Source organism: Blautia intestinalis (genome assembly GCF_014297355.1).
GTDB classification, from domain to species: domain Bacteria; phylum Bacillota; class Clostridia; order Lachnospirales; family Lachnospiraceae; genus Blautia_A; species Blautia_A intestinalis.
The window spans coordinates 115,343-230,685 of the sequence record NZ_JACOQE010000003.1 but is presented as its reverse complement, the minus strand read 5'-3'; the positions used below and the strand labels follow the sequence as shown (position 1 = coordinate 230,685).

Here is a 115,343-nt window from a genome sequence, read left to right as displayed (position 1 = left end):
CTCACCCGTTTTCTCTGCAAGATCAATTCCCTTCTCTGCAAGTGGGATATCCGCCGCCCCCTGCACTTTGTGGAGTTTGTTCCACACGGTTTCCCCGTGCCGTACAACATAAAGTTTCATCAGCTTCTCAGCTCGATTCCAAGGTTTGTCAGGCCATTCAGGATTTTCTTCATTGTAGCTGTGATCTCAGCCTCTTCCAGAGTCTTGTCATGATCACGGAACACAACAGAATAAGCCATAGATTTGTATCCGGATTTGATCTGTGCACCTTCATAAATATCAAAGAGCTGATAAGATTCAAGGATCTTTCCGCCTCTCTGCTCCAGAACGTCTTCGATCTGGCCTGCAAGCACATGTTTCGGAACAACCATACTTAAGTCACGGGTAACTGCCGGATATTTGGCAATTCCGCTGAATTTGTGGTTGAATCCACAGAATTCAAGGATATCCAGAATATCGATCACTGCGACATATGTTCTTTCTCCGATTCCATAATTATCTGCAACGATCGGATGTACCTCACCGAGATAGCCGACTACTTTGCCTTCGTAGCTGATGCTGGCCTGTCTGCCCGGATGCAGGTATGTCTTGTTGCTGTCCGGTGTATAGTGAACTTTTTTCTTCATGCCGGATTTTTCGAAGAACTCTTCTACAACTCCCTTCATGTCAAAGAAATCACCCGCTCCGTACATGCCAAGAGTAAAATGTGTTCTCTCATCCGGAAGTTCTGTCAGCGGAAGTGCCTTTGGCAGATAAACTTTACCGATTTCATACAGACGAACACCTTTGTTTCTTCTGTTGTAGTTGGTCGCCAGAGAAGACAGCATACCGTGCAGTGTGGTCGTACGCATGATACTGTAATCTTCACCAAGCGGATTACTGATCGTAATAACTTTACGAAGATCACTGTCCTGCGGAATGCGAAGTTTATCGAATACCTTCGGGCTTTCGAAAGAATAAGTCATTCCCTCGGAGAATCCACAGTATTCTGCGATATCTCTTGCCACATTCTCGATGCGGAGTTTGAACGGAAGTTTACCTGTAGTAGCTTCTCCGTTTGGAAGTGTGGTCGGAATTTTATCATATCCGAAGAACCTTGCAACTTCCTCTGCTACGTCTGCCATGCAGTGGATATCCTGACGGAAAGTAGGCGCCACGATCTCGTTTGTCTCCGGATCCAGTGTCAGTTCAACTTTTGCAAGGTATGCAAGCATTTCTTCTTTTGTAAGGTCTGTTCCGAGAAGTGCATTGATGCGTTCCGGCTCAAACGGCACTCTGGAAGGCTCTCTTACTTCATTGCAGATGTCTACGCAGCCACCAACGACCTCACCAGCACCCAGTTCTTCCATAAGCTGGCATGCACGGTCGATTGCTGCTTTGGCATTGTTCGGGTCAAGACCTTTTTCGAATTTACCGGATGCATCAGTACGAAGTCCGATTCTCTTTGAAGAAAGACGGATGTTTGTGCCATTGAAGCATGCAGCCTCAAACAGAACCGTATGAACATTGTCTGTGATCATGGAGTTTTCGCCACCCATGATACCTGCGATACCGACAGCCTTCCTGCCATCGCAGATCATCAGAACCTGATCGTCCATCTCACGTTCCTGACCATCCAGTGTTACGAATTTCTCTCCTGCTTTCGCACGACGCACAATGATTTCTCTGCCTTCGATGGTATCCAGATCATATGCGTGCATCGGCTGGCCGTATTCTTCCATAACATAGTTTGTAATGTCTACAAGGTTGTTGATCGGACGGATGCCGTTAGAAGCGAGGCATCTCTGCATCCATTTCGGTGACGGTCCGATCTTGACATTTTTCACAACTCTTGCTGTATATCTCGGGCAAAGTTCCGGGTCTTCTACGGTAACTTTGATATAGTCAGATGCTTTTTCATCGTTTCCTGTTTCTTTGACTACAGGAGGAATAAATTTCTTATCAAAAGTAGCAGCTGCTTCTCTTGCAATTCCAAGTACTCCGTAGCAGTCTACACGATTGGATGTGATCTCATATTCGATAACAACATCATCAAGACCAAGTGCTTTGACTGCACTTTCTCCTACTACTGCATCTTCCGGGAAAATGTAAATGCCGTATTCCGGTGCTTCCGGATACATTTCTCTTGAGCTTCCCAGTTCTTCGATGGAGCACATCATACCGCAGGATTCTACGCCTCTGAGTTTTCCTTTTTTGATCTTGATTCCGCCAGAAGTCATCTTACCGTCATGTCCGCCGGCAACGCGTCCGCCATCCAGAACAACCGGTACTTTATCACCTTCTTTGACGTTCGGAGCACCTGTTACGATCTGAACAGTCTCTGTTCCGATATTCACCTGACAGATGATCAGTTTATCTGCATCAGGATGTTTTTCTATTTTTTCAATCTGTCCGATCACGATCTTGTCCAGATCTGCATCCAGTTTTTCGAAGCTTTCCACTTTTGTTCCTGACAGTGTCATGGCATCTGTGTATTCCTGGGCTGTTACATCCAGATCCGGCACATACATTTTAATCCAGGACATTGATGTATTCATGTTTTATATCCACCTTTCGAATTTTCATTATACTGCTGTGCAACTTAAAACTGTTTTAAGAATCTGACATCATTCTCATAGAGGAGACGCATATCATCGATCTCATATTTGAGAAGTGCAATACGTTCCAGACCTACACCAAACGCAAATCCTGTATATTCATCCGGATCAATGCCACACATTCTAAGCACGTTCGGATGAACGGTACCGCAGCCGAGGATTTCGATCCAGCCGGAACCTTTACAGAAACGGCAGCCTTTTCCGCCGCATTTAAAGCAGGAAACATCAACCTCTGCACTCGGCTCTGTAAACGGGAAATGATGTGGTCTGAATTTTGTCTTTGTCTCCGGCCCGAACAGTTCCTGTGCAAACTCCTGCAGAGTTCCCTTAAGATCTGCAAATGTAATATTCTTGTCGATGACAAGGCCTTCAATCTGATGGAAGGACGGAGAATGTGTTGCATCTACTTCGTCAGAACGGAATACACGTCCCGGTGCGATCATACGGATCGGCAGTTTGCCCTTTTCCATGGTACGTGCCTGTACCGGGGAAGTCTGAGAACGAAGAAGAATAGAATCATTGATAAAGAATGTATCCTGCTCATCTCTTGCCGGATGATCTTCCGGAATATTCAGTTTTGTAAAGTTATAATCTGCATATTCTACTTCCGGCCCCTCTACTACTTCGTAGCCCATCCCGATGAAAATACGTTCTACTTCTTCGAGTGCAATGCTGTTTGGATGACGATGACCGATCATTGCTTTCTTTGCCGGAAGTGTAACGTCGATCACTTCTGCTTTCATTTTTTCTTCACGAAGTGCTTCTTCCAGTTTCTTTCTGGTTGCTTCCAGATGTTCTTCGATCTTCACACGGGTCTCATTTACCATCTGACCTACTTTCGGACGATCTTCCGGAGCAACATCTTTCATACTCTTTAAGATTGCAGTCAGCTCACCCTTTTTGCCGAGGTAAGCAACTTTTACTTCATTCAGCCTCTCCGGACGATCTGATTCCTCGATCCGTTTTCTGGCTGCTTCAGCTAATTCCTGAAGTCTTTCCTTCATATCCATGATTTTACTCTCCTTTTTTTGACATAAAAAAAACCGTCCCCAAAAAGGGACGGAATTATAACCGCGGTACCACCCTGCTTCCCGTGAAACTATCCACAGGCACTTGAGTCATGCTTAACGCGCATCCACGTCGCTTCCTACTGAAAGTTCAGAAACGAAGCTCCGGCGGGAAAATAAGAAAATGTCTGAACTTAAAGGAGCTTACAGCCGATGACTCCTTCTCTCTGTAAGAAAACAATTTCCTGAAACGCCTTCACAGCTTTTCGCCTATCAGCCTTTATGATGCCACAGCGCAAAAAATCTGTCAAGCAGTTTTTTTATCTGCTGCCATACGGTATACTGCGCCTGGCGGAACTGTTTTTCAAAATATGCATTTAATTCTGCCCCGTAAAGCAAGAGATTCATGCACACATAAAGCCACAGCATGACCATGATCAGTGCGGACAGACTTCCGTACATATTACTGAAATTCGGAAAAAATGTAAAATAAAACGAAAAGAAATAGGAAAACAAGGACCATGCCACAGCAATGATAAATGCCCCCGGCACCTGACTTTTCAATGAAGCCTTTCTGTTTGGCAGGTATCTGTACAACACCAGAAAAACAAGAAAGAGCACAACAAAAACAAGAAATGTCTTGGCACTCAAAATTCTTCCTACTACCTTCCCGAGTAAGGGCATATGAACGATCAGTTCCGCATGTATCCGGTTACCCATAACCAGAAGAAGAAGACTGGTGATAATTGCAATAATAAACAAAAACATATATAACATCGAATACAACCGGTTCGTCAGCCAGTTTCGAGTCTCCTTTACGTGATAGATCACGTTCAGTCCCGCAATCAGGGACTGCATGCCCTTGCCGGAAGACCACAGTGCGAACAGACCGGAAATCGGTACGACTGCTGCACTCTTCGAGAATACTTCTGCGATGATCTTGAGGACAAAATCCTGCAAATTATCCGGAACAAACCCGATGATCACCTGTCTGAGCATCCGGTAAGTAAGCGGCGTATACTGAACAAGTGCGGTAAGCACCAGCACAAAAGGAATAAACGACATGATCAGGAAATATGCCGCCTGCGCAGCATATGCACCGATATGATCCTCCTGCATGCGCTTTATGAAACCAAGGATCAGCGCTATCGTGCCTTTTTCTGATTTTTTTTCCATATTTTTTCTCCCAGGGTCAAATATGTTTGTTGTACATTTTACCACGAAATCAACTTTCTGTCATCCCAGATTTTCGATTGTAATATTTTTGAAAAAATAATCCAGAATTTTCCTGTAATCATATCCCTGTTCTGCCATCACATTGGCTGCTGTCTGGCTCATCCCGACACCATGCCCGTAGCCGCCGCCTGTAATCTTCACGGATTCATCTTTTTTCATTTCCAGTTCAAAATATGCACTCGGTAACAGCTTTCCTCCTTCCGTCTCTGTGCCATCCTTTTCTGTGATCGTGCAGCCCTCCGGAGAAAGGAACTGCCGGATTTCATATTCATTTTTTAATTCAAAAGAACTGTCTTCCATACTTACTGTCAGCCCTGTCACTGCACCGCTTTCATTTCTTGTATTTATGGTAATCGCTGTCAACATACTGTTTTTGTCCTGATATGCTTTTGCCTTCTCTTCTATTGTTTTCCACGGAATTTCAACACTCCAGTGACTCCATGGTTCCCGTTCATCAAATTTGCATGGAACACTTTGCAGATAGGACGCAGCCTTTGCAGCACCCCAAATCTCATCTGTACTGGTCGCACCTGCCGAAGTTGAAAAATAATACGCGTCAATTGCTTCTCCATTCTGACATATGATCTGCCCGGTCGTCTCCTCAACTGCCTGTGTGGCAGAATCCTGCGGCAGAACATTTCCATACACCTGAAAGCTCACACTGTCATCCACATCCGCATCATATTCTGTCAGTCTGCCCTCCTGTATCTGTTTCCATGCATAAGTTCTGGCACATACTGCCTGTGCTTTCAGTGCCTCAAGCGAATACGATGACGGCATTTCACTTGGCACAACACCTTTCAGATATTCTTCCAGATACAGTTCATTTATCAGCAGAATCCCCTGCTCATCCGGTATAAGTTCCATACTTCCCTGATATACCGGTGCACCATCCTGACGCTTCAACGATTGAATACAGATGCCATTTTTTTGTGCCGGAATACGTATGGTTGTTTTTTTCTTTTGAAGTTCTTCCGCTTCATATCGTATTTCCCTGCCGTTATAAGCAACTGTCACAGACGAATGATAATACGATTGGAAATCACTGTCCGATATCAGCACACGAATTACCGGATCCGGCACTTCCGCATAAATTTCTGCCACGCATTTTGCCACTGTGACACTATAAAAAATCATACTTATCCCAATAAAAAATCCGACTTTCTTCATATTGCATTATATGAAGAAAGCCGGAAAAATAACTTTTATTTATTTTCTGACAGAGAAACAATAAATGGTCTCGGAATAATAGCGCTCACCGGCATCCAGAACCGGGGAATGGAACGCTTCTACATTGACTGCATTCGGCTCTACCTGTGTTTCCAGACAGAACGCTTCTCTCTGATTGTAGACATGTCCATTCTTGCCATGCTCGTTTTCTACAAAGTTTGCTGCATAGAACTGCACGCATGGGCAGTCACTCAGTACGCTCATCTCGATACCGGTCTTTTCGGACCATGCACGGGCAATCTCACGGACACTGGCTTTGTTATAATAATCGGTCACATAGTTGTGATCATAGCCGCCTGTAATCTTTAACTGCTCGAAGTCGGCTTCAATCTCATCGCCAATCTGATGTGGTATGCGGAAATCCATCGGGGTACCCTCAACCGGCGCATTCTCTCCAAGCGGAATAGATCCTTCTCCAACCGGTGTATAGGATTCAGCATGAATCGTCAGGTACTGATCCATTGCTTTCCCACTGCCCTCTCCTGCAAGATTAAAATAAGAATGGTTGGTCATATTTGCAACTGTTGTCTTGTCACAGACTCCTCCGTATACGATTCGAAGCTCATTGTTTTCTGTCATTTCATATGTAACAGAAACCTGAAATTCTCCCGGAAATCCATTCTCACCATCCGGACTGATTCTCGAAAACATTACTGCATTTTTATCTTCGGAAATCTCTGCTGCATTCCAGATTTTTTTCTCAAATCCATTCGGTCCACTGTGCAGATTGTTTTTGCCCTCGTTCGGTGTAAGGGTGATCTCCTGTCCGTCCAGCGCAAATCTGGAATCCGCAATACGGTTCCCGCTTCTTCCGATCGTCGCGCCAAAGAAGCATCCGTTAACCTCATAGCCTGCAAGATCATCATACCCCAGAACTACATCTGTAAGTTTACCTTCTCTGTCCGGTACACAAAGCTTTACCAGAATTGCACCAAACTGTGAAATTTCTGCATAGGCACCGGATTTATTTTCCAGATGGAAAATCTGAATTTCTTCTCCTGATGATAATTTTCCAAATGTTCGTTTTGTTACCATAACTTCCTCCCAAACCTGACTATACATCATACTTCTTCAAAAAAAGAGCCATATCTCTATGACTCATTTCTTTCTTAAGATCCGGAATGCCGTTCCCTTCCATTTGACGCCTAGCCTAAGCCAGGATGGGTGTCCGCAACCGAAGATCTGCCTACCACAACGAGAGGTCTGACATCACTCCGGCAATTTAGGAGTCCCTATTTGTCAATGTAGGTTCAAATAAAAAAGGGGGCTCGCACATTCCAGAAGTTATTTTCTTTTTTTATTGTACTCTATTATATGTGATTTTTCAACACATAATACTGGAAAAAAATTCTGTAAAAGGATTCTTTTCTGTGTGTGTTAAATCAGTGAATGCCAAGAACCTTTTTGACGGTATCCGGCATATCCGGTGCATCCACTACAATATCATGCAGTACCGGTGCTGTACGGATTTCTTCTACGGCTTTCGGTACTTTGACACCGGAAATAGCAGAAAGCTGATCCGCCAGTGCAAAGTCATCTTTATCTTCTGCTTTATCTGCGACAGCATCCATCACACTTCTTGTAAACTTATATGGACTTGCTGTAGATGCGATCACCGTCACAGTATGGTCATCTGTATCTTTCAGATATTTCTTATAAACACCTGCTGCAACAGCTGTATGCGGATCGATCACATAATCACTGTTTTTGTAAACATTATGAATGGTCTCTTTGGTCTCTTCTTCACTACAGTAATTTCCATAAAAATCAACAAGGCCTTTTTTCATTTCATCGGTGATCGTATACTCCCCGCCTTCACTTAAGGACTTCATCAGTTCTGCACATTTCTGTGCATCTTCGCCTGTCAGACGATAAATCAGACGTTCCAGATTGCTGGAGATCAGAATATCCATGGACGGAGAAGTTGTGAGGATAAAGTCTCTCTTTCTGTCATAAGTTCCTGTACGGAAGAAGTCAAAAAGGACTTTATTCTCATTAGATGCACAGACCAGTTTGTTGATCGGAAGTCCCATCTGTTTTGCATAGTAAGCAGCAAGAATATTTCCGAAGTTACCTGTCGGAACTACAACATTGATTTTTTCACCAGCTTTTACTTTGCCCTGTCCAACCAGTCTCGAATAAGCATACACATAATAAACGATCTGCGGAACCAGTCTTCCGATGTTGATAGAGTTCGCGGAGGAGAACTGGAATCCTGCTGCATCAAGCTCCGCTGCAAGTTCACGGTCATTGAACATCTTCTTGACTGCTGTCTGCGCGTCGTCAAAGTTTCCGGTGATTCCAACTACATAAGTATTGTCACCCTTCTGTGTTACCATCTGCTTTTCCTGGATCGGGCTGACACCGTGTTTCGGATAGAATACGATGATTCTGGTTCCCGGAACATCCGCAAAACCTGCAAGTGCCGCCTTTCCGGTATCACCGGATGTTGCAGTAAGGATAACGATCTCATTCTTAACTGCGTTTTTCTTTGCAGCAGTTGTCATAAGATGTGGCAGGATGGAAAGTGCCATATCTTTAAATGCAATCGTCGCACCATGGAACAGTTCCAGATAATAAGCACCATCTGCCTCATGAAGCGGTGCAATTTCAGAAGTGTCAAATTTCTCATCATATGCATTTGCAATACAGTTTTTCAGTTCTTCTTCTGTAAAATCTGTAAGGAAACGGCTCATAACCTCATATGCAGTTTCCTGATATGTCATCTGTGCAAGCTTCTCTGCCGGCACATCCAGTTTCGGAATCTCAGTGGGTACAAACAGACCTCCATCTTCAGAAAGTCCTTTTAAAATTGCCATGGAAGCAGTTACTGTTTCACCTTTGCCTCTTGTGCTCTTGTATAATACCTGCATGTATCCTTCCTGCCTTTCTTCGGGTTTGTTTCATTTTTGGTCACAGTATACCACGTTGCCGTGTAAAATTCCATACAAAATTGCAGAAAAACTTTTCCGCCTGTTTATTCATTACCTGCTGTAAAAAAAGGATTCCGGTAAAACATCATGTCTCTCCGGAATCCCTGTTATATATTTTGTAAAAATTCACTGCTGAACTGCTTCAGGATATGTATAGAATTCATGCACACCATGCTTGAACAGCTTTTTAAGGTTCTTATCAAACCACTTAATGTTATTCTTGGCTGCTGCTGATTTCTGGATAAAAAACAACGCACCTTCTGAATAATCTACACCTTCCAGTGCCTGTCTGACAGCTTCTTTTGTTTCGTCAGTAGGTACAACTTCTGAAATTCTGCCATCAGCTACCGGTGAAAACTGTGCCACACCATCTATATACTGCCAGATGACATCTGTCGCATTATTCGGAAACTCCGGATAATTAATACGATTCATGATTACGTTTGCTACCAGAACGCGACCTTTAATGTCCTCTGTGCCAGCTTCTGCCTCTACGATCTGCAGAAGATTCTCATAATCCTCATCCGACATCATCTTCGCAGAAGAAGAATGAGAAACTACCTGCGCATCAAAGTTATCTACTGTGGTCGTCATCAAATCGCTGACATTCATCTCCACCGCACTGCTGGTAACTTTGCTGACACGCTGACCAACAATCACATCATCACAGGAAATACCGATACGCTTGACAGTCATACCGGCTGACGGCGTTGCGTTTACTCCTGAAACCACACCTGCAATTCCGGTTGGCAGAGAATCATCCGTATAGTACGTATATGTGCTGCTTTTCTGCTCAGACGCTGCATAAACCTGATTCTGTCTTCCGCTTCCAATGAGCTTACATCCTCCGGTCACAGTCAGTACTGTAAGCGCACAGACACTAAGCGATACAAATCCATGAAGGGAAGAATTCTGTACTTTGCCGCCTTTATCCTTTCTGTTATGCTGTTTTGTTAATCCTGTTTTTCTCATACTCAAACATTCCTTGCATCTTTGTCATTACTTTTTTCGTTACTGTTTCGTGTTTTTAACTTTTCGTAACATTTCTGTAATGCATAAGAAAATTATATTTAATATGCATAGATATGTCAAGTAATTTTTTCCAGTACTGTTTTTCCTGACAGGATCATTATAACTTTCATGCCTCTGTATGGTCAATCATTTTCGTTCGACGTTTGTCCCTCAGATCCGACAATCGTTACCGTTCACAGCTGAAAACTCGTTTTAATTCGTCAGTTTTATTGTATATATGATGATTTATTTTTGTTTTATTTTGTTTTTTTATTGAAATTTTCCAAAAATTATACTATTATAAAAGCAAATAAAAGTTTGATTCTTTGAGAGGAGGCAACTATATGAGTAAACGTATTATCACAATCAATCGTATGTATGGAAGTAATGGACGGATAATCGGAAAGGCTCTTGCCGAAGAAATGGGAATCGGATTTTATGACCGGGAACTGATCGAGATGGCCAGCAGTAAAAAGCAGGTTCCGCTCAGCCAGTTTGCAGAGGTAGATGAGAAACGCCCAAGTCCATGGGGATTCCCTATTGACAGCGAACTACAGCTCGGTGTTGACCGTTATCCAATCCCCATGAATGATGTTTTATTTGGCATCCAGAGGGAAATCATTCTTTCTTTAAGCGATCAGGAAGACTGTGTGATCGTCGGCAGGTGTGCGAATAACATTCTCACTGACCATGCTCTGAAAGTTTTTATCTATGCACCATTTGAAGACCGTGTACAGACAGTTATGAAACGGCTGGATCGTGAGGAAAAGAGTGCCAGAAAGCTTGTTAAGAGAATGGACAAGGAACGTCGTGCGTATTTTGAGTTTTTTACGGATCAGAAATGGCTGGATATGGGACAGTATGATCTGTGTATTGACAGCAGTAAGTTCAGTCAGGAGGAGGTTGTGAAGATTCTGAAGGAAGCTGCGATGAAGAAGTAGATGGGGTTGCAGGTAACGAGCTGGAAAAAGGATATTATTTATATAATTCACGAAAGAGCCCTGTAGCAGGGAGTTCGCAGACGGCTTCGTCGTCGGTAATTTCTAAGATATGATCTGTCTGTAAAAGACATCCCCTGAAATCGTAAACTCGCGTCTTGCTCGAACAGTACGATTTCAGGGGATAATACAGCCAGAACATATCTAAGAAATTGCACGACTTCTGCAGATGTCTGCGAGACTCCCTGCTCAGGGTTCTTTCTGTGAGTTCTTATAATTAATATGGCTTCCGGCTCTTGAACTTTGGAATTGAGGGGAAGTGAGGTTTCCTGCCGTGAGTGTATTCAATAATTTAAGAGAGCATTCAAAAGAAAGTGTAAGTTCCTGTTACTGAAATCTTAAATAGTTCTCTAAAGATAAAAAAGCAACTTATCTCCGTCCTTTAATAATGTAAATAAATTCCGGTTTCTTCTCTAAGAATGCTTTGCAATGTAATCTTTCAAATATTCGTAAATCTGAGTTTCGGTTGGTGGACAGCCTTCTACGTGGCATCGGAAGTTTCGGGTGCAGTGGCCGACTCCGAGTTCGCCGGTCTTTCCGCGATAGCCCTGTCCAATGCAGATTTTTTCGTGCAGCTTTTCGAAAAGTCCTTCTTGTTTCAGCATATCGAGTGCAGGAATCAGGTAACCGTAGCAGGCGCTGCAGGATTCTACTTCTTCTACTGCATCTGCCACATCGACTACTTTTCGTCGTTCTGCGATGTGATGTTCTGCTGCTTCTCCCAGAATTTGGATATCTGCTTTTGAAATATCAGCGCAGCCCACGCCAAGTTCTGCTGCCATTTTTACATATGCTACTTCTTCTGCTTCATAATGTAACTGTTTGCAGACATAGGCATCAACCAGTACCGGATCCATCGCAGTCCAGATGCGGTTCATCACAACCGGATTGCCTCCGTCTTCAAAATCCAGATCTCCGCAGATATTATCAACCACAATGAAGTCCTGATGTATCCCTGTATTCAGATGTGCGATCGGCTTGTGCAGTCCCATTGCATGGAAGTGTCTTTTTTCTGTGTTTGGAATCAGCCCTTTCATGTTTTTCAGCGCACAGGTGATTTTTGTCTGACAGTGTCCTTTCATGACCGGCACATTGATAAGAAAATCGATTTTTTTTACACTCTCGCATATTTTCAGTTCCAGTCCACTGCAGTCTTTCACATAACTCTTATCTTTCTGTGTATCATAAAATCTGACATCATAATCCTCACAGAGACTGCGATATCCACAGACTTCAAAGGCATCCGCCGTACGATCTCCCACCCAGGATCCCTCCAGGATCATCATATTCTGAAAGCCATTTTCTTTCAGATATTCCAAAATCCCGGCTACGATTTCCGGATGTGTGGTGCCGCCATCGGACGGATCGGACGGCGATACCAGATTCGGTTTGATCCCGACCATTTTATTCCGGTCACCGATCAGCTCTGCAAGATTGCTTTCTGCAAGAAGCTCCTTTGTCATCTTTTTGTATTCTGTGCCATTTTTTATAAAAATCTGATTCTTATCCATAAGCAAGTACTCCTTCGTTTTATCTAAAATATTACTGTTCGCAGCAACTTTAAAATTCTTTGTTGTTTATAATCCTGCAACTGCATCCAACGGAAATCAGAACCACCACTGCAAATATGACAACACCTGATAACATGATATTTCCTGCAGAAAGTGAATCCAAAATCTCTGCTATATTATAAATTGTTCCATGAGATATTTCTATAATTTTTTTGCCGGCTATCCCCACAAGAAAAATTGCCGCAATAACCCCGAGCATTATAATCCTGCTTTTTTCAGCCTCATATTTTATGCGCAGCGGAATCACAAGTGCCAGAAGCAGACCTGCCACAAACAATGCCACAGCTGTTCCGACCAGAATATCTTCCACCATGCCATTTCCGGAAAGCTGCACTTTCATAATTCCAGCCAGAAATGAAACAGCACCTGTTATTAGTGTGATCAACATGCTCAGAAGATATTTTTCATAAACGTATTGTTTTCTGGTAACCGGCAGTGTCATAAGAAAATTCATTCCTTTTTCATAGCTGTCATATGACACAGTTCCGGCTGAAAGCCCGACGCTCATAACAATCATATAAGATGTAAAAAAAGCTGCACTGTCCTTTTTAGCTATCAGATAAACAACTCCAATCGCAAACACTGCCAGATATATTTTTATATTTACTCTGATCAATTCCAGATCTTTCACGATCAAGCCACTCATATGCTTTCTCCCTTTACCATCATTGTAATCACTTCGTCCACTGAGCCCTTTTCAATAACAATTCCCGGATAATTTTCCAGATAATAATTTTTCTGATCCGTCAGGCAGCTATAACCAAAGTTTTCTTTTTTTATACGCAGAATATATTCTTTATCCAGTTTTGCAAATTCTTGTTCTGGCACTTTTATAAAACCATATTCATCCAAAATGCGGTCCGTTTCTTCATGAAGTACTATTTTTCCATTGTGGATCATATAAACATCGTCACAAAAATGTTCCAGATCCCCGGAAATATGCGAACTTATCACAATCGAGCGTCCGGGAGTATCCATATAGTCACGCAGTAAATTAAGGATTTCTTCTCTGGCAATGACATCCAGACCTGCTGTCGGTTCATCCAGAATCAATAGTTTACTGTCGTGGCTGATTGCCAGGATCACTTTTAATTTTGCTTTCATTCCTGTTGAAAATTCTTTTATCTGTTTTTTCAATGGAATTTCCAGTTTTTCGCATTGTTTCTGAAAAAGATTCTCATTAAAATCTGTGTAAAAATTTTTCATAATGTGAATCACCTGCTGTACAGTCAGATATTCAGAAAAACCACTATCGGAAAATACAGTACCTATTTTTTCCTTTTCCATTACAGTCATATCTGATGCCTTTCTGTCCAGCACATTCACTGTCCCGTAATCCGGTCTGATCAGACCAAGCATCAGTTTAAATGCTGTACTTTTGCCCGCTCCATTTGCACCGATCAACCCGGTCACACAATTCTCCGGTATCTGCATATTCAGTTCCAGCGCAAAGTCATCATAAATCTTTTTTACATGATCCAGCTGTACTAACATACCCTGTCCTCCATTATAATCTGAAACGTTTCCTGTATCTCCTGATTCGTCAGGCCGCCTGCACGTGCCTTTCGCACTGCCTCCTCCAGTTCTTTTTCCAGTTCCTTTTTGCGCTCCTCCATCAGAAGCTCCTGATTTGTTTCCGCTATAAAGCTGCCTTTCCCATGTACTGTTACGACCAGACCTTCTGTTTCCAGATTATCATAGGCCTTCTTTACCGTAAGGGCACTTATCTTGAGATCTTTGGACAATGCCCGTACAGATGGCAAAGCACTCCCTGCCGGAAGGGTCCCGTCAATCACTTCTGCTTTGATCTGTGTCATTATCTGTTCATATATTGGCTCCATGGAAGTATGGTTAATTATAAGCTTCATATCTGCCTCCTTCACAAACAGTATATAACAGTATATTACTGTTGTCAACTGTTATATACTGTTTGTTTTATTAATTGTGACATTACCGCTTAATTCTTTGCAAAACAAAAGTCCTCTTTCTACCAGTTGCGGTAAAAAAAGAACTTTTGATATCGTCTTTGCTGACTTGCTTCTAATATTTAATTTTTCTGGTTTCACCTTTCAAGTATCTGTATTTGATATAATGAAGCAGTTTTTCTTCCCCATGATCATTCAAAATACGTAGAAGCGCTTCAAGTTCTTTCTTTGTCTGCGGATGGATAAACCAGAGCTTTTCTTTACTTTTCAGGAAATAATCCAGCGGCTGGCTGTCATCATAAGCATCTCCCAGATAATTTCTGGATGCACTGATCCGGTCAACCACCATCTCAGCTACATATTTTCGCGGCATCTGTGCGCCCATGATGACATGTTCCCCGTCAATGGAATAATCTACCCAGTGTTCAAAGTGGTGTTTGTTTCGACCTTTGTGATGCAGCCAGGAGGTAGATACACCAATGTCTTCTCTCTCTGCATTATTCGGACTTCTCGTTCCCTGATAGTATCTGCATCCGACAAAAAATTCTGTCGGAGAATACTTTGAAAGATCGTGAAGCAGTCCCTGCTTATATAACCCTATACGAAAACAATATTTCATTACGAGCAGTTTATGCCTCGTTATCGTTTTGAAGTGGAGCCACGGATGCATGTTCTGATTCCTCCTGCCTTGCTGTCAGCACCACGATCGTTCGTGGATTGATCTTGACAGCTTTTTTGTATGGTTCCTCCTGTTCACGGAACCACGGTTCTCCCGTCTCGGATGTGTCTGCTATCTTTTTCCAGTTCATTCCCTCCGGAAGATTCGGGAGTGCAATATTACGTTTTTCCCAGTGAAAATTCATTCCTATGTAAAGGAAATCATCTTCTGTGCCATCGTCCTTCTGTGCATAGGCACCGCAGTACATGATACCAAGGAGGCGGCTCGTGTTATCGCGGTTTAAAAACCATGCGCGCTCCCCGTGCACAGAAACATCCGGGAAACCTTTTGCCATATAATCTACTCCACGCATTTCTTTCGGCATATGAAGAATCGGATGATTTTTACGAAAAGCGATTGCCTCCTTCACAAAAGATGAAAGTCCGGTATATCTTCTGGCATTTTTCCAGTCGGTCCATCCGGTCGGATTGTCCTGACACCATGCATTGTTGTTACCATCCTGTGAATTGGCAAATTCATCTCCGCCATAGATCATTGGCGTACCCTGACCGAGCAACAGCATCAGAAAAGCATTTCGCATCTGCTGTTCTCTCATCCTGCGCACCGCCGTCTTTCGCGTACTGCCTTCTACTCCGCAGTTCCATGAATAATTAAATTCACTGCCATCCCGGTTATCCTCGCCATTTGCTTCATTGTGGCGATAATTATAAGAAACAGTATCATACAGCGTAAAACCATCCTGCGCCGCCATATAATTAACTGTACCAAAATTCCCGGTATTTCTTCGCATATGGAACTCTGCGCCGGAGATCATTCCTTCATCACTCTTGAGAAAACGTCTCATATCCAGCATAAATCCGGCATTATATTCCGCAAGCATATTTTCTGCATCTGCTTCCCCTGAAACATTTGAAAACAGCTTTTTTGTTCCATAAAGGATTGGGTCACGCTCAATCACATCCTGCTGCACCCCATCTCCCAACAGATGAAAACCATCCACATGATAGTAAAGCTTCCAGAACCACAGTGAGCGTATCATCTGTAAGGAAGGAGTTCCCTTAGGGAAATACATTTCCATAATGCACTCGATTCCTGCTTTGTGCAATGCCCGGATCATATCGCGAAACTCTCTGTCCGGTTCCTTCGTTGCACAGTACGAAGCTTTCGGTGCAAAATAAAATCCCCTGGTATATCCCCAGTAATTTATTCTGTCATCGGATTTCTTACGAACTGCCAGATTCACAGCATGATCTGCCTGCACACATTCCTGAAATTCATATGCCGGCATCAGTTCCACCGCATTGATTCCAAGCTCTTTCCAGTACGGAATCATCTCAGTAAGTCCTGCAAAAGTACCTCTTTTACGAAGTGCAAGCTTCGCCTGTCTGGTATATCCACGTACATGTATTTTGTAAAGGATCATTTCACTGTACGGAATCTCCGGTGCGGCGTCCCCCTCCCAGTCGTATTCTTTTTCTGAAAGAAATGCACAGCGAACCTCATGTTCATCTTTCGACAACGGCGCACCAAACTTCTCGCGCCCGCGAATCACACAGGCAAAAGGATCCTGTACGATTTTTCCAGCTATACGGAAATTATATTCATATCGTTCCTGTCTCAACCCGGTTACCAGCATTGCGCACATCCTGCCGGTGCGATACTCCTCTGTAAAGGGAAGCTCTGTTTCCGGTTCCGCAGCCCCCTTTCGATATAATACCAGTGAAGCTTCAGTATCTCCCGGAACCTCCACTGCAAAATTAATGCCGCTTTTCTTTTTGTTTACACCGGGGACTACCGGATCTCCCTTATACGCACAGATTCTGTTCTTTTTTTCCATTCCCGGTTCTCCTTGTCACTTTATTTCGCTCAGATCCATTATTTCTCAAAATCAATATCCAACTCTACCGGGCAATGATCTGAGCCCATAATTTCTGTATGGATCGATGCATCCTGAAGTCTATCTTTCAACGACGGAGACACAATAAAATAATCGATTCTCCATCCGGCATTCTTTTCACGTGCCTTAAAGCGATAAGACCACCAGGAATAGATTCCTTCTTTGTCTGGATAAAAATAGCGGAAAGTATCAACAAATCCACTTTCCAGCATACGTGAAAAGCATGCTCGTTCTTCATCGGTAAAACCTGCATTTTTGCGGTTGGTCTTCGGATTCTTCAGATCAATCTCCTGATGTGCCACATTCATGTCTCCACAACAGATCACAGGCTTCTTTTCCTGCAATTTCAGAAGATAGGCCAGAAAATCCCGTTCCCATTCCATTCTGTATTCCAGACGACGGAGTTCGCTCTGCGAATTCGGTGTATATACCGTAACAAAATAGAATTCTTCAAATTCAAGTGTGATCACGCGGCCTTCTTTGTCATGCGCTTCTATCCCGATTCCGTTCACTACCGACAATGGCTCTTTCTTTGTAAATACAGCTGTGCCAGAATAACCTCTGCGGTTCGCATAATTCCAGTACTGATGATACCCCGGAAGCTCCAGTTCCACCTGTCCCTGCTGGCATTTCGTCTCCTGCAGACAAAAAACATCTGCATTCAGCTCCTTAAATCTATCCTCAAAGCCCTTTGTAATACAGGCTCTGATTCCATTAACGTTCCATGAAATCAATTTCATTGTCTCATTTACTCCTTCAAATCGATCAAATGTCTGATATTTCCATTATACATGATTCATGATACAGTTTAAACATATTTTTTTATTTTCTTCTCACGCATTTTCTCTGTCTTTTCTCCGGCATTTTTGCTTTCCCGTTGTATTCGCTTCGGTTATCTGTTAAAATAGACTGATAATGAAAACAAAGTGAGGAAAATCAAATGAGTGACGAACTGAAAAATGGCTGTACGCCAAGCGACTGTGCTTCCTGCGGACTGGACTGCGGCAGCAATTCTTCCACCGAAAGCCATAATACCATCACCCTGACTCTGGACGATGACACCGAGATCGAATGCGCGATTCTGACTGTCTTCCCGGTAGATGCCCAGGAATATATTGCCCTGCTTCCACTTGATGAAAACGGACAGAATCAGGATGGAGAAGTTTATCTTTACAAATTCTCCCGTACCGAAAAAGGTGATCCGGTTCTTGCAAACATCGAATCCGATGACGAATATGCAAAAGCTGCCGAAGCTTTTGATATCGTACTGGACAATGCACGTAAAGCAGAAGCTGCCGGTGCACCGCTTGAATAATTTATTTTTTCTTAAAGAAAACGGAGGTTTCCGCCATTACCGGCTGAAACCTCCGTTTTAATTACGTCTTATTTCTTTTCTGTGGTGCTTCCGAATCCACCATTGCGGACTCCGGTTGCATCATCGTCTACTGTAATTCCGTATTCCACAAAAATCCCCTGCATAAAGCCTGTACCGGCTGTAATGCTGACAGTCTTATCTTCGTTGCTGTCATTTGTGATCTTTGCGAAAATATGACCTTCATTATCTGAATAGAAATAATCACTGTCGATGATACCGACAGTATTGTTTAACTGCAGACGGAATTTGAATCCAAGTCCGCTTCTCGGGTAACATTTCAGTACCCAGTCCTGTTCCATTTCCACACGGATACCAGTCGGGATCTTTGCAGTCTCTCCCGGTGCCAGTGTAATATCAACAGGAGCAAAAAAATCATATCCGGCACTTCCGGCGGTTGCCCTTAATGGAAGACGGATGTTTGCGTAAACAGATGAAATCTCTGTCTCATCTGCTGTCGGAAAAGTATCTTTCCAATCCTTTACAAACTGTGCAGGACTTACTTTATGAAATTTTGCGATTCGTCTCATGCTGCCTCCTGTGCCTCATTATATAACAGGTATTTTGCTTTTGATCTTGCAATTTAATCTTGCTTAATTTGCACAATGTAAAACAATTTTCCCCTCGCGAAGTGTCGCGGGAACATTAATGACACGCTGATTGGAAGATCCTTTCCATCGAAGAGAGGTATCTGCTTTATCAACCTGAAACTCTCCGTCTACACAGACATCCAGATACTGTACGACTGCTTCATTCTGTATTTCCTCCCATGTAGAACCGGTATACAGCCAGATTGTCTTGTTCGGATATCTTTCACGGATTTTTTTTGCAAAAGCGGTAACTGCTGAAATGTTTGATGGATGCAGTGGATCACCTCCTGAGAAGGTGATCCCACTGACATAATCTTTATCCAGCTCTGTAAATATCTCGGCTTCCTCCGCTTCTGTAAATGCAAGTCCACCATTTGGATCCCAGGTGATCGGGTTCTGACAATCCCGGCAGCAGTGATTGCAGCCGGCAACCCACAGAACGACCCGAAGCCCGTCTCCGTTCAGCATATCATCTTTGGTTATATTATGATATCTCATATTTATGCTTCTTCCGGTACATCCTTAATACTAAAACTCATTCTTCCCATCTTGTCTTTACCAAGGCAGATAACTTTTACCTTATCACCAAGAGTCAGAACATCTTCTACACGGTTGATTCTGTGATCACTGATCTTGGAGATATGAACCATACCTTCTTTGCCAGGAGCAAACTCAACGAATGCACCGAATTCTTTGATGCTTACAACAGTACCTTCAAAAATCTGTCCTGCTTCGAAATCCGTTGCGATCGTCTTGATCATTTTCTTTGCTTCATCCATACCGTGCTGGTCAACACCGCAGATAGAGACTGCTCCTTCATCTGTAATGTCGATCTGTACACCTGTACGCTCGATGATCGCGTTGATGGTCTTTCCTCTCTGACCTACGACATCACCGATCTTCTGAGGATCGATCTGGATCTGAACGATCTTCGGTGCATATTTGTTTACATGATCACGAGGTGCTGCGATACATTTTTCCATAACCTCTGTGAGGATGTACTCTCTTGCTTCTTTTGTTCTGCGGATTGCTTCTTCTACGATCTGTCTTGTCAGACCATGAATCTTGATATCCATCTGAATTGCAGTAATACCGTCATGTGTACCGGCAACCTTGAAGTCCATATCTCCGAAGAAGTCTTCCAGACCCTGGATATCTGTCAGAACGATGTAATCATCATCTGTAGCACCTGTTACCAGACCACAGGAAATACCTGCAACCGGTTTGCGGATCGGTACACCTGCTGCCATAAGAGACATGGTAGATGCACAGATACTCGCCTGAGAAGTAGAACCGTTGGATTCGAATGTCTCAGATACTGTACGGATTGCGTACGGGAATTCCTCTGCTGACGGAAGTACCGGTACAAGAGCTCGCTCAGCCAGTGCTCCATGTCCGATTTCACGACGTCCCGGTCCTCTGGACGGTTTGGTCTCACCTACAGAATAGGACGGGAAGTTGTAGTGGTGCATATATCTCTTGGATGTTTCGAATTCATCCAGTCCGTCGATTCTCTGTGCTTCGGAAAGCGGAGCCAGAGTTGTCATTGTACAGATCTGTGTCTGTCCACGTGTGAACATTGCGGAACCATGAACTCTCGGGATGATGTCTACTTCTGCAGCCAGAGGACGGATCTGTGTGATCTGACGGCCGTCCGGACGTTTGTGATCTTTGAGGATCATCTTACGTACAGTCTTCTTCTGGTACTGGTATACAGCCTCACCGAGAACTGCCAGCCATTCTTCATTGTCTGCAAATGCATCCTGAAGTCTTGCTGTAATCTCACGGATATTTTCTTCTCTTGTCTGTTTGTCGTCTGTGAATACAGCTTCTTCCATTTCTTCAGAAGGAACAATCTTTTTGATTGCCTCAAACAGTTCTTCCGGAACTGCACAGGAAGCATAAAGATGTTTTTCTTTGCCGCACTCTGCAACAATCTTATCGATAAAGCGGATGATCTCCTGGTTTACATCATGTGCTTTGTAAATTGCTTCGATCATGGTGTCTTCCGGAACTTCATTTGCACCGGCTTCGATCATGATAACTTTTTCTCTGGTAGAAGCAACAGTAAGCTGAAGATCAGAAAGTTCTTTCTGAGCAAGTGACGGGTTGATGATGAACTCGCCATCGATCAGACCTACCTGTGTGGTTGCGCATGGACCATCAAACGGAATATCTGAAATACAGGTTGCAATGGAAGAACCAAGCATAGCCGGGATTTCCGGATTACATTCCGGATCTACAGACATAACCATGTTTACCAGAGTAACATCGTTTCTGTAATCTTTTGGGAACAGCGGACGCATCGGACGGTCGATAACACGGGAAGTCAGGATTGCATGCTCGCTTGCCTTTCCTTCTCTCTTATTGAATCCACCCGGAATTTTGCCTACTGCATACATTTTTTCTTCGTATTCAACGCTCAGAGGGAAGAAATCAATTCCTTCTCTCGGCTCTTTGGATGCTGTTGCTGTGGAAAGTACAGTAGTGTCACCGTAATGCATCAGCGCTGCACCATTTGCCTGCTTTGCAACACGACCGATATCTACAGTCAGCGTTCTGCCGGCTAATTCCATAGAATAACTTTTGTACATACTTTTTCTCCTTTAAAATCTGTGTTTGACATTGTAAACAGAAGCCCGAAACAACTGAAAAAACCATTGGCCGCAATGAGCTTTTCAGTAGTCTCGGAAATAACTTCTGTTATTGTTTTTTGGAATTTTGTGTCTGACAGGTTCAGATGTTTTTATATGCAAAAATGGGGCGGATGGTTATCCGCCCCGTCCGCATACTAATTATTTTCTTAAACCTAATTTTTCAATCAGTGCACGGTATCTTTCGATGTCTGTTTTCTTCAGGTATGCCAGAAGTCCACGTCTCTGTCCAACCATCTTCAGCAGACCGCGTCTGGAGTGATGATCTTTGTGATGTGTCTGTAAATGCTCTGTCAGTTCCTGAATTCTTGCTGTAAGAACTGCAACCTGTACTTCCGGTGAACCTGTGTCGCCTTCACATCTTGCATATTCTTTCATGATTGCCTGTTTTTTTTCTTTTGAAATCATTCTGATTTCCTCCTTAAAATAATTTGATAATTAATGAACCGCCACATATTAAGAAACGGTTGGAGATTCCAATCTCTGAATATGGGCTGATTTACACCTCGACTAGTATAGCATAAAACAAATGACGTGTAAATAATTATTTTGATTCAAAGCGTAAAGTTTTTTGCGAACTATTCTCATTCTGAAAATATTCTTTTCCGGACTGAATATCTTTCCGAATCTGCGCCTTGAGCGCTTCAAATGAAGTAAACTTCTGCTCCGGACGGGTAAATTTATAAAAATCAACGGTACATTCTCTTCCGTAAAGATCCAGATCACAGTCAAACAGATTCGTCTCCACACCAAGAAAACTTTCTCCGACCGTCGGTTTGTATCCGACATTGGTGATTCCCGGATAATCTCCGTCTTCAAAATGAGACATAGTGACATACACTCCATTTGGCGGCATCAGCTTCGATTTTGGCGGAATGATATTGGCAGTAGGAAAGAAATCCCTGTGTCCCAGCCCCCGGCCATGTTCAATTCTTCCTGACACGCAAAAAGGTCTTCCGAGAAGATCCCGTATCTTTTCCATGTTGCCCTTTTTTAATTCTTCACGGATATAAGTACTGCTGATCTTACGGTTTCCCTCCATCTCTTTTGAAATGACAACCGTCTCGTATTCATATTTTTCACCGAATTTCTGCAGTAATTCCGGTGTTCCCTTCCGTTCATATCCAAAGCGGAAATCCTCACCGACAACTACGCATTCTGCCTGCAGATCACCTTTTAAAATCTGACGGATAAAATTTTCGGCCTTCATATGCTTGATTTCATCATTCAGCGGACACTCCAGAAGAACATCGACTCCCATTTTTGCGAGATATGTCCGCCGTTCTTCGGAAGTAAAAATCATCTGCCTGTCAGAAACAAACGCCATCACTACGGCAAGTTCTCCATATTCTTTTTTGCGCTCCAGAATTGTCCGGATCAGTTTCCTGTGTCCACGGTGGATACCATCAAATTTGCCAAGTGTCACTGCACTTTTGGTAAGCTTCGGAAACTGCCCGCTCAGTCTTACGTATTCCATATTATGCTGTTACTCCTGCCTACAAAAACATCTTCTGGGGCTGATAGCGGTTTTTTGCCTCATCCCACTGATAAATCCCTTTAAATTCACCCTGACTGTCACACATCCGAACCCATCCTTCTTTGTGGCTGCCTTTTACAAAATATTCCGTAAGGGCATTTCCGTTTTCAAGAAGGCGGTCACCTTCACGTGTGCAAAAAATTTCCGGATAATCTTTCAGTACCTGCCCGATACGGATCACCCGGTCTTCAATCGTACCATCTTTGACTGCATCTTCTACTTCTGCAAGTGTCATGCTGTCTTCCCATGTAAAGTTTCCTGATCTGGTACGGATCAGTTCTTCCATACAGCCGCCGCATCCAAGCTTCTGCCCGATATCATGGCAGAGCGTACGAATGTAAGTTCCCTTACTGCACGTAACAGAAAAACGAACATACGGAAGATTTATTTCTTTTATATCAATTTCATAGAAATGAACCGTCCTTGCCTTACGCTCCACGGTTTTTCCTTCTCGTGCAAGCTCATAGAGCTTTTTGCCGTCTACTTTCAGAGCAGAGTACATCGGCGGAATCTGCTGGTATTCTCCGACAAATTCCCGAATCACAGCCTCGACTTCCTCTTCTGACACTTCAACAGTTTTCTCACAGAGAACGGTTCCTGTCATATCCTGTGTGTCAGTCTCCAGTCCAAGATGCAGAAGCGCCTCGTATGTCTTCTGCTTATCAGTCAGAAGATCTACAAGTTTGGTTGCTTTTCCAAGGACTACCGGAAGCACACCTTCTGCTTCCGGATCAAGTGTCCCTGTATGTCCGATTTTTTTCATATGGAGGATTCCGCGCAGCTTCGCAACGACATCAAAGGAAGTAAAACCCTTTTCTTTGCGGATATTCAGTACGCCATCCATTATGCGTCTTCCTCCTCAGCCAGCTGTCGTTCAATCTCTGCCGTGATATTATTGATCACATCGTACATAGAGCCATGCAGATCACATCCTGCTGCCCTTGTATGTCCGCCGCCGCCAAAGAAAACAGCAACTTTACTTACGTCCACTTTGCCATTCGAGCGAAGAGAAACTTTGAAAGTCTGTGTCTCTGTCTCATAAATAAACATTGCAACTTCTACTCCTTTTGTAAGGCGGAGCTGACTTACGATACCATCCAGATCGCTGCCCTCAACACCGTAGAAATCCATATCTCTTCTTCGCAGATAGCCAATAATGCATGTACCGTTCTGGAGAAGGATGCTTTCTGCAAGCACACGTCCCATAACCTGATTCTGAATATATGTTTTCTGATAGAAAGATTCATCAATGATCCTGCTGAACGGAATTCCGGTCTTCATCAGCTCACCGGCAATGCGCATGGTCTCCGGTGAAGTAGATGAATACTGGAATACACCGGTGTCGTGCACCATTCCTGTGTAGATTGCGGTTGCGATCGGAAGTGTCACCTTCTCAGGATCGAGGATTCCGTACAGCACCTCACAACAGGAACTGATATCTCCCTGAACATGGTTGATATCCGCAAATCCCTGATTGCTCACATGATGGTCAATGCAGACAGTCTTCTTAGCTTTTTCAAAAAGTTCACCTGCAAGTGCCAGACGGTCTCTGGCACTGACATCGCAGGTAATAAAGAGGTCAAATACTCTGTCATCTGCCTCTGTTTTTATTTCATCGATACATTCAATATGTCCGAAGATCGGCTTCGGATGATCCAGATAAACGTTCACATCAATGTCCGGAAAATATGTTCTGATATACAGATACAGTGCCATACAGGAGCCGACACAGTCGCCATCCGGACGGATATGTCCGCCAATCCCGACAGTTTTTACACTTTCCAGTACTTCTGCTATATTTTTCATGGTCATTCCTCTTATTCTTCCTCAGATTTTCCCAAAGAAGCATCTTTTTTTGCAACATCGTCAATTAATTTTGACATATTTACACCGTATTCGATTGATTCGTCCAGAATAAAACGAATCTCCGGTGTATTCCGAAGGTTCAGGTTTCTGGCAAGCTGACGGCGGATATATCCTTCCGCACTGTTCAGTCCCCTGATCGTAGCTTCCTTTGCTTCCTGATTGCCCAGCACACTGATATATGCCCTGCAGGTCTTCAAATCCGGAGCCACTTCCACAGCCATGACAGAGGTCATCGGGTGAATCCGCGGATCTTTGATTTCTCCGCGGATGATGGAACTGAGTTCCTTCTGAACCTCACCATTGATCCTTGTATTCTTAATGCTGTTTTTTCTCATTTATGCTCTACTCCTATCTTGGTACCTCTACCATGATATACGCTTCTACTTTATCTTCTTCTTTGACATCGTTGAATCCATCAAATACAAGACCACATTCGTATCCTGCTTTTACTTCTTTAACGTCATCTTTAAATCGTTTCAGAGATGCAAGCTCACCTTCAAATATCTGCTCACCCTCTCTTGTAATACGTACTTTGCAGTTTCTCTGGAAAATACCATCCAGTACATAGCTTCCTGCGATCGTACCGACACCGGATGCCTTGAAAAGCTGACGTACTTCCGCATGACCGATAACTTTTTCTTCATATACCGGATCAAGCATACCTTTCATTGCAGCTTCCACATCTTCGATTGCCTGATAAATAACTTTGTACAGACGAAGGTCTACACCCTCCTGATCTGCAAGCTGTTTTGCCATCGCATCCGGACGAACGTTAAATCCGATGATGATCGCATTGGAAGTTGCTGCCAGAGATACGTCGGATTCATTGACTGCACCAACACCGCCGTGGATCACACGAACAACAACCTCTTCATTAGAAAGTTTGAGCAGACTCTGTTTCACGGCTTCTACCGAACCCTGTACGTCTGCTTTGACAATGATCGGCAGTTCTTTCAGATCGCTTGCCTGAATCTGATCAAAGAGATTATCAAGGGAAAGTTTGCCTTTTGTTTCTTCAAGGAGGTGTTTCTTATTCTCGGTAACAAATGCTGCAGCGAAGTTTTTCGCTTCTTTGTCACTCGGGAATGCCATCAGGATCTCACCCGCATTCGGCACATCACCAAGGCCAAGAATTTCAACCGGTGTGGACGGTCCTGCTTCTTTGACACGTCTTCCTCTGTCATCCATCATTGCACGTACTTTACCGCTGCATGCACCTGCTGCAATAAAGTCACCTACATGAAGAGTACCCTTCTGTACAAGGATCGTTGCAACAGAGCCTTTACCTTTGTCAAGCTGAGCCTCGATAACAAGACCTCTGGCTGCACGGTTCGGGTTCGCTTTCAGTTCGAGTACTTCTGCTGAAAGAAGGATCATCTCAAGCAGTGTATCGATTCCCTCTCCTGTATGTGCGGATACCGGTACGAAGATGGTGCTTCCGCCCCAGTCTTCCGGAATCAGTTCATATTCGGAAAGTTCCTGTTTTACTCTTTCAATGTTTGCACTTGGTTTATCAATCTTATTGATTGCAACAATGATCTCTACGCCTGCTGCTTTTGCATGGCTGATAGCCTCAACCGTCTGCGGCATGACACCATCATCAGCCGCAACGACGAGTACTGCAATATCCGTAGAGTTTGCACCACGCATACGCATTGCTGTGAATGCTTCATGTCCCGGTGTATCAAGGAAAGTGATCTTCTGTCCGTTGATTTCAACAACAGATGCACCGATGTGCTGTGTGATTCCACCTGCCTCACCTCTTGTTACATGTGTATTACGGATTGCATCCAAAAGGGAGGTCTTACCATGGTCAACGTGTCCCATAACACAGACAACCGGCGGTCTGGAAACCATTGTAGCTTCGTCTTCCTCTTCTTCTTTCAGAAGTTCTTCGATAACATCTACTTTTTCTTCCGGTTCTGCAATGATATCGTAATCAAGTGCGATTTCCTGTGCTTTTTCGAAATCGATCTCATGGTTTACAGTTACCATGATGCCTTCCATAAAGAGCTTCTTAACAATTACAGACGGCTGCATCTTCATTGCTTCTGCAAGCTCGCGGATTGTCATTTTCTCCGGAAGTGTGATTTCTTTTACTTCTGGTTTCTTCTCTTCCTGTTTTGGCTGAGGAGCAGGTTTCTGAAGAGCTTTCGGAATTCTGGAAATATTTCTTCTTCCACCCTGATTCGGTCTGTTGTGACCTGCACCGGAATTCTTCTCGAAATCTTTCTTTTTGTTCTTGTTTTCTCTGTCACGCTCTCTCTTACTGTCCTTGGAAGTTTTTGTCAGTTCCGGTGTGAATACGGCATCGTTATCTCTTCTTCCGCCGCCGGCTCTCTGGCCGCTGCGGTTATTTCCACCAAAGCGTCCTTCACCCCTGTTGTCCGGTCTTCCGTTTCCGCCCTGTCCCGGTCTGCTCTGACCACCCTGCTGCGGACGGCCATTGCCTCTCATCGGACGGCCATTGCCTTCACCCTGACGTGCCGGACGGCCTTCTCCCTGTCTCTGCGGACGGCCACCACCGTTGCGGTTGCCCTGCGGTCCACGGTCAGACGGTCTCCTGTCTCCGTTGTTACGGAAATCACGGTTTCCTCTGTTATCCCCGCGGTTGTCTCCACGATTATCACGATTGTCTCTGTTTGGACGGTTCTGATTTCTGTTGTTATTATAGCTGCCCTGCTCGCTTCTCTGCGGTCTTGCCTGAGTCTGAGCTGCTTCTGCTGCCGGTTTCTCAGCCGGTTTCTTAGCTGTCGGTGTTTCCTGTACCGGAACACTCTGCGGCTTCTTCGGTGCAGTCTCTGCTGCCGGTTTCTGAGCTACTGTCTCGGCCGGTTTTGCTGCCTGTGTTCTCTGCTGCGGTCTTGCAGCCGGTTTTTTATCTGATGCCGGACGTTTCGGTCTGTTTTTGCCGCCGTCACTGGCATTCTGTGCGTGATATACGCGAATAATATTTTTTTTCTTTTTGGGAGCCTCTGTCTTTTCTGCTTCCGCCTTCGTTGTTACCATCTTTTCATCTGCCACCTTGGTAATCTGCTCCTTTCCCTCTTGTGTTGATTTTTCTTTTATTCTGACATGTTCTTGCTCTTTGATCTTCGGCACATTGGTTCCTCCTTTACGTCAATGAATCAAAACCAGTTTTCATTCTTACTTTTCGGTTTTCGCAAGTTCTTTCATCATTGCTTTCGCAAAGTTTTCATCCTGTACCGCCAGACTGGCACGAAATTCTTTTCCGCAGAATTTTCCGAGTTCTTCTTTATTTGCGATGAAGTAAATCGGAACTTCATAAAATTCACACATATTACTGAATTTCTTTCTGGTGTTTTCTGATGCGTCAGCCGCTACCAGAACCAGAAATCCTTTGCCGGTCTTTACAGATTTTTCTGTAGAAAATTCACCGCTGGCAATCTTGCCCGCTTTTGTTGCAAGACCAACCAGTGATAACACTTTATTGTTGTTTTTCAATATTAGCTAACTCCTTTTTCAGGTCTTCGTAGACCTCAGCCGGTACCGCCATCTTCAATGAGCGCTCGATCCCACGGCTTTTGACTGCTTTTTCCAGACACTCCTGTGACAGACAGACATAGGCACCTCTGCCGTTCTTTCTTCCGGTAGCATCCAGCACAATCTCATTTTCCGGGGTTTTCAGTACTCGGATCATTTCTTTTTTGCTTTTCATCTCTCTGCATCCGGTACACTGACGCAGAGGTGTTTTATTTTTTGTAGCCATAGATTATTCTTCTGTCAGCTCTTCGGAAACAGCTTCTTCTGCTTCTGTATCTTCAGCAGTTTCTTCTGTATCTTCTTCGCTGTACTCGTCCTCATCATAGTACTCATCTTCATCATCATAATCATAGAGCTCACCGGATTCTCTTGCCTGTGTCTCGCTCTTGATATCAATCTTGAATCCTGTCAGGCGGGCTGCCAGACGTGCATTCTGTCCCTCTTTACCGATTGCAAGAGAAAGCTGATAATCCGGAACGACTACCAGTGCTGTCTTTTCGTCCGGATCTGCCATAACAGCGATTACTTTCGCCGGGCTCAGTGCATTCTCGATCAGGATTGCCGGGTTTTCATCCCAGTTGATGATATCAATCTTTTCACCGCGGAGTTCCTCTACGATGGAGTTTACTCTGGCACCGTTCATACCAACACATGCACCAACCGGATCTACATCCGGATCATTGCTCCATACAGCGATCTTTGTACGGGAGCCTGCTTCTCTGGCAATGCTCTTGATCTCAACAGTTCCGTCTTTCACTTCTGCAACTTCAGATTCGAAGAGACGTTTTACCAGTCCCGGATGAGTTCTGGAAAGAAGAATACGTGGTCCCTTCGGTGTATCCTTAACTTCAAGGATATAAACCTTGATTCTCTCGGTTGGTTTGAATTCTTCACCTTTTACCTGCTCGTTTTCACTGAGGACACCGTCTGCCTTACCGAGGTTTACGCTGACGTTCTTGCCCATCACACGCTGTACGATACCGGTAACAACTTCTTTTTCCATTCCGAAATACTGATCATAAAGAACTTTACGTTCTTCTTCACGGATTTTCTGAAGGATAACATTCTTTGCATTCTGTGTTGCGATACGTCCAAACTCTTTGGAATGGATCTCTACTTTAATGATATCACCAATTTCTGCATTGGTATTAAGCTTCTGTGCTTCTACCAGTGAAATCTCCATTGCAGGATCTTCTACGAATTCCTTAACCTCACGCTCTGCATAAACGCTGAAATCGCAGGTTTCCGGATTAATTGTCACATGCACATTATCTGCTTTACCGAAATGGTTCTTGCAAGCCTGGATCAGGGACTGCTCGATAGCTCCCAGTAATGTATCCTTGCTGATATTTTTTTCTTTTTCCAGGATATCCAGCGCTTCCATTAACTCTTTGTTCATTTTTTTTATTTCCTCCTCATTTTATCAAAGCATATCTGAATCGTACCTAAAATTCAATTGCCAGTCGGATCAGGGCAATGTCCTTCTTTTCAAATGTGCGTAAGACACCGTCCTCATTGATCGTAACACTGTTTTCATCATATGCATCCAGAACACCACAGAATTCTTTCTGTTTGTCGATTGGACGATATGTCCGGACTTCTACCAGTCTGCCCATGCTTCTGGCAAAATCCTTTTCTTTTTTCAGTGGTCTGTCAAGACCCGGCGAACTGATTTCCATAATATAACTGTCTTCAATAAAATCGTTTTCATCCAGTTTGTCGCTGAATGCCCTGCTGACTGCCTCACAGTCATTGACCGTGATTCCGCCCGGTTTGTCAATGTATCCGCGAAGATACCAGTTACCTGCTTCTTTTACGTATTCTACATCTACAAGCTCGAATCCCTCTCGCTCTACGATCGGTAAAAGCAAAGCTTCTGCTTTCTGTTCATATTCATCCCGTCTGCTCATTTTTACACCTGCCTTTCGCACATCCGGATTATCTCGCAAAAAGAGTGGACCGAAGCCCACTCTCTTGTTTATCCGTTATCATGTTGTCCCTATCATATCACCATCACTGATGAAAAGCAAGGAGTTTTTTATATTCTGGGCTTTACACCCTTTGTATCACGTTTTGCCAGACGCACTTTGTTCAGGGAATATTCTTTGTCATGATAAGTGATCGTATATTCCTGATGTCCCGCCAGAAGATATGCATGTTCCAGATAGTCATCGCCGGCAAGTTTCATTCCACGCACACCAATGGCCGTCTTTTTCATAATGGAAATCTCCTGTTTCAGGAAACGCAGGAAGCATCCGCCATGACTCTGTAATACGATCTGCTCCATTTCCGCTGAACCGCCTATAAAGATCAGTTCATCATCTTCTGCAAGTTTCGTCGATGCGATCGTACGTTTCGCCACATCAAACTCAGCGCCCTCTACCAGTTTGCACATAGATGACTTTGTCACAAACAGCAGGCGGTCTGTGCGGATCTGTCCGACCGGTGCCACATACAGCATCCGTTCTTCTGCACTGTTGTAATTGCTTAAGTTATCTGCCGGAGTACCTTTGTCTCTGAAGCGTACCAGTGGAATATCTGCCGCCTTGATCGTATGCATCTTGCCTTTGTCTGTAAAGATACAGATCTTATCTGTATTCATACAGTTGAAGACATATTTGCTTTCGTTGTGAATTGCTTCTTTATTTCGTTCGTACGCATTTTGGTCGATCAGTTTCATATAGCCGAAGCGATCCATCAGGAAGCAGACTTCCATCTCTTCCATCTTCTTTTCTTCGTAAACGGCTTCCTCTGCATTCTCGACTGCCGTACGGCGTTTTCTTCCATATTCTTTCTTGATCTCATCCATGTCTTTTATGATCACTGCCGCCATGGAATCATAGTTTTCCAGAATATCTTTATAAAGTGCGATATTTTTCATCGTCTCCTGGTATTCTGCCTGCAGCGCTTCGATTTCCAGACCAATCAGTTTATACAGACGCATATCCAGAATCGCATTTGCCTGTCTTTCTGTAAACAAAAGTTTCGCAGCCGCCTTTTCACTTGCTTTTGATTTAAACCTGATGCCCTCTGTAATTCCTTCGACCAGACATTTCTTTACCTGCTCACGGTTCTTGCTTCCGCGAAGGATCTCAATGATCAGGTCAATAACATCGCAGGCTTTGATCAGACCTTCCTGCACTTCCTGTTTTTCCAGTTCTTTGTCCAGAAGTGTATGATATTTTCTTGTGGTGATCTCAAAGACGAAATCTACATGATACTCGATGATCTGTTTCAGGCTGAGTGTTTCCGGACGTCCGTCTGCAACTGCCAGCATATTAACACCGAAAGTATCTTCCAGACGAGTCTTCTTGTACAGCATATTGGTCAGGTTTTCCACATCGGTATCTTTTTTCAGTTCAAGCACGATACGGATGCCTTCTTTGGAAGACTGGTTTGAAATATCTACAATGTCGGTCGTCTTCTTTGTCTCGACAAGAGATGCCACGTCATTGAGGAACTTGCCGATGTTTGCTCCGAGCATGGTATACGGAATCTCGGTAATAACAAGTTGCTTTTTGCCGCCTTTGAGTTTCTCTACTTCTACTTTTCCTCTCAAACGGATCTTACCGCTTCCTGTCTCGTAAATCTTACGCAGATCATCTTTATTTACTACAATACCGCCAGTCGGAAAATCAGGACCTTTGATATAACGCATCAAACCTCTTACGCTGATGGTATTATCTTTCATATAAGCCTTGACCGCATCGATCACCTCACCGAGGTTGTGCGGCGGAATACTGGTCGCCATACCAACCGCGATACCATCAGCACCATTGACAAGAATATTCGGAATACGAACCGGAAGCACGGATGGTTCTTTCTCCGTCTCATCAAAGTTCGGCACAAAATCCACTACGTTTTTATCGAGATCACTCAGAAAAACTTCCTGCGTGAGCTTTTCCAGACGCGCTTCGGTATATCGCATGGCCGCTGCTCCGTCACCTTCGATAGAACCAAAGTTTCCATGTCCGTCTACCAGCGTCCTGCCCTTCTTGAAATCCTGCGCCATCACAACCAGCGCATCATAAATGGAACTATCACCATGCGGATGATATTTACCCATGGTATCACCGACAATACGGGCGCATTTACGATATGGGCGGTCATAACGGATCCCCAGTTCATACATATCATAAAGTGTTCTTCTCTGAACCGGTTTCAGACCATCTCTCACATCCGGAAGTGCACGTGAAATAATGACACTCATCGCATAATCAATATAGGATTTCTGCATAATTTCCGAATAATCGGTACGAATTACATTTTCCTGTTTTGTTTCCATATCATTCTCCCACCTTATACATCAAGTTCCGCATCTGCCGCATGTTCATAGATAAATGCTTTACGCGGAGGTACTTCACTGCCCATCAGAACTTCCGTTACGCTGGAAGCAAGACGTGCATCTTCGATCTCAACACGTTTCATTCTTCTTGTCTCAGGATTCAGAGTTGTCTCCCAGAGCTGTTCTGCATCCATTTCTCCAAGACCTTTGTAGCGCTGTAGTGTAAAACTGCCCGGTTTGTGAATCTTACGGTATTTTTCCAGAGCTTTATCATCATAGAGGTATTCTTCCGGACCTTTTTTCGGCATGGCCTTATAAAGAGGCGGCATCGCAATATACACATGTCCCTCATAAATCAGTTCCGGCATAAAACGATAAAACAGTGTCAGGAGCAAGGTAGAGATATGCGCACCATCCACATCGGCATCAGCCATGATCACAATTTTGTCATAACGAAGCTTACTGATGTCAAAGTCATTGCCGTACCCTTCGGAAAAGCCACAGCCAAATGCATTGATCATGGTTTTGATCTCAGCATTCGCAAGCACTTTATCGATTGTCGCTTTTTCTACATTCAGGATCTTGCCACGGATCGGGAGGATTGCCTGATAGTTACGGTTACGCGCTGTCTTTGCTGAGCCGCCCGCAGAATCACCCTCGACAATAAAAATCTCACACTGTGCCGGGTCTTTTTTTTCACAATTGGCAAGTTTACCATTGGAATCAAAGGAATATTTCTGTTTTGTAAGAAGGTTGGTCTTTGCACGTTCTTCCGTCTTGCGAATCTTTGCAGCCTTTTCCGCACAGGACAGAATGGTTTTCAATGTTTCCAGATTACGGTCGAAATAAAGCACCAGCTGTTCGCCCAGCACTTTACCTGTTGCTTTGGCTGCATCCTGATTATCCAGCTTTGTCTTTGTCTGGCCTTCAAAACGAGGTGCAGGATGTTTGATAGAAACAACTGCAGTCATTCCGTTACGGATATCAGCGCCTGTAAAATTCGGATCTTTGTCCTTGAGGACACCAATCTCTCTGGCATAGGTATTCATAACGGTCGTAAACGTTGTCTTAAATCCGGTCAGATGTGTACCGCCCTCTGCGTTGTAGATATTGTTGCAGAATCCCAGTACGTTTTCACGGAACTCATTGGTATACTGAAATGCCACTTCCACCTGAATGCCATCTGCCTCGCCTTTCAGATAAACAGGCTCATGAAGTGATTCCGTATTGTGGTTCATGTCACGGATATAGCCAACGATGCCCTCCGGTTCATGATATTCTTCTTTTACCGGTTCTGTTCCTCTGAGATCCTCAAATACGATCGTCAGTTCCGGATTCAGATAAGCGGTCTCATGAAGACGGCTCTTGACATCTGTCGCAGAAAAACGTGTCTTCTCAAAAATCTCCGGATCCGGAAGAAAGTTGATACAGGTTCCGGTTTCTTTTGTCCGGCCAAGTTTTGGAAGGAGGCCGTTTTCAAGTTCAAGAGTCGGAACTCCCCGTTCATAATGGTCATGATGTACATAGCCATCACGACTTACTTTAATATCCAGATAAGTAGAAAGTGCATTTACTACCGAAGAACCTACACCATGAAGTCCACCACTTGTCTTATAAGCAGAATTATCGAATTTGCCACCTGCATGAAGCGTCGTAAACACCAGTCGCTCCGCAGACATTCCCTTTTCGTGCATATCTACCGGAATTCCACGTCCGTTGTCTGTTACAGTACAGGAACCGTCCTTCTCCAGAACTACATTGATCAGGCTGCAGTATCCTGCCAGATGTTCATCTACTGCATTATCCACGATCTCGTAGATCAGATGATTCAGTCCCTTCCGGGATACACTTCCAATATACATGCCCGGACGTTTGCGTACCGCTTCCAGTCCTTCAAGAACAGATATACTCCCAGCATCGTAGGTTTCCTTTTTCGCCATCGGTCTATTTTCCTTTCTTTTCTTACTTTACTCATTCAAACATTTGTTCTTTATCATACATGATTTTCCCCGAAAAAGTCAAATATTAATCTTAATCGATTTCAGGGCAAAAAAATAATCAGGACCTCGATCCTGATTATCTGTAAAATATTTATAGCAGCCAGTACGGGAATCGAACCCGTGTTTTCGCCGTGAGAGGGCGACGTCTTAACCCCTTGACCAACTGGCCTTGCGTCAACCGACTTGCTTAGTATATATCAGCGAGTCGGAAAATGCAAGCCTTTTTTTCAATTTTTTTAAAAAATTTTAAAAAAGCAATTTTTATGACACTTTTCAGCCCAGATCAATCTTCAGATCTCCCGGCTTGATGATTCCTTTTGCACGGAAAATCTTACCGATCACCCAGGTGAGCACAAGCGGCAGCACAAAACAGATCAGGATCATGCCTGCCCACTCAAATGCTCCTGTCTGATATCCCTCCGGCATCTGTGCCCATCCGGTTACAACACCGATTGGTCCAACCAGGCCGGAAGTTCCCATTCCTGATGAGATTGCAGGTCCGTTATTTCTCATATGGAACACACAGGTAGCAATCGGTCCTGTAATTGCAGATGTGATCACAGGAGGGAGCCAGAGAACCGGCTTTTTCATAAGGTTCGGTACCTGAAGCATGGAAGTTCCAAGTCCCTGCGCCACAAAACCGCCGATTCCATTATCCGGAAAGCTCAAGATTGCAAAACCAAGCATATGCGCACAGCATCCTGCGGTTGCCGCACCACCTGCCAGCGCAAGGCCATTCCAGATCTCCACTGTCACACTTCCGTCTGTAAGTCCGGCAAGCACGGCTCCGCCGCTGATGCCTACAGCCGCACAGATTGCCGCTGAACTGATCGGCAGTGTCAGTACGATTCCTACCACTACTGAAATGATCATGCCCATCCAGAACGGACGCAGGTCAGTTGCCCATCCGATAAATGCACCAAGCGCATTACAGATATTTTTGCATACTGGTGCAAGCAGCATCGCCAGTACTACACCGACAATAACCGTTACTGCCGGAGTTACAATAATATCGATTTTCGTCTCTTTGGAAACCAATTTGCCGATCTCACAGGTGATCACTGCGACAAAAAATACCGCCAGTGGTCCGCCTGAACCGCCTATTGCATTGCAGGCCGCACCGACCGCACAAAGAGAATACATGACAAGCGGCGGTGCCTGTAAGGCATATCCGATTGCAAGCGCCATAGCTGCACCTGTCACACTCGTTGCATAACCACCGATTTCCAGCAGTTTCTCTGATACGAAACTTCCCGGGCAGACGTTTTGCCCAATCGTATTAATGATCGTACCGATCAAAAGTGATGCAAAAAGTCCAAGTGCCATGGACCCCATCGCATCAATGCCATATCTTTTGAAGGATATGATCACGTTCTTTCTTTTCAGAAAGCTTTCTTTTTCGTTATTCATTTTCTCTTTCCTCTCGTTTTAATTACTCCGGATCAGCTACCGGTTCAGCCGGAATAAAGACGCGAGTATGCTTCTTTTCTTCTCTTTTCTGCTTTTTGGCTTTCTGCTGTGCTTCTTTGCAGAATTCCATCTGGGAATTTACAAGCGTTTTGCCACGTTTATCCTGTTTTTCGTATGTGCCGTCCGGCTGTAAAATATGTGCTTTGACATTGTCGCGGAATTCAAGATCCAGCACATGCAGAATTTCCTTTTTGATATTTTCGTCCTCTACCGGAAAGACAATTTCCACTCTTCGATCCAGATTTCGCGGCATCCAGTCCGCACTTCCCATATAGATTTCATCAATGCCATCATTTTTGAAATAGAAAATACGACTGTGCTCCAGAAATTCTCCGACGATTGATCGCACCTGGATGTTTTCACTGATTCCCGGAATACCGGTTCTCAGGCAGCAGATTCCACGGACAAGCAGATTGATCTGCACACCACAGGAAGATGCATAATAAAGTGCTGCAATGATTGCAGGATCGCAAAGTGAATTCATCTTTGCAGTGATTTCTGCCGGTTTTCCCTGTTTTGCATGCTCGGCCTCTCTTTCGATCATCTGAACGAAACGGTCCTTCATCCAAATCGGGGCTACGATCAGGCGGTTCCATTTCTTCGGTTCAGAATATCCGGAAAGCATATTAAAGACTGCAGTTGCATCCTCACCGAAACGTTCATCGCAGGTAAAAATACCACAGTCTGTATACAATTTTGCAGTGGAATCATTATAGTTACCGGTTGCCAGATGTACATATCTGCGGATGCCTGTCTCTTCCCTTCTTACCACAAGTGTGATTTTGCTGTGTGTCTTCAGTCCTACCAGACCGTAGATAACATGGCAGCCTGCTTTTTCAAGCATTTTCGCCCAGACAATGTTGTTTTCCTCGTCGAATCGTGCTTTCAGTTCAACCAGCACGGAAACCTGTTTGCCATTTTCGGCAGCCTGTGCGAGCGCCGCAATGATCGGGGAATGACCGCTGACACGATACAAAGTCTGCTTGATTGCAAGTACGCCTGGATCCTTTGCCGCCTGACGGACAAAATCCACAACCGGATCAAAACTCATATATGGATGATGCAGGAATACATCGCCTTCACGAATCACTTCAAAGATATCTTTGTCATTCTGGAACTGCGGAACCGGTGCCGGTGTATATTTCGGGCTCTTGTACTCATCAAATCCATCCAGACCGTAAACTTTCATCAGCATAGTCAGATCCAGAGGTCCCGGAATATTATAAATGTCTGCATCTTTGATCTCGAATTCTTTTTTCAGAATGTCCAGCAGACGTTTATCCATCTTTTCTTCTGCTTCAAGACGAATCACCTCGCCCCACTGGCGTTTCTTGAGCTGTTTCTGGATTTCTACCAGAAGATCTTCTGCCTCATCCTCATCAATCGTAAGATCTGCATTTCGCATGATTCTGTACGGATGTGCGCAGACCACATCATTGCTCAGGAAAAGTTTGCCGATGTTTCTCTCGATAATCTCTTCGAGAAGAATTACCGTTCTCTCACCTTTCTTTACAGAAGGGATCTCGACGATTCTCGGAAGGACGGACGGCACCTGAACAGTTGCAAATTCCAGTTCTTTTGTATGCTTTTTATTGTTTTTCTTTGCAATCAGTGCACCGATATTCAGTGTCTTATTACGGATCAGCGGAAATGGTCTGGAAGAATCCATTGCCATCGGTGTCAGTACCGGATAAACGTTATCTTCAAAATAACGGTCTACAAATTCTGCCTGTTTATCATTCAGATTTTCGTGTTCTGCCACCAGATGAAGGCCGACCTTTTCCAGTGCCGGAAGCACAGAACGGTTGAACGTACTGTACTGTACACGTACCAGCTCATGGGTCTGTGTGCTGATTTCCTTTAACTGCTCCTCGGAAGACATTCCGGCAATATCTTTTTTCTTATAGCCGGCATGCACCTGATCTTTCAGCGATGCCACACGGACCATAAAAAACTCATCCAGGTTTGAGGATGTGATGCTCAAAAATTTCAGTCTCTCAAATAATGGCAGATTTTTGTCCCTTGCCTCACTTAAAACACGTTCATCGAATTTCAGCCAGCTTAATTCTCTGTTTACATAGTATTCCGGTTTTTCATATTTACTAAAATCCATATTTTCCCTCCTCAGCCGCTCACACTCTGCGTTTGCGCTTTAATACCAGACGAATGCCAAAAACTTCTTCAAAGAACTGTACCTTATCACGAAGCAGTCCAAGTTCCAGAGAAATATCTCTGCTTGAATCAATGATCATCTGCAATTCACGGTCTTTCAGCACCACTCTCAGTGCCTCAACCTTCTGATAATGGCTGCGGTCCATGGCATTGGCAAGCCGAAGAATTGCCGTCAGTTTTGCTACAAGCAGATACTGCTGCCTGTCAATGCCCGGTCCTCTGTCATAATTTCCGCAATATACAAACTCTGTTGTATTGTATCTCACTGCACTTGCAATGATCTTTCGTTCTTCGGTAGAAAGTCCGATAATTTCCGTCGCCATAATGATCCGGTAGGAACACTCAGCCACATCTGCCATACTGATATACTTGCCACAGTCATGGAGCTGAACCGCAATCTGCAGAAGCAGCCGTTCTCTTGCTCCCATTCCATGAATTTTTTTCATGCTGTCAAAAATAGTCAGTGCGATATCCGTCGTACCTTTGATATGGTCTTTGCCGGTAGAATAACGCTTTGCAATATTTCGCGATGCCACCAGAATATCATTTTCGAAATTATGGACGCTTTTGATGAATTTTTTCTTTTCGCCGTAGTCATAAGCAATTCCATCCAGAAGTGAAACACCCGGAACCCAGACAGACTCCGCCTGAAAGATTTCCAGAAAGCTCTTGCAGATGACCATTGTCGGGATTACAAGTGACGCATATTCCGGATCAATGTCCATCTCCTCTGCCAGAGCATGCTCGGTCTTGTAAATCGTCTTTTCGTAACTCTTTGTAAATTCTTCGCTGGTGATAATATGATCTTCGAGTTCTTCCTGAAAGATCGTATCTGTCAGAAAATCACCCATCAGGATCACATTTTTGATATCCCGGTCTTTCAGATACAGTCTCTGAAAGGCTGTCAGATCATTACGGATAAATTCCTTGATCAGCTGGTCGTAATGCGTTGTCGTTTTTTCCAGTTCTTTCAACCGCTCACGAATACGCATGCTTCCCATCTTGAAACTCTGCGTCGTTACCAGCGCATCCTTGTCAAACAGAGACACCTGAAGATTACCACCACCAACATCAAGGATCGCCGTTCCTTTCTGAATGATCTTTTTGAATCCGGATTCAATCGCAGCAATAGATTTGTATCCCAGAAAATGCTGCTCGGCATTGCTTAAAATCTCGACTCGGATCCCTGTCCGCTGAAAGATCTGTTCCTGCACGATTACCGGATTTACAATCTCACGAAAAGCACTTGTCGCACATGCACGATAATCTGTTACCCCAAATTCTTTCATCATGCCGGAGAAATCTTTTAAGATCACGCAAATCGTATCTACTGTTTCCGGTTCCAGCCTGCCGCTGGAATAAGCCCCCTTACCGATTTCCAGACGATATCTGACATCATTCAGTTCCTGAAATCCGATCTTCTTCGAAAATTCAAAGATCTTCATACTGATCTCATAAGAACCTATGTCGATCGCCGCAAAAGTTGTCATTGCCATACACTCCCGCTCCTTCCCAATTATTATGCTTCCTGTGTCTCCTCTTTTCCAAGAAGATGATCAATAAACTGCTGCGCCGTACGTCCTGTCAGACCGCCATGGGAAATTTCCCATTTGCCGGCTTCCAGAAGAAGCTGATCTTCCGGCATTGAGATTCCGTTACGTTTCGCAAGCGTTTTGACAATCATGTGGAACTCTTTGCGATCCGGCGCACCAAAGTAAATACGAACGCCAAAACGATATACCAGTGAAAGCTTTTCCTGCACGGTATCGGAGGAATGGATATCGTCATCTGCGCCTACTTCCAGCTTATCCCCTGCACGCTCTCTTACGAGATGGCGGCGGTTGCTTGTCGCATAGATCAGAATATTCTCCGGTTTGCGTTCCAGTCCACCCTCGATCACGGCTTTCAGATATTTATATTCAATCTCAAATTCTTCGAAAGAAAGATCATCCATGTAGATAATAAATTTGTAGTTGCGGTCTTTGATCTGGGCAATAACCTGATTCAGATCTACAAACTGATGCTTATATACTTCGATGATTCGCAGTCCCTCATCATAATACTGATTCAGAATACCTTTGATGCTGGAAGATTTACCTGTTCCTGCATCACCGAACAGCAGACAGTTATTTGCCTTTCTTCCACGTACAAATGCCTCTGTATTTTCGATGAGTTTCTGTTTTGGTATCTCATAGCCGACCAGATCATCCAGACGTACATGCGCGATCCTTGTCACCGGTACGATCACTGCCCTGCCGTTCTCATCATGGTCAATGCGGAATGCTTTGTGAAGTCCGAGTTTTCCTACACCGAAGTCTTTGTAAAACTGGACCATGTCTGCCATAAATTCTTCAGTATCTTTGGCAACTGCCAGTGTTTTGCTCATCTCACAGATACGGTCACGGATACGTTTGTTAAACATTTTGCCGGTATCCTGCGGTGCTTCATAATTGCAGAGGATTCCACAGCAGGATGTATGGAACAGTTTGTCCAGCACTGTCAGATCAAAATCATAGAGTTCTTTAAAAATCGCAAAATCATGAAGTGCAAGCTGATTGATACTGCCCTCGATCGCACCTCTGATCTCGCTCGCAGTACTGAATGCATTTTCATGATTTACAAGAAGAAGTGTAAGATAATCGTGCCACAGATTTCCCGTAAATCCATAAGAACCTGCAATTTCGATCAGACCGTTGACGCATTCATAAAATTCTTCTTCCATCTCGCTTGCATTGACTGCTGATTTTTCACTTGCATCCATAAGTGCTGTCATTTTGTCCAGTATATCTCCATGCTCAAATCCCCGATAGAGCACGCATTCTTTTACACGTGTCATTTTATTCTTCCTCCTGCTGTCCGTAATTTCCAAGTACTCTCATTCGATTTGCCTCTGCTTCAAGACCGCGGAGTGCATTTTTGACTGCCGGTTCTTCCAGATTACCTTCAAAATCTACAAAAAATCTGTATTCCCATTTCTTTCCGGTGATCGGGCGGGATTCGATCTTTGTCATGCTCAGTCCGTTATAAATAAAATGTGACAGCATATGATAAAGTGTTCCGCTCTCATGAGGCAGCTCGAAGCTTACGCTGATTTTGGCTGCGCTCTTTTCGTAAACCGGATGTGCACTTACAATAATAAATCTGGTGACATTTTCCTCATTATAGCAGATGTTTTCCGCCATAACAGAAAGTCCGTAAAGCTCTCCTGCTGCACGGCTTGCGATTGCCGCCTGTGTTCTGTCCAGTTCTTCATGGATTTTCTTTGCTGCACCTGCTGTATTTTCGGTCTTGACAGTTTTCCAGTCCGAATGACTTTCCAGATATTTTTTGCACTGCGCAAGTGCCTGCGGATGAGAATAAACGGTTTTGATCTCTTCAAGAGAAGTTCCCGGAATGCCGAGCAGTACATGTTCTACTTTCATCCCCTGCTCTCCGACAATATAGAGCTGATATTCTGTAAGCAGATCGTAGATATCTGTCACGATTCCCTCCGTCGAATTTTCAATCGGAAGCACTGCATAATCCGCCTTGCCGGAAGCAACTTCTTCCATCGCATCGCGGAATGTCTTTACGTGGTAGCTGTTGATCGCATCAGAAAAATATGCACGCATGGCGGCATAGCTGTATGCGCCCTCGACACCCTGAAATACTACATTGACTCCGGTCAGCGGCAGTGCATCGACCATCTTGTAGTCTTTGATGTCATTTTCGACACCATTTTTTGTCAGGAGCTGATACTGACGTTTGCGGCTGATCGCCATGATCTGCTGAAACAGTTCCTGTGCACCAAGTTCATTAAATTCACCATGCGCAGAATCCTTAAGAACCGTGATTTTGTCCTGTTCCCTTTTAGGATCCAGTACCTTCTTGCCTGTATGTATCTTGTATTCTGCAACATTTTCGCAGACTTTCATTCTTTTTTCAAAAAGCCGTAAGATTTCCTTATCAATGATATCTATTTCTTTACGGCATTCCTGTAAATCTGTCATAAGTTCTTTTCCTCCCGGTTTTTGACAATTGTTGTGATCTCTCCGATAAAAGAAAGAGATCCAAAGGAAAGGATGACATCCTCTCGGTCTGCCATGGTAAACACCTTATTTACCGCATCCTGTATATTCTCTGCTGCCTGTACATGTGGATTGCACTCCCGCACGGCTTCTGCCAGTTCCTGCGCCGGCAGTGCCCGTGGGTTATCCGGTGTCTCGATCGTAACGATCTGCTCTGCATAAGGACATAACTTCCGGATAATATAAGAATAATCTTTGTCGCGGAAAACGCCCATGATAAAGTACATATTCCGTCCTTTAAAATATTTGCGAACTGAATCTTCAAGCATATCTGCTGCTGCCGGATTGTGTGCCCCATCCACAATAAACAAAGGATCTCTGTGGATGATCGTCAGGCGTCCGTTCCATTTTGTCTCTCTAAGTCCCTTTTTACGCTGTTCGACAGTTGTCGGATAGCCTTTATGATTCAAAACCTCCAGTGCGTCCAGTGCAAGTGCTGCATTCTCTGTCTGATAGGATCCTGCCAGTGAAAGCTCATATGTTTCTCCCCGGTACTCCAGTGTCTGTCCGGCAAAGTCTTCCTTAACCGCTTTTGCAGAACTTAAATCTGTCTCGGTCAGATCTGCTCCTTTTTCCCGGCATACCTCCCGGATAACTTCCATCGTCTCCGGCCTCTGTCCGACCGTCACAACACTGCAGCCCGGTTTGATGATACCGGCCTTTTTCTGCGTGATCTCGGCAAGTGTATTTCCAAGAAAAGCCTGATGATCCATACTGATCGGAACCAGAACTGCAAGCACCGTATTTTTAATAATATTTGTCGCATCCAGATCACCGCCCATTCCGACTTCCAGAATGACAAGATCACATTTTTCTTCTGCAAAAAATAAAAATGCCACCGCCGTTTCTATTTCAAATGGGGTGGGATGTGCAAGACCTTCTTCTGTCATTTCTTCAATTGCTGCAGCAACCCTTGTGATATATCCGGCAAACGCTTCCCGGCTGACTGCCCTGCCATCCACTTCCATCTTCTCCCTGTAAGAATATACCGAAGGAGAAATATATCTTCCGACACGATATCCTGCATCTGAAAGAGTGGTATACAGATAAGCGATCACCGAACCCTTGCCGTTGGTTCCTGCCACGTGTACGTATTTTAACCGATCCTGGGGATTCCCAAGCCGGTTCATCAGTTCTTTTATATTTGTAAGATCCAGAGCGCCTCCCGCGTACTGATCCGCGTCTTTTACATACGCTCTGCTTTGCTGATAATCCATTTTGTGTACTCCTAATACTGATAATTGTTTATTACTAGTTAATATAGCATTTACGTATCTTTTTTTCAAGACCGGGACATACTAGAATCAAAGTTTTACAACAATTTTACATGATCAGGAGGGTCTGCCATGAATCAGAATCTCTCGAATTTTTTCCTCTGCGGATCTGCCGGATGGTGTCTCGAAATACTCTGGACCGGACTGCATTCTCTGCTCGCCGGTCAGCGCACCATGAACGGCAAAACTTCTCTTCTGATGTTTCCCATCTACGGCTGCGCAGCGGTTATCGCCCCTCTGTATGCCAGAATTTACACGTTTCCTTTTTTCTGCCGGGGACTGCTTTATATGTTCGGTTTTTATCTTGTGGAATTTGTCAGTGGAAGTATTCTGAAAGAGTTTGAAATGTGTCCATGGGACTACAGCGGTGCCGCATTTCAGTACCGCGGAATCATCCGTCTTGATTATGCTCCGCTGTGGTTTGCAGCCGGATTGATTTTTGAAAAAATCCTTACGAAAGCATCTTGAAAAAATGATTCCACTAGTATATGATTGTGCAAGAGAGAATTTTTACAATTTTCCGCACCAACAAGGGAGGTATTACATGAGACATTTAATGAGCCCGTTGGACCTCACAAAAGAAGAACTCGACGATCTTCTTACACTGGCCAGCGACATCGAAAAAAATCCAGTCAAATACGCGCATGTCTGCGATGATAAGCGACTTGCCACCTGTTTTTACGAACCAAGTACACGTACACGATTAAGTTTTGAAGCTGCTATGATGAACCTCGGCGGCAAGGTTTTAGGTTTCTCATCAGCCGGTTCCAGTTCCGCAGCCAAAGGCGAAAGCGTTGCCGATACAATTCGTGTTGTTTCCTGTTATGCAGATATCTGTGCTATGCGTCACCCGAAAGAAGGTGCTCCGCTGGTCGCTTCTATGGCATCTTCTATTCCTGTTATCAACGCCGGTGACGGTGGTCATCAGCATCCTACTCAGACACTCACCGATCTTCTTACTATTCGTTCCCTTAAAGGAAGACTTGACAATCTTACCATCGGTCTGTGCGGTGACCTGAAGTTCGGACGTACCGTTCATTCTCTGATCGAAGCTCTGGTACTTCGCTATTCAAATGTTAAATTTGTCCTGATCTCACCGGAGGAACTTCGCGTACCAAGCTATATCCGCGAAGATATCCTTGAGAAACACAATGTGGAATTCGAAGAAGTAGAACGTCTGGAAGATGCACTTCCGAAACTCGACATTCTCTACATGACACGTGTACAGAAAGAACGTTTCTTTAACGAAGAGGATTACGTACGCATGAAAGACTTCTACATACTGGACAAACAGAAAATGGAACTTGCTCCGAAGGACATGTACATTCTTCATCCTCTTCCGCGAGTAAATGAAATTGCCGTTGAAGTTGATGATGATCCGCGTGCCGCATATTTCAAGCAGGCACAGTACGGTGTCTATGTTCGTATGGCACTGATTCTCAGATTACTGGAGGTGGAAGTATAATGTTAAACGTTGGAGCACTTCACGAAGGTTTTGTCCTTGACCATATCAAGGCCGGCAAAGCCATGACAATCTATCATGACCTGAAACTTGACAAACTTGACTGCACAGTTGCAATCATCAAAAATGCAAAGAGCAACAAGATGGGTGTCAAAGATATCATCAAAGTAGAATGCCCGATTGAAAACCTTGATCTGGACATCCTCGGTTTCATCGATCACAACATTACCGTAAACATCATCAAAGATGAAAAGATCGTCGAAAAAAGGATCCTGAAACTTCCAAAACAGATAACAAACGTTATCAAATGTAAAAACCCTCGCTGCATCACTTCGATCGAGCAGGGGCTGGATCATGTATTCATCCTTGCTGATCCTGAAAAAGAAGTATACCGCTGCAAATACTGCGAAGAGAAATACAGAGGCAAACGTAATAAATAATTACATAACAAAAAAGAAACGTCGTAATGACGTTTCTTTTTTGTTGCAAGCAGGCCGATAAGCCGGGTTATGTCGTTGAGTGATCATCTGTCTAGGCCATCCGTTGCCAGATGGCTCAAGCGACCTACCTGAAAGCACGACGGGCAGCCGTATCGCTTTCGTTTCGGTCTTGCTTCGAATGGAGTTTACATGTGCCCGTTCTGTTACCACAACGGCGGTAGTCTCTTACACTGCCTTTCCACCCTTACCTTCACGAAGAAGGCGGTTTATTTCTGTTGCACTGGTCTGGGAGTCACCTCCACCGGACGTTATCCGGCATCCTGCCCTGTGAAGCCCGGACTTTCCTCGTCTGTACCCTTTCGTCTGTACAGCCGCGATCACCTGGCCTGCTTGCGCAAATGCTATTCTAACACAAATATACCATTAAAGTAAAGATTTAATTTCAACGCACGGTAATTTTGCATTTTACTTTAATCTTTCCGGATTTTACAGTTATAACTGCAGTTCCTTTCTTCTTCGCTGTAACCTTTCCCTTAGAGGTGACAGTTGCCACTTTTTTGTTTGATGAGGTAAAGGTTATCTTCTCCACTGATGTAATTGGCAGAATCTGTGGAACCAGCGTACAGGATTTCTTCTTCCGAAGCCTTATTTTCTTTTGGATTCCCTGTATTTTTGTTGTCTTTACCGGTGTCTTCTGAAGCTTTACAGCGATCTGTTTTTGCAGTCCACTTTGAAGCTTAACAGAAATCTTAGCATTTCCGGTTTTCTTACCTGCCCGAATCTTTCCTGAAGAATTTACTGTCACGATTTTATTATTGCCGGATGTCCATGACGCAATTCTGTCCCCTTTTGCAAGCCCGGTAACTTTACCTTTGTTGTGCTCTGTCCCGTTTTCAGAACGATACTGGATACATTTACCTTCATTTTCGGACTCAGTTTTGCAAGCTGCTTTGATTCTGTCTTGCCGCAGACTGTACATTTTCGTTCTGCCCTTCCATATACCAGCGCCGTAGGCTCTTTGACTGTCTTCATAGGCCCATTCCACCTGTGAGCTTCGATCACATAGGAAATCTCTTTTGTTCCAAAGAATTTTCCAATGCCGGTAATCACTGCTGTTGCTGTTCCGATATTAACATTATTCTTCCATGATACCGTGTAATCTGCATTTTCCGTAAGCAGCTCATCCTGATATTTCACAGTAAATGTTGGTTTTATTTCCGTTCCGTTATAACAGCTTGCCGGAATATCACTGATCCGGGCATCTTTGATATCCTGCCGGAAAACAGCATAAAACTCCTTATCATCATTAAGAATCTGGTCGTCTTCTGCTTCTTTCCCGTCACAGAACCATCCGGCGAATTTACCATCACCCTGTGGAGCCTGAGGCAGTTCCAATGCTTCACCTGCCTGATAGATATTTTCTTCAAGCAGCTCTCCTTCTGAGTCGTATAAAGATTTTCAGAAACCGCAAGATCTGTAAGGCCTACTGTTATTTCAGCTGAATTATTATCATCCGACAGCTCTGCAACCTTCTCACCGTCTTTCATCTCCCATATCTGAATATTCAGTTTTCTGGAAGAAATATTCTCCGGAATCATAATGCATAACAGAATCCAAACAGGTAAGACAGGGACACACTTATTCCGATGAAAAGTGCCTGAGTTTTAACTTTTTAAAAACACATTTTCCAAGTCTCAAAGATGTCTTATTAAAGTACGTCATTTTTAGAAAATATCAGAAGAAATCTAATAAACAATCCCCAAAACGGCATAAATGAAGCTGCCGCTTCACGAAATTTTATTCGTTAAAGCGACAGCCCCTTCCTAAAAAAATCAACTTATTATACATCAAAGCAACTTCCGCCAACGAATTCTCTCAGCAGAGAATTATGAGGAATATCTTCGCTTGGAACGGAGATAAAATAATCCAAAAATTTCAACAGACGCTTCGCTTCCAGATATTCCGGTTCGCTCTTGTCAATTCCAAACAGAAGCGGTTCGGCATATACTTTCAGGCAGGCAAGTTCATATACAAGCGCTGAGTTAAACATCACATCTGCCTCTTCCTGATACGGAAAAATATTTGCCTCTTCTCCTCTTCTGACAGAAGGCCATCTTGCGATCGTCTCCTTTGCTGAAGTGCCTCTCGTACGTGCATCACGTACAATTCTGCGGATCAGACGTCCATCCGTTGTCGGAATACGATTATGCTCATCAATATTTAACTGCGTCAGTGCGCTGATATAGATTTTGAATTTACTTTCTGCCGGCAGTGCATAACTGAGTTTATCATTCAGTCCGTGAATTCCCTCGATCACCAGTACATCATCCTTTCCAAGCTTCAGGAAATCACCTTTGTACTCTCTCAGTCCTGTCTTAAAATTAAATACCGGGAGTTCCACACGCTCTCCATTAAGAAGTGCCAGCATGTCTTTATTGAACTGCTCCACATCAATTGCTTCGAGGCATTCATAATTTTTTTCACCGAATTCATCAAACGGAGTGTCTTCACGGTTTTTAAAATAATTGTCCACACCGATAGGGTGCGGTTTCATGCCATGTGCAGTAAGCTGAATGGAAAGTCTGTGCGAAAACGAGGTCTTTCCTGATGAAGACGGACCTGCGATCATGATAAACTTCTTATTTCCTTCTGATACGATCCGCTGTGCGATATCAGAAATTTTCGCTTCCTGCAAAGCTTCCTGTACAAGCAGAATATTGCTGATTCCTTCTTTCGTAATTCGGTCATTCAGATCGCCGACATACGAAATATCCATCTTTTCTGCCCATTCCTGCGATTCTTTCTGCACATGAAAAATTTTATCCTGCGGATGGAACGGCGGAATCACGGACGGGTTCTTCCGCTCCGGAAGTTCCAGAACAAATCCCTCATCATACAGTTTCAGGTCAAAATACTGTACATATCCTGCATGGTCTGCCATATAGCCATAAAAATAATCATCATAGTAACCGATATTGTAGATGTTTACCTTTGAGACACGGCGGAACCGGAACAATTTTTCCTTATCATACATCCGATGCTTATGAAAAAGTGCTACTGCCTCATCTGTATTGACAGAACGTTTCCCGATCGGAGTACATTCGTCCGCCAGTTTGTGCATCTGTACCTTTACTTTATCAAGAAAATCCTGATCAAGAGCTGCTTTTCCTTCCATTGTAAAATAGTAACCATTTCCCACAGAATAGTGGATCATTACTTTATCAACGTTTTCCCTGCCTGCCACATCATATATTGCACGCAGGAGCACGAGACACACGCTTCGCTTATAAGTTTCAAAACCGATATGGTCTTTCGTTGTCACAAATTCCAGTGTACAGTCCGATTTCAGTCTCTTCTGAAGTTCACGAAGTTTTCCGTTTACCATCACGAGGATGACCGGAGTTTCCGTGTGTATACCGATCTCGTCAACAATTTCTCTGTACGTGGTTCCTTCCGGATACATCCTTGTCTCTCCGGCGATCACGACCTTAAACATCTTTTTATCCATAAAACAGACCTCCTGTTCACGGCATCTTTTATTTATTATAATATCATATACGGACTCTGCACCTTTGCACATGTGATCTGAAGATTCGGATACTGTTCTTTCAGAACGTTCTCCATCGCTTTCATAAAAATATATTCTGTACCGTAATGACCGGCATCTACGATAGTCAATCCCTGTGCTACCGCATCAATTCCTGTATGATGATCAATGTCTCCTGTGACATAAACCTGCGCACCCTTTGCAAGAACATCCGAAATCATACTCTTGCCGCTTCCGGTACAGATGGCAGCCTTTTCGACCTGTGTATCCGGATCTCCGTAAATCTTTACATCATTTAAAGACAATGCATTTTTAACAAATTCTCCGCATTCTTTTAATGACATCTTGCGAGGCAGCTCTCCTACACGGCCAAATCCATCCTGACCATCCTGCGTCTCCGCGGTAACGGAAAGAACTTCTCTGTCTGTCAGCTGCAGATAATCTGCACTCAGCTCAGCCATTCCAAGTATGTCATAGTTAGTATGCATTGCATAATACTGAATATTATGCTTTATAAGAGAAAGAATCCTGCGTCCTGTAAATGTATGATTATTGATTTTTTTCTGTCCTTCAAAGATCATCGGATGATGAGTAATGATCATATCCGCTCCGGCATCTATTGCCTGCGCAAGTGTCGACTCCGTAAGGTCAAGCGCCAGAAATACATGACTGACCTCTTCTTCATCATCTCCGACCAGAAGTCCTACATTATCCCAGTGCTCTGCTGCGGATGACGGATATCTGCCATCCAGCCAGCCGGTCAGTTCTTTAACTTTCATATCGTTTTAAAGCAGTCAGAATCAACTGCTTTTCCTCCTCTACTTCCATTCTGCGCTTCTTCACTGCATCACCGGAAGCCGACTCCAGCTGTGCCGAAATCTCACTTCGGATGCGTAGTTCACGCTCCAGATATAATTTCAGTACCGGATGTTTTCTCTCAAGAAGCAGGCGTCCAAACATTTCTTCCGCTCGACTCCATACAGCAGGCCGTTCTCCTTCATACGGAACCGCTTTCATGATCGGATAAAACTTACCGTCTTCAAGAATCATCTCTTCCTGAATGATCTGATAACCGTTCTGCATAACAAAACGTCTGAAGTGGGGAATATCCGACTGTGGCTGCAGAATCAGCTCCTGAAATCCCGGCAATGCATGTCTGCCTTCACTTAAGATTCGCTCCATCAGTGGTCCGCCCATTCCCGCGATCACAAGGGTGTCTCCCTCACCTGGCCGGATTTCGGACAAACCGTTGCACAATCTCGTTTCTATGTATGCTTCCATATGATACTGTGCGATGTGTTCCTGCGCTCTTGCCAGAGGACCTTTGCCCACATCTGTGGCAATTGCTCTAGGAATCTTATGCTGAAGCATCAGGTACACCGGCAGATATCCATGATCACACCCCACATCAACCAGCCGGTTTCCTTCTGTTACCATTTCCGCGATCGCTGTCAACCGCTCTGACAGCTGCACCTTGCCTGCCATCAATCCAGATAATCCTTAAGTTTACGGCTGCGGCTCGGATGGCGGAGTTTACGGAGTGCTTTTGCCTCAATCTGACGGATACGTTCTCTGGTAACGTTAAATTCTTTTCCAACTTCTTCCAGGGTACGTGCACGTCCGTCGTCCAGTCCAAAACGAAGGCGCAGTACTTTCTGTTCTCTCTCTGTCAGTGTACCCAGTACCTCTATCAGCTGCTCTTTCAGAAGTGTAAATGCAGCTGCATCTGCCGGTACCGGTACATTATCATCCTGAATGAAATCCCCAAGATGGCTGTCTTCCTCTTCGCCGATAGGCGTTTCCAGAGATACCGGTTCCTGAGAGATCTTGAGAATCTCACGCACACGCTCTACCGGCATCTTCATTTCTTCTGCGATTTCTTCCGGAGTAGGTTCACGTCCGAGTTCCTGCAGTAACTGACGGGAAACACGAATCAGTTTGTTGATCGTCTCTACCATATGAACCGGAATACGGATGGTTCTCGCCTGATCGGCGATTGCTCTTGTGATTGCCTGACGAATCCACCATGTCGCATAGGTACTGAATTTGTAACCTTTACGATAATCAAATTTCTCAACGGCTTTAATCAGACCAAGGTTACCTTCCTGAATCAGATCCAGGAACAGCATACCACGTCCTACGTATCTTTTGGCAATGCTGACTACCAGACGGAGGTTGGCCTCTGCCAGACGTTTCTTTGCCTCCTCATCACCCTGTTCCATACGTTTTGCAAGCTCAATTTCTTCGTCTGCCGTAAGAAGGCTTACCTTACCGATCTCTTTCAGATACATACGAACCGGATCTTCAATGCTGACACCTTCCGGAACAGAAAGATCAATCTTGTCAAGTTCGATTTCTTCCTCGTCATCCATCTTTTCGATGTCGGCATCGTCGTCCACATCAAGTATCAGTTCTTCATCATTTCCTGAAATACGAAGCACATCCACTCCACTGGCTTCCAGAAAATCCAGAACCTTTTCCATCTGCTCGACTTCCAGCGGCTGATCTTTAAAGAAATCACTGATTTCCTGATATTCCAGTACATTTTTCTTCTTTTTTGCAAGCTCCAGAAGTTCTACCAGTTTCTCGCTGAATTTGCCCATATTCATTTCCATAGGTGCTCATTCCCTCCATATAGTGTTTATATTTTAACCTTATTCAAAAGAAATATGCAGTTCCTGACGTTTTCGTCCAAGTTCTTCCAATTCTTTTTTCTCTTTGAGGATCTGCTGCAGTCCCACCATATCTGTCGGATCCAGATTACGGTTTTTTTCTGCAAGGCTTTCTGCCTTGATACGAAGAAGCGTATCTGCAAAAGCCCGATCCTGTTCCTGCTGTGTCTCCAGATGGATCGTCGCATTAAAAAGTGATGCGACTTCCCGCTGCTCTTCACTGTCCGTAAAGCTGTTCAGAAGCTTGGCAGGATTGACCTGACCTTCTTCCTCTCTCTGACGAAACAGCATCTGTGCCACTTCCTTATACAGCGGAACGATAAAATCCTCTGCATTCAGATACTGTGCCACTTTATCGAAAATTCCCGGATAAGTAACCAGCCATGTCAGCATCAGTTTCTGTGCCTGATCCGAAGCGGATTCTTTTTTCTTTTTATTCTGTCCGCCACTGGTCTTTGGCTGTGTTCTGTTTTCCGCCGGAGTTCCCTTCAGTGCCAGTGTATTGACCCTTTTTCTTAAATCCTCGACACTGACACCATACTGTCCCCTGTATTTCTTAACGATTGCCTCAATATAGAGGTTACGTTCCAGTTCATCTTTTAATTCGAGCAACAGCTCTGCACACCGTTCGAAGAAACGATTCTGCCCCTGCGGCTCATCCATCGAAAATTCTGATTCTGCAATACTCACACGGAACATAAAACTGTCAGATGCCTGTCTGAGACGTTCTTCGAAAGCTTCTGCTCCCATGTTTTTGATAAATTCATCCGGGTCTTTGTATGGTTTCAGATTCACGACTCTCGAGTTGACTCCGGCATCCCGAAGGATCGGAATTCCTCGAAGAGCCGCCCGGATTCCCGCCTCATCACTGTCATACAGAAGAAGAACTTCCTGTGTATAACGTTTCAGAAGGCTGGCATGACCGGATGTCAACGCTGTTCCGAGCGATGCCACCGCATTCGTAAATCCTGCCTGATGCATGGAGATCACATCCATGTAGCCTTCACAGAGGATCAGATACTTTTTCCTCGTTGTCCTTGCAATATTCAGTCCGTAAAGATTTCGGCTCTTATCAAAGATTTTGGTTTCCGGTGAGTTCAGGTATTTCGGTTTGCCGTCACCCATCACTCGTCCGCCAAAACCGATCACACGGTTGTTCACATCCATAATTGGAAAAATCACACGATTCCAGAACTTGTCGTACATTCCATGGCGTTCATCAACATTAAAAAGTCCGGATTCCCGAAGTCTCTCATCACTGTATCCCTTTGATTTCAGGAATTTGTAAAGTCCGCCGCCAAACTTATCAGAATAACCAAGTCCAAACTTACGCATTGTTTCTTCGCTCAGCCCTCTGCCGGAAAGATACTGATATCCGATCTTTCCGCCCTCGGTACGGAGCTGATAATAGTAATACTGTGCAGCCTGCTTATTGATTTCAAGCAGTTCCGCTCTTTGCTCTGCTTTCTCTCTGACTTCTCTGGAATACTCGATCTTCGGAAGCTCTACTCCGGCTCTGTCTGCCAGATGTTTCAGTGCTTCACCGAATGTATAATTCTCGTATTCCATAATAAAATTGTATACATTTCCTCCTGCGCCACATCCGAAACAGTAATACATCTGTTTGCCCGGTGTCACAGAAAACGAAGGAGTCTTTTCATTATGAAACGGACAGAGTCCAAAATATGTACTGCCCCTTCTTGTTAATCTGACGTATTGCGATACTACATCTACAATATCATTTTTCTGTCGCACTTCTTCAATGATATCGTCCGAATAACGCATACTCATCCTCCTCTGCCATTTAATAGACCTCCCAGGACTTTGGTATGAAGATCTTCCGGAATTTCGCCATGGAATACTGGTCCGTCATACCTGACAGATAATCACACACAACCTGCGCTTTCGATTCTCCCCTCTTCATCAGAAGGCGGTATTCCTCAGACATCTCTTCCGGATTTTCTGTATAATATACATAAAGCTTTTTCAGCATTTTGATTGCTTTTAATTCTTCTTCTTTTGCTCCAGGATGTGTATATACATTCTGAAACATGATTCCACGAAGATCCATAAGTGCCTCATAAATCTCCGAAGACATCTCTATATGATCTTTTTCAAGACTGTTTTCGATAATATCATGAACAAAGGTATTCAGTCTCTCACGCGTCGTGTATCCCAGAAGCATCCGGAGCGTGACCGGTATATCATCTTCCGTGATAACGCCTGCCCGCTGTGCATCATCCATATCATGATGAATATATGCAAGTTTGTCAGAAAAACGCACAACCTGACCTTCCAGAGTTGTCGGTGAGCCACTGATCCTGTGATTCAGGATTCCGTCTCTTACTTCCCATGTAAGATTCAGACCTTCACCGCTTTTTTCGAGGATCTGGACTACCCTGATACTCTGCTGATAATGTGTAAAACCACCCGGATGGATTTCATCCAGCGCCCGTTCACCTGCATGTCCGAAAGGTGTATGTCCCAGATCATGTCCGAGCGCAATTGCCTCAACCAGATCTTCGTTCAATCGCAATGCCTTCGCAATCGTACGCGCAATCTGAGAAACTTCCAGCGTATGCGTCAGGCGGTTTCTGTAATGATCTCCCTGCGGTGCAAGAAAAACCTGCGTCTTATCTTTCATCCGCCGGAATGCCTTGCAATGCAATATCCGGTCACGGTCTCTCTGATAAACCGTACGTACATCACACTCTTCCTCTATCCGCTCTCTGCCCCGTGAATGGCCGCTATGTGCAGCATAGGGACTGAGAAGCTCAAGTTCTCTCTGTTCCATGTTTTCTCGAATATTCATAGGCATGTCCTCCACAGGCTCCATAGACTGACAAAATACCTCTTATTAATTATATTCTGCACAAAGTCTCAAATTCCTCTTTTTTTCAAAAAAATCATTCAGATTAAATATTTCGACATCTGAATAACTGATTTCGCGTCAAAAAAGAGTCTCCGGCGTCTGTTTTGCCAAAAGAAAAAGCCCTTGAAAATCAAGGGCTTCTTATGCGGAAGATGGGACTTGAACCCACACGAGCGCAATGCTCACAAGATCCTTAGTCTTGCTCGTCTGCCAGTTCCGACACTTCCGCATATCGCATTTCACGGATAACTTATTCGCGACAACAGATATTATACAAAAAGTTCTGAACAATGTCAACGTCTTTTTTGTATTATGCGGAAGATGGGACTTGAACCCACACGAGCGCAATGCTCACAAGATCCTTAGTCTTGCTCGTCTGCCAGTTCCGACACTTCCGCATATTCTGTTTCGCAGGATTGTTTCCTCGCGACAAGTGATAGAATACCAGAGATATGACATAAAGTCAACACTTTTTTATAAATTTTTTTATTTTTTTGTATTTTTAGTTCAATTCCGCAATTCTGCTGACCGCAACATAGATTTCCTGTATCTTATACCATGTCGGATAATCCGTGATTCCCGTTTCCGGAAGCCCGAACACATTCTGGAATTTACGCACGGACGCGCTGGTCTGTTCCCCGTAAATCCCATCCGCATTTACTTTCGGAATTGCCGGATAAGCGTCTGCGATCACATTAAGCTGTTCCTGAATCTGGAGCACTTTTTCTCCTGTCGCACCGATATTCAGATCATATCCCGGCCATGAGGATGGAATACCTGAAATTTCTTCTGCTACATTGATATACATGTCATTTCCATAAAAATATCTGAGGATCTCAATCGGTGAATATCCCTGATCTCCCAGTGACTTGCTGCCCCACTGTGTCATCCAGCCACGATTTCTGCACTGTACCCGATGCCCGTCACAGTACTGTGTAAGAATCGGCTGGCGCACATCCGGCCTGGAGAGATAATTTTCAAAAAGTTCATCCGTAATTCGGGAAATACTGTCAAATACATTTCTTCCCCGGATCCACTTGTGGTCATACGCTGTGGAGGATGTGATCGTAAAATCTTTGCCCTTATTCCGATACCATTCCGTATAAACACGGTTCAATGTAAAAGACATGATTGCAAGGATATTTGCACGGATCGTATCATCCGGCCAGGTCGCATAGATTTCACTGCTCGCAACATTTTTTATATAGTCTCGATACCGTTCGTAATAGTTCGGTGCTGTCGTATCATTTACCGAACCGTCATGTACAACAATGTATTCCGGTATTACCACTCTGCTGAGAACAATTTCCCCGCTCTCATCAATCGGTTTGATCTCTGCCTCCTCGATCTTTGGCGGATATTCTGCAAACAGTGTATGTGGTCCGATCACAAGCCGTTCAAACGATGTCTCTGCCCGAAATGCCATTTTTACCGACTGCTGCGCCTGTACTCCCGGAAGCACCTGCGTACCGGCAATCTCTGTATTTTCGAACCCCTCCGCCTCTACCTGTACCGTATATTCCGCATACGGCTGTTCTTCTACCGGCTCCATACTGTACTCCAGCGGCGGTGTTTTCAGATCCAGTACAGGTGTCTGCCCTGATGAATCCGTCCGCACTTCCTCCACCGTCTGTCCGCTCTCTCCCGTGTAAGATATTCGCACCAGCGCATCTTCCACCGGACGTGTACCATCTTCTGTAAATACACTAACTTTCAGCGTTCCATCGTCCACCTGCTCCTGCTGCGCCCGAACTTTTCTGTAAAAATCCATTTATTTCTCCTGACAAAGGTCTCTCAGGATAGTTTATGCAACACCATTGGAAAACTTTCTTAAAATAGTTTTCAACTTTCTTACCGGACAGGTTATCGCGCGTCCAATCTTCCATGAAGTAGATTCTTTCATCTCTTTAATCTTTTTATTCGCTTTTTTAAGATCTTTATTGGTTTCTTTTATTTTTTTCTGGAGGTCTTTTTTTATTTTTTCATTTCTCTCCTGCTCTTGTTTCCTGTCTGCTTCCAGCTTTGTAAGCTGCTGTTCTAAGTTCAGTATCCTGATTTCCTGTTTCTGACGTACTTCCTTATTTTCTCTGTTCACACGCTCCAGAAACTTGCTTTTGGCATCCATTCTGTCTTCTGCCTCAATTTCCCTGCGAATAAGTGTATCAAAATAGAATTTCTGTTCTTCTGTCAAGCGCTCTTCTAAACTCTTTTTTTCCTCCTCATCCAGCAGACGATAGGTTCTTTTTATATCCCTCCGTGCAATATCCAGCGGAAAACCCATATCCATATTCGGTGATTTCACATCCCTATAATCTGCAATAAGATAAAGATCCTGAACAAAATTCACAAGATAACCTTCTACATTTTTATGTGTTACTTTCTGTGTCATGATTGAATTTTCACGAATTCTTCTCTCAAACAAAACATCTTTAACCGCGGTTGTTCTGTCTGTCAGATACATACACATAAATGTTACATAATTATCTTCATGGAGCTGTCCTTCTGTATAGTAAACATTATTATCCTGCAAAAACTTTCGTCTGTAAATTCTGGTTGACTGTTGAACTGCCCATTCTCCATTTCTCTGCAATTCAGCCATCAGTTCTGTTCCCTTCATTATACGAGGATACTCATGCTCTATTCGATAACTTTTTTCATAATATGAATATTTCTTATAAAACTCTTCTGTTTCAAAAAAACTTTTGCCAGCTCCTATCAATATGTCTAACTGATCTTCCTGCATTTTCTCGCAGCACTTTTCCAGAATTGCAACATCTTTTACTTTATCGTCACTATCCAGAAAATAGATAAATTTTCCCTTCGCAATATGCAGACCCTGATTCCTTGCCACTGAAACACCTTTGTTTTCCTGATTTATAACAATAACCCGGGCATCTTTTTGTTTCCACTGCTCAAGTATATCTAAAGTACCATCCGTCGACCCGTCATTCACACAGATCACTTCTATATCGGCATCTCGATCATTGCATACAGATTCCAGACATTCCTCAATATATTTTTCCACATTGTAACAAGGTATAATAATGCTTAATGTCTTATCCAACTTTATCTCCTGCCTTTCTCTCAATATTCTATCATTCGTTTTCTTATTTCGAAAAAGAGTGTGAAACTATTCCACAATATTCACACTCTTTTTTAACCAGCTTATCCAATTTTAAAATATTTTCAAAATATCATTATACATGACAACAACCATCAGTGCCATCAGAAGCATCAGCCCCGCCAAGTGAATCCTGCCCTCGATTTCACGGTTGACCGGTTTTCTCCTGATTGCCTCAATGACCAGAAATACCAGTCGGCCGCCGTCAAGTGCCGGAAGCGGAAGCAGATTCATTACACCAAGGTTCGCAGAAAGAAGCACTGCCATATTCAGCATATTCATCCAGAGCATCAGTGCTCCTTCACTCTTACTCTGCTCATATGTCGTTCCGATAGCATCTACAACTCCTACCGGGCCGCTTAAGTTCTGGAATCCAAGCTGTCCTGTCACCAGTTCTTTCAGGCTGAGGAGGGTCGTTCTGACCATATATTTAATCTCCAGTGCTCCGTATTTCAGCACCTGCAGCCCGGAGGTCTTTGTATATCCCAGATTATAAGAAAATCCAAGCTGCGGTGTCCGGTACTCTCTCGGTGTAATCGTAGCTGTATAATCCAGTCCGTCGCGATCATAAGTGATTTCTACCGGCTCATTAGACAACGGATGCTCTTCCAGATATGCATCATACGCTTCTCCATCCGCAATCTCCGTACCATTGATCGCCGTGATCGTATCTCCAGCCTGAAGTCCTGCCTCCTGAAGCGGCATACCATCAATCAGAGACTCTACCGTCATGGACGATGCATCCGAACGGTTAAACCCAAGAAGATACCGTACTGAAACATCCGGTGTATAGGTGATCGTCCTGGTCTCTCCGTCATGTTTCACCTTCATTATGACTGTATCACCTTCTTTAAGGTCATTCAGATACATATAAACATACAGATCTTTTGCCAGATCTACATGATAACCATTGTATTCGGTAATTACATCACCCTTTTCAAGGCCTGCCTCTGCTACCGGTGATCCGCTATCCACTTCAACGACCTCTGCCGGATCATAACCAACAAAACCTACAATGATCACTGCCAGTACAAATGCCAGAATAAAATTAAACACCGGGCCTGCCGCAACAACAGAGATTCGTCCTCCTACCGACGCTGCATTAAAAGAACCCGGGAGATCTTCCTCATCTGTGTCCTCACCGACCATTGCACAGGAGCCACCGATCGGAAGCAATTTCAGAGAATAACGAGTTTCCCCCTTCTGGAAACTGAAAAGTCTCGGTCCCATCCCCAGAGAAAACTCTGTAACCCCGATGCCATTTAATTTTGCAAACAAAAAATGTCCAAATTCATGAAAAAGAATGATTGCGCTGAAAATGATTACAGCAATCAGTATCTTCAAATTACCACCTGCTTTCGATCCATTGATAAGTTTCACTCTCTACTGCAAGAATTTCTTCAAGATTCGGATTCTCAATCACTTTATGTTGCTCCATCGACTGTGCGATAATATCATAAATATCAAGAAAACCGATCTTTTGACGAAGGAATTTGCTTACTGCCAGTTCATTTGCCGCATTAAAGACCGTTGGCATCGAACCACCTGCTCTGGATGCCTGCATTGCCATCGGAAGTCCCAGAAACGTCTCCATATCCGGTTCTTCAAATGTAATCTGTTTAAGTGAAGCAAAATCCAGACGGTCTCCTCCGAGGTATCTTCTGTGCGGATAATATAACGCATACTGTATTGGCAGACGCATATCCGGAGTTCCAAGCTGCGCAATAATTCCTCCATCCTTAAATTCTACCATGGAGTGAATCACACTCTGCGGCTGGACAACTACCTGAATATGATTCAGGTCCACATCAAACAGCCACCTTGCTTCCATAACTTCCAGACCTTTATTGACCAGTGTCGCAGAATCTACGGTAATCTTCTGTCCCATCACCCAGTTTGGATGTTTCAGAGTATCAGCAAGCGTAACTGTTTCCAAATCTTTACGCTTTCTTCCACGGAAAGGTCCTCCCGATGCAGTGATCAGCAGTTTATGTATCTCCGAACGGTGTTCTCCATTCAACGACTGAAAGATCGCACTGTGCTCACTGTCCACAGGCAGAATCTGCACACCATATTCTTTTGCCATAGGCATAATCAAATGACCGGCTGTCACAAGTGTCTCTTTATTTGCAAGCGCGATGTCCTTACCTGCACGGATGGCTTCGATCGTCGGACGAATTCCAAGCATACCCACAATTGCTGTAACAAGAATTTCTGTCTCCGGCATAGCAGCCAGTTCCAAAAGCCCGTCCATTCCGGAAACAACTTTTGTATCTGTATCTTTAATCTTATCCGCAAGATCTTTCGCTGCGTTTTCGTCCCATACAGCAACAAGACGTGGTGAAAACTCCCGAACCTGTTCTTCCAGTTTCCGGATGTTTCTTCCGGCACTGATGCCCAGCACTTCGATATCTCCATTGGCCCGGACTACATCCAGCGTCTGTGTTCCGATCGAGCCCGTAGATCCTAAAATCGCAATTTTTTTCATGCTTTTCTCCTTTTGCAACATCAGATACCAAGAATAATTTTGGCGAGATAGTAAATGACCGGCGCTGTAAAGATCACACTGTCAAAACGATCCAGAATGCCGCCATGTCCCGGTATCAGTTTACCATAGTCTTTGATTCCCTGGTTTCTCTTGATTGCGGACGCTGCAAGATCCCCAACCATGGAAATCAATGCACCGATGCCGCAAATTACTGCATATTCCACCATCGGTCCCTTTATCGCAGCAGCATAGATTGCTCCCAGAAGTGCAGCTCCGACAACTCCACCGATGCCGCCTTCTACAGATTTCTTCGGACTGAGTACCGGTGCCATCTTATGCTTACCAATGAGCATTCCCACACAATACGCACAGGTATCGCATCCCCATGAGCAAAGGAAAATCAGCCAGACAATAAATTTACCCTCCGGAAGATTTCTGGTCAGAAAAATAAAAGACAACATTACTGCCACATAAACCACACCGAAAAACGCAGACATTATCTGATGTGCATTATATTTCGGATATGTAAACACATAAACAAACATGAGCAAAATCAGAGATACCAGAACAGTCATCAAACCATAGCTTTCAAATCCCAAAAGCAGACTGACATAATAAAGGATTGCTCCCAGATATCCAATAATTTCCAATAATCCAGTACTCTCTCCATGTACTCCCATTGCCTTATAAAGTTCCTGCATTCCGATCAGCGAAATACATAACAATGTGAAAAAAAGCACATAACCACCACTTATGATCGTAAGCAGTGCTGCAATCACAAGTAAAATTCCACTTATGAGTCGTGTTTTAAACATAATTATTCCCCTTTCACGCCTCCAAAGCGACGATCTCTGCTATTGTATTTTTCGATTGCTTTAATCAGATCTTCTTTATGAAAATCCGGCCACGGCACATCTGTAAAGTAGAACTCCGTATACGCAAGCTGCCACATCAGGAAATTAGACAGTCTCTGCTCCCCACTTGTACGAATCAGAAGATCAGGGTCCGGAACTCCGGCTGTATCCAGATAACTTTCAAAAAAAGGTTCATCTATCTCTGCCGGATCACACTTGCCATCAGCAACATCCTGCGCCAGTTTGCGAACTCCACGAATGATTTCATCCCTGCTGCCATAGTTTAATGCAATCTGAAAGTACAGTTCATCATAATCTTTCGAGAACTCTTCCAACTCGCGGATTTTGTCCTGAATATCCGGTGCAAATGCAGAAGGATCCCCAATAATCTTTACACGCATATGGTTTTTCTCTGCACTCTTCATACATTTCTTAAGATAGCTGCGAAACAGTTTCATCAGTCCCTCAACTTCTTCTCTGGAACGTTTCCAGTTTTCTGTGGAAAAAGCATAAACCGTCAGATACTTTACTCCAAGATCTTTGATGTCATCACAAATGTCTTCAAGGTTGGCACAGCCTTTAATATGTCCATATCCTCTCGGCATCCCCTTGGCTTTTGCCCATCTGCCGTTGCCGTCAAGAATAATCGCAATATGATTCGGTACTTTCATATGTTCTCCTTTTATTTTCGACAAGATTCCTGTATTTCAACAGAAAGAGAGCCTTAATGCGGCTCTCCCTCCTCTTTCTGTCTGTGTGATTATACAGTCAGAATTTCTTTCGCTTTTGTATCTACTGCTGCGTCAATCTTTTTGATAAACTTATCTGTAAGTTTCTGTACAGAATCTTCCAGATCTTTGATTTCATCTTCGGATACGTCCTGTTTAGTCAGTTTTTTGAATGCATCGTTTGCATCACGACGGATGTTTCTTACTGCGACCTTAGCTGCCTCACCTTTTTTCTTAACGTCCTTTACAAGTTCTTTACGGCGTTCTTCAGTAAGTTCCGGCAGAACCAGACGGATAAGCTTTCCGTCATTGCTTGGATTCAGGCCGAGATCTGATGTAAGGATTGCTTTTTCGATGCTCTTGATCAGACTTGATTCCCAAGGCTGAATCTGGATCATACGAGCTTCCGGAACAGTAATATTTGCTACCTGCTGAAGCGGTGTCGGGCTCCCATAATAATCTACTGTAATTTTATCAAGGATATGCGGATTCGCACGACCTGCACGGATCGTTGTAAGCTCCTCCTCAAAGCCATTTAATGTCTTTGTCATTTTCTGCTCATATTTCTGAACTCTTTCATCCATTTGTCAAAATCTCCCTCTTATAATTTTTATTACCTTCTCTTTATTAATTTATACAGTTACTTTTGTACCTGTAAATTTGCCATGTACAGCATTTACGATGCTGTCTTTTTCTTCCAGCCCAAACACCAGCATCGGCATCTTCTGCTCCAGACACATAATGGATGCTGTCAGATCCATTGCAGCCAGTTTCTTGTCTACAACTTCTTCGATAGAGATTTCATCATACTTCACTGCATTCGGGTTAATCTTCGGATCGCTGTCATAAATTCCATCTACTGCTTTTGCAAGGAGAATTGCTTCAGCCTCAATTTCAACTGCACGGAGTACAGTTGCTGTATCTGTAGAAAAATACGGATGTCCTGTGCCGCCTGCAAAAAAGAGAATCTTACCTTCTGTAAAAGCTTCTTCTACAGCATCTTTAGAATAAAGACTGGTAAAAGCGCCGCATACAAATGGCGTAAAAATTTCTGTCTTAAGGCCGAGATATCTGCAGATATCAGAAACATAAATACAGTTCATAACCGTAGCAAGCATTCCGATCTGATCCGCTTTGTTGCGGTTGATCGTCTCGCTGGTACGTCCTCTCCAGAAGTTACCGCCGCCGATTACAATACCTACCTGTGTACCTTCCTCTGCAATCGTGCGGATCTGTCTTGCAACAGCAATGACTGTTTCCTCATCAAATCCTCTTTTGGCAGCTCCGGCAAGAGCTTCTCCGCTTAATTTGAGTAAAATTCTTTTCATAAATTTATCCTTTCTGTAATCCGGTTCCGGTAAAATCAGAATTCTTTACCATATACCTGTTACAATTTCATTTCCAGCCTCATCTACAGAAGTAGCTACTGTAAAATCTGGATAGTAATAATATCCGGTTGTTCCTGCCGTATCATCTTCATCATATTCTGACGACTGGGCAGAGCCAACAGCGCTTTCCAGATCATCGATAGACATGCCGATATATCCTTTTGCGGTCTGAATCGTGGAGTTCGTCGGATCTGTATTGTCACCATCTGAACCCGAGTTATTATCTGCAGATGGTGTACTCGTCGGACTTGCATTATTACCGTCAGAATCCGAAGAATTGTTAGAATCAGATTTGTCCGAATCTGTCGGTGTCGGTGTTGCAGAAGAATCACTGTCTGAATCATCAGTTGACAGACCAAGTCGTTTCTTGACATCACTTAATGTAGAAACTTCTTTCGTGCTGCTTGCTGTCAGATAAGTCGCGTAAGGGATCGAATCCTCTCCGCTTCCATCCATACGAAGCGTGATCTGCTTCATCGTTGTCAATGGCAGTTTACGGAAAAAGCACTCATTTTTTTCTTCATCAGAATACGTAATACGGATATCGTATGTTGCAGAAGAGTTTCCCTTCTCATAGTAGTAAACTGCATTTTCGCTGTTTTTAAGGGTAAACATACCATTTACCAGGTCATCGCCCCATTCATCATCTTCTGAATCATCTGAAGGAGTTTCTCGGACATAAATAGCAGCCACTTCTGACCCGGTCTTATTTACAATCGTGACCTTCGATGCAGTGGAAGTCTTCTCTCCCATCACATTCTTCTCAACAGTTTCTTCCATATTTATCAGCTCCGGTGTAGGGGTAGCCGTCACTGCTGTCTCCTGCGTCGGTGTTGGAGTTGCCTGCACTACGGAGTCTCCTGAATTCTTCTTTCCGCAACCGGAAATCACAACCGCAAGAGCCATCAATCCGGCAACTGCAAGATATTTTTTCTTAAACATATATATTCCTCCTATTCTGAATATGGAATAGTTATATAACATCATCTTTTAATACAATTATACAGAGTATCCGAATCTTGTCAACTGAATGTACAGCAATTCACACATTTTTTAGAGTTATAGATTCTTTACTTTAAACTCTCTCTCCGCCTCTCTGCGCTGATCTTTCTTCGCAATATCCTGACGTTTGTCGTAGAGCTTTTTGCCTCGTGCCACACCTATCTCAAGCTTGACAAGACTGTTTTTGAAATAGACTTTCAGCGGTACAAGTGTCAGACCTTTTTCCTGAAGACTGCCTTCGATCTTGTTAATTTCATGTCTGTGAAGAAGCAATTTTCTTACACGCATCGGGTCTTTATTAAAGATGTTGCCTTTCTCATACGGGCTGATATGCATACCATATATATATACCTCACCCTTTTCTACACGGATAAAGGATTCTTTAATACTGCATTTTCCGGCACGAAGTGATTTTACTTCGGTACCTGCAAGTGCGATTCCTGCCTCATAAGTATCTTCAATAAAATAATCATGAAATGCTTTTTTGTTGTTGGCTATCAGCTTCATTCCTGCTTTTTTTGCCACGAGCCACACCTCCCTCCTTCAATCATTCAACAATTGTAAAATCTACCGTCCTGCTGAGCGCATCTGCATCAGTCACACGCACTCGCACTTTTTGTCCCAGATGATATATTTTCTTTGTGAGTTCTCCGCTCAGTTCATAATTTTCTTCATCAAATGTATAGTAATCGTCAGACAATGTACTGATATGTACAAGTCCTTCGACCGTATTGTGCAGTTCCACGTAAAGTCCGTATGCAGTCACTCCGGAGATAATCCCATCAAACTCTTCCCCCAGATGATATGACATATACTCAGCTTTCTTAAGACGTTCAGACTCGCGCTCTGCTTCCTGCGCCCTGCGCTCACATATACTGGACTGTTCCGCAACACTTTCCAGAATTTCCCGGTAATGTTCGGTCTTGCCTTCCCGCTGTAACCTTCCTCTTATATTATCACGAATGATACGGTGAATCTGTAAATCCGGATATCTGCGAATCGGAGACGTGAAATGGCAGTAATATTTTGCAGCCAGTCCGAAATGCCCGCTGCACTCTGTCGTATATTTCGCCTGTTTCATTGTACGGAGTATCAGACGGCTGAGCATTGCCTCATTCGGAATCCCCTGTATCTTCTCCAGTATTTCCTGAATCTCTTTCGGTGAAATTTCTTCTCCTGCTTTTTGTACCTGAATTCCCTGATGACGCAGTAGTGTCAGAAGAGACTCCACTCTTTCAGGATCCGGATTTTCATGTGTACGATATACAAATGGATATTCGCCCTTACAATACTCTTTTGCGACCGTCTCGTTTGCCATCAGCATAAAATCTTCTATAATATCTGTCGCAACGTTATGTTCATAAGGCTGTACATCGATTGCCCTTCCGGCACCGTTTAATATGATCTTGCTCTCCGGGAAATCAAAATCAATCGAACCACGATTATGTCTCTTACTTCTCAGAAGAGCAGAAAGTTCTTTCATCAGGAAAAACATCGGTAAAAATTCCTGGTATTCCCGGCTGGTTTTTGTATCTCCGTCTTCAAGAATCATTCTCACCTGATTGTAACTCATGCGGCGGTCTACACGAATGATCGTTTCTGCAATCTGATGATGTATGATACAGCCGGACTCATCAATATCCATCAGGCAGCTGAGTGTCAGCCGGTCTTCTCCCTGATTCAGCGAACAAATGCCATTTGAAAGTCGCTCCGGCAACATCGGTACCACCCGATCTGCAAGATAAACACTTGTTCCACGTTTCAGTGCTTCTTTATCCAGCGCACTTCCGCCCTGTACATAATTACTGACATCTGCAATATGAACTCCCAGATGATAGATTCCGTTCTCTTTTGTCAGAGACACCGCATCATCCAGATCCTTTGCATCTTCACCGTCAATTGTTACCGTACGAAGTACCGTAAGATCCAGACGACCATCCCGGTCGGCTTCCTGCACATGATCAGGCACACGCATTGCCTGATTGATCACCTTTATCGGAAATTCAGATGGAATCTTATAGCTTTTGACAATGGCAAGAATATCTGTCCCAGGTGCATTGATGCTACCGAGATTTTCTGTAATACGACCTTCCGGCTTATGCGAAGCATCCCCGTAATCTATGATCTCGGCAACTACCTTGTCACCGTCGCGGACCCCTTTGCTGTTCTTGGCTGAAATATACACATCTTTCGAAAATTTCTGATTATCACAGAGAATAAAACCATAATCACGTTCTCGCTGGAATGTCCCGACTATTTCCTGATTGGCACGTTCCAGAATGCGAATAACCGTTCCTTCCTGCCTTTTGCCTTTCTTTGGCTCTTTCCCGAGCAGCACCTGCACATGATCCTGATGCATGGCTGTCCCGGTCGCATTTGCAGGAATAAAAATATCCTCTTCTTCACCCTCAACTTCTACAAATCCAAAACCCTTCTGGTTTCCGATAAAGGTTCCCTCACGGATCAGCCCCTGCTTCTCCCATTCGCGGATCTCTCTTTTTTTCGGTTTTACAGTCTTTTGTTTTACTGCCTTAGCCTTTACAAATTTCTTTTTTCCGGAAAACTTCTTCTTTTCCTGAACTTTCTTTCTGCTCACTTAAACTCCTTTGTTTTGAGAAAAAAAAGCACTCTTGTGATCATACAAGAGTGTTTTCTTCTGACAATTCTTAAAAATTCATATTCAAAACTGCTGCCAGTACAAAAAATAACACTGCCATAATCGTGGTAGCCCTAACAAGACCACCCTCCATAGAACGACCTTTGTTCTTTCCCCAATAGGAATCTGCTGCACCGGAAATCGCGCCGCCAAGTCCCTGCTGCTTACCTTCCTGCATAAGAACAACAACAGTAAGAGCAATACAATCTATGGCAAAAATTACAGTAAGAATAGTTCTCAAAATCTGCATTTCAGTTACACCTCCTAATCAACTAGAAGATATTGTAACATAACAACATTCTGATTTCAACTATTTTAATTAATTCTCCTTTTGATAATTCTCATTTTCACCCACAAATGGATTTTCGTAAACCGCTGTATTTTCCAGTGTGTCACAGATTCGAAGAAGCTGATTATATTTCGAAGTACGGTCAGAACGGCATGGCGCCCCCGTTTTGATCTGCCCTGCACCGACTGCAACCGCCAGATCTGCGATAAACGAATCCTCCGTTTCACCGGAACGATGTGACACAACCGCCCGATATCCGGCTTTTTGGGCCATTTCGACTGCATCCATCGCTTCACTTAAAGTTCCGATCTGATTCATCTTGATCAAAATGGCATTCGCTGTCTGAAGCCGGATCCCACATTTGAGTCTCTTAATATTTGTCACAAACAGATCATCTCCGACAAGCTGCACGCGCCCGCCGAGTGTTTCTGTCATTTGTTTCCATCCCTCCCAGTCATCTTCCTGCAGACCGTCTTCGATGGAAATGATCGGAAACTCATCCAGAAGGTCCTCATAATATGCAATCATCTCTTTTGTATCGCGAAGGATTTCTTTACCTTTCTGTCTGCTCTCTCCCGGGAAATAATAACATCCTTTTTCCTCATCATACAGTTCACTTGCCGCTGCATCAATCGCAATCTTCACGTCTTCTCCCGGTTTGTATCCTGCTTTCTGTATTGCGTCTGTCATAAGTTCCAGAACAGCACGGGCATCTTTAAGATCCGGTGCAAAACCGCCTTCATCTCCGACAGCCGTAGAAAGATTTCGTTCTTTCAGAAGGATTCGAAGAAACTGATAAATTTCCACACACATCCGGATCCCCTCACGAAAATCCGGTGAGCCAACCGGCATGATCATAAACTCCTGAAGGTCAACCGTGTTGTCGGCATGCCTTCCCCCGTTCAGGATATTCATCATAGGTACCGGGAGTCTGCTTGCATGACATCCTCCCAGATACTGATAAAGCGGAATTCTCAGTGCCATCGCCGCTGCCCTTGCCACCGCCATGGAAACACCAAGTGTAGCATTGGCTCCGACACTGCTTTTGTTATCTGTACCATCTGTACGAATCAGAATTTCATCAATTCTTTTCTGATCAAGTGCATTTTCCCCTACAATTGCCTCTGCCAGTTTTGTATTGACATTTTCCACTGCATTTTCGACACTTAAGCCTGTATAATATCCTTTTTTGCCGTCACGCAACTCTACAGCTTCAAATTTTCCTGTAGATGCACCGGACGGTACACTGGCAATTGCCGTATACCCTTCCGTTCCTACAACGCCTTCTCCCACTGTAGCTTCCACTTCCACGGTAGGATTTCCTCTGGAGTCCAGAACCTGTCTTGCAAAAATTCTTCGTACCGGAAGATATCGAAACATGTTTTTACCTCCTTTAGATTTGTTTGATAGTATTTTTCCATATTATTTTTCCCTGCCCATCTGTTTCTATGCAAATGTTTGCGCCGATATTTTCAGTCTATTTTGCGTTCTTTTTTATTTTGACGGATTATATATAATTATTTTAAATTTTATCTATTTTCTTCTTGACATATTTCTTTTTATCTGTTATAGTTAGCTCATAAAACAAAAGGATGTACAAAATAAATAAAAGGAGCGTGAAACCACCGAAAACATAAGTGATTTCCCATAATTCAGGAAAGAGAGGTACAGACCACCAGAAACGAAATGAATTTCCTTTATATTTTATGAAAGAGAGGTACGGACCACCAAGAACGCAAATTTTTAATTCCAGATGTTTTAAACAAATACAGGAGGTAAGATCCATTGGATAATGAATTTTAAAAGAGCCACCAGAAAATAAAAATCTGATGGCTCTATTTTTTTTTTGCGTTTCTGCATATATTTTTAAAAAGAGTTTTCTGTGAGGTACCATGAAATCCATCCAACGTTACCTGTTTATACCAAAACTTTTCTTTCTTTTCAGCGGCATGTTTATCCTCGGCGCACAGCTCGGAAAGCTGCATGCAGGCCTCCGTGACGCCATTCCTGCTTCTGTCAGTTCTGAATCGGACAGCTGGGGGCTCAGTTTTCAGACCGAAGGCGAGCGTCCTGTCGGAAATGCTTCCATCGAAGAACTTCGCCCGTACAATGCTTATTATGCCGACGATACCAATGATAAAAAAATTTATCTCACATTTGACTGCGGATACGAAAACGGAAATACACCACTTATACTCGATGCCCTGAAAAAACATCAGGCACCTGCCGTTTTTTTTGTCGTCGGAAATTTTATTTCAGATAATCCTGATCTTATCAAGCGTATTGTTTCGGAAGGGCATATCGTCGGAAATCATACCATGACACATCCCGATATGTCCGGAATTTCCTCCCTCGACGCCTTTCGAAAACAGTTAAATGGTGTAGAAGAATTATACGAATCTGTCACCGGTGAAAAAATGACAAAATTTTACCGACCACCACAGGGAGTCTACAGTACCTCTAATCTTAAAATGGCAAAAGACCTCGGATATTCTACTTTTTTCTGGAGTCTTGCCTATGTAGACTGGATACAAAATCAGCAGCCTTCAAAAGACGAAGCCTTTCAAAAGCTGCTGAGCCGTATCCATCCCGGTGCCATTGTACTTCTCCATAATACTTCGACTACCAACGGGCAGATTCTCGATGAACTGCTCACAAAATGGGAAGATATGGACTATCAGTTTCATTCGCTGAAAGAGCTCTCCGAAACCTGATTCAGATAAAAATCTTCCATTTTATTGATCCGTTCCTCATAATTTTCTTTTGTGATCAAACCGGTTCCCTCGTAGATCCAGTCAATGATTTTCTCACTGATTTCTGCATTATAGTGCTTGTCATCTTTATAGTTGTCAAGATTCTGTGTCAGATCAAACATATCTGCAAAGGAATATAATTTTACATTATCATACTTAAGAAGCATCTCCGCCTGCAGTTTTTCAGCCTCAAAGTAACGCAGAAGATTTCCGGAACACTGTCTGGCATACCACCAGACAACACTGTAAGGCGGAGTATAAAAATAGAACGTCGTATCAGGATGCGCCTTCACCATATCGAGAACATTTTCTTCAACGTTTTTGCGTACATTCTGCGCGTCTTTCTCTGAAAATTCTTTCTGCACTTCTGCTTTCTTTTGGGGTATCCTGTAATTACTGAGTACAGCTTTTCTGCCGGACGGATACAAAGAGCCCCATTCGCTGTATGTATCCATATCTGTAGACTTTCCGCCTTGCAGATTATATTTAATAACTTCCAGTGTGTCATCCAGTAAAACATCTTTATTAAAAATATACTGCACATCATTGAATGGATTGTCATCATACAAATATGTCGGAACATTGTCGTAATTATAATCCGTCTTATTTTTCAGTACCATATTGTAATCCAGACAACGAAAAATATATTTTACATCAGGATTCACATCAAAAATTTTGCGTACTTCCTGATCAATTGACCAGTAGTTTTCTCCTGTCAAAGTCACCTTGATTGATTTTGTCCCAAACAGCTCATCAAACTGTGATGTTTTAAAGTTCTGCATCATGGACGTCCCCGCAATTGCTGCATCATAATCAAAATGCCTTATAATTCCGTCATTCAGGTAACGCTCACTTCCTCTGTTTAACGGGTATTCCAGATTCTTAAGCGGCTTATGAAAATGAAAAAACGGATCGATCAGAGCGGTCAGCCCGCCGGCTATGACCAGAAGTGTTACAGTTCCTGCAAGAACTGTTTTTACAAATCTGCGACTGTTCATAATGCCTCCTAAAAATTAAAATAAAGGAATTCCGAAACACCGGACAAAGAAAAAATTCCCCAGATCAGACATAGCACAGTAAAAACCGCCTTTTTCGTATCTGGTTTAAGTTCCATTTCCTGATTATTTTTGAACGCAAGGCACAAAACAAGAGATGCTGTAAGCAAAATCAGCATATCAAATCCATGCACCGAAGCAATCAATCTGTTTAATATCGGTATATGACAGTATATGAACTTCAATTCTTTTAAACCAAATGTATTCAAAAGTCCATCTCTTACGCCGAAGCTCTGAAATCCGAATATACGCCTGATAAAGTTCACTGCCTGTGAAATGGAATCCGCACGGAAAAATATCCAGGTAAGATTTACAAACAGAAACGTAATGCCCCATTGAATCACTGTATGCAGATGTCCCCACTGTTTTCGGAACATACGGGTAAGCGCATTTCCTATTCCATGCAGAAATCCCCAGAAGATAAACGTCCAGTTTGCCCCATGCCAGAGTCCGCTCACAAGGAAAACTGCCAGAATATTGAGGTATGTCTTCACTTCTCCTTTTCGACTTCCGCCCAACGGAAAATACACATATGTACGAAGGAATCTGGTCAGTGTCAGATGCCAGCGTTTCCAAAAATCCACAACAGAAGTTGCCTTGTACGGTGAATTAAAGTTCATCGGAATATGAATATTGAACAGATATCCGAGTCCTGTTGCCATATCACAATATCCACTGAAATCAAAATAAATCTGAAACGTATAGGCAAGCATTGTGATAATTGCTTCTGCCGATGTAAGATCTTGCCCGAGATGTCCATACCCCCAGGCAACCGCCCTGCTCAAAGTATCTGCGATAACCACCTTTTTGACTAACCCGGCAGCAAATATGTAAGCTCCATGGGCCAGATTGTCCCATTGTAATTTCCAGTTTTTTTTATCTTCAAACTGCGGCAGAATTTCATTATGCAGCACGATCGGTCCCGCAATTAACTGGGGAAAAAAGGTCACAAACAGTGCATAATCCACAAAGTTGTATTCCTTCGTCTCTCCGCGCCACGAATCCACCATATACGATATCTGCTGGAATGTAAAAAAACTGATTCCAAGAGGGAGCACCACATGACGAAGCTGAAAATCAGCCGAAAAGACCTTATTCAGATTTTCCACAAAGAAGTCATAATATTTGAAATAAAAAATAAGCCCCAGATTAAAGAACAGTCCAACGCATAACAGACCATTTTTCAACATCTGAAGTTTTTTCCCTGAAGTCTCCCATTGTTTCTGAAGAAGCTGTGACAACACATAATTTACAAGAATACTGCTGCACATGATCCAAAGGTAACTTGGATTAAAATATCCATAAAACCAGAAAGACATCAGTATCAGTTCTATTTTAGCCAAAACCGGGCTGCCCAGTCGGTGCAGCCCGTAATATCCGCCAAGAGTCAGCGGTAAAAATACAAATATAAAAATATAGGAATTAAACAGCATTTTTGTTCTCTTTCGTGTAAAGGTCCTCTTTAATCTGGGAACTGGAAATCTCCGGTGTTCTCGGAAGGTACACAACTTCGCAGCCCTCTTCTTTCAGAAAGTCAAATTTGCCCTTCCAGTCATCTCCCATCACAAACGTATCCACATGATATTCCTTTACATCGGTACGTTTCTGCTCCCAATTTTCTTCCGGAATAACGAGATCAACATAGCGGATTGCTTCCAGAAGCTGCTTGCGTTTTTCATAGGAAAAATAACATTTTTTCTGTTTTTCATTCCAGTTGAACTCATCTGTGGAAAGTCCTACGATCAGATAATCTCCCAGCTGTCTGGCTCTCCGCAGCAAGTTGATATGCCCATAGTGGAGCAGATCAAAAGTTCCATAAGTGATCACTCGTTTCATTTTAGATTACCTCGTTTGTCTAAATATTATCGTTTCAGTACCCTCATACAATAGTCGTAGATCCTCAGATATGTTTCTTTAGAATAATGCACTCCATCAAATATGCCTGCATTATTCTTATTACTGATCCAGCCATTTTTTCTAAGCATACCATATGTATTAATGTAATTAAACGGTGCTTTTTTTCCTGAACACAGTTTATTATAAATGTACTTATTAAATGCCAGAACCTTTGCTTCTGTCTTGGAATTTGTAGAATGTCCTCGATATTTTGTAATCATAGCATTATTCACCGGATTGACCGATAAATAATACATCGTACAATTATATCCCTTTAACTTTTTCGCTATGTTCTTCATATATTTCACATACGCAGTTGTATTATTAAGGTCATTCACACCAAGATTAATGATTACCGCTTTTTTTATATTCTTAGGCTGACTTTTGACGTCTTTATATAAAGCAGAAAAGCCTGACTTCTTAAACCATCGGAGTCCTTCGCCTGCTTTGAAAATAAATTTTGTATTTTCGGGAGCTTGGGATTTTAAAGCATTTCTCAACCCCAAAGTTCTGGAATCTCCCACAAAATATACATGTGCAAACTTATTCTGTGCAGCCCTCACTGTCGGAGCCGTATCCTGACTTTTTTTGAATACGACCATATAATATTTCCCCGAAAGGTTCGGAATCGCATCACCCGCATAGTACTCCGGATCAGATGCCTTGCCTTTTTTACGTGACCATCCCAGAAACATGTCTCCATTCCAGGTTGTAACAGATGGAAACACCGCTTTCTGATTCTGAACCGTTGTAAGTGTTTTCCAGAAAGTCCCGTTATTTTTATATAGTTTTGCTCCTGAATTATTATTCTGAGTTATACTCCCTAAATTAGCTGAAGTACTTGTCTGCGTAGAATCCTTTTTATAAAATTTCAGGCAAAACTTTATGCTCTTTTTGATCGTAACTTTACTTCCTGGATTATATTGCTTTGTTTTGCCGGAAATCTTTGTTTCCCATGCCGCTTTATATCCCGTTTTTGTAACTTTTGGAAGCTTGATCACTGCCCCCTTCTTTACAGTTCGAGCCCAACGACGGTATTTCTCTGTAGACACCCTGCCTTCAGAATTTGCAAAAGTTACCTTACATTGATTTTCCCCACTGGTTGCAGCAAAAACCGTTTTGTTTCCCCCGTGTACAAGTACTACAGTCAGAAATAGCATCATAAAACAAAACAATATCCGTCTGCTTATACACTTTTTCATAAATTCCCCATTTACTCCCTTCTTACATTCAGGCAGACATGTATTCAACTGCTCTATCCGCGATTTAACGTTTTCATACAATAATCAAAGATTTTCAGATACGTTGCATTTGAATAATGCAGTCCATCATAAATACCGGCATTATGTCTGTTACTGATCCAGCCTTTTTTCAAAAGATTGGTACAGGTATTGATATATGTGAATGATTTATTCTTTCCTCTGCACAGACTACGGTAAATCTTTGTATTAAATGCATCTACCTGTGCCTGTGTACGATTGCCGGCTCCTGCTTTCTTTATCATCGCTGTGTTGACCGGATTCACTGACAAATAATACATTTTGCAATTGTATCTCTTCAGATTTTTTGCAATGGTCTGCATATATGTGACATAAGCATCTGCATTTCCCAGATCATTTACACCCAGATTCACCACAACTGCCTTACGTGCTGTCCTTGACCGCTTTGAAACTGCCCTGAGCAAGTCTTTATAACCGGTACGCTTGAACCAGCTCAGTCCCTGCTGGCCTTTCGCCACAAACTGCACATTAGATGGAACCAATCCGCCAAGCGCCAGTTTCGTATCAACCATTCTGGAATCGCCGACAAAATAAATGCTGTCATAAGATGATGCTGTCGTTATAGACGATGGCGTTTTGTCCATAGAACCCCTATACACTACCATGTAGTAGCTCCTGTTTCCCGATGGAATTATGTCACCGGCCTTGAAATCAGATGCAGAAAGCGTTGATTTTCCCTTTGTTCTCGACCATCCCAGACACATATCACCATTTGTCATTGCCACTTCCGGAAATTTTGCTGTACCGGAAGCCGAAACTGTCTTCCATATCTTTCCGTTATTTCTGCATAAAACAGCTCCTGATACTTTCTTAAAAACCGAGTACAGTTTTATATTGTTTTTTACCCTGATATATTTACCACTTTTGTATGCAACAGCGCCACCGGTCTTCGTTGACCAGCCCATAAACTGATATGTCGCATTCGACGAACCTGCCGGCAATTTCACACGTCCTCCCGATGACACTGTCTGACGCAGCTTCTTGTACTCTTTCTTACCATTCGCCGTGTAATAACGTACAGTATATATTTTATACAGATTCAGGCAGAATTTTGTATTTCGATTAATTGTAACTTTCTGCCCCGGAGAGTATTTGTATTTCTTTCCGTTGATCGTTGTCACCCATTTTGCTTCGTATCCTTTTCTGGATATTTTAGGTAACTGAACCTGCTCACCGGCATTCACAGTCTTTGACCATTTACGGTAATTTCCTGTAGAACTTCCCTTTGCATTGGCATAAGTCACCTTATATGTAGTGGTATCTGCAGATACCATTCTCGTTTCTCCAAAAACAAGCAATCCTGCCATAAACAGCAGAAGCAATCCTGCATTTCGCCATTTTGCTGCATATTTTTTCATAAAATCTCCTCTTTCAACCTATCCTCGCCAGTAACCCGCCTTCACTCAGGCAAGCTCCTTTTCACACATATCCAAAGCAGATGCAATTACTGCATCCATATCATAATACTTGTATTCGCCCAGTCTTCCGCCAAATACTACATGATGTTCTGCCTGCGCAAGTTCTTTGTATTTTGCGTAAAGTGCACCATTCTTATCATCATTGACCGGATAATATGGCTCATCTCCCGGCTTCCATTCAGAACTGTACTCCCGGCTGATCACAGTCTTCGGCAGATCATTTCCATCCGCATCTTTTCCGAATTCAAACCACTTGTGCTCAATTATTCTTGTCCATGGTGTTTCTCTGTCCGTGTAATTAACTGCCGCATTTCCCTGAAAATTCGGCTTGTCCAGAAGTTCTGTCTCAAAACGTACAGAACGATATTCCAGATATCCCATAGAATAACCAAAGTATGCATCGATCGGACCTGTATAAATTACTTTATCTGCAAGTGCATCATACTCTGCCTTTTTCTCCAGATAATCTTCTCCAAGACGTACTTCCACACCATCCAGCATATTGGCAACCATCTGTGTATATCCACCTACCGGAATCCCCTGATAGAGAGCATTAAAGTAATTGTTATCAAAAGTCAGTCTTACCGGAAGACGCTTAATGATAAATGCGGGAAGATCCCTGCAGTCACGTCCCCACTGTTTCTCTGTGTAACCTTTGATCAGCTTCTCAAAGATATCACGTCCTACAAGAGAAATTGCCTGTTCTTCCAGATTCTTCGGCTCTGTGATACCTGCTTCTTTCTTCTGCTCTTCAATCTTGGCTGCTGCTTCCTCAGGAGTCACTACACCCCACATTTTATTAAATGTGTACATATTGAACGGAAGTGAGTAAAGTTCTCCATGGTAATTTGCCACCGGACTGTTCGTGAAACGGTTAAACTCCGCAAACTGAGTAATGTAGTTCCAGACTTTTTTGTTATTTGTATGGAAAATATGCGCGCCATATTTATGCACATGGATTCCTTCTACATCCTCTGTAAAAACATTTCCCGCAATGTTCGGACGCTTGTCAATCACCAAAACAGATTTCCCTGCTTTCTTTGCTTCGTGCGCAAATACTGCACCATACAATCCCGCACCTACTACCAGATAATCATATTTCTTACTCATATCTTCTCCTCTTTTACTCCATAGATAATTTTATTATAATTCTTTTGATTTTACAGTTGTAATTTCATTTTTCCAGTTTCTATATGATAACATGAATTCATTTCTCCGTAAAGGAAAAACAATATTTTTGAAACAATGCACAAAGGCCACTGCACTTTTACGCAGTAGCCCTAAAGTTTATCATTTTAATTCTTTTATTTTCAAACAACCTTTATACAATCCATTATAAATGCAGTTAATAATAAAGGATAATCCCATCGAACATATAAATACAAGAGGAACCATAACAAAAATATATTTCAGCTTATCTGGCATGTAACTCATCTTGCTATTCAAGACAGCGTAAAACATATTATCAAATATTGAAGATAATAAATAAATCCCCAAACTTAATCCTGAAACAAATTTAAACATTTTTTTAAGCCACTCTGGTATTTTACTATAATCCAATTTAAAAAACAAATCAAATACTAACGCAGCTAGCACAAGCACAAAAAGTGAATAATATTCGCTCCATGGTCCATTAACAAAATTATTTTCATAGCTTCTCCAATATACATACGCTCCAAATACAAGCTCTAAAAGTATTATAAATATAAGCGACGTTCTTTTCTTTATTGGCAATTTGTATTCTCTAAGATAACACCCCATAAAGTAATATGTAATTGGATAAACTGTATACCACTTATCTGGAATTAATTTCGTATATTCCAAGTTTATAGCTGGGTGAAGCCACCATACAATACCATCTACTCTGCTAAATCTATATACATTTATTATCGACGGCAACGATGTTATTATTATAAGAGACATAACTAAAACTATTTTACCTTTTTTGTTGGAGATGGAATTCCACATGATATTTAAAAACGGAATAAGCAAAGCTAGTCCAATATACATTTCCACATACCACGAATACTTCGCCGAAGTGAACGACAAAATTCCTTTAATACAACTAAGTAATGTTCTGGCTTGATGTAAGTAGACTATATTATATATTTCGCACATGATACTTGCTAATATGTAAATACCTATAATCCTTATTCGTTTTACATAATACGAATAATTTAAAACAGCTTTATTCATTAAATAGCCTGATAAAATAAGGAAAAGCGGCACACATATTGTACATGCGCATCGTATAAGCACCGCCAAAAACATTTTCTTTCCGTAGACAGTTGTTGAATAAAAACCACTATTCATCAAAAAATGAATTGATATCACTAAATAGCAAGCCACACATCTGAGCACATCAGCTGCTACCATACGTGATTTTCCATTTTCGTTTTTATTATCCACCCTCATATTTCACCCTCTTTTTACTACTATTACTCCATCTATAATTTTAATCGAACCATCTTGTGGATAATTTGGCATATCTTTTGCTTTTAATTCAGCCCTTTTCTTTTCATCCTCCGTTGCTGGAATATATGAATACCCTAAATAATTCATCATTAATTTATCCGTCGAGTAACAATTAATCAATTCTGGCATATGTCCACCATACCAAAATGGTGTCTCTGTCCATATATTTGAAAAGGATTCATCATCATAAAAATCTCCCACAAAAGAAATCGGTAACTCTGGCGAATACCCCTCTGTACTCTTTATCCTGGTAACCAATGTTTGAAAATAAGATACCGTCTGCTCTGTTGTATAATAACCAGCCATATAATTACCATTTGACTGCCATACAAAATTTATAATAATAAGCGTTATCGAAATTGTAACCAGTCATTCACCACCAAGCTTTATTTTTTCACAGATTTGTGTCATTCCTTTTTCAGGGTATACTTCATATAAAATAACCGGCGCAATGAACAATCCAGACATACCGTACATCATTAAACAGTATTTTACATTATAACTATTGTCCGGGCACATGATTTCAATGCTGTCAGCGGCAATCATTAAAAATACCCCTAATATTAATACACTAACTATATTTCCAATATTTGATTTTTGTAAAATCAAATATATAATGAGAAATAATAAAGTACCACACATAAGCACAAATATAGCATGATGAACAATAGTTGTAATTGCTATAGAATAATAATCATTCTTATACAACAATATACAATTACTAATCATTTTTTTCAAAAGAGCTGGTAATGTTTTCCACTCAATCTTTCCCATCGAATCAATTCCTTTATATGAAGCAAGGCTTGCATCGTAATACCAAAGGAAAAATTTTAAAAAAACATAATAAAAAATAATCCCAAGTAAAATCGTACTCACACTTTTAATACCTTTTTTTAAAGTTTCTATAATTCCCCATTCTTTTCTAATGCATTCTGTCAGTAAAAAAAGTACAAACAGTGTAATTGTCAATGGCAAATACGCCTGGTAAATTCCCATAGAAATTGCAATACATATTGCAGAAATGATAAACCCAAATTGAAATTGTTTATATAAACAAACTGCAATTACAGAAAAACATATAGCTAATCCATAATACGGTGCTGTAAAAGAATAAAACATCATACTCGTAATTGAAGGAAATGCAATCATAATTCCTCCAATCAGAATACAATTTACTATATTTTTTTCATCGAACAACCAAACTATCAAATATGCTGCACAAGAAACCAATATCAACGCGAGCAATGCATTAAAAAATGGAATATTATATACCCCCCAAATCCTATGCCACCCTCTATTGATTAGTTCAAGCCCCCATCTCCCTGATGAAATTCCTGCCCCTGCCGAAAATGGAGAACAGTTTATATTATCTGAATTTTGTATTACATTTACTAAAATAAAGAAATGTGCAAAAAACCAATCCCTAATGTTCCGGCAAAAGTTATCTTGCATCTTTTATCTAATTTTTTCAATATATTCTTAAAACTTTCCTGCGGACTCATTCCACTCTCCTAATCTTCTAATAATCATCTGCCAATAATCTTTTTTATTACAGGTATCTTATTCAGTGCCCACACAATGCATAATGCAATACCATATGTCATCGGTACAAAAATTGTCCTCCAACTCCACATTGATGTTGTCTTATTAAAAAGTCTTAATTCATAATAAATCACTATCATATGAATCAGATAAATTCCAAAACTATATGATGCTAATACATGTAAAACTCTTTTGCCTTTTTGTTTTAATATACTATCCCACTTAATATTTTTAATCAACACAAATACCGCGGCGGCAAGTAAAACAGAATAAAACTTTTCATATCCTTTTATTGATACATCTGTAGTTTCTGTCCTGTATGACCAAATATATGTATAAATATATCTAAACATTGTTGCCATTATAGCGCTGGCATACAGCCAAAATCTGGTTTTCCTTCTCAATTCCATTGTTGCCAGCAAATATCCTAATACCGGAAATATAATCAATCCTGACGCTACCGGTATGGTAATTGACATGTTAATTCCTATAATCTGGTTAATCACCGGAAAACATGAATACATTATAAAAGCAGTTCCAACAATATACCATAGTACTTTTCGATTTTTTACTAAATTCGCCAAAACAGGCATACAAAGATAGATTCCAAATAAAGTCATGAAAAACCAGTATACATTTTCAACCTTATTTCCCAATATAAGATTCATTATATACAACATGTTATATGACTCCAAAGTAATCTGTCCCGTCGAAACCTTCCATATTAAAATAATAATACTCCAACAAAGCCACGGTATCACAGTACGAATAAATCTTTTTTTGAAAAAAGTCCGTGTCGAATACTTTTCTCTGTAATTCATCAGCGTTGCCCCAGACAACATCAGAAATATTGGTACCGCCCAGTAAAAGGCACATTCCACCAGTAAGCTTATTCTCCACGACCAACTTTTGCTAAACTGCCAGACAATTCCATTATGATGTAATATCAATACTGCCAGACATGCAATAATATTTAACACATCAAAATATGTAACAAATTTTTCTTTATTACTGATTTCTGGAGTATTCTTCTTCATCCGTTTACCTTCACTTTCCTATTGATTATTCATCCTTTGTATATTTTTCAAACGGTGTAGTAAAAATTCTCAGGAACTGATTATACTCCTTCTGACTGTAAAAATACGCTCGATCATGACGTGTAATATCGAATCTCTCGAACCCTTCTTTTTTCAAAAGATTATATGTCTTTTCATAAGCATCTCCCGTCATTGTATTTAACTGCCATAAAGAAAAATTAAGTGCCCAATTGACAAATGCCCTTTCCATTCTTTCATATAAACGTCTGCTCTTTAATTCTTTCTGCATTTCCAGAAGTGCTATATAAAAACAATTCCATGATTTTTCTCTCGTTCTTGACAAAGATGTTTTTACATTCACTCTCTGATGAATGAGTACTTTATCTACCGTTACAATTCTTTTTGCACACGCAAGCGCAATAAATACAAAAAGCATATCATTCGTGGTTCTGAGATTCTGATACTCAATTCCAATCCTCTGAATATACTCCCGCTTGTACAGTTTATCCCATGGCCATCCATTAAACATTCTGAAGATATTGTCTCTCACATCTTCATCACGTGCTGCAAATGGCTCGTTTTCTGGAAAATACTGTTTTCGAAATGCCCATGTACACTTTTTATAAGTTTTTTCCGCACAGTCATAAAGATCCGCATTAAACACACAGATTTCTGCATTCTTAACACATGCAGCATTATATGACTCTTCCAACATATTTTTCTCAAAAAAATCATCCGCATCCAAAAAGGACAAATACTCTCCCTGTGCAATGGCCATTCCGTTATTTCTTGCCGCACCAGCGCCCTGATTTTCCTGATCTATAACCTTGATGCGACTGTCCTTTTTTTCATATTCTTTTAAAATCTCTAATGATTTATCACTTGATCCATCATTCACACAGATTATTTCTATGTCATGTAATGTCTGATTCAGCAAACTGTCCAGTCCCTGTCCTAAAAATTCCGCCGCATTATACACAGGTATAATTACTGATACTTTAAAAATATTGTCCATTTTTATTCCTCTTTATTTGCGTAATGCCTTTTTTATTTTTCTTGGAATACACGTAATTGCTCTACCCACCTTTAAGGATGTAGATGCTTCCATATCATCAATCTTTTTCTGCAGTTTTTTTGACTTTTTCCAATATTTATTCGCTGCAACCGATAATTCTTCTACACTTCCATATTTCTTCAATTCACCACGACAGGTGTCATCAAAATAGCCATCCATATCATCCACGATTCTGTTGGCATTTTCCCATGCTCTGTCTGTGAAATACGACTTATCAAATAATCCTTTTTCACGTGCCTCTACCAGTTCTTTATGCATCGTCAATAAAAATGCGTATTTATATTCCAGTGCCAGTCTAAACAGATTCCAGCGATAGGATTCATATTTCAAAGAAACTACAAGTTTTTCAACCTTTTCTTTTACTTCAGGATTATCTAGAATGAACGCATCTATAGACGCAAATTCATCACACAGACAATAAATTTTGGCTGCAGCCTTCACAGATGAATTAGTGTTATCTGTTCGATAATGCAAATATGCATTTTTTACCAAAACAGCCCGTTCAGCGCTTGCCCATATTTTAAATGCAAAGCCAGTATCTTGATAAGATGCTCCCGGTGTTTCTGCAAAGCGAACCTTCTTTTCTAATAGCATTTCTCTGCGGTAAATTCCTGACCAGATACAAGGTCTTACACGAAAAATATCCTGATGTTCAACCGGCTTGAAGACTTTATCATACAAATCATATTCTTTCAGTACTTCAAAATACGTACTCTGCGGTTCTGGGTGTGATACATAAGTATAATAATTAGACTTTACAACATCTGCATTACATCTTTTTGCAACTGCATATAATTCTTCGAACATATTTAAGTCCGCAAAATCATCTGTTTCAACGATTCCAATATATTCTCCCGTAGCATTATCAATTCCCACATTCATACTATGACCATATCCGGAATTAGGTTTATGAATCACCTTGATTCTGCTGTCTTTTTCAGCATACTCATCTAAGATATCTCCTGTAGCATCTTTTGATCCATCATCTATACAAATAATCTCGATATCTTCCAGCGTCTGATTTACAACACTGTCCATACATTCTCTCAGAAATTTTTCCACATTACATGCCGGCATTAATATTGATACTTTAGGCATCTCGAATTCCTCCCTTATCGCACTTTATTCACAATTTTTTTCACAGTCAATTTGCATGTATAAGCAAATCCATGTTGTTTCCAACATTTAATCCCCCCCTTAACAAGACGTGCAGGTAAGGTTATTTTTCTACCAATTTTGTAAGATTTAGAGTTTTTCAATCGCTTTATCTGCTTTTTGACTTTGTTTACTTCTCGTTTCTGCTCGTTCATTGATTTGACAAGAACTGCTTTAAAGAAATATCTTTCATATATTGTACAAGAATTCAAAAACTTTTCTTTTTCATTTATTGAAATATCTTCGTAAATCCGTTCTACATGTTTTAGCAACAGCCAAAGAATATTCTCAATTTCGCTAACTGTCTCAAGGTTTTTGATTTCTCGGATCTTCAAAAATTCCATCTGATCCATAAATGCAGAAAAATATCCCTTCAAATTTCGCCAATTTTCTCCACCTGTCATAACAGAATTCGATCTTACTCTTCTGTAGAAATAAATGTCGTTAACACAAAACGTTCTTTCCGCACTTAAAAGCGTTCTAAATGAAAAGCAATTATCTTCATGAATAATTCCCTCATAAAATCTGATGTTATTTTCCATTAAGAAAGCTCTTCTGATAATCTGCAGACATGGAGAAACCAGATAATCTTTGTTTTTTCTTAATTCCAGCAGCATCTCTTCTCCATTTAAAACTTTTGTGTATTCACCTTTTCTGTAGTAAATGTTTGCAAAACTACTGTGTATCTGTGCCAATTCTTCTGATTCGTAAAAACTAGTTCCTGAAAAATAGAGAACATCTAATTGTTTCTCTCGACATATCTTCCATAATTCTTCTAAAGCAAACGAAGTAAGAAGATCATCTCCGTCCATAAAGTATACATATTCTCCAGCAGCAACGTTCAATGCCACATTTCTCGCTGTAGACTGTCCCCCATTTATCTGATCAATCACTTTTATCTGCTCATACTGTTTTTCATATTTTCTTAATATTTCCAGAGAAGTATCTGTCGATCCATCATTTACACAGATTATCTCCAACTCATCAATAATTGACTGTGCCAGAATTGAATCCAGACATTCCTTTATATATTTTTCTGTATTCCACACTGGAATAACTACTGAAACCTTTTTCATATTTATTCTCCAACTAAATCTATTCTTTATTTGACTTCTGCAATCAACAAAACTTCTCTTGAAACAGAGTAATCTATCAGCTTATGAATTCTAAATTTATATCCCAAATTCCAGCTCTCTATCATAGGCTTAATATTAAAAAAATCATCTGCATTATGATAAATACTCATCAACAATACAGGCTTGTATTTTTCTATTGTTCTGCGAGCCCCTCGCAAAAAACTTTGCTCAGTCCCCTCAATATCAACTTTTATTAACCCTACATCCATTGGATGAGTTTCCTCATACCTATCCAATGTACCTAACGGCACACTCTCTGCCCCAGTAATCTGTACCACTTCATTTGGATTAATGGAACTTGACGAGTCTGCTACTTCTATCTCAATTTTACCTTCATGATCACCTAATGCCATTCTTTCTATAATAACATTATCTAAACCATTCATCGCTACTGTCTTTTTAATCAGATTGTAATGTTTTTCAACCGCTTCAAATGAAAAAATTCGCTTCTTCGTCAACGGTTCTAATACTAAAACAGAATCTCCAATAAATCCGCCTATATCTAAAATATCCTTTTGTCTAATTTTTTCCGGATTTTCAATACAATCAATTCCATGTCGATAATAAAATACCCTTGGTTCAAAATGTCTAATTGGCAAGAAATAATGTTTATAACAATACATATCATCCGCAACTCGCAGAATTTCCCCTGCTAATTCTTTTTTCATTTTCAATATTTGCTGCTGTTCTTCCATACTAAATAGATCTGCTTCTCTTCCCTCTGTTTCTTTTGCTCGTCGCTGGCGCTGCAAAATTTTTACAATCATAGCAATATCTTCAGCTTCCATTCCATGAACTAAATTCATAAATAATTCTTTAAAATCATCTCTTTCATAATATTCATAAAAGGATTTTATTGCTTTACGTTCATATTCATTGTTATATAAATATACATTTTTCATTTGATTCACAGATGTCTTAATCTGCGTCAGATCTTTTCCCTCATTTCGTAAAAGATTTTTCATTTCTTCCCGAAACTGGCTCTGTACCCTTTCATTTGTAGTCTGTAGTTGCTCATTTTCTTTTCCTATCGTTTCTATTTCCTTTTTTAATGCAGATATATCGTGTTCCAAACCCTTTGTTTCTTTCATTAAATTTTTAATTTCTTTTACAATCTTATTATTCGCACTTTCTACTTGGCTATATGTTGCTGGAACTATTTTCTTTAATGTATCTTTGCTCCTATCATTTTTCTCCCTATATCACATCACGCCATAGTTATTTTAAATTATAACATATTTTTCGCTTGTATTGCAAATTTATATTAGCCAAGACATCTATTCCTAAATTTTTTATTTAAATCCCCCCAATTACTCTTTCACTGAAATTTAACTTTTCAAGTCAGCGAAGCTCCCAAAAGGAGCATCTGTTGCCATCTTTCTGGATAGCAACAAATGCCCCTCTTTTCATACCACCATTATCATTTTATCAAATCTCATACCACTTAATCTCATTTGCTTCCATATGCAGATCAAAGCTGCTTCCGTCACCTCTGTACACAGTCGTATCCTGCGGCTCGTAAGTGTTGTTTACAACACAGTACTTGCTATTCTTGACATATGCATGAACTTCTACATTATAATTTGCAGAATACCAGCAGTGCAGTTCTTCTTCTGCGGATGCTGACCAGAGAACTGCGCGGTACAGGACGCGGCTGTTTTTGAAACTGTACGGAAGTCCGCTGATATACACTCCACGGCCTTTTCCGAAGCTTCTGACTGCCATCTGCACTTCATGATCTTTTTGAATCAGAATTTCAGTTCCGTCAAGTGCATAAATATTTTTCTTACCTTCTCCAAAGTTTACTTCTCCGTCGCTGTCTGCGAGAATGAAATGATCCTTATGTTCTTCCCAGTTGTATTTGTCTTTGTTGAGGTTGAATCCGTTTTCTTCCTCTACGCCGAGTACATCGTCGAGCTGGAAGAAATGCCCCTGCCACTGATGTGCTGCCGGCTCTCCGACACCGATAAATCCGCCGCCGTTGTATACAAACTCTTTGACTGCAGTGATAACCGTCTCATCGATCCAGTTTTCACCACCGCTCTGTGCGGTATCTGCATCTCCAACATTCAGAACGACATCAAACTGTTTCAGAAGCTCCGGATTTTCACGGATGTCATCAAAGCTGATAAAAGATACATCAAACGGTGCACCGCTCAACGCTTCAATGATTCCGAAATAAGAATAATTCTGTTTGTAGTAGATTGCATGGTGTACCATATGGTTTCCCCAGGAACGCATCTTTCCCCAGCAGTTCAGAACTGCTACTTTTTTCACACAATAAGGTGTTGTTCCCTGAATATTATCATATAATGTACGGAATTCCTGGCACACGGACTTGATGTATTCTACAAAGTCCGGGAACTGGATTGCCAGTTTCAGATATCCGCCGTAACCGATTCTCTGGATCGGACTTCTAAGGATCGCACGTCTTGCAGTCACCCAGTTGATTTTTGCCTCTTTTACCGGATCTCCACCCTCATGGAAGGTATCCGGGAAGAAATATGGCAAAAATCTTCCTTCTGTGTATTTCACATGTTTAATATCACTGAAAAGGCGCAGTGTTGCACCGTTTCCAACGCTTCCGACAACTGCATCCAGTCCGATGGATGCAAATTCATCCATAAACGGTTCCATGCCGATCCAGTGATCGCCCATAAACATCATGGCTTCTCTTCCGTATTCATGCACGATATCTACCATTTCTTTTGCAAGTGCAGCTACTTCACGACGCTGGAAAGCCTGAAAATCTTTAAATTCTTTTGACGGAATACGGTAAGTATTATTCATATAGCCCTGATCGATGATATATTCCGGGCGGAATTTATACCCCACTTCTTTTTCAAACTGTTCCAGGATATACGGACTTACAGAAGCTGAATAACCGAACCAGTCTACATATTTTTCCCTTGCCATCTCATCAAAAATCAATGTAAACTGATGGAAAAATGTGGTAAAACGTACCACATCAACATATTCATGGCTTTCCAGATAACGACGGAGGCGTTCCAGAGAATGTGCTCTTGTCGCAGGCTGGCGTACATCAAAAGTGATCTGCGGCTCTACATCCTTCCATTCATTTACCACTGCATTGTACATATGTACCGGGTCCCACATGATGTATGCAAGAAAGCTTACCGTATACTCGTGGAATTTCTTCGCCGGATGGATCACGACATTTCCGCTCTCTGCATCGTAAGACCAGTCTTTATTTTCCACGGTCTCACCTGTCGTACGGTCAATCACTTCCCACCATCTGTAAATATCATCTCTAGTATTGACTGCGAGCATGTCCGGGTACAGATGATCCATCAGATGAATTTCAAGTTTTTCCTCCACCGCTGTATGAAAAGAAGTCATAATATACATCTGCTGGATTTCTTCCGGATGTGCCTTCGCCCATGCATTGTCTTTACGTGTTGTATAATAGGTTGCATAGATCTTTGCGCCGGTATCTTTCAGTTCCTGCGGAAACTCGGTTCCATCACAGTCACGGATTGCATCTGCGCCCCATTCCCCCATAATATCCAGTGTTTCCTTAATCACATCAAGGTCTGTCGGTATTGTCACACGTCCTTTTTCTGCTGCCATTTTTATATCCTCCCCATCTAAGCCTTTTGGTATTTTTACTTATTTTCAATACTTATAGAATACTTTGTTTACGCACGAAATGCAATCCCGTTTCTTGCACTTTTCTTTATCATTTTTGCACAATCATCCATTTGACAGAATTCCTCACCTGTGCTAGTCTTCTGATAAAACAAATTGATATCCGGGGGGGGTGAATTATGAATCGAATTTTTCATTATCAAATCACAGAAAATGAACAGGGTACGACCGTATTGGACTTTCTTCGGAAGAAGGGATTTTCCAGACACATCCTCTCTTCTATGAAAGCTGACAAAGAAGCTCTTACAAGGAACGGTCAGCGGATCGGCGGCAGAGAACAGCTTCTGGCCGGAGATCATTTCCGGGTCCGTCTTCTGGAAACTGTTGATTCCGACGGAATCGTCCCTGTTTCGATGCCGCTTTCCATTCTTTATGAAGACGAAGATATCCTGGTCATAAACAAACCTGCCGATATGCCGGTACATCCTTCCATCGGCAACTACACGAATACTCTGGCAAACGGTGTTGCCGCTTATCTTGATGCAAAGGATGAGCACAGTCCTTTCCGATGTATCAACCGCCTCGACCGCGACACCTCCGGGGCCCTGATTCTTGCCAAAAATGCCTTCAGTGCCGCCGTACTCTCCACACAAATGAGAAACCGCCAGATAAGACGAACTTATCTGGCGGTCGTTGAAGGTATCACCCCGCCAAACGGTACAATTTCTGCACCGATCAGTCGGGTGGATGATTCAGTTATTGAACGGCATGTAGACTTTCTTCGCGGAGAACCTGCTGTCACTCACTATGAACGACTGGAAGTCAAAAACGAACATTCTCTTCTGGAAATTCATCTTGAAACCGGGCGCACCCATCAAATTCGGGTGCATATGGGATACATCGGCCATCCGCTTCCTGCGGATTATCTGTACCATCCGGTATATGATTGCTTCAACCGTCAGCCTCTCCACTCTCTTCAGCTGGAATTCCGACATCCGGTCACTGATAAGCCTATGTGCCTGCTTGCACCGGTTTCTGAAGATATGTGCAATGCCTTTTGATTTTATTTGTTTTTGTCGTATATGATCTGAAGTCCCTTCAGGAGAAGATCTCCGTCCAGAATCATCTCGCGTTTACAGTGCGGGACGATTTTTCTGGACATTCCTCCTGTCGCGATCACTGTAACTTTCTGTCCCAGTTCTTCCTCGATCCGATCAATGATACCGTCTACCGCAGCTGCATTTCCATAGAGAATTCCACTCTTCATACAATCCACTGTATTCTTGCCGATAATCTTCTTTGGTTCTTCAATGCTGATTCCACTTAACTGTGATGCTCTGCTTGTCAGTGCATCCAGCGAAATCTGTACCCCCGGAAGGATCATTCCCCCGATGTAATGCTTCTTATCGTCCACTACAGAGATTGTTGTTGCTGTCCCCATATCTACGATCACAAGCGGAACAGGATACTGTGCAAGAGCTGCCACTGCATCAGCCACGCGGTCAGCTCCCATCTCTCCCGGATTATCCAGAAGGATATTCAGCCCGGTCTTCACTCCCGGACCTACGATCATCGCATCTTTCTTAAGAATCTTCTGTACCGCAAGACGCGCGGCGAATGTGATCTGCGGAACAACGGAAGAAATGATTGCTCCTTCAATATCTGCACGATTGATATGATGAATATCAAGAATCGTCTTGATATCGATTGCATACTCCAGTTCGGTCTTGGTACGGATCGTAGAAATACGCTCTGTCAGATATATTTTTTCTTTGTCAATGCAGCCAACAACAATGTTGGTATTTCCGATATCAATAGCTAAAATCATAGTTTTTCATTCCAATCCTGTATGTCCACACCTGTGGATCTATATACTTTTTATGCAGCAGTATCTGGTTTTGCAATCTGGGCTGCCGGAATCAGATGTGCTTTTGAAAGAGCAGTTCCTACTGCAGCAGTGATGATCGTAGAAGAAATCATCTCACTGATTGCATTGAACCCAACCATCACGCAGCATCCTACGATGATGTTTCTTCCACCCATAAGATTCTGGATCAGTTCTGTATTTCCAAACATCATAACAAGTGCGCTCATAAAGAACAGCGTGTTCAGAAAAGCGGAAAAGAATCCTGTAACTGCGCAGGATACATAGGTGTTCGCTTTTTTGTGTACGACTCTGTAAATTAATCCGAGGCAGATACCATCCAGAATACGCGGTACAAAGCACTGAATGGCAGTCAGTACCGGGCTGATCTGAAAAAGAGCTGAGCCGAGAGCACTTACTCCACCGATTCCCATAGCCTGCATATAGCTGGTCAGTCCAAATACGGCACCTGCAACAGCGCCTCCTGTCGGTCCAAGGACAATGGCACAGATTGCAACCGGAATCACATTAAAGGTGACTGCCAGCGGTCCTACATTGAGATAACCAAGCGGTGTGTAGGCCATCAGAAAAAGGATGCCGGACATAAGTCCCAGAATGGTGAGCTGTGATGTGTTAAATTTCTTTGTTTTCATGTTTTCCTCCTTGTTATCGTTCCCTTACGCGGGATACAATACGGTGCGGAATTGCGGGCATATGAATTTTATTTACCCGCTTCCTGGTGAACGGGTTACTGTTTCCTTTCTTTCATGATCGAAAGGATTTTATCCAGGATGATATTGGCTGCATCCTCCTTGCTCATAAGCTGGAGTGATACGTCCTCATCCTGTGTAATCAGAGTCAGCACATTGGTATCTCCCTGGAATCCGGCTCCTGCCACTTTAAGATTATTGGCTGCCACCATATCCAGATGTTTCTTGCCAAGTTTGGCTCTGGAATTACCAAGCATATTTTGTGTTTCCATCGAAAATCCACATAAAAACTGTCCCGGAACACGGTTGTCCCCCAGATACTGAAGGATATCATCCGTTTTTTCCAGTTCAATGCTCATCTGGCCTTCCTGCTTCTTGACCTTATCATCAAACACCTTCGCAGGACGATAATCTGCAACTGCGGCCGCTTTAATAATAATGTCCTGCTCAAAGCTTACAGAGGTCACTGCATCAAACATCTCTTTAGCCGTTACTATCGGAACAAGCTTTACAAACGGCGGCGGTTCGATGGCACACGGACCACTGACCAGAGTCACCTGTGCTCCACGGAGCATTGCTGCTTTTGCCAGGGCATATCCCATCTTTCCCGATGAATGATTCGTAATATAGCGTACCGGATCGATGGCTTCCTGTGTCGGACCTGCGGTTACCAGAACTTTACGCCCTGACAGATCTTTTTCCTTCGCGATCTCCCGAAGGATATATTCAAGAAGCATTTCCGGCTCCGGCATCTTACCGGCTCCCGTATCTCCACATGCAAGATAACCGCTTGCAGGTTCGATCACTTCATAGCCATAATGCTGCAGAATTGCCAGATTGTCCTGAACAATCGGATTTTCGTACATATTGGTGTTCATGGCTGGTGAAATGATTTTTTTACATTTACATGCCATGATCGTAGTTGTCAGCATGTCATCTGCAATTCCATGTGCAAGCTTGCCGATCACATTTGCGCTCGCCGGTGCGATCATCACCACATCCGCCTGCTTTGCAATTGATACATGCTCCACCTGAAACTGAAAATTCCGGTCAAAGGTATCTACCAGACATTTGTTTCCTGTCAGAGATTCAAATGTGATCGGATTGATAAAGTTTGTGGCATTTTTTGTCATCAGTACATGAACCTGTGCATGAAGTTTCTTCAGTGCACTGGCAAGATATGCAATCTTATATGCCGCAATACTTCCGGTCACTCCCAGAAGAACGGTCTTCCCCTGTAACATAGTCTTCTCCTCCTTTGACGTTCACGCTTTTTACATCTGTTTCATTATAACAGTCCTGTCTGTAATTGCAACGTATTTTTCCAGTGTTCGATTTTTTATACAGCATTTTATTGAAGAAATAAAAAATCTGTACTATAGTATCCAGAAGAATACAGTTTTACGGAGGTCTTTATGAAAGCAGTTCAGATCACGCAATGGTGTGCCCGCTTTATCACAGAACAGGTGCAGCCCGGAGACATCTGCATTGATGCCACAATGGGAAATGGCAACGATACCATTCTTCTTAGTTCATTATGTAAGGAAACAGGTCATGTATATGCCTTTGATATCCAGGAACAGGCACTTGCTCATACACGTCAGAAACTTCTGGATGCAGATGTTCCCCAAAATTACACACTGCTTCTGGAATCTCATACAAACATGGATCACTATGTACAGTCCGAATCTGTCAGCTGTATTGTGTTTAATCTTGGCTATCTTCCCGGTGGCGATCACACAAAAGCCACCCACGCTTCTTCCAGCATCGAAGCACTTACGAAGAGCCTTTCCCTTCTGAAAAAAGGCGGGCTCATCTCTCTTTGTATCTACAGCGGAGGTGATTCCGGTTTTGAAGAACGCGATGCCGTCCTCTCCTGGCTGAAAAATCTGGATTCGCACAAGTATCTGGTAATACGAAGCGACTATTACAACCGTCCGAACAATCCGCCCATCCCTGTGCTGATCATACGCCAGTAACAATGTCTGCCAAATTTTTCACTTCTTTATAGCGATAAAAAAGACCGGTATACCTTAATTTGATATATCGGCCTTTCTTAATCTGAAATCAGTCTGTCATTCGAATGCTCTCGATCACCGGCTGCTCGTCTGCCTTGATCGAACCATTATCATCTGTAGGCTTTGCTTCCTTACAGATCTTATCTACGATGTCCATTCCTTCTGTAACATGTCCGAATGCTGCATAATCTCCATCCAGAAAAGTACTGTCTGACTGTACAATAAAGAACTGGGAGCTTGCACTGTCCGGATCGGTAGATCTCGCCATAGAGATCGTTCCCCGCATATGAGAAATGTCATTGTCCACACCATTGCCGGAAAATTCACCCTTGATCGTCTCACCGGAACCGCCTGTACCATTCCCCTTCGGATCTCCGCCCTGCATCATAAATCCATCCATGATGCGCCAGAAAGTAAGCCCGTCATAGAACTGATCCTGTACCAGCTTCACGAAGTTTGTTACCGTGACCGGCGCTGTATCTGCGTCCAGTTCTACCTGAATATCTCCATAATCACGGATAGAAATATCTGCATGATGGATTCCTGTCAGTTCCCTGCTCGTATCAAGTACTACGATTGCATCATCATTTTCGGAAGCATCTGTAAAGCCTGCGGCCTCTGCTTCTTCTTCTGTTGCCATTTTCGGTGTCACTGTAGGCTCAGCCTCGGAAGTATCTTTATCGTTTTCTGCATCATTCGTATCTTCTTTTGTGTTTTCTGTTTTGGTCTCTGTGTTTTCTGCTGCTTTGCTGCCGCATCCGGCAAGTGTACCCGCTGCCAGCATTGCCGCAAAAAGCACTGCAAGAACTCTGGATTTCATGATCTGATCCTCCTTATCTTTTTCTTACAATATCCACAGTGTAACATTATGCACAAATAAAGTCAATTCCGGTGCTGTTCATACGTAATATCCCGCGAGGTGTTTTGCCATGAATATGGCAAAATCCCGAGACATACGGAGCAAAATCACCGCTTGTATCAAACGCGATGCTCTGTTACAATAGACACAGAAATATCATACAAAATATACATCTAAACCATATACGAAAGGAATGAATTTTTAATGAAAAAAATCGCAAGTTTTACGATTGACCATATCAAACTGCAGCCGGGCATTTATGTTTCCCGTAAGGATTATCTCGGCGAGGAAGTAATCACCACTTTTGATATTCGTATGACCTCCCCAAATGAAGAACCCGTCATGAACACAGCGGAACTGCATGCCATGGAACATCTCGCAGCTACGTTTCTCCGCAACCATGCAGAATTCGGTTCAAAGATTATCTACTGGGGACCGATGGGCTGCCGTACCGGCAACTATCTGCTTCTCGCAGGGGATTATGAGTCCAAAGACATCGTACCTCTGATGATCGAAATGTTTGAATTTATCCGTGATTTCGAGGGAGCGATTCCGGGAGCATCCGCAAAAGACTGCGGTAACTATCTTGATATGAATCTTGGCATGGCAAAATATCTTGCCGACAAGTATCTCAAAAATGTCCTCTATGACATTCAGCCGAACCGCCTTACTTATCCAGAATAAACTGACCAGACCATTACCTGAATGTACTTTCAGACAAGGAACAAAAACACCGGACTTACATAAAGTCCGGTGTTTCTTTGTGCATATATAGTATGTGATTTACTGTGCAGTCGTATCTGTCGTCGCAGTACCGGCCGGTGCCTCCGTTGAAACATACTGGGAACTTACATAACCGGTCTGATCATTGACAGTTACTTCTACCCACTGTCCGTCTTCACTGACACCTGTGCTTGTCAGTGCCTGTCCTACTGTCGTACCGGTAATGATCTGAGCATCTGTGCTGCAGTCCGAACGAACATTGACACCTTCAATCGCATAGTATGTAGCATTTTGTTTTATGATATTTACACCTGCTGCTGTCTGAGACATTTCCGGTGCCGGAGTCGGCGTAGCTTCCGGAGTCGGTGTAGCTTCCGGTGTAGGAGTTGCAGTTGGAGTCGGAGTTGCTTCAATCACAGTCACAGTGGAATCTTCTCCTCCGGTGCTGTATCCGCATCCGGACGCTGCCACTGCCAGAGCTGCAAGCAGGATCAGTAATCTGGATTTCTTCATAAAAATATTTCCTCCTTTATAGCATAACAACGCATATAAACACTATACCCCAACTTCGGGGCATTATGCAAGCCTTTTTTCTTGTTATACACTTCTCCTGCATCTGTCCGTCACTTTTTCTTATAATCTCCTCTGTCTGTAACAATTTCACAGCCAATTTGTTGCATCCGCCCCGACAGACAGCTTCTGCACTGTGCAGATTCATCTCCCGTACAGATTTTGCCATCGTAGAGCATATATTTTTTTCGTACTGAAACCGGTGAAAGGTTCGGCATTACGACATTTGCCCCCGAAAGCACTCCCATCTCACGCCCTTTCGGATGAATCGTTCCAAGCGCCGTCGTCGCCGGCAGCAGCACATGCGGAAGCATCAGGCGCAAAAGTGCCAGATAAAACAACGTGTCCTCCAGTCTCCCTCTCCGTTCCTCAGCAAACGGGGTATCCTTATGCGGAATAAAAGGTCCGATTCCCACCATCTCCGGATCCAGATCTTTCAGAAACAGAAAATCCTCTACCAGATCATCAATTGTCTGAAGCGGTGAGCCGACCATAAATCCGGCGCCTGTCTGAAAACCCAGTTTCTTCAAAGTCCGCAGACAGTTTTTACGATGTTCACACGACATTTCATATGGATGCAGGCGCCTGTAATGACGTGGATCCGCAGTTTCATGCCGCAGGAGATAACGGTCGGCTCCGGCCTCGCGAAAGGCACGATAGCTTTCTTCAGATTTTTCACCAATGGAAAGTGTCAGTGCACAATCAGGATATTTTTTCTTGATTTCTTGAATCAGATGCACTATCTTTTCATCGGTAAAAAACGGATCTTCTCCCCCCTGAAGAACAAATGTCCGAAACCCGAGTTCATATCCTTCGGCACAGCATGTCATGATGTCTTCTTCTGTCAGGCGATATCTCTGTGCCTCCCTGTTACTTCTCCGGATGCCACAGTAAAAACAATCATTTTTGCAGTAGTTTGTAAACTCGATCAGTCCACGTACATAGATTTTATTTCCATGCACCTGCTGCCGTACCTGATTTGCAAGATTTCTCGCATACTCTTCATCTTCCTGTGAGCGGTTTGCAAGTAGCCGGTGAAATTCCTCTGCACTTAAGAAATTCTCCTGGTGCAGTTTATCTATTAAATTTTTCATATTCTATCCCCATTCGGTCAGATTTGTTTCTTGCCTCTGAAAATGTATTTTCCCAGTTTTTCCTGAACCAGTTTACCATCATCAACTGCAAGATTTCCACGAAGAAAGACCTTGTCAATGCCACATTTCAGTTCAAATCCCTCGAATGGATTGTTGTCAGTATTATACGCATGTGTTGCTGCAGAAATTGTGCTTTCTTTTTTCGGATCAATCAATACGATATCTGCGTCACTTCCCGGTGCGATCACACCTTTTTGCGGATAAATGCCATACAGTTTTGCCGGATTTTCTGACAGAAATTTACACATCTGCTCCTGCGTGATCCTGCCCTCACGTACTCCATATGTATAAAGAAGTGTTCCCCGTGTCTGCACGCCCGGAAGGCCTCCCGGTATCTTTGTAAAATCCTCTTTTCCAAGTGCCTTCTGTGCCAGTGTAAAGCTGCACTGATCCGTAGCTATGGTCTGAAGCTCTTCTTCTGCCAGAGCTTTCCACAGACATTCCTGATCTTCTTTCTTACGGATCGGAGGTGCGCATACATAAACAGCGCCCTGAAAATCCGGTTTTGAATAAACACTGTCTTCAAGCAGCAGATACTGCGGGCAGGTCTCTGCATAAACAGTCTGTCCTGCTTTTCTTGCCCTGCGTACTTCTTCCAGTGCTTTTTTGTTTGTCAGATGTACGACCATTACAGACGCTTTGGCTTCTTTTGCTATTACCAGCAGGCGGTGAACTGCCTCTGCTTCCATATCGTCCGGACGGACAAGCGGATGATTTTCCGGTCCGAGTCTGCCTGCTTTTTTGGCCTCATCGATCAGAGCATCGATCACTCCGGCATTTTCACAGTGTACACCGGCAAAGCAGCCACATTCACCGAGTTTTTTGAGGATTTTGTACATATCACAGTCATTAACGATCATTGCCGGATAAGTCATATACAGCTTGAAGCTGGTAATTCCCTGATCGATCATATCCTGAACTTCCTCTTCCGTCTTTTCGTTCCACTCTACGATCGACATGTGGAAAGAATAGTCACAGGAACATTTGTTATCCGCTTTCTGATGCCATTTTTTGAGACCTTCTTTGAGCGTATGACCGCCCTTGTCCTGCGATGCATAATCAATGACCAGCGTCGTTCCGCCGAGGATTGCCGCTTTTGTACCGGTCTCAAAATCATCTGCCGTCACAGTTCCGGCAACTTCCAGGTCAAAATGCGTATGACCGTCAATAAATCCCGGAAACAGAAGTTTTCCCTCTGCGTCAATCACTTTTGCATCTTCAGCCTGCAGATCATGTCCGACTGCTGCAATCTTTTCCCCTTCTATCAGTATATCCATCTGCTCTGATTTTTCTCCTGAAACAACAGTTCCGTTCTTTAATAAATATCTCATAAATCCACCCCCGAAATATGATTGTTTTACTACGAAAAAAAACATTCTATATGATATATAAATATAACATTCTTCCATGCTACTATCAACTACTGTCTATGCATTCCGGTCAGTTTCAAACAATTTTTTTAAGGGCTCCTTATTTTTTCTTTGGAAAAATCTTTATCTTAAAAATAATTTATGTTATATTAATACTAACACTATGACATGGAGGAGGAATAATAATGGGACGTCTGACTGTATTAAAGCAGATTGCAAGTGATCTCGCTTCTCAATTTGGTCCTGATTGTGAAATCGTGATCCACGATCTTAAGACAAACGATCCGGAACATTCTATTGTATATATTGAAAATGGTCATGTTACCGGCAGAGGGATCGGCGATGGTCCTTCCAATGCCGTTTTTGATGTCATCCGCCATAACAACAAAAAAGGCAGCGATCCGACGGATGAAATTCAGGATCATCCCGGATATCTGATGAAGACTTCTGATGGCAAGATTCTGAAATGCAGTACTTCCTATATTCGTGACGATGACGGCAGTCTTCACTATGTATTTGGAATCAACTACGATATTACCAAACTTACTATGATTGAAAGTGCACTGCACTCTCTGATCACTCCTGTAAACAAAGAAGAAAAGCCAAAGGAAATCACTCACAGCGTCAATGATCTTCTGGATCACCTGATTAAGGAATCCGTTGCTCTGGTCGGAAAACCGGTTGCCCTCATGAATAAAGAGGACAAAGTAACTGCCATTCAGTTTCTGAATGATTCCGGTGCATTCCTGATCACAAAATCCGGTGACAAAGTTGCAAGTTTTTTTGGTATATCAAAATATACTCTGTACAGTTACATTGATGTAAACAAATAATTTACCTTTTTTATATTTTCCATAAAAAATCCGCAGTCTGCTGTCCATTCTTAGGACAACATCCTGCGGATTTTCTTTTCGCTTTATTTAATTGCGCTGCACGGTCTGCTGATTCAAAAGACGTTTGATCACATCAATCGTCTCTTTGATTCCGTAATTTGCACTGTTGATACAGAGGTCATAATTCTCCGGTTTACCCCATTTCTCACCGGTATAAAACTCATAATATCTCTTATGCTGTCTGTCCATTTTTTTGAGAAAACGAACAGCTTCCTTCATATCCATATTTCGTACATCCATGACATGCTGTATACGAACCTGGAATGGTGCACTGATAAAAATACTGATATGCGGAATGTGGTTATTTTTCAGGATTGCATCTGCACAACGTCCCATGATCAGACAGTCTTCTGTCCGTGCAAGGTCGCAGATCAGATCACTCATATTGAAGAAAACTGCATCCTGCTTTGAAAGTCCGTGATATCGGTTCAGCTCTTTCAGTTTCGTGCGAAGACTTTCGTGTGTTTTCTTTCCATATTTGTTGAACTCTGTAAAATTCTCTTTGTCCTGTACGGCATCTTTTTCTGCTTCCAGACGTTTCAGAACCTGGTCAAAGATTTCAACATCATAGTAATTGATTCTGAGATTATCCGCCAGTTCAAATCCGATATCATTTCCGGCACTTCCCTGAGTACGGCTGATACAGATCACAAGGTGGTCGTCCTCTGAAATCTTCTCACGTCTTGCGGCAAGGTTCAATGCCACACGCTCTGCATCGATGATATCTGTCTTTCCGAACATATCCGGAAGTTTCTCAATTGCCTTCAGGATCTCATCATATTCCGTCATCAGGCGACTTCTCTCGGCATCATCCTTGATAGTTCTAGCCATGTTACTGATCAGTGCCAGTTCGCTTCGAAGAAGATGTCCATCCGGTTTTGTGTACATCAGCATGCTCAGCGTACGGATCGTTGTGTCACGGTTTCCGGTAAAGGTACGTCCCAGAGACGATCCCAGTACACGATAAACCTCTCCATCCAGATCATAAATCCGATTGGCAAGTTCCGTATATATTTCCTGATTGATATTTTCTGACATAATTCTCCCCCCTTACATAAAGAACACAAGCATATCCAGTATGAATACCGGAACAAGGAATACAAGTGACCATAATATGTATCCGAAGAAGGACGGCATTTTAACACCGTTTTCGTCAGAGATTGATTTTACCATAAAGTTCGGCGCATTACCGATATATGTATTGGCTCCCATAAATACAGCCCCGCAGGAAATAGCAGACAGAAGTTTGACCGGTACGATTCCAAGACTTGTTGTCACACCATTCATAAAACCAAGTGTACCTGCAGTTGTAAGGAATACCAGATAGGTCGGTGTATTATCCAGGAAGCTGGACAGCGCACCTGTCGCCCAGAACATTTCCAGCGGTCTTGACAGACCAAGATGCGGACCAAGTGATTTCAACATCATCAGAGCCGGCTGCATCGTAACAAAAATACCAATAAACAATACGGCGACTTCTTTGATTGCACCCCAAGTAAAATGGTTTCTTCTGCGAATGCTCTTATCTGTCGTTTTAAAGGACAAAAATGCTGCAAGAAGAATCAAAACGATCTCGATCAGTGCCGGGAAAGTCAGTGTCACTTCTCCGAAAATATGGATTCCCATTACCTCTCCTGCTGCATTCTGGAATGCAGAAAGTCCCGGAAGAACACCACTTAAAATAACCGCTGCCACGATCATTACAAGGAATATAATGTTATGTAATCCATCAATATGAAATTCTGTACCCGGTTTGCTGATATCCGGTTTACGGCCCTGTGCAATATCTTTGCGGTATGCAAGTTTGTCTACATGATAGAATACAAACAGCAGGATCACCATATTAAACAGAAGCACCGGGAACAGATGCAGACTCCAGAAAAACGGAACGCCACGCATAAAGCCCATCAGAAGCGGCGGATCTCCGATTGGTGTCAGACACCCTCCCATGTTGGAAACCATAAAGATGAAGAATACCATGATATGGCTCTTTCTTTTTCTCCATGAGTTCATCTTGATGACAGGACGAACCATCAGCATACTTGCTCCGGTAGTTCCGATGCAGCTTGACAAAAGTGTTCCGAAAGCAAGCAGACACGCATTGACGCGCGGCGAGCCGGCGAAATCTCCCTCCATCGTAATGTTACCGGAAACGCAGAAAAGTCCAAACAAAAGAACAATAAAAGTAAGATAATCATTTACAATGCATTCGAGAACGGTTTCCGTTGCCTTTCCTGCACCATAAACAACAGCAAAAGGAATTATCATCAGAAGGATCCACATAAGTACAACATGTGGCTGATGTGCTTCCCACCATTCTGCTTTGATCAGCGGCATCACTGCAATACAGAGCAGAAGTCCTGCAAACGGAATACAAAGCCATACCGGCACCTGAGTGGTGGTCTCAGTGCTGCCTGCGGCCCAGACACCCGTCGGACACATCAAAAGCATGGTCAGAAGCATTCCAAAAAATGTTACTGTTTTTTTCAAAGATGTCACCCCCACGTTTAGTTTTTAACCAGTGCAAATTATATCATAACCATTGCAAATTACAATTGCACTTTCGCTCAACAAATCTTGCGTTTCTCCTGTTTATTTTGTGCAATTTTCCTATGTATTGTATTTTTATCAGTACAACGCTGTACTTCTTCAAAGTATTTATGTGTCATATTGTGCAGTTTTGATGCAAATTCACTGTATACAAAAAAGCGGCTCAGTTTCCGGAATCCACCGGGGACTGAACCATTTTTGTACGCTCTTTTAATAGTCACTGCTGGAGCCGGAAAAGCTCTCTCCGCCACTGGAAAAACTTCCGGAATCACTGTCATTATCATCATTCTTTGGTTTTTCTGTTTTTGTCATGGTTGTATAAAGGAAAATATCCCTTTTTTCAGTAAGCTCCAGTCCGCCATCTGCCGTGTACTGGTCGGCATTGGACTGCTGCACTCTTGTTTTCATTTTGCGTACCTGATACCATGTCATGAGTGCTGTCGGAATCGCCATGATTACAAAAGCCATGAGCAGATCTGTAAAAAAGCGAGAGGCCACTGTACCGTCATCTATGTCCATCGGGCGTATTTTTTTGCCCTCAGAGATTCTCGAAAGCCCTCTTTTCAAATCCCTGATCAATGACTGATAACCGCCAAACGGATCATCTGCTTTCAGCCTTTCCTTACACTTATCCAGCATTTCTTCCTGAATGCTTTCTGTGAAATCATCCTGCGTTTCCCCACGGAATACGATCGTAATATTTCTTGCATCCGGCTGATGAAAAATACACATTCCCTCATGAGTATCGCCATATCCGATTTCATTCGTCTGCATAAATGTCGCTACATACTGCCTGTAATCATGCTCCTCTCCTATATCAGGAGAAATAGCCAGCACCACATCATATTTATACTCATCATATATTTCAGCGAGCTCGTCCTCAAGTTCTGTATACTGTTCATCATTTAAGAGACCATACGCATCATATACCCATGTAAATTCTCCACCATCCGTTGTCTCATCTGCGTTATTTTCATCTGTCGATGAAGCGGCGGACGTATCTGTAGCTGCAAAGGAAACTGCAGACAAAGCCATTCCCAGGCTGACACTGAGTAACAAACCGCTTAATAACAATCTTGTTTTTTTCACTCAGATCACCCCTTTCAGACGCAGTGCTGTAACAATTGCCGCCATTATAAGAGTCAGTGGAATATGATGCTTAAACCAGTATTTGACTGCCAGCGTTTTTCCGACAGGAAGATCTCCTATCAGATGTCCGGTCTGACCATTCATTGCAAATGAATATGTCTTTCCATTCCATTTTGTATTAAGGAACCATACCGGAAACAGGCCGTATTTTACCTGTCCTTTATTTGTCACAGTAATCTTTTCTTTTTTGGTGGTTACTGTTTCATAGCATTCAACAGAAGACCGGAAGCCCTCCCGCACACTCTGTTCCATTCGCTCATAAACTCTTGCAGTCAGATCATCCGGCTCCTGATCATATTTATCCGCCATATACCCGGAAAGATAGGACAGGTTAAATTCCTTGAGATCAGCATAATCATAAGGCTCTATTGCCTCCATCATCGTGTCATCGATTGCTTTTGAACCATCAACCGGAATTTTTTGAAACTTCATTTTACCGGCACGTACTACGCGATAATGGCTGGTCTCTGTATATGTATAATCATCATCATCCCATACTCTGCTTCTGGTTGCATCATACTGGAATCTTCCTGCCGTATCCAGATCAAACAGCCAGAACGGAACATAAACCGCCTTGATCTCCTCAATATGATTTTCATTTTTGAACACCCTGGGCAGAAGCGGTTTCTTTTCGTAGTGCTTCTTAAGCGCCTCTATTGCTTCTTTTTTGGATTTTTTAAACGGGATCACATAATCCGGGCGATAGGTATCTGCAAACTGCTCCGGCATGATCATCGGGTTATCACAGTACGGACAGATGGTTGCACCTGTTGTCTTTTCCGCAAGTACTTCAGCTCCGCAGGACGGACAGCTCCATACCGCCATGTTTGATTTTTCATCTGACTGCCACTGTTCCGGTTCAAATCCCTCCCAGTGAGTCGTCGTATCTTCTTTAACTGTATCCTGCTGCTCTGCAAGCTGTTCCAGTTCCTCCAGTGAATATGTGTTTCCACAGTATTCACATTTCATTTTCTGCGATTTACTGTCAAACGCAAGGCCGGCAGAACAATTTGGGCATTTGTAATTTACTGTATCCATACATTATTCCTTCCTCACTGCTTATGGTCTCGGTTTTCCACATTCCTGACAGAATTTACCGGTGTTCGTTGCTCCACAGCTGCAGGTCCACGGTCCCGCCGGGCGCGGCTGACCACACTCCTGACAGAATTTTCCGGTATTGACTGCTCCGCAGCTGCAGGTCCATCCTCCTGCTGCCTGAGCCTGCGGCTGCACCGGCTGTGCCTGCTGTGCTCCCATCGCAAATAGATTCTGTGCATTCACTCCGCCGGCATTTGCCGCCATATTCAGTCCTGCAAATGCCATTGCCGGCCCGGCATTCTGATTGGAAGCTGCCGCCTGCATCGCACTTGCCTGTGCGCCAACCATATGAGCTGCTGCCATTGTCGGATTACGGAACGCGGCATTTCTCTGAAGCTCTTTGATCATTGCCTCATCTTCTTCGGAGGCTTTTACGCTGGATACACCAAGTGAAACGATACAGATACCACGTAAATTGTTCCATTTTTCGGAAAGTACCTGATTCAGTGCATCAGAAAGTTCCTGTGTATGTCCCGGAAGTGCACTGTAACGGATTCCCTGCTCGGAAATTCTGGCAAATGCCGGCTGCAGGGCAGTCATAAGTTCACTCTTTAACTGGCCGTCGATTTCCTCTCTCTCGTAGTCTTCTTCCACATTGCCACATACATTGGTATAAAAAAGAATCGGGTTTGCAATACGATAGCTGTATTCACCAAAACATTTAATGGAAATATCAATATCCAGTCCGACATTGGTATCTACTACACGGAAAGGTACCGGATTCGGTGTACCGTATTTGTTACCTACGAGTTCTTTGGTATTGACAAAGTAAACTCTCTGATCCTTCGGTGCTTCTCCTCCGAATGTGAAACGTTTGCCGATCTGCTGGAACACATTGCGAATTCCCTCTCCCAGATCCCCGCAGAAAACGGACGGCTCTGTAGACATATCATATTTGTATTCTCCCGGTTCTGCGCATACATCTACAACCTTTCCCTGCTCTACGATCAACATACACTGTCCGTCATTGACTGCAATTACAGAACCATTTGAAATAACATTCTCTGAGCCGTGTTTGTTGGATGATCTTCCGGATACTTTTTTGTGCGCCTTTGTGATCAGAACATCCGCCGGCATGGCTTCACAGTAAAAATATTCTTTCCACTGGTCAGCCAGTACACCACCTGCTGCCCCTGATGCTGCTTTGATCAGTCCCATACGTAAATACCTCCTTATTATTGGTTATGAAAGTTTATGAATAAACAATCCGCTTCGAAGTTTCGGTTCAAACCAGGTCGACTTCGGCGGCATCAGTTTACTTTCGTCTGCAATCTGCATCAGATCCTCCATCGCAGTCGGGAACATGGCAAACGCCACGCCTCCCGTCGAATCCGCAATCTGTGCAAGTTCGCTTAATTTGTGGCTGCCTCCTACAAAACGGATACGCTGATCCGTGCGAGGGTCTCCGATTCCGAGAATCGGTGAAAGGATTTTTTCCTGAAGGATCGAGACATCAAGCTGTCCTACAATGTCCTTCTTCGCATAGACATCATCCCACGCTTTCAGATGATACCAGTTTCCGCCCACATACATACCCATGCAGTGCTTTTCAACCGGTTTGCACGGAAATCCCGGCATGATCATCAGTTCAAAATTAAATTTCAGACTGGCGATAAACGCATGTTCATCCATACCATGAAGATCCTTTACCACTCGATTATATGCAAGAATCGTGAGCTGATCGTACGGAAATACTACAGAAAGGAAATAATTGAATTCCTCGGTTCCATCATAATCCGGATGCTCCGCACGTCTTTTCAGTCCGACTTTTACTGCTGAAGCAGCTCTGTGATGACCGTCTGCAATATATATAGAAGGAATCTCTCCAAACTGCTGTGCGATCGTTGCCTTTTCTTTCTCGCCGTCGATCACCCATGCCCGGTGTCCGATCCCGTCATCAGCCGTAAAATTGTAGACTGCATCATGTGATGCTTTCCATTCTTCCATCAGGTCAAGAAGTTCCTGCGGATATCTGCATGCCAGAAAGATCGGACCGGTATTTGCATCACAGGTATCTACATGGCGGATACGGTCCTGCTCTTTATCCTCTCTCGTAAGTTCATGCTTCTTTACAACGCCATTCATATAGTCATCGATAGAGCAGCAGCCTACCAGTCCTGTCTGTGTCCTGCCGTTTCTTGTCAGTTCATAAATATAATAACACGGTATCTCATCCTGCTTAAGGATTCCGTTTCTTTCCATATTCCGAAGATTTTCTCCTGCCTTGTCATAGACCTTCGGATCATACAGGTCGGTCTCATCCGGCAGATCCATCTCCGGGCGGTCTACATGCAAAAATGAATCCGGATTCTTGTCTCCGATCAGCTTTGCTTCTTCGCGGGTTACAACATCATACGGAAGTGCCGCTACAGAAGAAGCCTTTTCCGGTATCGGCCGCAATGCTCGAAAAGCCTGAAAAACAGCCATATTTCTAGTCTCCTTTTTGTTTCATCTGTTGTGTATCTACATGAGATATATTGTAGCATATCCTCTCTCTCTTTTCAATGAATGCAACTTTTTTCTGGTGTGCTAACTTTTTTTGTTAAAACCTAAAATTTTTTTTGATTTCTATTGAAAAATCACATATTTATGATATGATAGAATCAGCTGGAAAAGAAAAATTATGAGTTCTAAAGATTTTTTTTAAGGAGGTTTTTCTCATGACTGAAGGTTTAAAATGGACCGTCAATCACGTTGCAAAGTCAGACGATAAACATCTCGAATTAATGTCTGAAGAAAACGTGAAAAAAGCCAATGAATTTCACAAAAGTTTCCCACAATACACCGTTACTCCGCTTCAGGATCTCGCCGCTCTGGCATCCTATCTTGGTGTAAAAAGTATCCATTGCAAAGATGAGTCCTACCGTTTCGGCCTGAATGCATTCAAGGTTCTCGGTGGTTCCTACGCAATGGGACGTTACATAGCCAAAGAAGTCGGCAAGGATATCAGTGAACTTCCATATGCAGTTCTTTCTTCTGAAGCATTGAGAAAAGAATTCGGGCAGGCTACTTTCTTTACCGCAACTGACGGAAATCACGGACGCGGTGTTGCATGGGCTGCCAACCGTCTTGGACAGAAAGCCGTTGTACGTATGCCGAAAGGTACTACCAAAACACGTTTTGACAACATTGCCAAAGAAGGGGCTACCGTTACTATTGAGGAAGTCAATTATGATGACTGCGTAAGAATGGCTGCTGCCGAAGCTGCAAAGACCGAACATGGTGTTATGGTTCAGGATACCGCATGGGAAGGCTACGAAGAAATTCCTTCCTGGATCATGCAGGGATACGGAACCATGGTCATGGAAGCTGACCAGCAGTTAAAAGAAGCCGGTATCGACCGTCCGACACATGTATTTGTACAGGCTGGTGTTGGTTCCCTCGCCGGAGCTGTTGTCGGATATTTTGCTCACAAATATAAAGAAAATCCGCCGGTTATGGTTGTCTGCGAGGCAAGCGCTGCCGACTGCCTGTATCGTTCCGCCATGAAAGAATCCGGTGAACTCGTAAACGTCGGTGGTGACCTTGAAACCATCATGGCAGGCCTTGCATGCGGTGAAGCCAATACGATCGGATGGGATATCCTTCGAAACCATGTTTCCGTATTTGCATCATGCCCTGACTGGATGAGCGCAAAAGCAACCAGAATCTACGCAAACCCGCTCGGCAACGATCCGCACATCGTTTCGGGTGAATCCGGTTCTGTTCCGCTTGGACTCTGTTACACCGCGCTTCATGATGAAGATGCAAAAGACCTCAAAGAGGCTCTGAAGCTTGACGAAACCTCCAACGTACTCGTTATCTCCACAGAAGGCGACACCGACCCGGTACGTTATCGTGAGATCGTCTGGGACGGACTTTATGGAACCGATAAATCTTTAAGTAAATAAGCAACTATATATGGGAGGAACTAAAATGGATTACGAAAAAATCAAAGAAGCTGCTCAGAACTATCAGGATGATATGACCCGATTCTTAAGAGCCATCGTCAAAAACCCGGGCGAAAGCTGCGATGAGAGAAAACATATCGAAACCATCGAAGCAGAAATGAAAAAGCTGAACTTCGACGAAGTTACCATTGATCCACAGGGTAACGTTATCGGCTATATGGGTAATGGTGACAAGATTCTTGCATTCGATGCACATATTGATACCGTTGGTATCGGTAACATCGAAAACTGGAACTTCGATCCATACGAAGGATACGAAACAGACGAAGAAATCGGCGGCCGTGGTGTGTCCGACCAGTGCGGTGGTCTCGTATCTGCTGTATACGGTGCAAAGATCATGAAAGACATGGATCTGATCCCGGAAGGATACAAGATCATGGTTGTCGGAACTGTTCAGGAAGAAGACTGTGACGGTCTCTGCTGGCAGTATATCATTAATGAAGATAAGATCCGTCCGGAATTCGTTGTTTCCACAGAACCGACAGATGGCGGTATCTACAGAGGACAGCGTGGCCGTATGGAGATCCGTGTTGATGTCAAAGGTGTTTCCTGCCATGGTTCCGCACCGGAGCGTGGTGACAATGCCATCTATAAAATGGCCGACATCCTTCAGGACGTACGTTCCCTCAACGAAAACGATGATGCCGATGAGACAGAAATCAAAGGTCTCGTAAAAATGCTCAATCCGAAATACAATCCTGACTGGGAAGAGGCTCGTTTCCTCGGACGCGGTACTGTAACTGTATCCCAGATTTTCTACACCTCTCCAAGCCGCTGTGCTGTTGCCGACTCCTGTGCAGTATCACTTGACCGTCGTATGACATTCGGTGAAACATGGGAAAGCTGCCTGGATGAGATCCGCGCACTTCCAAATGTTAAAAAATACGGAGATGACGTAGTCGTTTCCATGTACAACTATGACCGTCCATCTTACACAGGATGCAAATACGAAATCGAATGCTACTTCCCGACATGGGCTATCCCGAAAGATCACAAAGTAACAAAAGCATTCGAAGACGCTTACAAACACCTTTACGGAGAAACACGTCTCGGAAACGCTGAAACAGAAGCAATGAGAAAAGCTCGCCCGCTGACCGACAAATGGACTTTCTCCACAAACGGCGTATCCATCATGGGACGTAACGGAATCCCCTGCATCGGCTTCGGACCTGGTGCAGAAGCACAGGCACATGCACCGAACGAAAAAACATGGAAAGCAGACCTCGTAAGATGCGCCGCTGTATACGCAGCACTGCCAACTTCTTACTGCAAATAAAACTCAACCATCTACACAAAAAGGAGAAAACATGAAAACTTTACAGGATTACATCGACAAGCTCAACAAACTCAACTTCAAAGAAATGTACAACAACGACTTCTTCTGGACCTGGGACAAAACAGACGACGAACTGGAAGCAGTCTTCACCGTTGCTGACGCTCTCCGTTTCATGAGAGAACACAACATCTCCACAAAAGTATTCGAAAGCGGTCTCGGAATCTCCATTTTCCGTGACAACTCCACACGTACACGTTTCTCTTTCGCTTCTGCATGCAACCTTCTTGGTCTGGAAGTGCAGGATCTCGATGAGAAAAAATCACAGATCGCACACGGCGAAACCGTTCGCGAAACAGCAAACATGGTATCCTTCATGGCTGATGTAATCGGTATCCGCGATGACATGTACATCGGTAAAGGCCATGCATACCAGAAAGAATTTATGGATGCAGTAACCGAAGGAAACAAAGATGGAATTCTCGAGCAGAGACCGGCCCTCGTAAACCTTCAGTGCGATGTTGACCATCCGACACAGTGCATGGCAGATATGCTCCACATCATCCACGAATTCGGCGGTGTTGAGAACCTCAAAGGCAAAAAACTTGCCATGACATGGGCTTACTCCCCATCCTACGGTAAACCACTCTCTGTTCCACAGGGTGTGATCGGTCTGATGACACGTTTCGGTATGGACGTTGTTCTTGCTCATCCGGAAGGATATGACGTAATGCCGGAAGTTGAAGAAATCGCAAAGAAAAACGCAGAAGCAACAGGCGGTTCCTTCACAAAAACAAACAGCATGGAAGAAGCATTCAAAGATGCAGATATCGTATATCCAAAGAGCTGGGCTCCATTCGCAGCTATGGAAAAACGTACTAACCTCTATGCAGATGGTGATTTCGACGGAATCGATAAACTCGAAAAAGAACTTCTCGCTCAGAATGCAGAGCATAAAGACTGGGCATGCACAGAAGAACTCATGAAAACAACAAAAGATGGCAAAGCTCTGTATCTCCACTGCCTGCCGGCTGACATTACAGGTGTAAGCTGTGAAACAGGTGAAGTTGACGCATCCGTATTTGACCGTTACAGAATCCCGCTTTACAAAGAGGCAAGCTTCAAACCATACATCATCGCAGCTATGATCCTTCTCGCTAAATTCGAAAATCCACAGGATATCCTGAAAAAACTGGAAGTAAAAGCTGCACCAAGAATTTTCGAATAATCTTTTTGAATAAGGGTTTTTACAATGTATAAAAGAAAACGAATCGTTATCGCCCTTGGGGGAAATGCACTGGGCAATACGCTTCCGGAACAGATGCAGGCGGTCAAAACTACCGCCCGCGCTCTGTGCGATCTGATTGAAGAAGGTCATCAGGTCGTTGTCGTTCATGGCAACGGTCCGCAGGTCGGCATGATCAACAATGCGATGGCTGCACTTTCCAGAGAAGATGAAAATCAGCCCAATACACCGCTCTCCGTCTGTGTTGCCATGAGTCAGGCTTACATCGGCTATGACTTACAGAACGCACTTCGTGAAGAGCTCCGGAAACGTGGATTCATGCGTACTCCTGTCGTCACTGTCGTAACACAGGTGCGTGTAGATGCAAATGACCCTGCATTTCAGAATCCCAGCAAACCAATCGGGCATTTTATGACAAAAGAACAGGCTGAACATGCCGAAAAGGCATACGGCTATATCATGAAAGAAGATGCCGGCCGTGGCTATCGCCGTGTTGTCGCATCTCCAAAACCTGTCGAGATCGTCGAACAGGATGCCATCAACAGCCTTGTAGATGCAAATAAAATCGTTATCTGCTGCGGTGGCGGCGGAATCCCTGTCACACTACAGGGTGATCACCTGAAAGGTTCTTCTGCCGTGATCGACAAAGATTTCGCAAGTTGTCTGCTTGCAAAGGAACTTGATGCAGATATGCTGATCATTCTCACCGCTGTTGAAAAAGTTGCCGTAAACTTCGGTAAAGAAAATGAGAAATGGCTCGATGAAATGACTGTAGCCGAAGCTCAGAAATATGTGGACGAAGGACAGTTTTCTCCCGGCTCCATGCTTCCGAAAGTTCAGGCTGCCATGGATTTTGCATCATCCGGACCGGAGCGGACTGCTATGATCACGCTTCTTGAAAAAGCAAAAGATGGAATCCTCGGCAAAACAGGAACCAAAATCCATATGTGATACAAATGACAAAAGGAGTATAATTCCGCTCATCCGATCGGGTTATACTCCTTTTATAATATGCATTCCAAATATGAACAACGGATCCAGAATGATATTTAAAACTGCGCCAATGTCATCAGAAGCGATACCTCAATTTCCAGTTATTCCGCCACACTCCGTAAAAAGTAAAATACACTCCTCAAAGATTTTCTTTCCACGCCTCAACACAACACAATTCCACTGCTTTTTATCCTGTTTTCATCAAAAAACCACATTTCTGTTTCTTTAAAATCCACAAAAATGCATAATTGTCTCTTGTTTTTCCCATCAAAAAACGGTATAATAAGTTTAGTTTAGGAAGATTTTATATTCCAGAGTGAATAGATGGAGGTATTATGGCTGAAAATTATAATGGTATGGCAGTGGGGATTTTTGAACTTGACAGTTTTGCTGCCTGCTTTGTAGCACTTGATGCTGCTTCCAAAGCAGCAAATGTAAGAATCCAGAATATTGAACGTAACCGTCTCGGTGCCGGTGCATGTGTTAAGATGCGTGGTTCCGTTTCCGACGTAACAGCTGCTATGGAAGCTGCTATCCGTACCGCAGAACCAATTGCCAAAGTAGTTTCCCATACAGTAATTGCATCTCCGGCTCACGATACAGAACCGGCTATGTATATGACTGCAAACAAGTAATATCAAATACGAATACATACTTAAAGTGAGGATTATATAATGAGATATGGAGCATTTGGATTAGTAGAAGTGGTCGGAAGCAGCAACGCAATCATCGTAACCGACCAGATGCTTAAAACAGCTGATGTGTCTTTTCTTACACGAAACGGCAAATGTGGCGGACATGAGACAGTTTTTGTGACAGGTGATGTTTCTGCTGTTACCGCTGCTGTACAGGCTGTCAAAGAAAACCCTCCGTGTGATGTCTGCTTCGCAGCAGTAATTTCCAATCCATCAGAAGAAACTGTACGTCTTGCAGAAGAAGACGCCCAGAAACACGGATTTATGAAAAAAACTAATACAAAGAAATAATATTACTGATATTTTTTAATTATGATACACGATTATTTAAAAAGGAATAAAGTATGTATCCAGAATTATTGGAACATACTCTATTCCTTTTTTGCATGGTCATCTTTTATTCTGCACCACGAACCCCACTGTTACAGTATTCCTGTCAAACGAAATCACAACGGTACATCTACATCCTGCAGTTCCCTCTCATCACTTATTTTAAGATATGCTACATCTTCAGGATGCTTTTTTATAATCTGCTTACCGCCTTTATCTCCGGAAATTGCCATCAGTTCTTTATAATATTTCTCAGAAAAAATACAGGGATTTCCTGTTTTTTCGCCCCAAACGGTGCATGCCATTCCCTTGTTTTCGCTCTGAAACGCGTCATGAAGCGCAATGATTGTTTCCGCCGTGAGCCATGGCTGATCGGATACCGTAAAGAGACATGCATCCGCGTCTTTTGCGATTTCCAGTCCGATCTGCATAGAGGAAGAAATCCCTCTCTCCGGCTGTGGATTAATCAAAACCTCCGCACCGATTTCTTTTGCTGCATCTATGATCTCCGCATACTTTTCCTGTGTTACCACCACGATACGGCTGTTCTGCATTTTTGCTGCTGCTTTCTGAAGCTGTCTTAAAGTCCGCAGATACATTGTATTCCCCTCTACCTCATACATCAGCTTATTCGAACCGAAGCGGCGGCTGTTTCCCGCCGCCAGCATAATAAGTGCCAATTTTACTCTCTTAGATGGGATCTGAGCTGTTCTCTTACGCTCTGTTTCTAACTTACCGCAGGTATGATATTCTTTCTCTCTCAGGCTTCCCCAGACTGCATGGATGCCCTGTTCTTCCAGTCTGTCAGCAATACTCTCTGCTGCCTGAAATTTCCCCGGGATATCTGCTTTATTCAGCAGTACACGGTATTCTCGTCCATCCACGCATTTTCGGAGAGCTTCTGTGGATAACACAATCCTTACAATATCTTCTTCTGTAAGCTTCTTTTCTGTCTCTTTTCCAAGGAAATCCGCAACGTTCTCCGGTCTGTGGCATACTTCCCTTATTGGTCTGCCAACCGCATCTATCCCTGCTACCGCAATCACCAGATCCGTCTGCTCCCAGATCACGGGTTCCCAGCCTGCCGGTACTTTCAACGGATATCTTTTTGCACCATCTGCTTCGATCAGCATCACATCCGCCAAAACTTTAATTTCTTTCAGCTTTTCTTCCGACAGTGCACCGATCTTACGTTTTTCTCTGTCCAATGAAGCAGCAATCGTATATCCGCATTCTTCCAGATTCTGCTTTATACTTATCATATCTCCATCTTCAGCAAACGGCCGCTCCGGATCATACGCCATGTGTGTAGTTGTCGTTATGATCACCTTTTTGCCTGCAGCCGTCAGTTCCTCCATCATCCGGAAAATCAGACTTGTCTTTCCGCCTCCACCAACGACCGAAAGCACCGGATATCTGTCTGCATCTATATCCAGTGCTTTCAGGATGGAGTCCGTCCGTATCACGGCAGTACTCCTTCTGACAATAAGATTTCAACCACACTGCCCGCAATACAGCGTGCTTTATCCGAAATTGTATCGCATTTTTTCTTCTGCTCTTTGCGGGGATCAATATCCGCTATCTTCATTCCTTCCGGCACCACGAATCCATCCCGGATGATGCCTCTTAATACACCGGTCAGAGATGCATATACCGGTGTTTCGTCCACCATGGCAATAATCTGGTCTTTTTCCACAATATCGCCGATTTCTGAATAGTTGTGCATCATCCCGACAGCCGGTGAGTGAATCACACGCTCTTTTCCATATCCGGCAATCATCCCCGGAATTCCTGTATTCGGCGCTGCTGTGCCTTTTTCGATCACTCTTGCGAGATTATGTCCTCTCTGCGTTTCTACTACATAATCAACATCCATACGTGCTGTAAATCCCGGTCCAAGCCCAATCGTAAGCGGTGCCATTGCTCTTGTCGTCCCGAGATTCTTTTTGGCAAGGATTGCATCGATCAGCGCATCCGGTTTTAATTCAGAAACTGCATCTGCAGCCTCATCAACCAGAATCGGAATTTCTTTTTCATCCCATACTTTCCGGCACTCTGAAATATCTTTGATCAGCCTTCCGGTAACACCCTCAACACTCGATGTTCCGTCATAGACTGCTTCACCAAAAGAAACTCGCCGCCGTATCGCACTCGGCTTCGCACATTCCATCACCAGCACCTGATACCCGCATTTATATAGTCTGTGGATCACTCCGCTTGCAAGATCCCCGCCGCCACGTACGATCAGTGTTGTTTTATGTTTCATCTCAGCTGTCATTCCTTTCATGCATCACTTTTTCTACCGCATTGACGATATTCTGGTATCCCGTACAGCGGCAGAGATTTCCGGACATTTTTTTCTTGATTTCTTCTCTGGTCAGTTCTTTTCCCTGCTCCAGCAGAACCGTTGCAGACATGATAAATCCCGGTGTGCAGAACCCGCACTGCACCGCGCCTTCCTCAATAAACGCTTCCTGGATCCGTGTCAGTTCACCGTTTTTTTCCAGGCCTTCCAGTGTACGGATGTTTTTGCCCTCCGCCCAGACCGCCAGATAAATACAGGAATCAATGGTTTCACCATCGATGATCACAGTACAGGCGCCACACTCTCCGACTTCACAGCCTCTCTTTACAGAGGTCAGCCCGAGGTGATTACGAAGCATATCCAGAAGAGATTCTCTCGGATCAACATACTCTGCCACTTCTTCTCCGTTTACCACGCACTGAACAAGTATTTTTTCTTTTTTCATGCTTCTTCACCTCCCATGCCGTTATCTATTCTGGCAAGCTCTGCTGTCCGAAGCAGCGCTCTTTTTGCAATTTCTCCGCCAATCTGAAGGCGGAAATCTCTCGAAGCTCTCCAGGAATCTCTCGGATGGATTTCACCTCGAATACTTTCTTCCAGTTCCTGATAAAGACTCTCATCCAAAATTCTGCCTTTCAGTTTTTCTTCCGTCTCCACACATCTGTACGGAACCGGTGCTGCCACGCCAAAGGTAATGCGTACATCTTCCAGAATGTTTGTTTTTGTATCAATTTTGCTGACCACACTGCAGCTCAACGTTGCAATATCCATTGCATTTCGCATCGAATATTTAATATAGTGTCCGTGATATCCTGCATATTCTTTTTTCGGGATTATCACATGGGTAAGTACCTCGCCCGGATGCAGGTCTACACGTCCCGGTCCCAGATAAAATTCCCGTACCGGTGCAATCCTGCCTCCGTCTTCATTTGCAATGTGCAGAAGTGAATTGTAGGAAAAAACCGTTGGTACACTGTCCGCACTGACCGCTCCATTACAGATATTTCCACCGATCGTACCTATATTTCGAATCTGTGGGCCGCCAACCTGGTCAACGGCTTCTCCCAGAACCGGAATGTATTTCTGTATGATCGGATCCGCTGTAATATGCGAAAATACAGTTCCTGCGCCAATCAGAATATCGCCGTCCTCGTTCCTTGCAATACCTTTAATTTCCTCAACATCCCGGATAGATACCAGAGAAGTACCTGCCATTCTGCCCTCACGGATCTTGATCAGGACATCACTGCCACCTGATATAATTCTGGCATCCGGGTGTTCTTTCAGAAGCAAGACTGCCTCTGATACGGTTTTTGCATTATAGTATTTCTCAATATCATACATAATCTGCGCCCCCTCTCAGATAAGTCCTGCTTTTTTGAATCCGTCGATCAGACGCTGTGGTGTCAGCGGATTTTCATTAAATGCAACACCGGTTGCATGAAGCACTGCATTACGAATTGCCGGTGCACTCGGAATTGCCGGCGGTTCTCCAAGAGCTTTGTTTCCATATGGACCCATCGGATCATCCATTTCCACAAAACCTGCTTTGATGTCCGGCGTATCCAGCATCGTCATCAGTTTATAGTCCAGAAGATTACCGTTTAAAGGTCTTCCTGTCTTTTCGTCAAGAATCAGCTGCTCACTGATGCCATAGCCCATGCCCATCGACATACCACCATGTACCTGCATTTCGGCAAGCTGTGGATTCAGAAGTTTTCCACTGTCATGTACATTGATGATATGAAGAATCTTTATCTTTCCAAGT

At 43.0% G+C, this 115,343-nt stretch carries 107 protein-coding genes, 3 tRNA genes, 2 other RNA genes and 1 other annotated feature (2 of these 113 running past the window's edge); of the genes, 16 read left to right on the top strand and 96 right to left on the bottom strand.

The window, feature by feature from the left end:
• From H8Z79_RS07450 to H8Z79_RS07415, 9 genes are all read right to left on the bottom strand, one after another.
• A protein-coding gene (locus H8Z79_RS07450; protein WP_182279223.1) for a histidine phosphatase family protein crosses the window boundary here: on the bottom strand, positions 1-120 show its 5' end (the start). The gene continues 495 nt to the left of window position 1, outside the view; the window shows 120 of its 615 coding nt (coding positions 1-120); it begins with the start codon at positions 118-120; its stop codon lies beyond the left edge, outside the window.
• The gene (gene pheT / locus H8Z79_RS07445; protein WP_118039515.1) at positions 120-2,537 is read right to left on the bottom strand and encodes a phenylalanine--tRNA ligase subunit beta; all 2,418 of its coding nucleotides are present in this window, start codon (positions 2,535-2,537) and stop codon (positions 120-122) included. Before pheT ends, H8Z79_RS07450 begins: the two co-directional genes overlap by 1 nt.
• Before the next feature lie 44 nt (positions 2,538-2,581).
• Positions 2,582-3,601 (bottom strand): phenylalanine--tRNA ligase subunit alpha, encoded by a 1,020-nt coding sequence (gene pheS, locus H8Z79_RS07440; RefSeq protein WP_072523307.1) that lies wholly within the window; start codon positions 3,599-3,601, stop codon positions 2,582-2,584.
• A gap of 48 nt (positions 3,602-3,649) precedes the next feature.
• Positions 3,650-3,873: a binding site (T-box leader), on the bottom strand.
• 4 nt (positions 3,874-3,877) lie between these two features.
• On the bottom strand, positions 3,878-4,780 hold the full coding sequence (locus tag H8Z79_RS07435; RefSeq protein WP_015542908.1) for a YihY/virulence factor BrkB family protein: 903 nt from the start codon (positions 4,778-4,780) through the stop codon (positions 3,878-3,880).
• A 60-nt stretch (positions 4,781-4,840) separates the two neighbouring features.
• A complete protein-coding gene (locus H8Z79_RS07430) occupies positions 4,841-5,977 on the bottom strand; it encodes a SpoIID/LytB domain-containing protein (RefSeq protein WP_015542909.1) in 1,137 nt (378 codons plus the stop codon).
• 72 nt (positions 5,978-6,049) lie between these two features.
• Positions 6,050-7,105, bottom strand: coding sequence for an aldose epimerase family protein (locus tag H8Z79_RS07425; protein WP_118039517.1), 1,056 nt, complete (start codon positions 7,103-7,105; stop codon positions 6,050-6,052).
• 74 nt (positions 7,106-7,179) lie between these two features.
• A non-coding RNA gene (ssrS, locus tag H8Z79_RS17665) (6S RNA) lies at positions 7,180-7,357 on the bottom strand.
• A 95-nt stretch (positions 7,358-7,452) separates the two neighbouring features.
• Positions 7,453-8,943, bottom strand: coding sequence for a threonine synthase (gene thrC / locus H8Z79_RS07420; RefSeq protein ID WP_118039518.1), 1,491 nt, complete (start codon positions 8,941-8,943; stop codon positions 7,453-7,455).
• Positions 8,944-9,129: 186 nt separating this feature from the next.
• Positions 9,130-9,975: a cell wall hydrolase gene (locus tag H8Z79_RS07415; protein WP_118039519.1), complete on the bottom strand. Its 846-nt coding sequence runs from the start codon at positions 9,973-9,975 to the stop codon at positions 9,130-9,132.
• A 383-nt stretch (positions 9,976-10,358) separates the two neighbouring features.
• Here H8Z79_RS07415 and H8Z79_RS07410 point away from each other — a divergent pair, with 383 nt between their 5' ends.
• Positions 10,359-10,955 carry a cytidylate kinase-like family protein gene (locus H8Z79_RS07410; protein WP_118039520.1) on the top strand — a complete coding sequence of 199 codons (597 nt, stop codon included), beginning with the start codon at positions 10,359-10,361 and terminating at the stop codon, positions 10,953-10,955.
• A gap of 470 nt (positions 10,956-11,425) precedes the next feature.
• Here H8Z79_RS07410 and H8Z79_RS07405 read toward each other — a convergent pair whose 3' ends face one another.
• From H8Z79_RS07405 to H8Z79_RS07375, 7 genes are all read right to left on the bottom strand, one after another.
• Positions 11,426-12,523: a DUF362 domain-containing protein gene (locus H8Z79_RS07405; protein ID WP_118039521.1), complete on the bottom strand. Its 1,098-nt coding sequence runs from the start codon at positions 12,521-12,523 to the stop codon at positions 11,426-11,428.
• 49 nt (positions 12,524-12,572) lie between these two features.
• Positions 12,573-13,229, bottom strand: a complete 657-nt coding sequence (locus H8Z79_RS07400) for an ABC-2 transporter permease (protein ID WP_118039522.1) — start codon at positions 13,227-13,229, stop codon at positions 12,573-12,575.
• Positions 13,226-14,077, bottom strand: coding sequence for an ABC transporter ATP-binding protein (locus H8Z79_RS07395; protein ID WP_118039523.1), 852 nt, complete (start codon positions 14,075-14,077; stop codon positions 13,226-13,228). The genes H8Z79_RS07400 and H8Z79_RS07395 overlap by 4 nt, the downstream gene beginning before the upstream one ends.
• A complete protein-coding gene (locus H8Z79_RS07390; RefSeq protein ID WP_118039524.1) occupies positions 14,071-14,451 on the bottom strand; it encodes a GntR family transcriptional regulator in 381 nt (126 codons plus the stop codon). Before H8Z79_RS07390 ends, H8Z79_RS07395 begins: the two co-directional genes overlap by 7 nt.
• Before the next feature lie 172 nt (positions 14,452-14,623).
• The gene (locus H8Z79_RS07385) at positions 14,624-15,178 is read right to left on the bottom strand and encodes a DUF5662 family protein (RefSeq protein WP_118039525.1); all 555 of its coding nucleotides are present in this window, start codon (positions 15,176-15,178) and stop codon (positions 14,624-14,626) included.
• Positions 15,138-17,024, bottom strand: a complete 1,887-nt coding sequence (locus H8Z79_RS07380; RefSeq protein WP_118039526.1) for a Type II secretory pathway, pullulanase PulA and related glycosidase — start codon at positions 17,022-17,024, stop codon at positions 15,138-15,140. The genes H8Z79_RS07385 and H8Z79_RS07380 overlap by 41 nt, the downstream gene beginning before the upstream one ends.
• Before the next feature lie 38 nt (positions 17,025-17,062).
• The gene (locus H8Z79_RS07375) at positions 17,063-17,824 is read right to left on the bottom strand and encodes an exodeoxyribonuclease III (RefSeq protein WP_015542972.1); all 762 of its coding nucleotides are present in this window, start codon (positions 17,822-17,824) and stop codon (positions 17,063-17,065) included.
• Between the two features lie 200 nt (positions 17,825-18,024).
• Between H8Z79_RS07375 and H8Z79_RS07370 the strand changes: the two genes are divergently transcribed.
• Complete coding sequence (locus tag H8Z79_RS07370; protein ID WP_015542973.1) at positions 18,025-18,399, top strand: DUF1292 domain-containing protein; 375 nt, start codon at positions 18,025-18,027, stop codon at positions 18,397-18,399.
• A gap of 68 nt (positions 18,400-18,467) precedes the next feature.
• Here H8Z79_RS07370 and H8Z79_RS07365 read toward each other — a convergent pair whose 3' ends face one another.
• From H8Z79_RS07365 to H8Z79_RS07260, 22 genes are all read right to left on the bottom strand, one after another.
• Complete coding sequence (locus tag H8Z79_RS07365; protein ID WP_118039527.1) at positions 18,468-18,986, bottom strand: dCTP deaminase/dUTPase family protein; 519 nt, start codon at positions 18,984-18,986, stop codon at positions 18,468-18,470.
• A 63-nt stretch (positions 18,987-19,049) separates the two neighbouring features.
• Complete coding sequence (gene nrdG / locus H8Z79_RS07360; protein ID WP_015542975.1) at positions 19,050-19,544, bottom strand: anaerobic ribonucleoside-triphosphate reductase activating protein; 495 nt, start codon at positions 19,542-19,544, stop codon at positions 19,050-19,052.
• Positions 19,545-19,546: 2 nt separating this feature from the next.
• The gene (locus H8Z79_RS07355) at positions 19,547-21,640 is read right to left on the bottom strand and encodes a polyribonucleotide nucleotidyltransferase (protein WP_118039528.1); all 2,094 of its coding nucleotides are present in this window, start codon (positions 21,638-21,640) and stop codon (positions 19,547-19,549) included.
• Between the two features lie 201 nt (positions 21,641-21,841).
• Positions 21,842-22,108 carry a 30S ribosomal protein S15 gene (rpsO, locus tag H8Z79_RS07350; RefSeq protein ID WP_015542977.1) on the bottom strand — a complete coding sequence of 89 codons (267 nt, stop codon included), beginning with the start codon at positions 22,106-22,108 and terminating at the stop codon, positions 21,842-21,844.
• A 136-nt stretch (positions 22,109-22,244) separates the two neighbouring features.
• Positions 22,245-23,177, bottom strand: a complete 933-nt coding sequence (locus H8Z79_RS07345) for a bifunctional riboflavin kinase/FAD synthetase (protein ID WP_118039529.1) — start codon at positions 23,175-23,177, stop codon at positions 22,245-22,247.
• Between the two features lie 19 nt (positions 23,178-23,196).
• A complete protein-coding gene (truB, locus tag H8Z79_RS07340; RefSeq protein WP_118039530.1) occupies positions 23,197-24,081 on the bottom strand; it encodes a tRNA pseudouridine(55) synthase TruB in 885 nt (294 codons plus the stop codon).
• Positions 24,081-25,043: a DHH family phosphoesterase gene (locus H8Z79_RS07335; RefSeq protein WP_118039531.1), complete on the bottom strand. Its 963-nt coding sequence runs from the start codon at positions 25,041-25,043 to the stop codon at positions 24,081-24,083. The genes truB and H8Z79_RS07335 overlap by 1 nt, the downstream gene beginning before the upstream one ends.
• 11 nt (positions 25,044-25,054) lie before the next feature.
• A complete protein-coding gene (rbfA, locus tag H8Z79_RS07330) occupies positions 25,055-25,438 on the bottom strand; it encodes a 30S ribosome-binding factor RbfA (RefSeq protein ID WP_118039532.1) in 384 nt (127 codons plus the stop codon).
• Between the two features lie 13 nt (positions 25,439-25,451).
• Positions 25,452-28,112, bottom strand: a complete 2,661-nt coding sequence (gene infB, locus H8Z79_RS07325; protein ID WP_207726340.1) for a translation initiation factor IF-2 — start codon at positions 28,110-28,112, stop codon at positions 25,452-25,454.
• Between the two features lie 138 nt (positions 28,113-28,250).
• Positions 28,251-28,568, bottom strand: coding sequence for a L7Ae/L30e/S12e/Gadd45 family ribosomal protein (locus H8Z79_RS07320; RefSeq protein ID WP_072521022.1), 318 nt, complete (start codon positions 28,566-28,568; stop codon positions 28,251-28,253).
• A complete protein-coding gene (gene rnpM / locus H8Z79_RS07315) occupies positions 28,552-28,833 on the bottom strand; it encodes an RNase P modulator RnpM (RefSeq protein WP_072521021.1) in 282 nt (93 codons plus the stop codon). The genes H8Z79_RS07320 and rnpM overlap by 17 nt, the downstream gene beginning before the upstream one ends.
• A 3-nt stretch (positions 28,834-28,836) precedes the next feature.
• Entirely contained in the window at positions 28,837-30,006 is a 1,170-nt protein-coding gene (nusA, locus tag H8Z79_RS07310; protein WP_072521020.1) for a transcription termination factor NusA, read from the bottom strand.
• A 46-nt stretch (positions 30,007-30,052) separates the two neighbouring features.
• The gene (locus H8Z79_RS07305; RefSeq protein ID WP_072521019.1) at positions 30,053-30,517 is read right to left on the bottom strand and encodes a ribosome maturation factor RimP; all 465 of its coding nucleotides are present in this window, start codon (positions 30,515-30,517) and stop codon (positions 30,053-30,055) included.
• A gap of 128 nt (positions 30,518-30,645) precedes the next feature.
• Positions 30,646-32,892, bottom strand: coding sequence for a DNA gyrase/topoisomerase IV subunit A (locus H8Z79_RS07300; RefSeq protein WP_119246672.1), 2,247 nt, complete (start codon positions 32,890-32,892; stop codon positions 30,646-30,648).
• Positions 32,893-32,906: 14 nt separating this feature from the next.
• Positions 32,907-34,832 carry a DNA gyrase/topoisomerase IV subunit B gene (locus H8Z79_RS07295; protein ID WP_072521017.1) on the bottom strand — a complete coding sequence of 642 codons (1,926 nt, stop codon included), beginning with the start codon at positions 34,830-34,832 and terminating at the stop codon, positions 32,907-32,909.
• Positions 34,833-34,989: 157 nt separating this feature from the next.
• A tRNA-Glu gene (locus tag H8Z79_RS07290) sits at positions 34,990-35,061 on the bottom strand.
• Positions 35,062-35,165: 104 nt separating this feature from the next.
• Positions 35,166-36,302: a PTS transporter subunit IIC gene (locus tag H8Z79_RS07285; RefSeq protein ID WP_187002759.1), complete on the bottom strand. Its 1,137-nt coding sequence runs from the start codon at positions 36,300-36,302 to the stop codon at positions 35,166-35,168.
• Positions 36,303-36,324: 22 nt separating this feature from the next.
• Positions 36,325-38,475, bottom strand: a complete 2,151-nt coding sequence (locus H8Z79_RS07280) for an RNA degradosome polyphosphate kinase (protein ID WP_072521015.1) — start codon at positions 38,473-38,475, stop codon at positions 36,325-36,327.
• A gap of 19 nt (positions 38,476-38,494) precedes the next feature.
• A complete protein-coding gene (locus H8Z79_RS07275; RefSeq protein ID WP_072521014.1) occupies positions 38,495-40,030 on the bottom strand; it encodes a Ppx/GppA phosphatase family protein in 1,536 nt (511 codons plus the stop codon).
• Between the two features lie 23 nt (positions 40,031-40,053).
• Positions 40,054-41,370 (bottom strand): ATP-binding protein, encoded by a 1,317-nt coding sequence (locus H8Z79_RS07270; protein WP_187002758.1) that lies wholly within the window; start codon positions 41,368-41,370, stop codon positions 40,054-40,056.
• Between the two features lies 1 nt (position 41,371).
• Positions 41,372-42,523, bottom strand: coding sequence for a prephenate dehydratase (pheA, locus tag H8Z79_RS07265; RefSeq protein ID WP_117942240.1), 1,152 nt, complete (start codon positions 42,521-42,523; stop codon positions 41,372-41,374).
• Entirely contained in the window at positions 42,520-43,818 is a 1,299-nt protein-coding gene (locus H8Z79_RS07260) for a bifunctional folylpolyglutamate synthase/dihydrofolate synthase (protein WP_187002757.1), read from the bottom strand. The genes pheA and H8Z79_RS07260 overlap by 4 nt, the downstream gene beginning before the upstream one ends.
• Before the next feature lie 129 nt (positions 43,819-43,947).
• Between H8Z79_RS07260 and H8Z79_RS07255 the strand changes: the two genes are divergently transcribed.
• The 3 genes from H8Z79_RS07255 (at position 43,948) to H8Z79_RS07245 (ending at position 45,777) form a co-directional block, all read left to right on the top strand.
• Positions 43,948-44,343 carry a putative ABC transporter permease gene (locus H8Z79_RS07255; RefSeq protein ID WP_015542992.1) on the top strand — a complete coding sequence of 132 codons (396 nt, stop codon included), beginning with the start codon at positions 43,948-43,950 and terminating at the stop codon, positions 44,341-44,343.
• A 76-nt stretch (positions 44,344-44,419) separates the two neighbouring features.
• Complete coding sequence (gene pyrB, locus H8Z79_RS07250) at positions 44,420-45,340, top strand: aspartate carbamoyltransferase (RefSeq protein WP_015542993.1); 921 nt, start codon at positions 44,420-44,422, stop codon at positions 45,338-45,340.
• Positions 45,340-45,777, top strand: a complete 438-nt coding sequence (locus H8Z79_RS07245; protein WP_022214906.1) for an aspartate carbamoyltransferase regulatory subunit — start codon at positions 45,340-45,342, stop codon at positions 45,775-45,777. Before pyrB ends, H8Z79_RS07245 begins: the two co-directional genes overlap by 1 nt.
• 42 nt (positions 45,778-45,819) lie before the next feature.
• Here H8Z79_RS07245 and rnpB read toward each other — a convergent pair.
• From rnpB to H8Z79_RS07120, 25 genes are all read right to left on the bottom strand, one after another.
• An RNA gene (gene rnpB, locus H8Z79_RS07240) (RNase P RNA component class A) lies at positions 45,820-46,170 on the bottom strand.
• A 49-nt stretch (positions 46,171-46,219) separates the two neighbouring features.
• The gene (locus H8Z79_RS07235; protein WP_187002756.1) at positions 46,220-46,582 is read right to left on the bottom strand and encodes an Ig-like domain-containing protein; all 363 of its coding nucleotides are present in this window, start codon (positions 46,580-46,582) and stop codon (positions 46,220-46,222) included.
• Complete coding sequence (locus H8Z79_RS07230) at positions 46,579-47,172, bottom strand: hypothetical protein (protein WP_187002755.1); 594 nt, start codon at positions 47,170-47,172, stop codon at positions 46,579-46,581. Before H8Z79_RS07230 ends, H8Z79_RS07235 begins: the two co-directional genes overlap by 4 nt.
• Positions 47,173-47,617: 445 nt before the next feature.
• On the bottom strand, positions 47,618-49,285 hold the full coding sequence (locus H8Z79_RS07225; protein WP_187002754.1) for a nucleoside kinase: 1,668 nt from the start codon (positions 49,283-49,285) through the stop codon (positions 47,618-47,620).
• A 35-nt stretch (positions 49,286-49,320) separates the two neighbouring features.
• The gene (locus tag H8Z79_RS07220) at positions 49,321-50,103 is read right to left on the bottom strand and encodes a Nif3-like dinuclear metal center hexameric protein (RefSeq protein ID WP_187002753.1); all 783 of its coding nucleotides are present in this window, start codon (positions 50,101-50,103) and stop codon (positions 49,321-49,323) included.
• A complete protein-coding gene (locus H8Z79_RS07215; protein ID WP_187002752.1) occupies positions 50,093-50,809 on the bottom strand; it encodes a tRNA (adenine(22)-N(1))-methyltransferase in 717 nt (238 codons plus the stop codon). Before H8Z79_RS07215 ends, H8Z79_RS07220 begins: the two co-directional genes overlap by 11 nt.
• Entirely contained in the window at positions 50,809-51,939 is a 1,131-nt protein-coding gene (gene rpoD / locus H8Z79_RS07210; protein ID WP_015542998.1) for an RNA polymerase sigma factor RpoD, read from the bottom strand. Before rpoD ends, H8Z79_RS07215 begins: the two co-directional genes overlap by 1 nt.
• Before the next feature lie 39 nt (positions 51,940-51,978).
• Entirely contained in the window at positions 51,979-53,781 is a 1,803-nt protein-coding gene (dnaG, locus tag H8Z79_RS07205; protein WP_187002751.1) for a DNA primase, read from the bottom strand.
• 19 nt (positions 53,782-53,800) lie between these two features.
• The gene (locus H8Z79_RS07200) at positions 53,801-54,808 is read right to left on the bottom strand and encodes a deoxyguanosinetriphosphate triphosphohydrolase (RefSeq protein ID WP_117943086.1); all 1,008 of its coding nucleotides are present in this window, start codon (positions 54,806-54,808) and stop codon (positions 53,801-53,803) included.
• Between the two features lie 204 nt (positions 54,809-55,012).
• Positions 55,013-55,097 (bottom strand) — tRNA-Leu (locus H8Z79_RS07195).
• Between the two features lie 84 nt (positions 55,098-55,181).
• A tRNA-Leu gene (locus H8Z79_RS07190) sits at positions 55,182-55,266 on the bottom strand.
• Between the two features lie 104 nt (positions 55,267-55,370).
• Complete coding sequence (locus tag H8Z79_RS07185) at positions 55,371-56,639, bottom strand: peptidoglycan-binding protein (protein ID WP_225876935.1); 1,269 nt, start codon at positions 56,637-56,639, stop codon at positions 55,371-55,373.
• Between the two features lie 33 nt (positions 56,640-56,672).
• Positions 56,673-57,932 (bottom strand): glycosyltransferase, encoded by a 1,260-nt coding sequence (locus H8Z79_RS07180; RefSeq protein ID WP_182279225.1) that lies wholly within the window; start codon positions 57,930-57,932, stop codon positions 56,673-56,675.
• Positions 57,933-58,043: 111 nt separating this feature from the next.
• Positions 58,044-59,333, bottom strand: coding sequence for an RIP metalloprotease RseP (rseP, locus tag H8Z79_RS07175; RefSeq protein WP_118039550.1), 1,290 nt, complete (start codon positions 59,331-59,333; stop codon positions 58,044-58,046).
• A 1-nt stretch (position 59,334) separates the two neighbouring features.
• A complete protein-coding gene (gene dxr / locus H8Z79_RS07170; RefSeq protein ID WP_015543002.1) occupies positions 59,335-60,477 on the bottom strand; it encodes a 1-deoxy-D-xylulose-5-phosphate reductoisomerase in 1,143 nt (380 codons plus the stop codon).
• A 20-nt stretch (positions 60,478-60,497) separates the two neighbouring features.
• Positions 60,498-61,292 carry a phosphatidate cytidylyltransferase gene (locus tag H8Z79_RS07165; RefSeq protein WP_015543003.1) on the bottom strand — a complete coding sequence of 265 codons (795 nt, stop codon included), beginning with the start codon at positions 61,290-61,292 and terminating at the stop codon, positions 60,498-60,500.
• Positions 61,293-61,294: 2 nt separating this feature from the next.
• Positions 61,295-62,002, bottom strand: coding sequence for an isoprenyl transferase (locus H8Z79_RS07160; RefSeq protein ID WP_015543004.1), 708 nt, complete (start codon positions 62,000-62,002; stop codon positions 61,295-61,297).
• An 89-nt stretch (positions 62,003-62,091) separates the two neighbouring features.
• Complete coding sequence (gene frr / locus H8Z79_RS07155) at positions 62,092-62,643, bottom strand: ribosome recycling factor (RefSeq protein ID WP_015543005.1); 552 nt, start codon at positions 62,641-62,643, stop codon at positions 62,092-62,094.
• A gap of 48 nt (positions 62,644-62,691) precedes the next feature.
• The gene (gene pyrH / locus H8Z79_RS07150) at positions 62,692-63,387 is read right to left on the bottom strand and encodes a UMP kinase (RefSeq protein WP_015543006.1); all 696 of its coding nucleotides are present in this window, start codon (positions 63,385-63,387) and stop codon (positions 62,692-62,694) included.
• A gap of 45 nt (positions 63,388-63,432) precedes the next feature.
• Positions 63,433-64,389: a hypothetical protein gene (locus H8Z79_RS07145; protein WP_118039551.1), complete on the bottom strand. Its 957-nt coding sequence runs from the start codon at positions 64,387-64,389 to the stop codon at positions 63,433-63,435.
• A 117-nt stretch (positions 64,390-64,506) separates the two neighbouring features.
• On the bottom strand, positions 64,507-64,956 hold the full coding sequence (smpB, locus tag H8Z79_RS07140; RefSeq protein WP_182001926.1) for an SsrA-binding protein SmpB: 450 nt from the start codon (positions 64,954-64,956) through the stop codon (positions 64,507-64,509).
• 40 nt (positions 64,957-64,996) lie between these two features.
• The gene (gene rnr, locus H8Z79_RS07135; RefSeq protein ID WP_118039553.1) at positions 64,997-67,045 is read right to left on the bottom strand and encodes a ribonuclease R; all 2,049 of its coding nucleotides are present in this window, start codon (positions 67,043-67,045) and stop codon (positions 64,997-64,999) included.
• A gap of 70 nt (positions 67,046-67,115) precedes the next feature.
• Complete coding sequence (gene secG / locus H8Z79_RS07130) at positions 67,116-67,355, bottom strand: preprotein translocase subunit SecG (RefSeq protein WP_015543008.1); 240 nt, start codon at positions 67,353-67,355, stop codon at positions 67,116-67,118.
• 69 nt (positions 67,356-67,424) lie between these two features.
• On the bottom strand, positions 67,425-68,774 hold the full coding sequence (gene eno / locus H8Z79_RS07125) for a phosphopyruvate hydratase (RefSeq protein ID WP_015543009.1): 1,350 nt from the start codon (positions 68,772-68,774) through the stop codon (positions 67,425-67,427).
• A gap of 142 nt (positions 68,775-68,916) precedes the next feature.
• The gene (locus H8Z79_RS07120) at positions 68,917-69,297 is read right to left on the bottom strand and encodes a hypothetical protein (RefSeq protein ID WP_147348993.1); all 381 of its coding nucleotides are present in this window, start codon (positions 69,295-69,297) and stop codon (positions 68,917-68,919) included.
• Here H8Z79_RS07120 and H8Z79_RS07115 point away from each other — a divergent pair.
• On the top strand, positions 69,287-70,108 hold the full coding sequence (locus H8Z79_RS07115) for a polysaccharide deacetylase family protein (RefSeq protein WP_118039555.1): 822 nt from the start codon (positions 69,287-69,289) through the stop codon (positions 70,106-70,108). The two genes, H8Z79_RS07120 and H8Z79_RS07115, sit on opposite strands and share 11 nt — an antisense overlap.
• On the opposite strand, the gene H8Z79_RS07110 is transcribed toward H8Z79_RS07115, so the two are convergent.
• From H8Z79_RS07110 to gnpA, 15 genes are all read right to left on the bottom strand, one after another.
• A complete protein-coding gene (locus H8Z79_RS07110) occupies positions 70,078-71,145 on the bottom strand; it encodes a hypothetical protein (protein WP_118039556.1) in 1,068 nt (355 codons plus the stop codon). The genes H8Z79_RS07115 and H8Z79_RS07110 overlap by 31 nt on opposite strands.
• Before the next feature lie 8 nt (positions 71,146-71,153).
• Positions 71,154-72,635 (bottom strand): MBOAT family O-acyltransferase, encoded by a 1,482-nt coding sequence (locus H8Z79_RS07105; protein ID WP_118039557.1) that lies wholly within the window; start codon positions 72,633-72,635, stop codon positions 71,154-71,156.
• Positions 72,625-73,038 (bottom strand): glycerol-3-phosphate cytidylyltransferase, encoded by a 414-nt coding sequence (gene tagD, locus H8Z79_RS07100; protein ID WP_187002750.1) that lies wholly within the window; start codon positions 73,036-73,038, stop codon positions 72,625-72,627. Before tagD ends, H8Z79_RS07105 begins: the two co-directional genes overlap by 11 nt.
• A gap of 26 nt (positions 73,039-73,064) precedes the next feature.
• Positions 73,065-74,300, bottom strand: a complete 1,236-nt coding sequence (locus tag H8Z79_RS07095; protein ID WP_118039559.1) for an SGNH/GDSL hydrolase family protein — start codon at positions 74,298-74,300, stop codon at positions 73,065-73,067.
• A 53-nt stretch (positions 74,301-74,353) separates the two neighbouring features.
• Positions 74,354-75,736: an InlB B-repeat-containing protein gene (locus H8Z79_RS07090; RefSeq protein WP_015543017.1), complete on the bottom strand. Its 1,383-nt coding sequence runs from the start codon at positions 75,734-75,736 to the stop codon at positions 74,354-74,356.
• A gap of 45 nt (positions 75,737-75,781) precedes the next feature.
• On the bottom strand, positions 75,782-76,906 hold the full coding sequence (gene glf, locus H8Z79_RS07085; protein ID WP_015543018.1) for a UDP-galactopyranose mutase: 1,125 nt from the start codon (positions 76,904-76,906) through the stop codon (positions 75,782-75,784).
• A gap of 180 nt (positions 76,907-77,086) precedes the next feature.
• The gene (locus H8Z79_RS07080) at positions 77,087-78,211 is read right to left on the bottom strand and encodes an acyltransferase (RefSeq protein WP_118039560.1); all 1,125 of its coding nucleotides are present in this window, start codon (positions 78,209-78,211) and stop codon (positions 77,087-77,089) included.
• A gap of 3 nt (positions 78,212-78,214) precedes the next feature.
• Positions 78,215-78,577, bottom strand: coding sequence for a hypothetical protein (locus H8Z79_RS07075; RefSeq protein WP_118039561.1), 363 nt, complete (start codon positions 78,575-78,577; stop codon positions 78,215-78,217).
• Between the two features lie 63 nt (positions 78,578-78,640).
• A complete protein-coding gene (locus H8Z79_RS07070) occupies positions 78,641-79,723 on the bottom strand; it encodes a glucosyltransferase domain-containing protein (RefSeq protein WP_118039562.1) in 1,083 nt (360 codons plus the stop codon).
• Positions 79,724-79,797: 74 nt separating this feature from the next.
• The gene (locus H8Z79_RS07065) at positions 79,798-80,850 is read right to left on the bottom strand and encodes an acyltransferase (protein ID WP_118039563.1); all 1,053 of its coding nucleotides are present in this window, start codon (positions 80,848-80,850) and stop codon (positions 79,798-79,800) included.
• A 25-nt stretch (positions 80,851-80,875) separates the two neighbouring features.
• Positions 80,876-81,865 (bottom strand): glycosyltransferase family 2 protein, encoded by a 990-nt coding sequence (locus H8Z79_RS07060; protein WP_015543024.1) that lies wholly within the window; start codon positions 81,863-81,865, stop codon positions 80,876-80,878.
• Between the two features lie 12 nt (positions 81,866-81,877).
• Positions 81,878-83,023, bottom strand: a complete 1,146-nt coding sequence (locus tag H8Z79_RS07055; protein WP_118039564.1) for a glycosyltransferase family 2 protein — start codon at positions 83,021-83,023, stop codon at positions 81,878-81,880.
• Positions 83,024-83,037: 14 nt separating this feature from the next.
• On the bottom strand, positions 83,038-84,156 hold the full coding sequence (locus tag H8Z79_RS07050; protein WP_015543026.1) for a glycosyltransferase: 1,119 nt from the start codon (positions 84,154-84,156) through the stop codon (positions 83,038-83,040).
• A gap of 26 nt (positions 84,157-84,182) precedes the next feature.
• A complete protein-coding gene (locus H8Z79_RS07045; RefSeq protein WP_118039565.1) occupies positions 84,183-85,307 on the bottom strand; it encodes an FkbM family methyltransferase in 1,125 nt (374 codons plus the stop codon).
• A gap of 337 nt (positions 85,308-85,644) precedes the next feature.
• Positions 85,645-87,807, bottom strand: coding sequence for a 1,3-beta-galactosyl-N-acetylhexosamine phosphorylase (gene gnpA, locus H8Z79_RS07040; protein ID WP_118039566.1), 2,163 nt, complete (start codon positions 87,805-87,807; stop codon positions 85,645-85,647).
• Positions 87,808-88,004: 197 nt separating this feature from the next.
• Here gnpA and H8Z79_RS07035 point away from each other — a divergent pair, with 197 nt between their 5' ends.
• A complete protein-coding gene (locus H8Z79_RS07035) occupies positions 88,005-88,886 on the top strand; it encodes an RluA family pseudouridine synthase (RefSeq protein WP_118039567.1) in 882 nt (293 codons plus the stop codon).
• Positions 88,887-88,888: 2 nt separating this feature from the next.
• Here H8Z79_RS07035 and H8Z79_RS07030 read toward each other — a convergent pair whose 3' ends face one another.
• From H8Z79_RS07030 to coaBC, 3 genes are all read right to left on the bottom strand, one after another.
• Complete coding sequence (locus tag H8Z79_RS07030; RefSeq protein ID WP_015543030.1) at positions 88,889-89,653, bottom strand: type III pantothenate kinase; 765 nt, start codon at positions 89,651-89,653, stop codon at positions 88,889-88,891.
• 50 nt (positions 89,654-89,703) lie between these two features.
• Positions 89,704-90,342 carry an ECF transporter S component gene (locus H8Z79_RS07025; protein ID WP_015543031.1) on the bottom strand — a complete coding sequence of 213 codons (639 nt, stop codon included), beginning with the start codon at positions 90,340-90,342 and terminating at the stop codon, positions 89,704-89,706.
• Positions 90,343-90,437: 95 nt separating this feature from the next.
• Positions 90,438-91,643 carry a bifunctional phosphopantothenoylcysteine decarboxylase/phosphopantothenate--cysteine ligase CoaBC gene (gene coaBC / locus H8Z79_RS07020; protein ID WP_072520983.1) on the bottom strand — a complete coding sequence of 402 codons (1,206 nt, stop codon included), beginning with the start codon at positions 91,641-91,643 and terminating at the stop codon, positions 90,438-90,440.
• Positions 91,644-91,814: 171 nt separating this feature from the next.
• Between coaBC and H8Z79_RS07015 the strand changes: the two genes are divergently transcribed.
• Positions 91,815-92,378, top strand: coding sequence for a class I SAM-dependent methyltransferase (locus tag H8Z79_RS07015; RefSeq protein ID WP_118039568.1), 564 nt, complete (start codon positions 91,815-91,817; stop codon positions 92,376-92,378).
• Positions 92,379-92,466: 88 nt separating this feature from the next.
• Here the strand turns inward: H8Z79_RS07015 and H8Z79_RS07010 are convergent, their stop codons facing one another.
• Positions 92,467-93,237 (bottom strand): peptidylprolyl isomerase, encoded by a 771-nt coding sequence (locus H8Z79_RS07010; RefSeq protein ID WP_118039569.1) that lies wholly within the window; start codon positions 93,235-93,237, stop codon positions 92,467-92,469.
• Between the two features lie 243 nt (positions 93,238-93,480).
• Between H8Z79_RS07010 and H8Z79_RS07005 the strand changes: the two genes are divergently transcribed.
• Entirely contained in the window at positions 93,481-93,960 is a 480-nt protein-coding gene (locus tag H8Z79_RS07005; protein WP_015543035.1) for an S-ribosylhomocysteine lyase, read from the top strand.
• A gap of 99 nt (positions 93,961-94,059) precedes the next feature.
• Here the strand turns inward: H8Z79_RS07005 and H8Z79_RS07000 are convergent, their stop codons facing one another.
• The 3 genes from H8Z79_RS07000 to hydA all read right to left on the bottom strand — a co-directional run bounded on the left by H8Z79_RS07000 (position 94,060) and on the right by hydA (position 97,054).
• On the bottom strand, positions 94,060-94,512 hold the full coding sequence (locus H8Z79_RS07000; RefSeq protein WP_015543036.1) for an SH3 domain-containing protein: 453 nt from the start codon (positions 94,510-94,512) through the stop codon (positions 94,060-94,062).
• A 110-nt stretch (positions 94,513-94,622) separates the two neighbouring features.
• On the bottom strand, positions 94,623-95,663 hold the full coding sequence (gene hydE, locus H8Z79_RS06995) for a [FeFe] hydrogenase H-cluster radical SAM maturase HydE (RefSeq protein WP_118039570.1): 1,041 nt from the start codon (positions 95,661-95,663) through the stop codon (positions 94,623-94,625).
• Positions 95,664-95,680: 17 nt separating this feature from the next.
• Complete coding sequence (gene hydA, locus H8Z79_RS06990) at positions 95,681-97,054, bottom strand: dihydropyrimidinase (RefSeq protein ID WP_118039571.1); 1,374 nt, start codon at positions 97,052-97,054, stop codon at positions 95,681-95,683.
• A gap of 224 nt (positions 97,055-97,278) precedes the next feature.
• Between hydA and H8Z79_RS06985 the strand changes: the two genes are divergently transcribed.
• On the top strand, positions 97,279-97,926 hold the full coding sequence (locus tag H8Z79_RS06985; protein WP_187002749.1) for a helix-turn-helix transcriptional regulator: 648 nt from the start codon (positions 97,279-97,281) through the stop codon (positions 97,924-97,926).
• Positions 97,927-98,013: 87 nt separating this feature from the next.
• Here the strand turns inward: H8Z79_RS06985 and H8Z79_RS06980 are convergent, their stop codons facing one another.
• The 6 genes from H8Z79_RS06980 to H8Z79_RS06955 form a co-directional block, all read right to left on the bottom strand.
• Positions 98,014-99,024: a cytidylate kinase-like family protein gene (locus tag H8Z79_RS06980; RefSeq protein ID WP_015543040.1), complete on the bottom strand. Its 1,011-nt coding sequence runs from the start codon at positions 99,022-99,024 to the stop codon at positions 98,014-98,016.
• 12 nt (positions 99,025-99,036) lie between these two features.
• Positions 99,037-100,437, bottom strand: a complete 1,401-nt coding sequence (locus H8Z79_RS06975) for a sodium:proton antiporter (RefSeq protein WP_182001925.1) — start codon at positions 100,435-100,437, stop codon at positions 99,037-99,039.
• Between the two features lie 309 nt (positions 100,438-100,746).
• Positions 100,747-101,625: a TPM domain-containing protein gene (locus H8Z79_RS06970; protein ID WP_118039575.1), complete on the bottom strand. Its 879-nt coding sequence runs from the start codon at positions 101,623-101,625 to the stop codon at positions 100,747-100,749.
• Complete coding sequence (locus H8Z79_RS06965) at positions 101,626-102,723, bottom strand: hypothetical protein (protein ID WP_015543041.1); 1,098 nt, start codon at positions 102,721-102,723, stop codon at positions 101,626-101,628.
• A 21-nt stretch (positions 102,724-102,744) separates the two neighbouring features.
• Positions 102,745-103,941, bottom strand: a complete 1,197-nt coding sequence (locus H8Z79_RS06960; protein WP_015543042.1) for an SPFH domain-containing protein — start codon at positions 103,939-103,941, stop codon at positions 102,745-102,747.
• Between the two features lie 24 nt (positions 103,942-103,965).
• Positions 103,966-105,210 carry a DUF1015 domain-containing protein gene (locus H8Z79_RS06955; protein WP_015543043.1) on the bottom strand — a complete coding sequence of 415 codons (1,245 nt, stop codon included), beginning with the start codon at positions 105,208-105,210 and terminating at the stop codon, positions 103,966-103,968.
• A gap of 233 nt (positions 105,211-105,443) precedes the next feature.
• On the opposite strand from H8Z79_RS06955, the gene dpaL reads away from it, so the two are divergent.
• From dpaL to H8Z79_RS06925, 6 genes are all read left to right on the top strand, one after another.
• A complete protein-coding gene (gene dpaL / locus H8Z79_RS06950) occupies positions 105,444-106,673 on the top strand; it encodes a diaminopropionate ammonia-lyase (RefSeq protein ID WP_015543044.1) in 1,230 nt (409 codons plus the stop codon).
• A gap of 25 nt (positions 106,674-106,698) precedes the next feature.
• Complete coding sequence (locus H8Z79_RS06945; protein WP_015543045.1) at positions 106,699-108,009, top strand: YgeY family selenium metabolism-linked hydrolase; 1,311 nt, start codon at positions 106,699-106,701, stop codon at positions 108,007-108,009.
• 31 nt (positions 108,010-108,040) lie between these two features.
• On the top strand, positions 108,041-109,234 hold the full coding sequence (gene ygeW, locus H8Z79_RS06940; protein WP_015543046.1) for a knotted carbamoyltransferase YgeW: 1,194 nt from the start codon (positions 108,041-108,043) through the stop codon (positions 109,232-109,234).
• 24 nt (positions 109,235-109,258) lie between these two features.
• Positions 109,259-110,203: a carbamate kinase gene (gene arcC / locus H8Z79_RS06935; protein WP_187002748.1), complete on the top strand. Its 945-nt coding sequence runs from the start codon at positions 109,259-109,261 to the stop codon at positions 110,201-110,203.
• Between the two features lie 377 nt (positions 110,204-110,580).
• Positions 110,581-110,880: a BMC domain-containing protein gene (locus tag H8Z79_RS06930; protein WP_015543048.1), complete on the top strand. Its 300-nt coding sequence runs from the start codon at positions 110,581-110,583 to the stop codon at positions 110,878-110,880.
• Positions 110,881-110,919: 39 nt separating this feature from the next.
• Positions 110,920-111,231 carry a BMC domain-containing protein gene (locus H8Z79_RS06925; protein WP_015543049.1) on the top strand — a complete coding sequence of 104 codons (312 nt, stop codon included), beginning with the start codon at positions 110,920-110,922 and terminating at the stop codon, positions 111,229-111,231.
• 155 nt (positions 111,232-111,386) lie between these two features.
• Here the strand turns inward: H8Z79_RS06925 and yqeC are convergent, their stop codons facing one another.
• The 5 genes in view from yqeC to xdhA are tightly spaced (at most 15 nt apart) and all read right to left on the bottom strand, a layout consistent with a single transcriptional unit that may run on beyond the window.
• On the bottom strand, positions 111,387-112,736 hold the full coding sequence (yqeC, locus tag H8Z79_RS06920) for a selenium cofactor biosynthesis protein YqeC (protein WP_118039576.1): 1,350 nt from the start codon (positions 112,734-112,736) through the stop codon (positions 111,387-111,389).
• Positions 112,733-113,536, bottom strand: a complete 804-nt coding sequence (yqeB, locus tag H8Z79_RS06915; protein WP_225876934.1) for a selenium-dependent molybdenum cofactor biosynthesis protein YqeB — start codon at positions 113,534-113,536, stop codon at positions 112,733-112,735. Before yqeB ends, yqeC begins: the two co-directional genes overlap by 4 nt.
• 1 nt (position 113,537) lies before the next feature.
• Positions 113,538-114,020, bottom strand: coding sequence for a xanthine dehydrogenase subunit XdhC (gene xdhC, locus H8Z79_RS06910; RefSeq protein WP_015543051.1), 483 nt, complete (start codon positions 114,018-114,020; stop codon positions 113,538-113,540).
• Complete coding sequence (gene xdhB, locus H8Z79_RS06905) at positions 114,017-114,919, bottom strand: xanthine dehydrogenase subunit XdhB (RefSeq protein ID WP_118039578.1); 903 nt, start codon at positions 114,917-114,919, stop codon at positions 114,017-114,019. Before xdhB ends, xdhC begins: the two co-directional genes overlap by 4 nt.
• A 15-nt stretch (positions 114,920-114,934) precedes the next feature.
• Positions 114,935-115,343 carry the 3' end of a xanthine dehydrogenase subunit XdhA gene (gene xdhA, locus H8Z79_RS06900; RefSeq protein ID WP_118039579.1) on the bottom strand. 1,868 nt of this gene lie beyond the right edge of the window, so only the last 409 of its 2,277 coding nucleotides appear in the window; its start codon lies off the right edge, out of view — the gene reads right to left on this strand; its stop codon occupies positions 114,935-114,937.

What these genes read in the sequence shown, in the direction of transcription:
- H8Z79_RS07065 (WP_118039563.1), bottom strand. Translation starts at nt 80,850, where the DNA reads ATGAAGAAGAATACTCCAGAAATCAGTAATAAAGAAAAATTTGTTACA.
- H8Z79_RS07435 (WP_015542908.1), bottom strand. Translation starts at nt 4,780, where the DNA reads ATGGAAAAAAAATCAGAAAAAGGCACGATAGCGCTGATCCTTGGTTTC.
- pyrH (WP_015543006.1), bottom strand. Translation starts at nt 63,387, where the DNA reads ATGAAAAGAATTTTACTCAAATTAAGCGGAGAAGCTCTTGCCGGAGCT.
- H8Z79_RS07165 (WP_015543003.1), bottom strand. Translation starts at nt 61,292, where the DNA reads ATGTTTAAAACACGACTCATAAGTGGAATTTTACTTGTGATTGCAGCA.
- H8Z79_RS07390 (WP_118039524.1), bottom strand. Translation starts at nt 14,451, where the DNA reads ATGAAGCTTATAATTAACCATACTTCCATGGAGCCAATATATGAACAG.
- H8Z79_RS07305 (WP_072521019.1), bottom strand. Translation starts at nt 30,517, where the DNA reads ATGAGCAGACGGGATGAATATGAACAGAAAGCAGAAGCTTTGCTTTTA.
- nusA (WP_072521020.1), bottom strand. Translation starts at nt 30,006, where the DNA reads ATGAACAAAGAGTTAATGGAAGCGCTGGATATCCTGGAAAAAGAAAAA.
- arcC (WP_187002748.1), top strand. Translation starts at nt 109,259, where the DNA reads ATGTATAAAAGAAAACGAATCGTTATCGCCCTTGGGGGAAATGCACTG.
- H8Z79_RS07200 (WP_117943086.1), bottom strand. Translation starts at nt 54,808, where the DNA reads ATGAATATTCGAGAAAACATGGAACAGAGAGAACTTGAGCTTCTCAGT.
- H8Z79_RS07090 (WP_015543017.1), bottom strand. Translation starts at nt 75,736, where the DNA reads ATGAAAAAATATGCAGCAAAATGGCGAAATGCAGGATTGCTTCTGCTG.
- H8Z79_RS07430 (WP_015542909.1), bottom strand. Translation starts at nt 5,977, where the DNA reads ATGATTTTTTATAGTGTCACAGTGGCAAAATGCGTGGCAGAAATTTAT.
- H8Z79_RS07075 (WP_118039561.1), bottom strand. Translation starts at nt 78,577, where the DNA reads ATGGCTGGTTATTATACAACAGAGCAGACGGTATCTTATTTTCAAACA.
- tagD (WP_187002750.1), bottom strand. Translation starts at nt 73,038, where the DNA reads ATGAAACGAGTGATCACTTATGGAACTTTTGATCTGCTCCACTATGGG.
- H8Z79_RS07035 (WP_118039567.1), top strand. Translation starts at nt 88,005, where the DNA reads ATGAATCGAATTTTTCATTATCAAATCACAGAAAATGAACAGGGTACG.
- pyrB (WP_015542993.1), top strand. Translation starts at nt 44,420, where the DNA reads ATGAGACATTTAATGAGCCCGTTGGACCTCACAAAAGAAGAACTCGAC.
- H8Z79_RS07185 (WP_225876935.1), bottom strand. Translation starts at nt 56,639, where the DNA reads ATGGATTTTTACAGAAAAGTTCGGGCGCAGCAGGAGCAGGTGGACGAT.
- H8Z79_RS07225 (WP_187002754.1), bottom strand. Translation starts at nt 49,285, where the DNA reads ATGGATAAAAAGATGTTTAAGGTCGTGATCGCCGGAGAGACAAGGATG.
- H8Z79_RS07295 (WP_072521017.1), bottom strand. Translation starts at nt 34,832, where the DNA reads ATGGCGAAAAAGGAAACCTACGATGCTGGGAGTATATCTGTTCTTGAA.
- H8Z79_RS07375 (WP_015542972.1), bottom strand. Translation starts at nt 17,824, where the DNA reads ATGAAATTGATTTCATGGAACGTTAATGGAATCAGAGCCTGTATTACA.
- H8Z79_RS07120 (WP_147348993.1), bottom strand. Translation starts at nt 69,297, where the DNA reads ATGGATTTCATGGTACCTCACAGAAAACTCTTTTTAAAAATATATGCA.
- ygeW (WP_015543046.1), top strand. Translation starts at nt 108,041, where the DNA reads ATGAAAACTTTACAGGATTACATCGACAAGCTCAACAAACTCAACTTC.
- yqeB (WP_225876934.1), bottom strand. Translation starts at nt 113,536, where the DNA reads ATGAAACATAAAACAACACTGATCGTACGTGGCGGCGGGGATCTTGCA.
- truB (WP_118039530.1), bottom strand. Translation starts at nt 24,081, where the DNA reads ATGGATGGCGTACTGAATATCCGCAAAGAAAAGGGTTTTACTTCCTTT.
- H8Z79_RS07345 (WP_118039529.1), bottom strand. Translation starts at nt 23,177, where the DNA reads ATGGAATACGTAAGACTGAGCGGGCAGTTTCCGAAGCTTACCAAAAGT.
- H8Z79_RS07000 (WP_015543036.1), bottom strand. Translation starts at nt 94,512, where the DNA reads ATGAAGAAATCCAGATTACTGATCCTGCTTGCAGCTCTGGCAGTGGCA.
- H8Z79_RS07395 (WP_118039523.1), bottom strand. Translation starts at nt 14,077, where the DNA reads ATGTTAGTACAGCTGGATCATGTAAAAAAGATTTATGATGACTTTGCG.
- xdhB (WP_118039578.1), bottom strand. Translation starts at nt 114,919, where the DNA reads ATGTATGATATTGAGAAATACTATAATGCAAAAACCGTATCAGAGGCA.
- H8Z79_RS07280 (WP_072521015.1), bottom strand. Translation starts at nt 38,475, where the DNA reads ATGGATTTTAGTAAATATGAAAAACCGGAATACTATGTAAACAGAGAA.
- smpB (WP_182001926.1), bottom strand. Translation starts at nt 64,956, where the DNA reads ATGAAGCTGATAGCCAACAACAAAAAAGCATTTCATGATTATTTTATT.
- H8Z79_RS07355 (WP_118039528.1), bottom strand. Translation starts at nt 21,640, where the DNA reads ATGTACAAAAGTTATTCTATGGAATTAGCCGGCAGAACGCTGACTGTA.
- H8Z79_RS07300 (WP_119246672.1), bottom strand. Translation starts at nt 32,892, where the DNA reads ATGGAAACAAAACAGGAAAATGTAATTCGTACCGATTATTCGGAAATT.
- H8Z79_RS07370 (WP_015542973.1), top strand. Translation starts at nt 18,025, where the DNA reads ATGAGTGACGAACTGAAAAATGGCTGTACGCCAAGCGACTGTGCTTCC.
- glf (WP_015543018.1), bottom strand. Translation starts at nt 76,906, where the DNA reads ATGAGTAAGAAATATGATTATCTGGTAGTAGGTGCGGGATTGTATGGT.
- xdhC (WP_015543051.1), bottom strand. Translation starts at nt 114,020, where the DNA reads ATGAAAAAAGAAAAAATACTTGTTCAGTGCGTGGTAAACGGAGAAGAA.
- H8Z79_RS06945 (WP_015543045.1), top strand. Translation starts at nt 106,699, where the DNA reads ATGGATTACGAAAAAATCAAAGAAGCTGCTCAGAACTATCAGGATGAT.
- H8Z79_RS06980 (WP_015543040.1), bottom strand. Translation starts at nt 99,024, where the DNA reads ATGTCAGAAAATATCAATCAGGAAATATATACGGAACTTGCCAATCGG.
- H8Z79_RS07215 (WP_187002752.1), bottom strand. Translation starts at nt 50,809, where the DNA reads ATGGCAGGCAAGGTGCAGCTGTCAGAGCGGTTGACAGCGATCGCGGAA.
- H8Z79_RS07270 (WP_187002758.1), bottom strand. Translation starts at nt 41,370, where the DNA reads ATGACACGTGTAAAAGAATGCGTGCTCTATCGGGGATTTGAGCATGGA.
- nrdG (WP_015542975.1), bottom strand. Translation starts at nt 19,544, where the DNA reads ATGAGATATCATAATATAACCAAAGATGATATGCTGAACGGAGACGGG.
- dxr (WP_015543002.1), bottom strand. Translation starts at nt 60,477, where the DNA reads ATGAAAAAAATTGCGATTTTAGGATCTACGGGCTCGATCGGAACACAG.
- rpsO (WP_015542977.1), bottom strand. Translation starts at nt 22,108, where the DNA reads ATGATTTCAAAAGAAAAAAAACAGGCAATCATGAAAGAATATGCAAGA.
- infB (WP_207726340.1), bottom strand. Translation starts at nt 28,112, where the DNA reads ATGGTAACAACGAAGGCGGAAGCAGAAAAGACAGAGGCTCCCAAAAAG.
- H8Z79_RS06925 (WP_015543049.1), top strand. Translation starts at nt 110,920, where the DNA reads ATGAGATATGGAGCATTTGGATTAGTAGAAGTGGTCGGAAGCAGCAAC.
- H8Z79_RS07400 (WP_118039522.1), bottom strand. Translation starts at nt 13,229, where the DNA reads ATGAGTGGCTTGATCGTGAAAGATCTGGAATTGATCAGAGTAAATATA.
- H8Z79_RS07115 (WP_118039555.1), top strand. Translation starts at nt 69,287, where the DNA reads ATGAAATCCATCCAACGTTACCTGTTTATACCAAAACTTTTCTTTCTT.
- hydE (WP_118039570.1), bottom strand. Translation starts at nt 95,663, where the DNA reads ATGAAAAATTTAATAGATAAACTGCACCAGGAGAATTTCTTAAGTGCA.
- H8Z79_RS07245 (WP_022214906.1), top strand. Translation starts at nt 45,340, where the DNA reads ATGTTAAACGTTGGAGCACTTCACGAAGGTTTTGTCCTTGACCATATC.
- rnpM (WP_072521021.1), bottom strand. Translation starts at nt 28,833, where the DNA reads ATGGCTACAAAAAATAAAACACCTCTGCGTCAGTGTACCGGATGCAGA.
- H8Z79_RS07010 (WP_118039569.1), bottom strand. Translation starts at nt 93,237, where the DNA reads ATGAAATCCAGAGTTCTTGCAGTGCTTTTTGCGGCAATGCTGGCAGCG.
- H8Z79_RS06975 (WP_182001925.1), bottom strand. Translation starts at nt 100,437, where the DNA reads ATGCTTTTGATGTGTCCGACGGGTGTCTGGGCCGCAGGCAGCACTGAG.
- H8Z79_RS07220 (WP_187002753.1), bottom strand. Translation starts at nt 50,103, where the DNA reads ATGAAAGTTAAAGAACTGACCGGCTGGCTGGATGGCAGATATCCGTCA.
- H8Z79_RS07005 (WP_015543035.1), top strand. Translation starts at nt 93,481, where the DNA reads ATGAAAAAAATCGCAAGTTTTACGATTGACCATATCAAACTGCAGCCG.
- secG (WP_015543008.1), bottom strand. Translation starts at nt 67,355, where the DNA reads ATGCAGATTTTGAGAACTATTCTTACTGTAATTTTTGCCATAGATTGT.
- H8Z79_RS07335 (WP_118039531.1), bottom strand. Translation starts at nt 25,043, where the DNA reads ATGAAAAATATAGCAGAAGTACTGGAAAGTGTAAAAACTGTCGGGATT.
- H8Z79_RS07275 (WP_072521014.1), bottom strand. Translation starts at nt 40,030, where the DNA reads ATGGCAATGACAACTTTTGCGGCGATCGACATAGGTTCTTATGAGATC.
- H8Z79_RS07425 (WP_118039517.1), bottom strand. Translation starts at nt 7,105, where the DNA reads ATGGTAACAAAACGAACATTTGGAAAATTATCATCAGGAGAAGAAATT.
- H8Z79_RS07285 (WP_187002759.1), bottom strand. Translation starts at nt 36,302, where the DNA reads ATGAATAACGAAAAAGAAAGCTTTCTGAAAAGAAAGAACGTGATCATA.
- H8Z79_RS07365 (WP_118039527.1), bottom strand. Translation starts at nt 18,986, where the DNA reads ATGAGACGAATCGCAAAATTTCATAAAGTAAGTCCTGCACAGTTTGTA.
- H8Z79_RS06965 (WP_015543041.1), bottom strand. Translation starts at nt 102,723, where the DNA reads ATGGATACAGTAAATTACAAATGCCCAAATTGTTCTGCCGGCCTTGCG.
- H8Z79_RS07380 (WP_118039526.1), bottom strand. Translation starts at nt 17,024, where the DNA reads ATGGAAAAAAAGAACAGAATCTGTGCGTATAAGGGAGATCCGGTAGTC.
- H8Z79_RS07015 (WP_118039568.1), top strand. Translation starts at nt 91,815, where the DNA reads ATGAAAGCAGTTCAGATCACGCAATGGTGTGCCCGCTTTATCACAGAA.
- H8Z79_RS07105 (WP_118039557.1), bottom strand. Translation starts at nt 72,635, where the DNA reads ATGCTGTTTAATTCCTATATTTTTATATTTGTATTTTTACCGCTGACT.
- H8Z79_RS07030 (WP_015543030.1), bottom strand. Translation starts at nt 89,653, where the DNA reads ATGATTTTAGCTATTGATATCGGAAATACCAACATTGTTGTTGGCTGC.
- H8Z79_RS06960 (WP_015543042.1), bottom strand. Translation starts at nt 103,941, where the DNA reads ATGGGACTGATCAAAGCAGCATCAGGGGCAGCAGGTGGTGTACTGGCT.
- H8Z79_RS07070 (WP_118039562.1), bottom strand. Translation starts at nt 79,723, where the DNA reads ATGCAAGATAACTTTTGCCGGAACATTAGGGATTGGTTTTTTGCACAT.
- eno (WP_015543009.1), bottom strand. Translation starts at nt 68,774, where the DNA reads ATGTTTCGATATCTTCCGGTACGAAGAATTTTTGCAAGACAGGTTCTG.
- H8Z79_RS07405 (WP_118039521.1), bottom strand. Translation starts at nt 12,523, where the DNA reads ATGGATAAGAATCAGATTTTTATAAAAAATGGCACAGAATACAAAAAG.
- pheA (WP_117942240.1), bottom strand. Translation starts at nt 42,523, where the DNA reads ATGACAGATTTACAGGAATGCCGTAAAGAAATAGATATCATTGATAAG.
- H8Z79_RS07160 (WP_015543004.1), bottom strand. Translation starts at nt 62,002, where the DNA reads ATGAAAGTACCGAATCATATTGCGATTATTCTTGACGGCAACGGCAGA.
- coaBC (WP_072520983.1), bottom strand. Translation starts at nt 91,643, where the DNA reads ATGTTACAGGGGAAGACCGTTCTTCTGGGAGTGACCGGAAGTATTGCG.
- H8Z79_RS07050 (WP_015543026.1), bottom strand. Translation starts at nt 84,156, where the DNA reads ATGAAAAAGGTTTCAGTAGTTATTCCAGTGTGGAATACAGAAAAATAT.
- H8Z79_RS07110 (WP_118039556.1), bottom strand. Translation starts at nt 71,145, where the DNA reads ATGAACAGTCGCAGATTTGTAAAAACAGTTCTTGCAGGAACTGTAACA.
- rbfA (WP_118039532.1), bottom strand. Translation starts at nt 25,438, where the DNA reads ATGAGAAAAAACAGCATTAAGAATACAAGGATCAATGGTGAGGTTCAG.
- dpaL (WP_015543044.1), top strand. Translation starts at nt 105,444, where the DNA reads ATGACTGAAGGTTTAAAATGGACCGTCAATCACGTTGCAAAGTCAGAC.
- gnpA (WP_118039566.1), bottom strand. Translation starts at nt 87,807, where the DNA reads ATGGCAGCAGAAAAAGGACGTGTGACAATACCGACAGACCTTGATGTG.
- pheS (WP_072523307.1), bottom strand. Translation starts at nt 3,601, where the DNA reads ATGAAGGAAAGACTTCAGGAATTAGCTGAAGCAGCCAGAAAACGGATC.
- H8Z79_RS07255 (WP_015542992.1), top strand. Translation starts at nt 43,948, where the DNA reads ATGAATCAGAATCTCTCGAATTTTTTCCTCTGCGGATCTGCCGGATGG.
- H8Z79_RS07095 (WP_118039559.1), bottom strand. Translation starts at nt 74,300, where the DNA reads ATGAAAAAGTGTATAAGCAGACGGATATTGTTTTGTTTTATGATGCTA.
- pheT (WP_118039515.1), bottom strand. Translation starts at nt 2,537, where the DNA reads ATGAATACATCAATGTCCTGGATTAAAATGTATGTGCCGGATCTGGAT.
- H8Z79_RS07045 (WP_118039565.1), bottom strand. Translation starts at nt 85,307, where the DNA reads ATGAAAGAAACAAAGGGTTTGGAACACGATATATCTGCATTAAAAAAG.
- H8Z79_RS07060 (WP_015543024.1), bottom strand. Translation starts at nt 81,865, where the DNA reads ATGGACAATATTTTTAAAGTATCAGTAATTATACCTGTGTATAATGCG.
- frr (WP_015543005.1), bottom strand. Translation starts at nt 62,643, where the DNA reads ATGGATGAAAGAGTTCAGAAATATGAGCAGAAAATGACAAAGACATTA.
- hydA (WP_118039571.1), bottom strand. Translation starts at nt 97,054, where the DNA reads ATGAGATATTTATTAAAGAACGGAACTGTTGTTTCAGGAGAAAAATCA.
- H8Z79_RS07145 (WP_118039551.1), bottom strand. Translation starts at nt 64,389, where the DNA reads ATGTTTAAGAAAAAATATCTTGCAGTTGCCGGATTGATGGCTCTTGCG.
- H8Z79_RS06955 (WP_015543043.1), bottom strand. Translation starts at nt 105,210, where the DNA reads ATGGCTGTTTTTCAGGCTTTTCGAGCATTGCGGCCGATACCGGAAAAG.
- H8Z79_RS07080 (WP_118039560.1), bottom strand. Translation starts at nt 78,211, where the DNA reads ATGAGGGTGGATAATAAAAACGAAAATGGAAAATCACGTATGGTAGCA.
- H8Z79_RS07025 (WP_015543031.1), bottom strand. Translation starts at nt 90,342, where the DNA reads ATGAAAACAAAGAAATTTAACACATCACAGCTCACCATTCTGGGACTT.
- H8Z79_RS07260 (WP_187002757.1), bottom strand. Translation starts at nt 43,818, where the DNA reads ATGGATTATCAGCAAAGCAGAGCGTATGTAAAAGACGCGGATCAGTAC.
- H8Z79_RS06930 (WP_015543048.1), top strand. Translation starts at nt 110,581, where the DNA reads ATGGCTGAAAATTATAATGGTATGGCAGTGGGGATTTTTGAACTTGAC.
- H8Z79_RS07410 (WP_118039520.1), top strand. Translation starts at nt 10,359, where the DNA reads ATGAGTAAACGTATTATCACAATCAATCGTATGTATGGAAGTAATGGA.
- thrC (WP_118039518.1), bottom strand. Translation starts at nt 8,943, where the DNA reads ATGCAGGTATTATACAAGAGCACAAGAGGCAAAGGTGAAACAGTAACT.
- H8Z79_RS06985 (WP_187002749.1), top strand. Translation starts at nt 97,279, where the DNA reads ATGGGACGTCTGACTGTATTAAAGCAGATTGCAAGTGATCTCGCTTCT.
- H8Z79_RS07385 (WP_118039525.1), bottom strand. Translation starts at nt 15,178, where the DNA reads ATGCATCCGTGGCTCCACTTCAAAACGATAACGAGGCATAAACTGCTC.
- H8Z79_RS07415 (WP_118039519.1), bottom strand. Translation starts at nt 9,975, where the DNA reads ATGAGAAAAACAGGATTAACAAAACAGCATAACAGAAAGGATAAAGGC.
- rpoD (WP_015542998.1), bottom strand. Translation starts at nt 51,939, where the DNA reads ATGGAAATGAATATGGGCAAATTCAGCGAGAAACTGGTAGAACTTCTG.
- H8Z79_RS07055 (WP_118039564.1), bottom strand. Translation starts at nt 83,023, where the DNA reads ATGCCTAAAGTATCAATATTAATGCCGGCATGTAATGTGGAAAAATTT.
- dnaG (WP_187002751.1), bottom strand. Translation starts at nt 53,781, where the DNA reads ATGCGTTATTCGGACGATATCATTGAAGAAGTGCGACAGAAAAATGAT.